Genomic DNA, 84728 nt, shown 5'->3' with positions numbered 1-84728 from the left:
CCAGGCCCGTACCCGCCAAATACAAGTCGCCCACCACACCCGGCGGCACCAGACCCAGCGCATCGTCCAGCACGTACGCCGACATCCCATCCAGCGGCCGGCCGATCGGCGTCGGAGCCGGGACGTCCTCGGCCCGGTACCACGGCGCCGAGGTCGCGAACAACGTCGTCTCGGTGGGGCCGTAGTTGCTGCGCACCAGCAGGCCCGGGCAGTGCTCCAGGGCTCGACGGACCGCGACCGGCGACACGATGTCACCGCCGGTGATGACGACGTGGACGCCGGCGAAGCACTCCGGATACTCCTCGGCCATCACCCGGAACAGGCCGGCGGTGATGTCCACGCCGGTGATGCGCTCCCGCTGCATGAGCCGGGCCAGCCGCTCGACGGTCAGATCCGCCTCCGGGGCGATGACCGCGGTGCCGCCGTGCAGCAACGGGTACCAGAACGAGTACGTCGACGGGTCGAACTCGTACGGCGTGAGCAGCAGCACCCGGTCGTGGTCGCCGGGGGTGAAGAGGGAGTCGCTGACCAGCTCGAACACGTCCTGGTGCGTGATCGCCACGCCCTTGGGACGGCCGGTCGAGCCGGACGTGTACATCACGTAGGCGAGCTGCTCTCGGGCACCGGGAAGGGGGTCGGCCGGCGGCAACGCGCTCACCGCCGGATCGTCGGTGAACACGAGCACGTCCGCGGCGGGCAGGCCGCGCTTCGCCATGGTGGTGTCGGTCAGCAGGATCCGGGCACGGCACTCCTCGACCACGACCTGCATGCGGTCGAGCGGCGACGCGTTGTGCAGGGGCACGTAGTAGGAGCCCGCCTTCAGGATGGCGGTCAGCGCGACCACGAGGTCCACCGTGCGGTCGAGCAGCGTCGCCACCGGCCGCTCCGGGCCCGCGCCGGCGGCGATCAGCCGCTGGGCGAGCCGGTTGGACCGGACGTCGAGCTCGGCGTAGGTGAGGCTGCGGCCGGCGCAGCGCACGGCCACCGCGTCCGGCGTACGCTCCACCTGCCGGCGGAACGCCTCCTGCAGCGACGTCTCCGCGAACTTCCCGCGGTCGGGGGCCGGACCGGCACCCAGGCGGAGCAGGTCGGCGCGCTGCGCGGGGCCGAGGATGTCGATGGCGCCGAGGCGCTGCCCCGGCTCGGCGGTCACGGCCTGCAGCACCCGGACGAGGTGGTCGAACATCCGCCGGACGGAGGCCTCGTCGAACAGATCGGTGGCGAAGCCGACCTGGGCCAGCATCGGCTGCGGGCGCCCGTCCGCCGCGACGGCGGCGCGGATGATCATCGAGAAGTCGAACTTCTCGTTCCGGCGAGCGGTCAGCACCTCGCGCGCCGCGACCCCGGGCAGCTCGAGGACGTCGTCCTCCGCGGCGCCGAGGTCGACCTGGAGCATGACCTGGAACAGCGGGTTCCGCGCCGGCGACCGGGGCGGATTGACCGCCTCGACGATCCGGTCGAACGGCACGTCCTGATGGTTGTACGCCGCCAGACTGCTCTCCCGCACCCGCTCCAGCAACTCGACGAACGTCGGATCACCACTCGTGTCGGTCCGCAAAACCAGCGTGTTGACGAAGAACCCGATCAGGCCGTCGAGCTGCTCATCGCTACGCCCCGCCGCCGGCGTACCGATAGGAATGTCCGTCCCGGCACCCAGCCGAGTCAACACAGTCGCCAACGCCGCATGCGCAACCATCAACATGGTCGTGCCGGTACGCCGGCACAACTCCAGCATCGCCGCGTGCAGCCCGGCATCCAGCTCCACAGTGAAGCCCTGACCGCGTCCGCTGGCCACCGCCGGGCGGGGCCGATCGGTCGGATACTCCAACTCCACCGGCAGATCCGCCAGCGCCGACCGCCAGAACTCCACCTGCGCCTCGATCGGCAGCTGGTGCTGCCACAGCGCGTAGTCGGCGTACTGCACCGGCAATGGCAGCCAGTCCGGGGCTCGGCCTTCGAGACGGGCCCGATAGGCGTGGGCGAGGTCCCGGCGCAGCGGGCCCTCGGACTCACCGTCGCTGCCGCTGTGATGGAACAGCATCATCAGCACGTGATCGTCCGGGCCGGCCTCGACCAGCGTCGCCCGCAACGGCGTCTCGGCCGCAAGGTCGAAGACGTGCCCCGCCAGCCAGTCCAGCACCCCGTCCAGGTCTCCGCCGTCGAGCGCGACCCGGTGCAGGACGACCGGCTCGGCCGGCAGGATCACCTGCACCGGCTGCCCGTCCACCTCCCGCAGCAGGGTCCGCAAGCTCTCGTGCCGCGCGACCACGTCCGACAACGCTGCCTGCAACGCTTCGACATCCAGGCTGCCGGTCAGGCGGTAGCTCACCGGCAGGTTGTAGGTGCTGCTCGCACCCTCCAACCGGTCGATGAACCACAACCGCTGCTGCGCGAACGACATCGGCACCGCACCGGCACGCCGCATCGGCACCAACGCCGGACGGGCGGACTCGGCACCATCCAGGCGGGACGCCAGCTGCGCCACCGTGGGGGCCTGGAAGATCGTGCCGACGGACAGCTCCGCGCCGAAGGTGGTCCGTACCCGCGACACCAGGCGGGTCGCCAGCAGGGAATGTCCACCGAGGTCGAAGAAGCTGTCGTCCACCCCGACCTGCGGCACACCGAGCACGTCGGTGAACAGCTCACAGAGGCGCTCCTCGGCGGGCGTACGCGGCGCACCGCCCACTCCCCCGGCGTAGTCGGGTGCCGGCAGCGCCTTGCGGTCCAGCTTGCCGTTGGACGTGAGCGGCAGCCGCTCGAGCGCCACCACCGCCGACGGCACCATGTACTCCGGCAGCGCCTCCCGGGCATGCCGGTCCAGAGCGGCCCGGTCCAGACCCGCATCGCCCACGACGTACGCCACGAGCCGCGTGTCCCCGGGCCGGTCCTCGCGCGCGAGCACCGCGACCTGGCGCACACCCGGGCAACCGGCCAGCACCGACTCGATCTCCGGCAGCTCGATCCGGAAGCCGCGCACCTTGACCTGGGAGTCCGAGCGACCCAGGTAGTCGAGCAGGCCGTCGCGGGTCCACCGCACCCGGTCACCCGTGCGGTACATCCGCGCGCCGGGCCCGCCGAACGGGTCCGCCACGAACCGCTCGGCGGTCAGGTCCGGCCGGTTCAGGTAGCCGCGCGCCAGGCCCGTACCCGCGAGGTAGAGCTCGCCCACCACACCCGGCGGCACCGGACGCAGCGCGTCGTCCAGCACGTAGGCGGAATTGTTGTCGATCGGCGCGCCGATCGGCGGGGCGCCGGTCACGGGCTCGTGGTCGCTCCACCAGGTGGCATAGACGGTGTCCTCGGTGGGACCGTAGATGTTCATGAGCCGCGACGCGCGGGTGGCGGACTTGATCGATCGAGCCGCGTCGGCGGTCACCCGCTCACCGCAGACGATCACAACGTCCGAAGTGGTCCGGAGCTCACCCTCGGCGGCGAGCGAGGAGAGCACGGACGGAACCCCACTGATGATCGTGGCGTGCGGCGCGTCGGCGGGACGCCGCGCCAGCGCGAGCGCGTCCGGCAGGACCTCCACGGTGCCGCCGCAGATCAGGGGACAGAACAGTTCGAACACAGACACGTCGAAGTTGAGCGACGTCGTGAACAGCACGTGGGCGAGCCCGCTCCGGCCGAACTCCCGGATCCCCCACAGCACCAGGTTCGCCATGTTCAGCTGGGTGATCATGACGCCCTTGGGGCGTCCGGTCGAGCCCGAGGTGTAAATCGTGTACGCCAGGTGGCGCCGGTCGAGCGCGACGGCGCGGTCCGAGTCCGTGGGGTCGCGGTCGGGCTGCGCCGCCAGCTCCGCCGCAGCGCCGGCCGACTGGAGGTCGACCCAGCTCACGCCGGCCGCGCGGCAGGTAACCGCCACCGGCCCGTCCGCACCCGCGCCGATGGCCAGGGCCGGCCGGGCGTCCTCGACCATGTACGCCAGACGATCGACCGGGTACGTCGCGTCCAGCGGCAGGTAGCCGGCGCCCGCCTTGAGCACCGCCAGGGTCGCCGTCACCAGGCGCTCGTCGCGCGGGAGCGAGAGCGCGACCAGGTCGTCCGGGCCGGCCCCGCGCCGGATCAGCAGGTGCGCCAGGCGGTTGGCGCGGCGGTTCAGCTCGGCGTATGTGACCACGACGCCGCCGGCGTGCACGGCGGGCGCGTCCGGGGTCGCGGCCACCTGAGCCTCGAACAGCGCCGCCATCGAGCGCAGGCCGTGCGGCAGTGCGGTCGCGGTGTCGTTCCATCCGGCCGGCACGGCTGCCGGCTCGGCGGCGGCGTCCACCCCGGTCCGCACCGACACGCCGGGGCACTCGGCCAGGATGCGGCGAACGGCGTCGGCCACGTCCGGCCCGGTGCCGGTGATGATCTCGCGCAGGCCGGCCAGGCCGCGCGGCGCCTCCGCGGCGAACACGCGCAGCACGTCGGGCGGGATGATCGCGCAGGTGACCTCCTCCGACCTGATCAGCCCGGCCAGCCGGTCCAGGCCCCGGTCGGCGTCCCCCGCCACGACCACGGTGCCGCCACCGAGCAGGCATGACCAGAGCGCCAGAAGTGCGGCGTCGTCGGCGTGCGGGGCCACGAGCAGGACTCGCTCGTCAGCACCGGGACGGTCACTTTCCTCGCCGGTCTCGTCCGCCATGACGATCGTCTGTACGGGGGGCACACTCCGCGCGGCGACCGTCGAGGTGGTCAGGAGCACCACCGGCCCGGCCTCCTCCGCGATGGCACGCGCCCGACGGGTGCTCAGATCCCTGCGGAGCAGCTCGTAGCGCGACCCGGCCCGAAGCACCGCCAGCAGGCAGACCACGAGGTCGACGCCGGGATCGATGAGCACCAGGACCGCCCGGTCCGCGCCGGCACCCGCAGCGACCAGGCGGCGGGCCAGCCGGTCCGACCGGTCGTCCAGCTCGCGGTAGGTGAGGCCACGGCCGGCCGACCGCACCGCGATCCGGTCCGGCGTCCGGCGCGCCTGCGCCCGGAAGGACTCCTGTACAGGACCCACGATCATTTGGTCATTGCTCCTAGAGATGGTGTCGCCCCTCGGCGGACGCCGTCGCTCTCAGCGGTACAGCTCGAACCGGCCGCCGCCGGGCGGGGGCCGCGGAGGGTGAGGCGTGTCGAACGCCTGCCGGTGCGCCGATGGCGCGGGCGATGATCCCGGAGCCGCCCGGCCATGACGGGCGGCCGGAGCCGGGCGAGAGAGGCGAGTGACGGCCGGTTGCGGTCGGCCGGTCCGGGCTGGTAGCGGCGGCGCGGCCGGCGGGGACCGCGCCGCCGCCGGTCAGCGTGCGTTCTCGAGCTCGGTGACGAGGCTGCGGGGCCGCATGTCGACCCAGTGCTCGTTGATGTACGCGACGCAGGCGGCCCGGTCGGCCACGCCGAACGCCACGGTCCAGCCGTCCGGGGCGGCGGCGAACTCGGGCCACAGCGAGTGCTGGCCCTCGTCGTTCACGAGCACGCGGAAGCCGGCATCGGTGTCATCGAAGGGGTTGGTGGACATCGTTCGGTCCTCACTTGTCGACGGGCAGCACCGTGCCCGGGGCGCCCGGTCCGGTGCGGCGGATGCGGGTTGAGCGCGCGACCGGGCGCTTCACCGGCCGCTCGGGCGTTTACTTGATGCCGACGGTGAGGCCGTGCTCGTACGGCATCCCGGCGACGGTGCGTACGTCGCGGAAGCCGACGCTGCGCAGCCAGTTCTCGTAGTCGCGGGCCGGGTACGCCATGCCCTGGCCACTGGCCAGCACGTTGAAGTAGAGGCCCAGACGGGCGCCGAACAGGCCCTCGGTCTCGTCGTCGGAGACGTTGTAGCCGTACACGAACACCGTGCCGCCGTCGGGCAGCACGTCGTACGCCTTCTTCAGCTGGCCGACGATCCGGTCCTCGTCGAAGATCTCCAGCACGTGGCTGAACAGGACGGCGTCCGAGCCGGTCGGGAAGTCGTCGGCGAAGATGTCCGCCGGATGCAGCCGGACCCGGTCCGGAAGGGCCACAGTGGTCTCGTCGCCGAGCCGGGCCACGCTGGGCATGTCCACGACCGTGCACTGCAGCTCCGGGTGCCGGCTCGCCAGCCGGACCGACGTCGTGCCGTCGCCGCCGCCGATGTCGAGCAGGTGGCGGACGTTCTCGAACTCGGGCCGTTCGACCAGCGCGTCGACCGAGCGGAGGGTGAACGCGCTCATCGCCTTGTGGAAGACCCGCTCCAGGTCCGGGTCGCGGGCCAGCCGCTGGTACAGCGTCGGCTCGTCGCCGGGATACATGTCCAGGGCGGTGTTACGACCGGCCCGCAGCGCCGTCGTCATCTGGGCGAAGGCCGGGTAGTACACCTCTTTCCAGCCGATGAGGATGTGCGACCAGCTGTCGTCGGCGTCGGTGGCCAGCAGCTCCGCGGCGACCGACGAATTGCGGTACGCCCCGGCGGAGCGCTGCAGGAGCCCGGTCGCGCACACCGCCTGCAGCAGAACGCGAAGCTGGTGTGCGGGCACGCCGGTGAACGCCCGTATCTCCTCGAAACCGGAATCCGGCCGCTCGGCCAGGAAGTGAAAGATGCGGAACTCGGCCGCGGTGGTTATCGCATTGAACAAAGCGGGCGCATTCACGAGCAGGTTGAACTGCTCGCGGATTTTATCGTCGCCGCGCAACGACTCCATTATTCGTCCATCTCCCCGTGTTGAATGCCTGTTTAGCTGTTCGGCACCACGTGGACTCAACCGCATGTGGACGGTGCCGACAAGGCCGGTCCAATATGACATAGGTCACACCTTGGCGGTGCATCAGAGCGGTCGATTGATGGCAAAAGGGGAGGTGAACGCGGTCGCGACAGGCCGGCGGGTGCACGGCGGGCCCCTCTGGGCCGGAATCGACCTTGACCGATGACGACAGTCGCCGCCGGGGATCGAGGCACTCCTGATCCTCTTGTGCCACCACGCGTTCGCGGCATCCTCCACAACGGACTTCGCAGACCGGGCCGCCGGGACATCGGACGATCGTCCACTGCCGACCCGCGCGGTTCGATGAGCATTGCGGATCGCGGCAGGCATGTGCTTCGATGTGGACGCCGTCGGGGCAGGACCCCCTCGCGGGACGGGCCGGGTCCACGGCGGCGCACATTTCGGAAGGCGGCGGATCCGGGATCCGCTATTCCGACAACGGGGGAAATATGCATCTGAATAGCTGGGATGAATGGTCACCTCTACGGGAGGTGATCGTCGGTTCCGCGCGCAACTATCTGTCGCACGAACGGGAACTGTCGTTCGACCTGTTCTTCCACGACAACATCGTCAACGACAACGAGTTCCGGACCGAGTGGTACTACCCACGACTGGCGGTCCGCGACGACACGACGCCGCGCGCCGTGCCGATCAAGCAGCGGTACGTCGACGAGCTGAACGAGGACCTCGACGGCATCGCGGGGGCCCTGCGGTCCCTGTCCGTCACGGTGCTGCGACCCATGGACGTGCACGAGTCCACCACCCGCGTGAGCACGCCGGCGTGGTCCGCCCCGGTCGTCCCGCCGCTGAACGTCCGCGACAACACGCTGATCGTCGGCGACGAGATCATCGAGACGCCGCCGATGATCCGCTCGCGCTACTTCGAGACGCAGCTGCTGAAACCGGTCTTCCAGGAGTACTTCCGCCGCGGGGCGCGATGGACGGTCATGCCACGGCCGTTCATGACCGACGCGTCGTTCGACCTCTCCTACGTCCGCGACGCCTCCGCCGGAGGACCGACCGAGGTCATCGAGGCACCGGAGCCGTCGCCGTACGACGTGGGCCACGAGATGATGTTCGACGCCGCGCAGTGCCTGCGGCTCGGCCGCGACATCGTCGCGAACGTCTCGACGGCCAACCACGCGCTCGCCTGTGACTGGCTCGAACGTCACCTCGAGGGCCGGGTCCGGATCCATCGCGTGCACCGGCTGAGCGACAGCCACATCGACAGCATGGTTCTGGCGCTGCGGCCCGGCACGCTGCTGGTGCGCTCCCCCGCGGTGCTCGAGCTGCTGCCCGAGGCACTGCGGAAGTGGGACATCATCGTGCCGCCGGTCCCGCAGAACGACAACTTCCCCCGGTACGCCGACGACGACCTGGTGCTCACCAGCAGGTTCATCGACCTGAACGTGCTGTCCGTCGACCCCGACACGGTGCTCGTGAACGAGGCCTGCCCAGAGCTCATCCGGGAGCTGGAGGCGCACAAGTTCACCGTCGTGCCGGTCCGCCACCGCCACCGACGGCTGTTCGGCGGCGGCTTCCACTGCTTCACGCTCGACACGGTGCGCGACGGTGGTCCCGAGAACTACCTGGACTGACGGTGGCGACGACTCAGCGCGCCTCCCACCGCGGCTCCCGCTTCTCGGCGAAGGCCGCCGGGCCTTCACGCGCATCCCGGCTGTGCATGCGGCGCTCCTCCCACACGTACCGCTCGGCGAATGCGGACTCGAGCGGCAGGTGGGCGGACCTGCTCACCACCTCCTTGACCGCCCGTACGGCCAGCGGCGCGCACCGGAGCACGTCGGCCACCCACCGCTCGGCGCAGTCGTCGAGCTCGGCCGCCGGCACCACCTCGTTCACCAGGCCGAGGTCGAACGCCCGGTGGGCGTCCATCGGGCGTCCGGTGAGCAGGAAGCCCATCGCCGCCTTCACCGGGATCTGGCGGGTCAGCCGGAACACGCCGCCGGCCCCGGCCACCAGGCCCAGCTTGGCCTCGGGCAGCGCGAACGTCGCGTCGCTCGAGGCCACCACGATGTCGCACGCCAGCGCCAGCTCGAAGCCACCGCCCAGGGCGTACCCCCGGACCTTGGCGATCACGGGCTTGCACATCCCGAAGCGCTCCGTGAGCCGAGGAAAGCCGGGCCTGCCCCGGCTGCCGAAGGTGGCGGGCGCGGCCTCTCCGGTGCGGGTCCGGGCGGCCAGCTCCTTGAGGTCCTGACCCACGGAGAAGGCCCGGTCGCCGGCGCCGGTGAGGACGGCGACCCACACGTCGTCGTCGGCCTCCACGTCGTCCCAGACCTCGCCGAGCTCCTCGTGCATCCGCAGGTCCATCGCGTTGAGGACCTCGGGGCGGTCCAGGGTGATGCGGGCTACGTGCCCGGCCTTGGTGTAGCGGACTCTCGACACGCGACGATCTTAATTCATGCAAATATCGGGAGAAATAACGATGCAGGTCGAGGAAGAGCAGCGCTCCCGCAGCGGGCCGGCCCTCCTGCGCGACACGCGCATCATCGGTGTGGGCACCGCCGTGCCGGGCACCTCGTACGCCCAGCGGGAGGTGCTCGACGAGTTCGCCATCTCCGACCCGAAGGTGCGGTCGGTCTTCCTCAACAGCGCCATCGAGCGCCGCGGACTGGTCCTGCCGCCCAAGCAGCCGGACGGCACCTATCGCATCGAGACCCAGGGCGAGCTGCTACGCAAGCACACCGAGCAGGGCATGGCGATGGCCCGCGACGCCATCGCGGCGTCCCTGACCGACGCGGGCGCCGGCCTGGCCGACGTGGGATACCTGTGCTGCGTCACCACCACGGGCTTCCTCACCCCCGGCTTCTCGGCGCTGCTCATCAGGGACCTGGGGATCGACCGGCACTGTTCACGGCTCGACGTGGTGGGCATGGGCTGCAACGCCGGCCTCAACGGCCTGACCGCGGTCGCCTCCTGGGCCAACTCGCACCCCGGCCGGCTGGCGCTGATGGTGTGCATCGAGGTGTGTTCCGCGGCGTACGTCATCGACGGGACGATGCGGACGTCGGTGGTCAACAGCCTGTTCGGCGACGGGGCCGCGGCGGTGTGCGTACGGGCTGGCGAGGAGCCCGCGGCCGGTCCGGAGGTGCTGCGCTTCTCCAGCTGCATCATCACCGACGCGGTCCACGCCATGCGCTACGACTGGGACGACGAGCAGGGCAAGTTCAGCTTCTTCCTCGACCCCGAGGTGCCCTATGTGGTCGGTGCGAACGCGGAGGTGGCCCTCGGGCGCCTGCTCGAGGGCACCGGCGTACGCCGCAACGACATCACGCACTGGATCGTCCACTCCGGCGGCAAGAAGGTCATCGACTCGGTACGGGCGAACCTCACGCTGAGCCGCCACGACGTCCGGCACACCACCGGCGTGCTGCGCGACCACGGCAACGTGTCGAGCGGCTCGTTCCTCTTCTCCCTCGAGCGGCTGCGCGCCGAGAGGTGCACGCACCCCGGCGAGTACGGGGTCCTCATGACGATGGGCCCCGGCTCGACCATCGAGATGGCCCTCGTCCGCTGGTAACGACAACGAATGGAGCGTCAGGCCATGACCACGAACGTCGATCTCGCGCCGGACACCGACGGACTGTCGCTGATCCTCGACATCGACTGCGCGCGTTCCCTGCGCGAGCTGACCGAGATGATCAACGGCCTCTGCGCGCGGGTCGAGTCGCGCGTGGATCGCACGGTGACCGTCCTGCGGCTGCGCGGTACGCCCGCGTCCGGCCGCGAATGGCCCGGTGACGTCCGGGTGCCTGAGGTCAACCGCTGGGAGCGGGCGATCCGGCGGCTGGAGCGGCTCGACGCGGTCAACATCGCCGTGGCCACCGGCGCCTGCGGTGGCCCCGCCCTGGACATCCTGCTCGCGGCGGACCTGCGTATCGCCGGCAGCGACCTGCAGCTGATGCTGCCGGTCAACGACGGCCACTTCTGGCCCGGCATGTCGATGTACCGGCTGGTGCAGCACCTCGGCGTGGCCCGGGCCCGGCAGATCGTCCTGTGGGGCATCGACGTCCCGGTGGCGAAGGCCACCGAACTCGGCCTGGTGGACCAGGTCTACGACGACGTCGACGAGGCCGTTCACACCGCCACGGTGCTCACCGGCCGCATCTCCGACCGCGAGCTGGCGGTGCGCCGCCAGCTCCTGCTCGAGGCCGGCTCGGTGGAGTTCGACGAGGCGCTGGGCACCCACCTCGCCGCCTGCGACCGCGAGCTGCGCCGGCTGCGCGCGGCATCCGGCGCCGTTCCGGAAGACGGACAACCATGACCGCCGCGCCGTCACTCGGCTCCCCGCCGGCCCGGCCGGATTTCGCCGGCCCGGCGAGCGACGACCTCGACGGCGACGCGGCGCGGCTGGCCGCGTACGTCGCGGACCTCGAGAAGCGGCTGGCCCGCCTGCCCCGCCGGCCGGAGCGCGACGAGGCGGACCGGCGGGCCGCGGACGCCCTGCTGGCCGACGCCCGGGCCGCGCGCCGGGCGTTCCTGGCGGGGCACGCCGAGGGCGTGTACGACGAGCTGACCGACGCACGGACCCGCCACCTGCGCCTGAGTGACCTGGTCCTCGCCGCGGCGGAGCGCTTCCCCGGTCTCGTGCCCGACCAGGCGGCGATGGCCGGCGAGCTGTCTCTCATCCAGGCCCAGCGCGAGGGCCGCGAGATCGACCAGGGCATCTTCTGCGCCGCCGTGCTGCGATCGCCGTCCGCGGGCACCCACCTGATCGACGCGATGCTGCGGCCCACCGGGCGGGCGATCCAGCTGCGGCAGGAGTTCCGGCGCACCGGCCGGATCCGGCTGTCCTCGGTGGAGGTGGAGCGCCGGGACGGGACCGCGCACGTGACCTTCCACAACGGCGGGGCGCTCAACGCCGAGGACGGCCGGCTCGTCGCGGACCTCGAGACGGCGGTCGACCTGGTCCTGCTCGACGATCAGGTCCGCGTGGGCGTGCTGCGCGGCGGCCCGGTGGACCATCCCCGGTACGCCGGCCGGCGGGTGTTCAGCGCCGGCATCAACCTCAAGGACCTGCGCAACGGCCGGATCTCGTTCGTCGCGTTCCTGATGGAGCGGGAGCTCGGGCCCATCAACAAGATCGTCCGGGGGCTGCTGACGGATCCCGCCGCGGCGGCCTGGTCCGACCGTACGGTGCAGAAGCCGTGGATCGGCGCGGTGGACTCGTTCGCCATCGGCGGCGGGATGCAGCTGCTGCTGGTCATGGACCGGGTCGTCGCGGAGACCGGGTCCTACTTCAGCCTGCCCGCGGCCGAGGAGGGCATCGTGCCGGGGCTCGGCAACCTGCGCCTGGCCCGCGCGGCCGGCAGCCGGCTGGCGCGACGGATCATCCTCGGCGGTGAGCGCCTCGACGCCGGTGCGCCCGAGTCCTCGACCGTATGCGACGAGGTGGTGGCGCCGGCCGAGATGCAGGCCGCGATCGAGCGGGCCGCGGCCGACCTGTCCGCACCGGCCGTCGTGGCCAACCGGCGGATGCTCACCCTCGCCGAGGAACCGCTCGACCATTACCGGGAATACCTGGCGGAGTTCGCGGTGGCGCAGTCCGTACGCGCGTACAGCGACGACGTGCTGGACAAGGTGGAACGCCGCTGGCAGCGGTCCGTGGCGGAAGGCGCGTGACCGTGGCCGACGCGCTGATGACCGACCTGCACGGCTCGCTGCAGGATCCCCTCCTCGGGTCCATCGGCTTCCTCAACGAGGTGATGGAGCGGTATCCGCAGGCGATCTCCTTCGCGCCCGGGGCCCCGCACCCCGAGTTCTACGACGGTGTCGACCCGGCGCGCCACATCGAGCGCTGGCTCGGCCACCTCGAGTCCGGCCGCGGCCTGTCCCGCAGCGCCGCGCGGCGGCGGCTGTTCGAGTACGGCCCCAGCCGCGGGCTGATCAACGACCTGGTGGCCGGCCTGCTGCGCCGCGACGAGGGCATCGACGCCGCGCCGGAGTCGCTGGTCATCACGGTCGGCGCGCAGGAGGCGATGCTGCTCGTCCTGCGCGCCCTGTACCCGCCGGGCGGCGACGTCCTCGCCGTGGCGGACCCGTCCTTCGTCGGCCTGCTAGGCGCGGCCCGGCTCCTGGACATCCCGGTCGTCGGCATCGACGAGACCGAGGACGGCCCGGACCTCGCCGCGCTCGCCGAGGCGTGCGTCGCGGCCCGGCGGGACGGGCGGCGCGTGCGTGCCTGCTACGTCGCCCCGGACTTCGCCAACCCGGGCGGGTCCCGCATGTCCCTGGCGGCGCGGCACCGGTTGCTCGAACTCGCCGCGCGGCACGACTTCCTCGTGCTGGAGGACAACACGTACGGATTCACCGCGGCGCCGGGTGACCGGCGTCCGGTGCTGAAGGCGCTCGACCGGTCCCGGCGGGTGGTCCATATCGGCACCTTCGCCAAGGTGTGCTTCCCGGGCGCCCGGGTGGGCTTCGTCCTGGCCGACCAGCTGGTCGCCGATCCGGCGGGCGGGCACCGGCTGCTCGCCGACGACCTCGCCGCCCTGAAGAGCATGGTCACCGTCAACACGCCGCCGCTGAGCCAGGCCGTGATCGGCGGGATCCTGCTGGAGAACGGCGGCTCCCTCGCGGCGTCGGGCCGGCTGCGGGCGGCGCGGTACCAGCGCAACCTCGACCGGCTGCTGGACGGGCTCAGCCGCACGCTCGGCCCGGCCGGCCGGCCCGGCGTCCGCTGGAACCGGCCGGGCGGCGGCTTCTTCGTGCGCGTCGAGGTGCCCGTACCCGTGACCACCGAGCTGCTGGAACTGTCGGCGGCCAAGTTCGGGGTGCTGTGGACGCCGATGGCGCAGTTCTACCTGAACGGAGGCGGCGCTCGCCGGCTGCGGTTGTCCTGCAGCTACCTCGACGCCGACCACATCGATGAGGGCGTGGCCCGGCTTGCCGCGTTCCTCAAGGAAGGGTTCTGAGTGATGTCCAGCGACCTCGCGCCGCATCCGGTCGGCCGGCCCAACCCGTTCGATCCGCCGCCGGACCTGGCCCGCTACCGCGAGACCGAGCCGATCCGCCGGATGGTCTACCCGGACGGCCACGTCGGCTGGCTCGTCACCAGCCACGGCCTGGCGCGCGCCATGCTCAGCGATCCCCGCTTCAGCGCCCGCTCCGAGTTCAAGCGTCCGCCGGTGTCCCGGCCGGGCGCCGATCCCTTCTACGGCGCGCCCGCCCTGCCCGGCTGGCTGGTCGACATGGACGCGCCGGAGCACACCCGGATCCGCCAGCGCCTCGCCGGCAAGTTCACCGCCCGCCGGATGAAGGACCTGCGGCCGCGCATCGACGTGATCGTCCACGAGCTGCTCACCGCCATGGAGCGCCGGAAGCCGCCCGTCGACCTCGTCGAGGCCTTCGCGTTGCCGGTTCCGTCGATCATGATCTGCGAGATGCTCGGCGTACCGTACGCGGACCGCGCCGAGTTCCAGCGCAACAGCGAGACGCTCTTCAGCCTCGACGTGACCGCCACAGAGGCCTCGGCCGCGATGGACCGGCTCTACGAGCTGCTGCGGGCCCTGCCCGGCCGGGCCGGCGACCGAGACGGGCTGCTCGCCATGCTCGCCGACGACGGCACCCTCGACGCGGACGAGATCGCCGGGGTGGGGGTGCTGCTGCTCACCGCCGGTCACGAGTCCACCTCCAGCTCGCTGGCGCTCAGCACGTTCGCCCTGCTGTCCCATCCGGACCAGCGGGCGAAGCTGGTGGCCGACCCCGAGCTGACCGACAACGCGGTGGAGGAGCTGCTGCGCTATCTCTCGGTCTTCCATTTCGGCGTTCCGCGTACGCCGCTCGAGGACGTCGAGTTCGGGGGGCGCCTGCTCAAGGCGGGCGAGTCCATCACCGTGTCCCTGCCGTCGGCGAACCGCGACCCGGACTGGTTCGCCGACCAGCCCGACCGGCTCGACATCGAACGGCGGACCACCGGTCACCTCGCCTTCGGGTACGGCATCCACCAGTGCCTGGGCCAGAACCTGGTCCGGATGGAGATGCGTGCCGCACTTCCCGCCCTGTTCCGGCGGTTCCCCACGCTCGCGCTCGCCGTGCCGGCCGAGGAGGTGCCGCTGTCCACCGACATGAGCGTCTACGGCGTCCACCGACTGCCGGTGACCTGGTGACACCGCGCAACCCCCGGAGGGAACCAGCATGCAGGTAACCGTCGACGCGGACCGCTGTATCGGCTCGGGCCAGTGCGCCCTCGCGGTGCCGGAGGTCTTCGACCAGGACGAGGACGGCGTGGTGGTGCTCCGCACGGACACCGCCCCGCCCGGCCTCCACGAAGAGGTACGGGACGCCGCGAGCAGGTGCCCGGTCAGCGCCATCACCCCATCCGGCGAATAGACAGGAGATCCCATACCCATGCGCCTCAACAGCTACGACGACTTCACGCCGCTCAAGGAGGTCGTACTCGGTTCGGCCACGAGCTACCTGGAGCGCCTGAACGACCTCTCGTTCGACATGTTCATCAGCGACAACCTGACCGGCGCCCGCGGCTACTACCCGAGCATCACCGACTGGCGGCCCGGCGAGGACCGCAGCCGCCGCAACGAGCCGGACCGGATGGCGCTCAAGGAACGGTTCCTGAACGAACTGATCCAGGACGTCGAGGGACTGAGCACCCAGCTCGTCCAGCTGGGCGTGACGGTGCACCGGCCGATGGCCCTCGACCCCGCGCACAGCGACGCCACCGCACCCGGCTGGTCCGCCCCGATCACGCCGCCGCTGAACGTCCGCGACAACACGCTGATCCTCGGCGACGAGATCATCGAGACCCCGCCGACCCTGCGCGCGCGCTACTTCGAGACCCAGTTCCTCAAGCCCATCTTCATGGACTACTTCCGCCAGGGCGCGCGCTGGACCACGATGCCCCGCCCGATGATGACGGACGCCTCGTTCGACCCGGAGAACCTGCCCAACGCGGCACCCAACATCGAGGCCCCGGACAACCCCCGGCCCTCCCCGTACGACGTGGGCGTCGAAATCATGATCGACGGCGCCAACTGCCTCCGGCTCGGCCGCGACCTGATCGTGAACATCTCCAACGCCAACCACGCCCTGGCCTGCGACTGGCTGGAGCGCCACCTCGAGGGCCGGTTCCGGGTGCACCGGATGCACCGCCTGACGCAGAGCCACATCGACAGCGTCGTCATCCCGCTGCGTCCGGGCACCCTGCTCATCCGCTCCGAGCGGGTCCTCGACTTCCTCCCGGAGAAGCTGCGGCACTGGGACACCATCGTGTCCCCGACACCGGAGATCCACGACTACCCGCAGTACGAGGCCGACAACCCGATCCCGGCCAGCCCGTACATCGACCTGAACCTGCTGTCGATCGACGAGAACACCGTCCTGGTGAACGACGCGTGCAAGACGCTCATCCGGACCCTCGAAGAGCACCGGTTCACGGTGGTCCCGGTCCAGCACCGCCACCGCCGCCTCTTCGGCGGCGGCTTCCACTGCTTCACCCTCGACACCGTGCGCACGGGCGGTGCCGAGGACTACCTGTAGCCGGGCCGCACGTGCGTGCCGCCGCCGGCACGCACGTGCACCCGGGTCAGCCCTCGGTCCGCCGATACTCCAGCGGCTGCGCTCCCGGTCCGGGATAGAGCAGCATCCGGCCCGGCTCGAACCGTACGCGCAGCCGACCGTTGCCCCGCGCGCCGTACAACCCGTCGTCGCTCAACGGATCCAGGCAGAAGTCGTGCCGCCCGGGCCGCAGCAACCACAGCCGCCCGTCCTTGAGCACCACATCGGCCGGCCCGTAGAACCCCGCATGAGAAGCAAGCGTCGCCTCGTCGGGCGGCGCCGGCGGACTGCGGCGCGCCTCGACCGCGACCCGGGCCCACAGGTATTCGGCCCGCAGCTCCTCGCTCGGCGCCCCCGCGGCCAGCCGCTCCAACGCCAACGCGTGCGCCACGTCGAGCGCCTCGCCCGCCGGGGCCTCGACCGTGGGCGTCACCCCCGTACCCTCCCAGCTCGTGCCCGTCACCGGATGCACCGGACGGCCGTAGGAAACACTGAGCACGAACTCGGACCCCACCGGCAGCCGCTCATTGACGTGCGCGGCCCCGGCCGTGGTCTCGCCCACGACCTCGCCCAGCCCGAACTCCCGCACGTGATAGGCGAAGGCCTCGCCGGCCGAGTACGTGTGCCCGTCGATCAACACGTACAGCGGCATGCCGACGAGCCTCCCCGCCGGCAATGACGTCAGGGAACGGTCCTCAGTCTCGGATCCCGCCTCGACGAACGTCATCACCGGCACATCCGGTTCCAGGAAATGACTCACCAGATACTGCACCGCGAGCGGCTCTCCACCGACGTTCCCCCGCAGGTCGATCACCACGGCATCGGCATCACGCAGGAACCGCACCGCACTGTCATAGGCCACATCGGTCGAGCCGGGCACCCAGTCGAAGTCGGTGATCCGCAGATACCGGACGTTGCCTTCCAGCAGCCGCTGCTCGACGAGCCCGTAGTGGATGCGCCTGACCGCCTCCAGCGCGGCCTCGTCGAGCTGCCCCGGCCGCCGCCCCGGCGCCCGCAGCGCCGCGTTGGCCGCCGGATCGAAGCGCACCCCGAGATGCTTGTCCCGCGAGGTCTCGCGCAGATCCGATCCCACGATCTCGGCGAACAACGCCGGCTCCCCGACGTCGTACCGGCGCGCCCGCGCCCCCGCCTCGAGCCGCTCGACGATGCCGGGCACAGCCCCGGGCATCACGTAGCGTTCGCGGAGCAGCTCAGCAATATCGCGGAGGGTCGCATCCCGCCTTACGTCATCAAACCGGTCATCAGACACCGGGTGATGGTAAGCGACCGAGGAAACGCTGAGCGGCGTTCCGCCTCGGCCCGCGTGCACGTGCATGCACAAGTGCATCGTCACTTGCATGGATGATGGAGGGCCCGGCACGATACGCCGCGTGACGAGGCCGAGAGACCAGCGCCGCGACCGCCTTTCCCCCGGGCACACCGCCGCGCTCCTGATCATTGTGGACGGGCTGATGGTGGCGGTGTTCATCGCGGCAGCACTGCTGGATCAGCCGGCGGTGGCCACGATCGCCGGAACCGCCTGCGTGAGCGTGTCCCTTCGCACAGCCAGGCATCTGCGCCCCTGAGGCCGGACCCGACCATCCATTCCCCATCGGAGACAAAGTGCTCACCACCCGTACGCCACGGCCCGGCACCAAGGGCCGGCCGGATCACGCGCACGCGATGCTCGGACGTCAGCTCCGTGTACTGCGAGAATCCAGAGACGTCAGCCGGGAGACCGCCGGCCGCCACATCGGCGGATCACCGTCGAAGATCAGCCGCATGGAGTCCGGGCACACGGGTGTCAAGGAGACCGACCTCGAGCGCCTCCTCACGCTGTACGGGGTGACGGACGCCCGGGAGCGCCGCGCGATGCTGGAGCTGACCTGCCACCTCAACAACCGGCAGTGGTGGTACGCCTACTCCGACATCCTGCGCGGCTGGTTCTGCTCGTACCTCGTCCTGGAATCCATCGCCGAGTACATCCGCACGTACGAGGTGCGTTTCATCCCGGGCCTGCTGCAGACGCGCGCCTATGCCGACGCCGTCGTGAGGTTGCACTACACCGACGAGACGGAGATCGGCCGACGGGTCGACGCCCGGATGCACCGCCAGCGCAAGCTGCTCACCCAGGGCCGGCCGAGACTGTGGGCAGTCGTGGACGAGGCGGCGCTCTACGAGCACATCGCTGACCCGGCCATCATGCGCGAACAGATCAACTTCCTGCTCCACGCGGCGACGTTGCCCCAGGTGCACCTCCAGGTCCTGCCGTCCGGCGCCGCCGGACGCGTCGGCATCGGAGACTCGTTCTCCATGCTGCGTCTGCGCATGAGCTGCCTCTCCGACGTGGTCTACCTGGAACACATCGGCAGCGCCTACTTCCTCGAGAACCCGGACGACCTGGACCCCTACAAGATCGCTATGAACCGGCTCAGCATCGCCGCCACCAAGCCGAGCGATGCCGTGACCGCGCTCGAACGCGCGCGTGACCACTACCGGAGCCACTGAAGGGCTACGGTAGGTAACCGGCCAGGCCGAAGTCGGCGTCGCCACCCGCGGAGCCGGTCTCGCCCGCGACGACGATGCGGCCACCCGGCTGCACCGCCATGGCGTTGATCTCGTCGCGGCCGCCGTCGCCGGCGAAGTCGGTCCAGACGCTGCCGTCGCTGCCGAACGACGTGTCCGCCGTACCATCCTGGCGATACCTCACCAGCGTGAAGTCGGTGTCCCAGCCGAAGGGCGGCTTGCCCGGCACCGCCGCCATGCCGCCCACCACGATCCCGCCGTCCGATTGGACGACCACCGCCTCGGCGCGTCCCCGGTTCGGCGTGCTGGCCGTCGCACGTCTGCCACGCCCGCTCCACCTGGGCGCTGGGAGACGAGTGCTGTCACCGCACGTGCGGCGGCTGGAGCCGGGACGTCTGACGTCAAAAGGCCTGCACCACGAGAAAGGCGTCCTCGTATTCCTTCCGGTCGTCGCTGCCTTCCGGATAAGCGGTCTCCAGCGTGCGCAGCGCCTGGCGTGCGTCTCCCATCACCAGATGCCCGGCCGCGACGAGGAGCGGATACCTGCCGGCACCATAGGGAGATACTCCGTTGTCGACCCATTCCCGCCATTTCGTCTCGGTGAAGGCCGCGACGCTGGTCCGCTGGTCCAAGAAGGGCACCAACGCCTCCGTCAGATAGCGCTCGATCTCCGGAGCGAACGCCGCGAGCCGCTCGGCCGAGTCGAACAGCATCATCGGTGATTCGGGGGCGATCAGATCCAGAAGTCCCATTTCCACGACACCGGACTTGCCGAAACCACCAACGTTTCTCCCGAGCATCTGCGCGGCGACTTTCGCGATCGCGGGGAAAGCGACCGAACACCGGGGCGACAGATGGAAGGAGTCCCGCGCGTGAGGCGGTCTTACGATGAGATCCAGATGGATGCGCTGACGACCGCCGTCGGCGACCTTGCGCGCGAAGACCGTGGAGTTGGCCGCCCGGCGGAAGCCTCCGCGGTCGGACAACGCCGCATCCCACCGGCCTGCGGCCACATCGCGGAGCCAGCCGGTGGCCGTTGCTCGATCGATCTTCATCGGAGACCCCGCCTCTGGCTGCGAGCTGACTCGCGAGATGGTAGCGACCCCGTACTCGCCGCCGGCGAAGGGCCGGGCCACCCGGCCATGGGGCGAACAGACCGCACGCTCGTCCGCGGACAACGTCGCCAAGGCATTCGACCGGGACGTTGACAACCCGGTCGTCGATGCCGTCCAGGCGGTCGCCGAGGCCCGCGGCGTACCGATGGCTCAAGTGGCCCTGGCCCGGGTGTTGTCCAAGCCGGTGGTCTCCTGCCCGCAGGAGAACTACTGGTGGTGACGACGCAGGGGGCGGACTGCCGTCGGGTCGTGATCAACACTGACCGATAGATCCGTTGATTTAGATCGTTCGCTTTGCCAGGCTGACCGGGTGAAGACGTACACAAGACGTACCCTCGCCATAGGCGTGACTCTGGCCGTGGCAATCATGCCGGGTGCAGTCACCGCCACCTCCGCGTCGGCTGCCCCGGCACCCCCGTCGGCAGCACCGCATCCGGACCGGACCGCGGCGGACACCGCGGCTCCGGAGAACTACGACGCGCGGCATGATCCCGCGCTCACCGGCCCGCTCCAGCAAAGGGCGGCGATGCTCGCCGCGAAGCCGCCGGCGTCGCTGCGCGGCATGCGTGCGGAGCTGGGTGACCAGGGCATCGTCGACCTGGACCCGCTGACCGGCACGCCGCGGCAGGTGGCGAAGCTCGACGGCTTCCTCACCGGGCCGTCGCGGAAGCCGGCCGTGCAGGTCGCCCGCGCCTACCTCAAGGCACATGCCGATCTGTTCGGCGTCGACCCGGCGACGCTGCGACTGCGTCGCGACTATGTGGATATCGCCGGCACCCACCACCTGAGCTTCCTGCAGCGGGTCGGGTCCGTGCCGGTGTTCGGCAACGGCATCCGGGCCGACGTCGCCCGCAACGGCGAGCTGATCCAGATGACCGGCTCACCGGTGCGGCAGGTGCCGGCCGAGCTGGCCGGAGCCGAGCTGACCGGCAAGCAGGCGTTGGACACGGCCCGCCAGGACGCGCGGGAGGCCCGGTCGACGACCAGGGACAAGGCTCAGCTGGTCGCCTTCCCGACCCCCTCGGGCCTGCGCCTGGGGTATCAGACCCTGACCATGCAGTCCGGCTACCTGCACGTCGTCGACGCGCGAACCGGCCGCATCCTCTACCGGCAGAGCCTCACGCAGAAGGACGCCGGCCCGGACGCTCTGGTCTGGGACAACTACCCCGGTGCCCCCGCCGGCGGTAAGCAGCGGCGGGTCTCGCTGCGCAAGTGGGTGTCCCCGTACGCGACGACCCTCACCGGCAACTCGTCGCACGTGTTCACCGACCTGAACGACAACAACCTGGCCGACGCCGGCGAGGAGGTCGGTCCGAGCTCGCCGGGTCACTTCCGGTATCCGATGAAGGACTACACGCAGCAGGTCGGCGGCCTGTGCTCGGCCCAGTTCCGGTGCACCTGGGATCCGAAGACGCCGTTCTCGTGGCAGGCGAACCGTGCCATGGACGCCACCCAGGCCCTGTACTTCACCTCGGTCTTCCACGATCACCTGCGGGCCGCGCCGATCGGGTTCACTCGTGCCGCGGGCAACTTCGAGACCCGCGACGGCGACCCGGTGCAGGTCAACGACCTGGACGGGGCGAACACCGCCAACGGCCTGCCGGACGATGCCCACGTCGACAACGCCAACATGTCGACCCCGCCGGACGGGACCGCGCCGACGATGCAGCTGTACCTGCAGCCGGCGGCGAACTCGACGCCGGAGGAGGACCCGTACGTGCCGTCCGACACCGGCAACGAGGCGTCCTCGGTCTACCACGAGTACACCCACGGGCTGTCCAACCGGCTCGTCGTCGACGCGGCGGGTGTATCCACCCTCAACGGCCCGCACTCCGGGGCGATGGGAGAGGCGTGGAGCGACTGGTACGCGTACGACTACCTGCAGAACGCCGGCCTGGAGAAGGACACCCGCAAGCCCGGTGAACTGGTGGTCTTCGAGTACTCCACGGCCGGGGCGAACACGATCCGTACGCAGCCGCTGGACTGCACGGTGGGCGCCTCCGCCACGGTGTGCCCGGGCACGCCGACGGCAGGTCCGGGCGGCTACACGTTCGGCGACTTCGGCCACATCTCGCGCCGCGGGCCCGAGGTGCACGCCGACGGTGAGATCTGGGCGCAGACCCTGTGGGACCTGCGCGCCGCGCTCGGTTCCAAGCTGTCCGAGTCGCTGGTGACCCGGGCGATGGAGCTCTCCCCCGCCGACCCGTCGTTCCTGGACATGCGCAACGCGATCCTGATCGCCGACCGGGTGGTGGCCGGTGGCCGGCACCAGAAGGACATCTGGAAGACCTTCGCGCACCGCGGCATGGGCTTCTTCGCCGCCGTGGTGGACGGCTCGGACACCGCGCCGGTGGAGGACTTCTCGCTACCGCCCACGCGGCACTCGGCGAAGAGCTCCGTCTCCGGCACGGTCACCGAGCGGGACAGCGGACGGCCGGCGGCCGGGGTCGCGATCACCTTCGGCGGGCACAGCTCGGGCTTCGCCGGTTCCTACGCCGCTGTCTCCGACGCCAAGGGCCACTACCGGATCAAGAACGTCTTCGTCGGTACGTACCAGAAGGTCGCGGCCGGTGGAGCCGGGTTCGACCGGCAGGTCAAGACCGTCAAGGTGACCAGGACGCCGACCACCGTCAACTGGACCGTCCGCCGGGACTGGGCCGCGTCGCAGGGCGGCGCCCAGCCGACCGACTTCAACGGCGTGGACAACAGCAGCTTCGGCTGCGGTCCGGCGCAGGCGATCGACATGTCGCAGGGCACCGGCTGGAGCACCGACGCGGTCATCACCAGCGGTACGGCGATCGAGCCCCGGTTCATCACCATCCAGCTGCCGGCGAAGATCACCGTGTCGTCGGTCGAGATCAACCCCACCGGCAACTGCGGCGACGATCCGAGCGCGTCGACCGGCGACTACCGGGTGGAGACGTCGCCCGACGGGACCGCCTGGACCGTGGCGGCCACCGGCCACTTCGGGCCGGCCAACCGGGACAAGATGAATCCGGTGAGCCTGACCGCCGGCACCGCGGGCGTGCAGTTCGTGCGCTACACGATGCTCGGCACGCAGGTGGCCGACGACGGCGGCACCTGCCCGAGCCAGGCCGGCGGCTGCGCCTTCGTCGACACGGTCGAGGTCGGCGTCTTCGGCGCCGCTGCCTGACCGGACGTTCTCGTCGTGGACGGTCGGTGTCGATCGCCCACGACGGGGCCGGTTTGCCAGGGGCCGCCACAGCGGCGACCGACGGCCCCTATCGTGTCCTCGTGACGATGGTGAACGGAGCGACCGAGGACGCGGAGCCCAGATCGACGCGGCCCCGCGCCTTCATCGTCACGATCTACGGGCTGTACGCGCGTGAGGCCGGCGGTTGGATCAGCGTCTCCGCGCTGATCCAGCTGATGGAGCGCCTCAGGATCGACGCCTCGTCGGCACGCTCGGCGATCTCCCGGCTGAAGCGGCGCGGGCTGCTGGAGGCGCGCAAGGTGGGCGCCTCGGCCGGATACAGCCTGTCCGAGCAGGCCCGGGGCATCCTGGACGAGGGTGACCAGCGCATCTTCGGCCGGCAGCGGGCCGAGCTGGCGGACGGGTGGCTGCTCGCGGTCTTCAGCGTTCCCGAGTCCCAACGTCAGCAGCGGCACGTGCTGCGCTCGCGGCTGAGCTGGCTGGGGTTCGGCACGGTGGCCTCGGGGGTGTGGATCGCACCCCGTCATCTGCGCCAGGAGACCCGCGAGGTGCTGGAGCGCTACGAGCTGTCGGCGTACGTGGACCTGTTCGACGCCGACTATCTGGCCTTCGGGGACGTCGCCGAGCTGGCGGGCCGCTGGTGGGACCTGGACGGGCTGCAGCAGCTCTACGGCGAGTTCCTGGACTCGTTCGATCCGGTCTCGGCGCGCTGGGAGCGCGGCGACGCGGGTGGCGACGCGGAGGCGTTCGACGACTACGTCCGGGCGCTGACCGCGTGGCGGCGGCTCCCCTTCCTGGACCCGGGACTGCCGCCGGAGCTGCTGCCGCGCGACTGGAACGGGGTCCGCGCGGCCGCCCTGTTCGACGAGCTGAAAGACAGACTCACCGAGCCCGCGCATCGTTTCGCCGGCTCGGTGATGGGCGACGTCACGACCTGACGAGCCGCTCCTCGGGGATGACGGCGACGCCCAGGATCTCGATCATCGCCTCCGGCTGCCACAGCGCGGTGCAGCCGATGCCGGCCATGGCCGGATAGACCGGCCCGGCGAGCTCACGCCAGACCTTGCCGATCTCTTTGCCGTGCGCCTGGTAGTCGGGGATGTCGGTGAGGTAGATCGTGACGTTGACCAGGTCCTCCGGCCGCCCGCCCGCCGCCCGCAGCGTGGTGAGGACGTTGCCGAAGGCCTGACGGAACTGCTCGACGATCCCGCCTTCGACGATCTTCATGTCCTTGTCCAGGGCGGTCTGGCCGCCCAGGTACAGCGTGGTGCCGACCAGGGTGCCGTGCGAGTAGCCGCTGGGAGTCGGCAGCGCGGCGGGATTGACAGGAATGGGGGTCATCGGGCCTCCGTCAGCTCTAGACTATTGACTTTAGCTGACGGGCGTGAAAAAAACTGCATACCCGGGCCGAGAGGAGTGCGACGCATGAGGCTCGCGACGCTGATCGGGCCGGACGGCCGTACGACGGCCGCGGCGGACCCGGGCGACGGCTGGCGACGGCTGCCCGCACCGCACCTCTCCGCCTACCTCGACGAGTTCCCCGGCCGGGCCGTGACCGATCTGATCGGTGAGCCGGTGCGGCCGACCGGCATGGCGCTGCCACTTCCCTCGCCGCGCAAGGTGATCTGCTGCGGCCTGAACTACGCCGACCACATCCTCGAGACCGGCCGTGAGCTGCCCACCCATCCGACCCTCTTCGCCAAGTACGCCGACACGCTGACCGGGCCGACCGACGACATCGAACTTCCACCCGGCCTGCAGGTGGACTGGGAGGCCGAACTGGCCGTGGTGATCGGCGCGGAGATCCACGGCGGCGGCCGGGCCGAGGCGGAGGCGGCCATCCGGGGTTACACGGTCGCCAACGACGTGTCGGTCCGGGACTGGCAGAAGCGGACCCTGCAGTGGTTCCAGGGCAAGGCGTGGGACCGGAGCACGCCGATCGGCCCGGTCGTCGTCACCGCCGACGAGATCGATCCGGTCGCGGGCGTCGAGGTCGTCTGCCGGGTCGACGGCGTGGAACGCCAGCGGGGCGACACGAGCTCGCTGGTCTTCGACGCCGCCGCGCTGGTCGTGTACACGTCGGCCTTCACCCGCCTGCGCCCCGGCGACCTGATCCTGACCGGCACGCCCGGCGGCGTCGGTATGGGGATGACGCCTCCGGCCTTCCTCGCCGACGATGCTGTGCTGGAAACCGAGATCACCGGGATCGGCACCCTGCGTAACCGGATCGTCTTCCACAAGGACTAGGAGTCGAGCATGCAGCCGACCGACAATTCGATGTACGCCACCGAGGGCGGCCTGGTCGTGCCGGTGGTCACCCGGGGAGGACTCGAGTCCGGCCTGACCGGTCAGTCGTCGGGCGCCACGCGCATCGCGGGCGTGAGCCCCCAGCACACGCCGGCGCGACGCCTCTGGTTCGGCAAGGTCAGCAACGAACCCGGTTTCCGGTCGGTCCCCCACCACCACGGCGAGGCCGAGACCGGCGGATTCGTCCTGTCCGGTCGCGCGCGCATCTACTTCGGAGTGAAGTTCCAGGACTACATCGACATGGAGGAGGGCGACTGGGTCTTCGTCCCGCCCTTCATGCCGCACGTCGAATGCAACCTCGACCGCAACCGGCCCCTCACGTGGATGACCACGCGGACGCCCGACAACATCGTCGTCAACCTCGACGACGTCGCGGACGAGGCGCTGATCGACTGGAGCGAGCGCCCGTGACCGCGACCTCGGCGACGTTCACGTCCGCCATCACGCTGAAGGCGACCGAGCCGCAGCACTACGACGTGGCCTTCACCGCGGTCACCCAGCCCTGCCCGTGGCCGAAGGCGTACGGCGGCGACCTGGTGGCGGCGGCCGCCGCGGCCGCCATGCGGACGGTGCCCGAGGGGGCGGACGACGGCAAGACGCTGCACTCGATGCACTCCTACTTCATGCGGCCGGCCGACATCGGGGCCGAGGTCCGCTACGAGGTGGAGGTGCTGCGCGACGGCCGCGGCTACGGGACCCGGCAGGTCCGCGCCTTCCAGTCCGGAAAACCGGTGTACGTGGCCCTCGCCTCCTTCGCCAAGGGAGAGCCCGGCGGGGCCTTCGCCGTACGGCCCCCCGAGGTCCCCGGCCCCGAGACGCTGCCCACCTCGGCGGAGTACCTCGCCCCGCGCGACGGCGGGACGATGACCGAGGAGTCGAAGGCGTACTGGAGCGACGGGCGCAGCTTCGACATGCGGCACCTTCCCGGGCCGGTCTACCTGACCGTCGACGGGGAGCGGGCGCCGTACCAGGCCGTGTGGGTCAAGCCGTACGACACCCTGCGGCCGGTCGAGGGCCTGACCCGTACCCAGCGCGACCTGGCGGCGCTGGCCTACGTCTGCGACTACACCATCCTCGAACCCGTGCTGCGCGTGCTCGACCTGCCCTGGGCCAGGCCCGGGCTGGTCACCGCGAGCCTGGACCACGCGATGTGGTTCCACCGCGCCCCGGGCGAGGGCGTACTCGACGATTGGCTGCTCTACGCGCAGCAGGCGGGGTCGGCCGGGTCCGGGCGCGGACTCGGCCAGGGCTGCTTCTTCACCCGCGACGGTGGACACCTGGCGACGGTCGTGCAGGAAGGCATGATCCGCGCGTCCTGACCCCCTGGAAAGGACCCTCGATGCAGCTCTCACCCACCTCCCACACCGACACCTTCGCCCGCGACCACCTGCCGCCCGCCGACCAGTGGCCGCGGCTGGAGTTCACGACCGACCGCCTGCGCTACCCGGACCGCCTCAACGCGGCCACGGAGCTCATCGACGTCGCCATCGCGACGTTCGGCCCCGATCGGCCGGCGCTGCGCACCGACTCGGGCGAGACCTGGACGTACGGCGAGCTCCGTCGGCGTGCCAACCAGGTGGCGCAGGTGCTCGTCGAGGACCTGGGGCTCGTACCGGGCAACCGGGTCCTGCTCCGGGGCCCCAACAACCCCTGGATGGTGGCCTGCTGGCTCGGGGTGCTGAAGGCAGGCGGCATCGCCGTCACGACGATGGCGGCGCTGCGCGCCCGCGACCTCGGCCCGGTGGTCACCAAGGCGCGGCCGACGATCGCGCTCGTCGACCACCGGTTCACCGCGGAGGTGGAATCCGTCGCGGTGGTGCCGTTCGGCGGCAACGGCGACGGCGACCTCATCGCGCTCTGCGCCGCCAAGCCGGGCGAGTTCACCGACGTCCGGACCGCGGCCGACGACGTCGCCCTGTTCGGACCCACTTCGGGCAGCACCGGCACACCCAAGATCACTACGCACTTCCACCGCGACCTCCTGGCCATCGACGCCACGTTCGGCCAGGAGGTCCTCAAGCTCACCCCCGAAGACGTCGTGACATGTACGGCGCCGCTCGGGTTCACCTTCGGGCTCGGCATGCTCGTCGTCTTCCCCCTCCGCGCGGGCGCCTGCGTGTTCCTCGTGGAGAGCGCGACGCCGACGCAGCTCGCCGATCTCGTCGAGAAACACGGGATCACCGCGCTGGCGACCGCGCCCACGGCGTACCGGCAGATCCTGAAGTCCGGCAAGATCGACAAGCTGCGCGGCCTGCGCGTCGCGGTGAGCGCGGGTGAGCACATCCCGCGCAGCGTCCGGGACGAGACCGAGGCCGCCATCGGGCTGAGAATCATCGACGGCATCGGCGCCACGGAGTTACTGCACATCTTCATCTCCGCGGCCGGGGACGACATCCGTCCCGGCGCGACCGGCCGGCCGGTGCCGGGGTTCCGGGCGACGATCCTCGGGCCGGAGGGCGAGGAACTGCCGCCGGGCGCCGAGGGCCGGCTGGCCGTGATCGGCCCGGTCGGCTGCCGCTACCTCGACGACGAACGCCAGGCCGGTTACGTCGTCGACGGCTGGAACGTCACCGGGGACACGTTCTACACCGACGAGGACGGCTACTTCTACTACTGCTCGCGGACCGACGACATGATCGTCTCCTCGGGGTACAACATCGGCGGGCCGGAGGTCGAGTCGGCCCTGAACACCCACCCGGACGTGGCGGAGTCTGCGGTCGTGGCCAAGCCCGACGCCGACCGGGGATCCATCGTGTGCGCCTTCGTCGTGCTGGTCGACGGCGTCGAGGGTGACGTGGCGAAGGCCAAGGAACTCCAGGACTACGTCAAGCAGCAGCTGGCGCCGTACAAATATCCCCGCGAGGTCCGTTTCTGCGAGTCGCTTCCGCGTAACGCCAGCGGCAAGCTGCAGCGCTACGTCCTGCGGCAGCACGTCGAACGAGAGCAGGAACCCGCGTGAGAATCGCCATTGCCGGCGGCGGCCCCGGAGGTCTCTACTTCGCCGCGCTGATGAAACAGCTGGACCCGCGCCACGACATCACCGTCTGGGAACGCAACGCCCCCGACGACACCTTCGGCTTCGGCGTCGTCTTCTCCGACGAGACGCTGGGCGGTATCGGGAACGCGGACACGTACATCCATGACGAGATGGCCCGCCGCTTCGCCCGCTGGACCGACATCGACATCGACGTCGACGGGCACACATTCACGGTCGGCGGGCAGGGGTTCGCCGCGATGAGCCGCAAGGATCTCCTGCGCCTGCTCCAGCAGCGTGCCGCCGACCTCGGCGTGTCCGTCCACTATCGCAGCGAGGCTCCCGATGCCGACGAGCTGCGCACGGCGTGCGACCTCGTGGTGGCCGCGGACGGCATCAACTCGAAGATCCGGACCAAGTACGCGGACACCTTCACACCGACGCTCGACCACCGGGCGAACAAGTACATCTGGCTGGGCACCGACCTGGTCTTCGAGGCGTTCCAGTTCTTCGTCAGACAGACGGAGTGGGGCACCATGCAGATTCACGGGTATCCGTACTCGGCGGCCGGCTCGACTTTCATCGTCGAGATGCACGAGGACGTCTGGCGTCGCGCGGGATTCGACGCGATTGACATCGATCACGCCGTCGAGAAGATCAAGGCTACGTTCGCCGCCGAGCTGGCCGGGCACGAGGTGCAGACCAACAATTCCAAATGGCTCAACTTCACGACGGTACGCAACCAGCGCTGGCACGACCGCAACGTCGTCCTCCTCGGGGACGCCGCACACACCGCGCACTTCTCCATCGGGTCGGGCACGAAGCTCGCGATGGAGGACGCCCTGGCCCTCGCGGCGTGCCTGCACGAGCAGCCGTCACTCGCGGACGCGCTGCAGGCGTACGAGACCGAGCGGAAGCCGGTGGTGGAGTCCACCCAGCGCGCGGCGCAGGCCTCCCTCGAATGGTTCGAGAACATCGGGATGTACGCCGGCCAGGACCCCGCCCAGTTCTGCTTCAACCTCCTGACCCGTTCCCGCCGCGTCACGTTCGAGAACCTCAAGGAACGCGACGCCGACTTCGCGCGCCGCATCGAGTCCGCGTTCGCCGAGGTGGCGGGGGCTCCGGAGGCCGTACCCGCGATGTTCCAACCCGTCGACATCGGGCCCCTGCGCCTGAAGAACCGGGTCATCGTGTCGCCGATGGACATGTATTCGGCGACTGACGGCGTACCCGATGACTTCCATCTCGTGCACCTGGGCTCCAAGGCCCTCGGCGGCGCGGGGCTCGTCATGACCGAGATGGTCTGCGTCTCCCCGGAGGGCAGGATCACCCCCGGCTGCACCGGCCTCTGGACCGACGAGCAGCGCGACGCGTACCGGCGGGTGACCGACTTCGTGCACTCGCGGACGACGGGAAGAATAGGGATCCAGCTCGGCCACTCCGGGCGCAAGGGCTCCACCCGGCTCATGTGGGAGGGCATGGACAAGCCCCTCGCGCAGGACAACTGGGAGGTCATCGGCCCATCGGCACTCCCGTACGGTCAGACCTGCCACCTGCCCCGAGAGGCCGACCGCACCGACCTGGACAAGGTGGTGGCGGACTTCACCGCCGCCGCGCAACGCGCCGTCGCCGCGGGCTTCGACCTGGTCGAGGTCCACGCCGCGCACGGCTACCTGCTGTCCTCGTTCCTCTCACCGATCGCCAACAAACGCACCGACGAGTACGGCGGCCCGCTGCCCAACCGGCTGCGATTCCCCCTCGAGGTGTTCGACGCCGTCCGCGCGGCCGTACCCGCCGAGATCCCGGTGACGGTGCGCATCTCTGCGACAGACTGGATGCCCGACGGCAACACCGAGCACGACGCCGTGGAGATCGCCCGAGCCTTCGTCGACCACGGGGCGGCGGCCATCGACGTCTCCTCCGGGCAGGTCACCGAGGAGGAACAGCCGGCGTACGGCCGCTCGTACCAGACCCCGTTCGCCGACCGCATCCGCCAGCTCGTCGCCGCACCGGCGGGAGTGAAGGTGATCGCCGTAGGCGCCATCTCCTCGTACGACGACGTGAACTCCATCCTGCTCGCGGGACGGGCGGACCTGTGCGCCCTGGGCCGAACCCACCTCTACGACCCGCAGTGGACACTGCACGCCGCGGCGGAGCAGAACTACCGCGGCGAAGGAGCCGGCTGGCCGATCCAGTTCCAGGCCGGCAGCCGCAAACCCCCGACGTCCCGCACCGACAAGATCCCCCCACGCCTGGCCCTGCTGCGGCATCAGCCCGACCAGCACGTCCACCTGCGCTGGAAACCGGTCACTACCGGCCCGAGCGACAGGTAGTGGGTGACGGTCCCACCTGAGAGCCCGTCCGAGAGGCCCGGCCGATTCCAGCGATCGACCTGGTGGTGGGTGCTGGTCGCCCACGCCCACGGTTTCGCAAGATCAGGGGCGGGGAGCGATCCGGGTCCAGGACCGCTCCCCGCGCCGGCCGGTCGCGGCGACGCAGCGGGGACAGATGTGGCGGACTTGCTCCTCGGGCGTGACCACGTCGGTGCGGCGGAAGTCGAACGGTACGTGCGGGAAGCGCCGCAGCCGGGCGCGGCTCAGCGGCAGACCGCACACCGTCTGGTTGAGGCCCGGTTGCCAGGCGTGCACCTCGCCGCCGGGCTGCCGGACACCGGCCGCGTCCACCCATTCGCTGGATGCCGCCACCGACGCCGTCACCGTACGTGCCATACCGGCCGTCTACCCTCGGGACCGCGTTTCACACCGGCAGAGAGTCACGCCCCGGCCGCCGTCTCATGGGGCAGGAATACCGCCCGTACGCAATCGTCTTCCTTGTCCTTGAAGAGCCGGTACCCTTCGGGCGCCTGAGCCAGTGGCAGGACGTGGGTCGCCAGGTGTTCGGTCACCAGTTCGTCGCGGGCCATGCGCTCCAGCAGCATCGGGATGTAGCGCTGACCGTGCATCTGCGCTCCGCGTACGGTCAGGCCCTTGTTCATCAGCGCACCCAGCGGGAACTTGTCGACGAAGCCGGCGTAGACGCCCAGCACGAACACCGATCCGCCCTTGCGGCAGGCATGGATGGCGTCGCGGACCGCGGCGGGCCGGTCGGTCTGCAGGCGCAGCTGCTGTTTGAGCTGGTCGTAGACGAATTGCGGCCCGGTCGTGTGCGCCTCCATCCCGACGGCCTCGATGCACACGTCCGGTCCCCGGCCGCCGCTCCGCTCGCGCAGCTCCCCCGCCACGTCGTCGCGGGTGTAGTTCAGGGTCTCCGCGCCGGCGTGCTTCGAAGCCTGGTCCAGCCGGTTGTCGTAGCGGTCGATGACGATGACCCGGTCGGCGCCGAGCAGGACCGCGGCGCGCGCCGCCATCTGCCCGACCGCGCCGGCGCCCCAGACCGCGACCACGTCGCCGGGCTGCACCCCGCCCAGATCGGCGCCCATCCAGCCGGTCGCGGCCGAGTCCGAGGCGAACAGTGCCCGCTCGTCGCTGACTGCCTCGGGCACGGTGAACGCGCCGACGTCGGCGAACGGGACCCGGATGTACTCGGCGTGGCTGCCTGCGTTGCCGCCCATGGCGTGCGAGTAACCGAAACAGCCGCCGGGCGCCTGCCCCCACATCGTCTCCGTGATCGCCGGGTTGGTGTTGCCGTTGTCGCAGAGCGAGTACAGGTCCTGGTCGCAGAACCAGCACTTACCGCAGGCGATGAAGGACGACACGACGACCCGGTCGCCGACCCGGTGCCGGCGGACGTCCGGGCCGATCTCGACGACCTCACCGAGGAACTCGTGACCCAGCACATCGCCTTTCTCCAAGAAGGGGATGTAGCCGCCGAGCAGGTGCAGATCCGAGCCGCACGTGACGGTCCGGGTTACTTTCACGATGATGTCACCGGGGTTGCGCAGCTGCGGATCCGGCACCTCGCCGACTGCGAGTTTGTTGATCCCTTGCCATTGCAGGGCTTTCACAGCAGACCTCCTTCCCGGCCGTGCCGGGTCGCGGCGCGCAACGGCCGGTTCAGCGGTGTCGGTGTGGTGGTGGGCGGTCCGGCGGGGAGCAGGACGTCGCCCGTTTCGAGCAGGGACCGGGTCTCGCGCAGAGCGCGCCGGATGCGCCCGGCGGGAACGGTGTCGTCACGGGCGGAGACCACGACCTCGGTGCCCCGGCTTCCCGGCGCGGGACGCAGGGTCACCTCCACGGCGTCGCCGAGCTCGGTGAGCGAGCCGGGAAGCTGGGTCGTGGTCAACTCCTCGAACGGCCGGAACACGGTAACGACATGCCGCCGTCCGACATCCCGTTGACGGGCCCGTGAGCGCCTCGTCATGAGAGAGGTGACGACGGCGCCCACGGCGCCCGCCACGATCAAAATTTGTCCAGTACGTCGCATCCCTGGGAGATACCTACCACGCCCCGATCCAAACGTCGCACGCTGCTGGCGGTCGGCACGCACTCCAGCCGGACATCAACGGTGGCCGTTCTTGACGCCGTGACAAACCCGACGCCATGACTGTTCCTTCTCAGCGACGACATCGAAGTTTGCCGTGGAAGGCCGCGGGTACGCCGGGTCCCATCGTCTGGACGCAAGGAGTGGTGATGTTCAACCCGCTTGACCACAAGGGGATTCCCCTGGATCAGCAGATCCGAAACTGGGGTGAGCTGAACGTTGAACCGATCGATCCAGAGGCCGTGGACCCGTACACCCGGTGCCGGATCATCACGATGAACGGCATCGAAGTCGAGGCCATCATGTTCTCGCACCAGTTCACGCGCAACTGCAGAGATGCCGACGTGAAACGGCAGCTGGCGTACACACGATTCGTGGAGAGCCAGCAGCAGCGCACCGTGAACTGGCTGCTGCCCGGCCTGTCGAGCGTGCTGGAGACCACTCTGGGGTACGAGCAGGTCGCGGTGGATCTGACCGCGTGGGTGGCCCGGCACGAGCCGGACCCCTACCTCAAGCAGGCGTACGAGTTCGGTGTGCTGGAGGACTTCGATCACCTCTACCGTTACGCGAACCTGTACGAGATGGTCGAGCGCCGCAAGGCCGAGAAGATCGTCAATGGGGTGACCGAAGTAATGCCCGGCCGTCCCACTGTGGCGGAGTTCCGGCACCCGTTCGACAACGTCAACGACCCCTACGCCAAAGACGCCGTCGACCCCAGATCCAAGCTGCACGCGTTGACGATCCTGTCCGCCGAGCAGCAAGTCCTGATGTACTACATGAACACCGGCCCGCAGTACATGGAGCCGATCGCGCGTCAGCTCTACCAGGAGATCAGCCTCATCGAGGAGGAGCACGTCACCCACTACGAGTCGCTGGTCGACCCGGGAGAGACATGGTGGGAGCGGCTCGTCACGCACGAGTACAACGAGTGCTGGCTGTACTGGTCCTTCATGGAGCAGGAGACCGACCCGCGGATCAAAGCGGTCTGGGAACTACACCTGCAGATGGAACTGGCGCACCTGCAACAGGCGGCCGACCTGCTGCGCCGCTACGACGGCCGCGAACCCGAGCAGATCGTCGGTAATACCGGACTACCGGAGCCATTGAAGTTCGAACCCAACAAAGAGTACCTGCGCCATCTGCTCGCCACCCAGATCGACCTCACGAAGTTGGGCGCCGGCTACGTCCGGGAGGCGCACGAGCGCTTCGAGCAGATGCAGGAGCAGATCCATGGCGGCGAGAAGCCACCCAGCGAGGCCGTGATCGACGCGCACCGGGAGATGTTCGGCGACGAGTACCGGTCGGAGACAGAAGGCCCGCATCCGGTGGAGTCCCTGCGGGCTCAGGAGGGTTCCCGCCGTGCCTGAGCCCTCGACCGCCGATACCGCGCTCCCGCAGGGTTCCGACGTCGACGTGGTGGACTTGCTGCTGACCCAGCACGCCCGGATCGAGGAACAATTCCTGCTTGTGGTCGGCGCCTCCGGCGCAAAGCGGCAGGAGGCCTTCGACGACCTCGTCCGCATGCTCGCGGTGCACGAGGCCGCGGAAGAGGAGGTCATCCATCCCCTCAGCCGCACCATCGCCGACGGCGCCGACGGCATCGTCGACGACCGTCTCGCGGAGGAGCGTCAAGCGAAGGAGATGCTCACCGCCCTGCTCGACGCAGACGTCGACAGCAAGGGATTCGAGGCGTCACTACTGATGTTGCGCACCGCCGTGCTCACCCACGCACGGCATGAGGAACGGTACGAGTTCACGCAGCTACGCGCCAAGGTCCCGAGCGAACGCCTTCGGGCGTTGGCGTCGGTGGTGCGCGCCGCGGAAGCGGCCGCGCCGACGCGACCGCATCCGGGTGTCGAGTCGGCGACGGCGAACTTGCTCACCGGCCCGGCGCTGGCCGCCATCGACCGGATCCGCGACCTGGTACGAGAGGCAGCCCGAAAAGCCGCCTCCTGATCACGTCTGTGCGCCCGGCCAGCCCGCCCCGCGGTCGTCCTCCGGGGGCGGGCTAGTCACCGCGGCAAGTTTGCTGCGTCCCGCGTGGGGTAGCCACCCCGTCCCGCGTCCGCCTCGCCGGTGCGGACACGGGAGAGAGGACGAGCTTGCGATGGCAATCACTCACGCTACGGCCACCGGCGGCCTTCCGGCTGGGTCCCCGACGGCGCTCACCCTCGAGGTCGAGGAGGAGTTCCTGCTGGTGGACCCGCTTTCCGGCGCCAACCAACCGGTTGCCGACCAGGTTCAGGCGGCGCTGCCCGACACGCTGCAGGGCCATAGCCGGCTCGATGTGCACCGCAGTGTCCTCGGGATGACCACCGGCGTATGCACGCAGTTGCGTGAGCTGCGTACTAATCTGGCGGTCCGGCGGCGGGCCGCCGCGGACGCAGCCGCGGGCGCCGGAGCCCGGCTGATCGCCATCGGCGCCACGCCCGTCGGGGAACCCGAGCGGGACCTCGCGCCGCATCCCCGCTACCAGGCGATGGCCGAGCGGTACGGCCCGGTCGCGCTCGAACCCGCCGCCTGCGGCCTGCACGTATACGTCGGCGTCGCGGATCGCGACCTCGCTGTGCACGTCTGCAATCACCTGCAACCCTGGCTGCCGGTCATCCGCGCATTGAGCGGCAACTCGCCCGTGTTCACCGGCACGGACACGGGACACGCCAGCTGGCGCTACGTGCAACTGCTGCGCTGGCCGGGCGTCGGCCCGACGCCGTGGTTCGACTCGGCCGACGAGTACGACCACACCGTCGCCGACCTGCAGACAGCCGGCGTGCTCTTCGACCCCTCGATGATCCGGTGGTACGCCCGGGTGTCGCCGACCGCTCCAAGGGTGGAGATCCGGGTCAGCGACGTCTGCGCCGACCTCGGCGACACCGTCCTCGCCGCCGCATTGATCCGCGCGGCCGTCGCCACCGCTGTCACCGATATCGCCGCCGGGCATCCGGCTCCCCGGCTGCGGGACTGCCTGATCGCCGCTGCCCACTGGCGCGCCGCCCGTGATGGCCTCACCCGGACCTTGGTCGACCTGCGGCTGGGCCGCGCCCGGCCGGCTTGGGAACTGGTCAACGAGTTCTTCGCCACGGTCAGCCCCGCCCTGCTGTCGAGCGGCGACCTCGATCTCGTCGTCGACGAGCTGGCCCGGCTGCGCGAACACGGTGGCGGCGCCACCCGGCAACGCGACATCTACTCGCGTACCGGAAACTTGTTCGCCGTCCTCGCCGCCGTCGCCGAACAAACCACCGCGGGCTGACGCTGAGGCGAGCGATACGTCGATGCTTACTTTCCGTGTGAGGGCTGCTCGCGGAGTGCCTCGATCAGCTCGTCCTTCTTCATGTGTGAGCGTCCGGGAACGTCGGCCTCCTTGGCTTTCTCGTAGAGTTCGTCGCGGGTGGCATCAGTCAGCTCGAGCTCGGCAGAAGTGGTGCTTTCTTCGTGCCCGGCGGCTCGGAGGTGGTCCAGACGGGCGCGCTCGAAGGCCGTTCCCAGCTCGGCGAGGGCCTGTTTGCCGACAGCTTTCTGCAGGGCCGGTAGCAGCTCGGACTCTTCCTCCTGCACGTGGTGGTCGACCGCGGCGACGAATTCTTCGAGCGCCTGATCGAAATGTGGGGAGTCGATCAGGTTGATGACTTTGCGGAGATGGTGTTCGGCCTCGAAATGCTCGTGGTTGCCGTGTTCGACCTCATCCTGCTCGCCGGCCTTCTTGGCGATAGTCGGGTAGACCTCGGACTCCTCGGCACGGGCATGCGCAATGAGCCGGACCTCAACCTCGGCCACCAGGGCTCGCCGGTCACCGTCGCCGGTCTTGAGACGGGCGAAAAGTTGTTCCATCCGGCGGTGGTCGTCCTTGATCAGGGCTACGGCATCCGAGGCCATGGGTCACTCCTTCGCTTCGACGCTGCTGACTACCCGGGGCAGGGAAGCCGAAACTGGAGATGTGCAATGTCGATGCCGAGGTCCTGGCCGTCGACATCATGTAGGCGCTCACGTAATTCCTCTGTGCTGGCTGGTCTGTTGGAAATGTGTAGCGTGCTGTGGCGCGTGTGCGGATACTGCGCCGGTGACTGGTTCTGCGTTGCCTCAGCTGCTTCGACCTCCTGCGCTGAGGCCCGGAGACCTCGTCGTTATCGCTTCGCTGTCGGGACCGCTGCCTGCGGCATACGAGCGCAACGTTGAGCAGGCGGTGGTCGTGCTCGAGCGGATGGGATTCTGCGTGCGTCGGGCACCGCTGCTGGAAGTAGGGCGGCACCGGTGGTGGAGCGCGGCGACGCCGGCGGAGATCGCCGCGGAGCTCAACGGGCTTCTTCGTGATCCTGAGGTTCGGGCGATCATCGCGAGTGACGGCGGCCAGACGGCGTTCGGCTACCTCGACTTGATCGACATCGAGGCGATCAGGGCCGATCCGAAGCCGATCCTTGGCTACAGCGACATTTCCTTGCTGCATCTGGTGCTCTATGCACGCACGGGCCTGGTCGGGTTCCATGCCGACATGGCCGTGCCTGGCTTCGGCGGGCACTGGCAGACTGTGCCGGCGACGCGCCGAGCGGAACTCGAGAAGCTGTACTCAAGGTTGCTGACCGATACCGAGGCGATCGGTGCGTTACCTGCGAGCTCGTCGTGGGAGTGCTGGCGCGCCGGGCGTGCCGAAGGCCGGCTGATCGGTGGGGTGGTCAATCGAATCGCGCTGGTGCAGGCGACGCGCTTCGCGATGCCACTCGAGTGGTTCGACGGTGCCGTGTTGTTCTGGGAGGAGATGGGCGGCCACACGTCGCACGTGTGGAGCTATCTGCAGGTGATGCGGCACTGCGGCATCCTCGATCGGATTTCCGGCATGGTCGTGGGCGTTCCGCGCGAGATCGGCGGACTCGACTCGCCCGAGGCGTCCCCGACGCTGTCCGAAATCGTCCTTGACGTTCTCGGCGACCGTGACATTGCAGTCCTGGGCAACGTCGAGTTCGGACATGCGGGCCCGAACCTGCCGATGCCGGTCGGCATCCGTGTCGGCCTCGATACGTCTCAGCGGACGTTGTCGCTGCTCGAACCGGCAGTGCGGCGCACGCGATGACGGAGCCGGTCGGCTGAGCGCCGCGGATCAGAGCCCGCGCGGAGGACGGCGACATCCTCGCGGCGCTCACCGCGGTGGCCCTCTCGCCGAGGTGATCCCCCGGCACGGGGCTGGCTTGTCGGCCTCCGCACCAGACGGTTGCGCATGCGATCGGCGGCACCGGGTATACCCGCGCCGCTGCGCTCGAGCGCGGCGACAATAGGAGGACATCGATGACTGCTGGGAAACCGGTGTCGATCACCGCGCCGGGCATCGTGCTCGGCGTCGGCCTGGGCGGATTCCTCGACGGCATCCTGCTGCATCAAGTCCTGCAGTGGCATCACATGCTGACCAGCACGGACACGGACAACATCGGCATCAGGTACTACCCGGCCGACACGGTATCCGGAATTCAGATGAACACCCTTTGGGACGGGCTGTTCCACACCATCACCTGGCTGTCGGTCCTCGGCGGGCTCGGCCTGCTGTATTCCCGGGTCAGCTCACACCGCGGCAGAGTGTGGGGATCGCGCGTGTTGTGGGGCTGGATCCTGGTCGGCTGGGGCTTGTTCAACCTCGTCGAAGGCATCATCGACCACCACATCCTCGGCATCCACCACGTCCGCGGCGGCCCCGTACAGCTGTGGTGGGACCTCGGCTTCCTCGCCTTGGGCGCTGCCCTGGTCGCGGGTGGGTGGCTGTGGCAACACGGCGCCGCGTACCCCGGCGACGACCCTGGCCGGCGGTGAACCACCGCCACTCCCCCGACGGCGGCCTGGTCCTGCTGGCCGTAGCCATCGCCGCCCTCATGTACGAGGCGGCGGCTACGGTCCGCGAGCGGCCCTGGCCATGGCGGCGCACCGTCCTGTTCCTCACCGGCTGCGCACTGCTCGCCGCGGGACTGACCCCGGACCCGCTGCCCTGGCCCGCGGCCGACTTCCGCACCCACATGGTGCAGCACCTTCTCGTGGGCATGTTCGCTCCCCTGGCACTCGTCCTGGGGGCGCCGATCAGCCTGCTGCTGTCGGTCGCGCCGCGCCGCACCGGCCGCGGCATCGGCCGGCTACTGCGTAGCCGGATCCTGCACACCATCGCCCATCCGATCTTCGCGCTCACGGTCACCCTGAGCGGATCGACCGCGCTCTTCTTCACTCCCCTGTACGCGGCAAGCACCCGTGACCCTGCCCTGCATCTGCTCGTCCACCTGCATTTTCTGCTGAGCGGCTACCTGTTCGCGTGGGTCGTCGCCGGCCCCGACCCGGCACCGCGGCGTCCCGCCGTACCCATGCGATTGGTCATTCTCGGCATCGCCATCGCGTTCCACTCCACGCTGTCCCAGCTCATGTACGCGGGAATCCTCGTCGACGTGCCGGCACCCGCCGCCGAGCGGCAGGGCGCAGCCGAGCTGATGTACTACGGCGGCGACATCGCAGAACTCCTCCTCGCCGCTGCCCTCTTCGCGCGGCGCGACAGATCGGTCTCAAGATCTGCGTGACACCAAGGCCGCCGGGCAGGCTGCGATCCGTGGCACCAGATACCGCACGGCCGCGCCGTTCGGCGACCGATGCGGGTGCCGGCCCGAGGCTGTCGACGAGTCCCGAGCAGTTCCCGGACTCGGTGGGCGCCGCGATGGAGCGCTACCTGGCCGCATTGGGCGACCAGCGCGGGCGCGTGCGTGGCCTCCCGGTCCCGCTCGCCTTCTGTCTGTCCGCGCTATTCGCTGCTCGGGAGAGGCAAATCCCATTGCGCGTACGGGTAATACAACCCGAGTTCCAAGGAAAGTATCAGCCGGGCGGGCCGGACGTGCGCCGGCATCGTGAATACGAGTTCGAGGAGGACCTCGGCCCTTGAACCGATCGCGGCCGGCGAAACACTCCCGGAGGAGAGGAGTCGGACTTGCGGAGGATAGAATCTTTCACCCCGTTCGGACTCCAGCCACGCGCCGCCGGAAGAGAACGAACCATCGATTGGCTTGTCCCCAGTGTTTTCGATCAGGACGGTGAACGCCGTCGGGCCGGCGCCTGGGCCGGCCCGGAGCAGCGCCGCGAGGCCGGGATCACCGGTCACCGCCACCGGATCGCTGAGCGGAACCGGATCGATGAAGGGCACGTGTTGGCGGAAGTATTCGTTGACCGCATCCTCATTCAACCTGATGCGCTGATTCGCGAACGCAGGCTGCGCGACATAGGCCGGTGGCGAACCGCCACATCGGCAGGGACGCGTCAGAGCTTAGAGATTGGCGGCCACGCCTTGGGCTGGGCCGGTCGGGCCCCTGCACCGAACCCATCATCCTGGCACCCCGCCGTGGAACCCGGCTGCTCCTGCGGATCACCGTCTGTGGCACGACCCAGGCGTGTCACGTGGCTCTATCCGACGCCCGCCAAGAAATCCGAGTAGAACAGGCCCAGGCCGGCCGCCACGCAGACACCGGCCACGGTCCAGAACCGGACCACGATGTTGACCTCGCTCCACCCGGCCAGTTCGAAGTGGTGGTGCAGCGGCACCATCCGGAAGACACGTCTGCCGGTGGTCCGGAAGGAGACGATCTGGATCACCCAGGTGACAGTGATGATGAAGAAGAGCCCGCCGATCAGGATCGAGAGCAGCGTGGTGCGGGTTGCCACCGCGAGCCCGCCGATCAGGGCGCCGAGCCCGAGCGAGCCCACGTCACCCATGAAGATCCGCGCTGGGGACGTGTTCCACCACAGGAAGCCCACGCAGGCGCCGGCCGCCGCCGCTGCGATCATGGCGATCTCGAGGGGATCGCGGACCTGGTAGCAGTAGTCGTGCGCGCGGGCGTACGTTTCGTCGGCGCACCAGTGCCGGTATTGCCAGTACCCGATCAGCGCGTAAGCGCCGAGCACCAGGGTCGACGCACCGGTGGCCAGGCCGTCGAGGCCGTCGGTGAGGTTCACGCCGTTGGACATCGCCGTGATCACGAAGACGAACACGATCACCGAGCCGACCTTGCCGACGTTCAGCCAGCTGATGTCGCGGATGAACGAGATGTGCTCGCTGGCCACGGTCTGGCCGTTGGTGCTCGCCATGTAAAGGGCGGCGATGCCGAACCCGGTGCCGATAATCGCCTGGCCGAGCAGTTTGCCCTTGGCCGATACGCCGTCGGAGTTGCGCTTGCGGACCTTGAGGAAGTCGTCGACGAAGCCGACCGCACCGCAGAAGACGAAGAGTCCGAGCAGGACGAGGGCCGTCATGGTCGGCTTTTCCTGGGCGATCTGCCGTTCGGGCAGCGTGGTCAGCGCTACGTGCCCGGCGACGTAGGCGAAGAGGGTCGCCACGATGAACACGACGCCGCCCATCGCCGGAGTGCCCCTCTTGCCCTCGTTCGAGGCGAGCCCAAGGGAACGGATCGGTTGTCCGGCCTTGAGCGCGGTAAAAACTCGGATCGCCACCGGTGTGCCGAACAGGGAGATGACGAATGCGACCGCCGCCGCGACGACGACCGCCCTCACGGGCGAGCCTCCACGAGATCCGGCTCCGACAGTCCATCGAGCTTCCACACCAGCGACTGACGTATCGACCTGAGCCGGCCGTGCAGGTAGTCCTTCGCGAGAGCATCGATCACGGGCCATGATCTTGCCATCCGTCAGCAAACCGGAGCAGCCCTGGACCCCACAGCTCCGTGGTCAGTGCCGTTTCGTCGGCCTGCCCGTCGGCTCATCACACGGCGGCATGGCCTTAACAGCTCTACGGTCTTGGTCACGGCGCTAGCTGTCGAACCATACGACCAGTCGGACGTTGTCCTCGCCGTACTCGCCGGCCAGAGAGCGCATCGTCGCCAACAACTCTCGCAGCTCCGCGTTACGTCGCAAAACCTCGGAGCGGTCGAGGCGTTCCACCCGCCAGACCGTGTTACCGCACCGCCACTCGGTCCCTTCGGAATAGGCGCTGCCGCGCGGATCAGCGTCCTCGCCGGCTACTGCCCTCCATCGGACGCCGTGACTTCTGGCTTTGCTTCGGTACACCGGCCCGTCTTCGGTGACCTCGTATTCATGGATCCGGTCGTCGACCCGGGGCGCGGGCCCGGTCCAGTCCACTTGGGCCAATTCCCCCCAGGTCACCCAGCTGTGGTCGTGAACTTCGGGGTACCGCGTCATCGGCCGCAACACGGCATCCGCCGGGAACCCACGCGACGCCGCGACCGGCTCGAACCCCGCATAATTCCGCACGCCGAACAGCAAGCCGTACGCGTCGTAGTCCCGCCATGAACCGACGTCGACGCCCGCCGCCACCCATACCCCGCCCTTGCGTACCTCCACGCCACCATAGATGTCGGTACCCATACCGCCCCCTTCGCCCCCGGTGCCACCAGAAAGTCGCAGGTTCCGCGTTGGCGCATCGCTCCGGTTCAGGGAAGAGCTGACGAGCGCGCCTCTGCTGCCTGATCATGGGGCATGGCGGAACGTTCAATCGCCGGGATCGCCGAGACAAGGCTGCTCTGGCAGGCACGTCGTTGGCGGGATTGCCGGTTGGGCACCGACCACGCGGCACGGTCGTGGTTGACGCGGTCCCGGCCGCCGAGGTGCTGCCCGTCTGGCAGACGGCCTGTGACCTCGTGCCCGTAGCCGGCCGGTGGCCCGTCATGGTCGCCGGCGACTTGACGAGCCGTGGACGCGGGACGAACCTGAATCGGCTCCATCGAAGGCCGAGTCGGGCACACTCGAGGAGGCGGCGCGAAGCCTCTGGCCTGCTAGCTGGACGAGCGCCGCTGGGAAGTGGCCACCGTCCTACCGTCGCTGCACCACTGGTTCGCTCATTGCCGGCCATAGCACCATGGCAATACGTAATCCCCATCACCGCAGGCCCGCAACGCGCTGCCACAAGTCGAGGGCGCGGCTGGTGGCCACGGTGTCGGGATGTTCCGCACTGAGCACCCTGATCTGATCGGCCATGACGTCGCGGAGCCCTTCGGCGGCGCGGACGGCGTGACCGGCCTTTCCCCACCAGTCGGCGCGGGCGCCGCGAGCGGCCAGGGTCTTGGGATGGTCCGGGCCGAGGGCCGGGATCTGGTGAGCGAGGACATCGTCATAGACAGCGACCGCCGACTCGGGTCCCAGCACCTTTCCGGTCAGGTCGGCGAGATCGCAGTGAGTGGCGAGAGACACTTGATGGCTCGGACCCAGCGTCTCCACCGTCTCCTGGAGCAGCTTCCGCATTTCGACCAACGTCTTCGCGGCTTCTACATTCCTCATGCCCTTCCACCGCAACAGATCGCCCCGAGCTCCGAGAGTCGTCGGATGTCGAGGGCCCAGAACTCTCGTCAGGTCGGTCAGCAGCCGGCTGAACTCCGCCACCGCACTGGCTGGATCGTCAGGGTCGGCGTGCCAGGCGACGAGGTTCGTACGGGCCGACAGGGTCAGATAATGATCGGGGCCGAGCACCCGGGTACGTTCCGCGAACAGGGTCTCGAACGCCGCGACAGCACCCGCGGTGTCGCCTGCCATCCGCCGCCACCAGGCGATGCCTCCTCTGCTCAGCAGGACCGCGGGATCATCCCGACCCAGAACTTTCACTTGGTCGGAGAGGACGTGCTCCATGGCGACTGCGGCGGCCAGGTGCTCGCCGGCTTCCCCTCGGGCATGGGCGACCTTGTAGCGGAAGAACAACAGGGTAGGGTCCGTCTGGTTGAGTAAGCGGGCTCCGGTGGCGTGCATCTGCTGCCAATAGGTGAGCGTTGCGCCGACGATCCCGGAATGCTCCAGGCTCTCGCCCGCTCTCCGCAGCACGGCGTGGCAGCCATGGCGGTTCCACAGAGGAAATTCCGCGTTTGCGCATAAGGCGTCAGCATTCGCCCTGAGGACTTCGTTCGTGGCGGGATCGCGTTCCGAGTCCGGCCATATCGCGAGGAGTGCGTCGGCAGCCGTGATCACCAGGTCATGGGTACGGCCGGGTTCGGTCGCTTCGCGTACGGCGCGTTGCACCAGAGCGTGGACGCGGACTGTGCTGGTGGCCGGGTCGATGGTGGCCAAGTTGAAGCGGTGCAGCAGCCATACCGCATCGTGCAAGTCATCGGCGTCCACCGAGCTACCGAGTCGGGAAGTGCAGTAGCGCACCATCGCGGCGGTGGTGAACAGGCCCGTGGGGATGGAGTTGGGGTGCAGCAGGGAGGCCAATTCCAGCACCGGACGTCCCACACTGCGCGGCGCGAGTCGATCGGCCTGCCCGATCGAAAGTGACCATGTAGCGGCGACTGTCGCCCGATGCTCATCCGGCAGGGCATGCGGGGCGAGATCAGCCAGGCGGCGACGTTGGTCGGCAAGCCTGCGACGATAGTCGGCGCAGGTCAGCCCTTGGTCGATCAGATAGGCGCTGGCCTGTGCCAGTGCCAGGGGCAGGTAGCTGAGGTCGGCGGCAAGCGCAGCAGCCTGGTCGAGACGGTCGGGGTGTTTGGAGAGTTTCTTGCGAAGGTAGAGCAGGGCCTCTTCCGGTGTGAACACGTCGACGTCGATCAACTGTCGGCCGCCGACCAGGCCGGCGTCACGTCGGCGTGTTGTGACCACCGTTCGCCCGTGCGGCCCGTCCGGTGGCCATAGCCCGGCCAGATCCTGCGGTTCCACCACGTCGTCGAGGACCACCAGCCATCGCCGGTTCGTGGTGCCCAACCAGGCGAGCAGCCGGACAGCGGCGACCTCGGGGTCGATGTCCGCTGCGCCGGTGACCGCCGCGGCTGCCTCCCCGTACGAGGTCAAAATGCCGGTGCGGGAGCTGGCCGACACCCATATCAGCAGATCCACGGCGCGTAAGCGCCACAACCGGTGCGCCAGGCCGGCGGCGAGTTGGGTCTTGCCCACGCCGCCCAGCCCGGACAGCACCTGGCACACCACCACGGTTCTGGCGGCAGCGCGCAGGTCGCGGTCGGCCGGCCGGTCCTGGCGGTGGTCGGCCAAAGGCGGAACCCGGCCGATCAGCACGGGCCAGGCCATCGGTCGAGCGGTGGTGACGGTGATGGGTCCGTGGAAAGTTCCGGAAAGACCGTAGCTTGTGCCGACAGCGGTGGTGGGTCCGGTGAAGGGACCGCCGGGGACGGGTGACCCTAATCCGCCGCCGGCGGCGTCGGGGGGTCGGGTAACCGCCCGTAATTGATTGCCACGGGGGCGGTCATGGTGTGGGCGACTGCCCCGTAATTGGTGCCGACGTGCAAGATAACCGGGCCGGTTCGCACGTGCTCGAGGAGACGGTGGGCGGTGGCCATGATGTCCTCGTCGCGGTCGGCACCCGCCTCGGTGAGGTGAGTGCGCAAAGTTTCCAGATCCGTGCCGTCGGTCTCCAGTGACACGTGCGTCTGACCGGACAGCAACCGGCGCAGCTTCTCGCGCAACGTTGCATAGATTTCCTGTACGGCTGCGGTCGCCACGTTCGTCGTACCGGCTGTGGCCCCGGCTGCCAACGCTGCCACGATCACGTCGACACCACTCACAATGTTGACCCCTCGCAGTTGGGAGGTAACGAATTGTAGTGGCCGAGTGGTCAGGGTTCTGTCGGGAACGAGACAAGGCACGGGTGACTCCCAGACGGCATAGCCGTCAGCTATCCGGGTGGCGGCAGGAGGTATGACCCCTCGGCGGCAGCGTGGTGCAGCGCGCTTCGACTCCCATGGTCCTCCGGCAGCACCGCCAAGCAGCACGTGGCGATCAGCGACAGGAGCGCCGCCTGCTGATGTGCGACCTTCCAACCGCGGACCTCGGCCTGGCGCAGCTCGACATGGACCTTGACGACCTTCCCAAGGCCGGTGTCGTCCATCGCCTTCCACTCGACCGCCGGCACCACCTGCCACGAATGACCGAACCCCGCGAAGATCTGGATCTGTGCCGCCTCGAGCGACGCCGGGATGCCGCCGGCTTCCCGTACCAGCGAGTCGACCTGGTTGCTGACCGCCCCCAGGATGTCCATCGGGAACCAGACGGGCCAGGCATAGAACGGGGGCTCGATCAACGTCGTCATCGACTCGTCGGCGTACACCTCGACGGGGTTCAGCAGGTCGGACAGCAGCACTGCGACGATCGGTGTCCGGTGCGTCGACGAGTCGCGCTCGACCGGGGCCCAGTGCTGTTCGTTCGAGCCTGTCTCGTAGGAGCGCTTCGTCTCGATCTCGCGGCCCGTCGCTTGCTCCGCCGCGTACAGCAGCGCTTCCCCGTCGTCCCACCGATGCTCCAGCAGCACCGCAGGATCGTCGAGGACCTGTTCCACGACAGCCCGGCCCTTCGCGACGATCTCGGCGCGCAAGTACAGGAACGTGTCGCCGGACAGGGGAATCGGCTCGGCGTCGTCCGGGTCGTCCGACCAGCGAACCGGCTGGCGGAAAAGCACCTCACGATCCAGTTCGTACAGCGTCGCCGCTAGACGCTCGGCGAAGGCGACGGACTTCCGTTGACCGGCCGCACGCAGGGCTTGCGTCAGGCGCCCGACGGCTTCATCGTCCGTCGAGCCCTCCAGCACGGCGATCAGCTGCCAGAAGTCATCCTCCGGCGTCGCCCGGCGGGGAAGTCGCATGCCATCGATCATGGCAGGCGAGTCCGCGCTGTGACGGTCCACCGCGCAACGACCACGGGGCCCTCTCGCGCTCGTCCTCGGGAAAACGTCCCGCGAACGGACAAATGGTCCACGATCATGATCGTGGACCATTTGCGCAGCTCACAGGCTCTGTGGGCGTTACCGGGAAACGGACATGAGTACGGTTCCTCCCACCGCCGCCGCGGCACCGGGGGCGGGGACCCCGCGGCTTTACTGGTCCGGGACCTGGTCGTCCGCAAGACGCGACGAGCAGGCGGTGCGGCACCCCGGCGCCGGCGTGCGGTTCCGTACTTCAGCCTTCATTGGCACCCCGACCTGCCGAACATGGGATGTGAGCATCAACACCGACCGCCGCGACCTGCGGGCCACCGGTCGCCCGGGGCCGGGGTGAGTCCGCCGGTCGAGCTCGGGCGGGTTCCCGGGCTGGAGGTGCTGGAGGAACTGGGGCATGGGGCGCAGACGGTGGTGTACCGGGTGCGTCGGGGCGGCTCGCAGTATGCCCTGAAGGTGCTGCAGGGATCGGGGCGTGACGACGATCGGGCCCTGGTGGCCTTCCGCCGGGAAGCGGCGATGCTCGCCTGTGTAGATCATCCCGGGCTGTCGCGGATCTTCGAGGTGGGTCAGGTCGGGGGTCGGCCCTATCTTGTGTTGGACCTGGTGGACGGGCGGGCGCTGACGGAGGCGATCCAGGCCGGGCCGATGGCGGAATCGCAGCTGGTGCGGCTGGGCCTCGACGTCGCCGGGGCGTTGGCGGCGGCGCATCGCGCGGGTCTGGTGCACCGGGATGTGAAGCCGGACAACATCATGGTGTTGCCGGACGGCCGGGCCCGCGTGATCGACCTGGGATTGGCGACCCGCGACGGCGCCGAGGACGAGAACGTACTGGCCGGGACGCCGGCGTATGCCGCGCCGGAGCAGACCGGGATGCTCAAGCGGGCGGTGGATGGGCGTGCCGACCTCTACGCGCTGGGCGTGGTGTTGTTCGAGTGCGCGACCGGTAGACCACCGTTCGCCGCGTCGGACGTGGGAGAGCTGCTGAGGCTGCACGCCACCACGCCGGCACCGGACCCGGCGACGCTGCGCCCGGACCTGTCGCCGGTCATGGCCGCGATCATCGGCAAGCTGCTGGCCAAGGACCCCGACGACCGGTACCAGAGCGGTGAGGGCCTGCTCGCCGACCTGCTCCGGCTTGCCGGGCACGGCGAGGAACCGTTCCCGCTCGGTGAACGGGACGAGCCGACGGGGAGTCTTACGAAGCTCCCCCTGGTGGGTCGGGACCGGGAGGTGGCCGAGCTCACCGCCCGCTGGCACCGGGCGCGAGCCGGGCACGGTGGTGTCGCTCTCGTGACCGGCGCGCCCGGCGGTGGAAAGAGCCGGCTGGCCCGCGAGCTGACGACCGCGGTCCGGGCCGGGGGTGGACTGGTGCTGCACGGCAAGTGCTCCGCGGACGACCCGGTGCCGCTGGCGCCGCTGCGGGTGGCGGTCGAACACCACCTGCAGCTGGTGAACGGGCTCCCGGACGCCGAGCGGGCGGCGGCGGTCGAGCGATTGCGGGCGGCGGCCGGCAACGCCGCGTCGCTGCTGCGGGGATTGTCCCCGGCGTTGGCGGAGCTATTGGCCGCCCCCGAGCTGGCGCGGCAGGCCAACCGGCACGAGCAGTTCACCAGGGCGGTGGCGGTGTTCCTGGTGGAGCTGGCCAGGTTGTCCGGCGGCGCGGTGCTGCACATCGACGACGTGCAGTGGCTGGACAGCGCCACCCGGCGGGTGTTCCAGCACTTCCCCGGCGGGCTCTCCGACGCCCCGCTGCTGGTCGTGGCGACCGCCCGTGACGACGTGGACAGCATCGACGCGACGGAAGCCTTCCGCGGCGACCTGGGTTCCGTGCTGGACGTACAGGTGGGCGTGGGCCCGTTGGGTGAGCAGGGGATCGCCGCCCTGGTACGGGCGCAGCTGCCCGGCGCCACGGTCAGCGCCGAGCTGATCACTCAACTCGCCCGGCGCAGCGGCGGCAACCCCTTCACCGCGCTGGAATACATGCACGCGGTCATCGACGCCGGCCTCCTCCGTCCGTCGTGGGGCAGCTGGCTGTTGGACACCGAGGGCTTGGCGGCCCTGGAGCTCTCAGGCGATGTGGTGGAGCTGGTGCTGCGGCGCATCGACGGGCTCGGTCCGCGGACCCGCCGCCTGCTCGTGACCGCGGCCACGATCGGGGCGCGATTCCGTCCGGCGCTGCTCGCCGAGGTCGCCGGGGTAGAGCCCGGCGAGGCGTTCGAGGCGATCGGCGACGCGGTCGGGCGGCGGCTGGTGGAGCCACGCGACGGCGGCGAGTACGCGTTCCTGCACGACCGGATCCGGGAGGCGCTGCTGGCCGAGCTCGACGCGGCCGCGCTACGCGGGGTCCACCAGCGCATCGCCGAGGTCCTCGATGCGGAGCAGGCGAGCGTCTCCGGCGACCCCGAGCGCGTCTACGCGGCGGCCCGCCACTACGCGCTCGGTGAGAGCGACCGGACCCCCGAGCGGGTGTTCATGACCAGCTGGGCGGCCGGGCGGCTTGCCCTGACCGAGCACGCCCCGTTCGAGGCGCTTGCCTTCCTGGGGCGGGCAGCGGCCGCCGCCGAGACCGCGGGCATCGTTCCCGATGCCGCGTTCCATCAGACGCTGGGGCTGGGCTGCGCACGCGCCGGACGGTTCGCCGAGTCGCTGGCGCACCTGGACACGGCCCTGAGCACCGAAGCCAACCCGCTCCGGCGAGCCGGGATCCTCGCCCTGGCCGCTCACGTGCGTCTGGCCGTGTGGCAGCCGGACCAGGCTCTGGCGACCGTCAGCCGGGGCCTGGCCGAGATCGGCCGTCCGCTCCCGCGCTCCAAGGTGCTGCTCCTCGCCTCGACGTTGCTGTCCTTCCTGGCCGGTCTGTTCGTGGGCAAGCTCAATGTGGGCTTCGGCACTGCCTCCGCTGAGCGCGCCGAGCGCTATCGGCTCGAGGCGACCCTCTGCGATCTGGGTGGCCATGCGGCGACGCTGACCATGCGGCCGTCGCTGCGGGCGATCCTGTCGTTTCGCGCGCTCTACCCGATCAACCGACTCGGTCCCTCGCCGGAGTACGCCCGTCACCTGTCCGGATTCGGGATGGTCGCGAGCCTGTACCACCGGCCCGAGCTGGCTGATCGGATCTTCGCCCGCGCGGCGACGACCGCGGCCCGGATCGGCGACCCGGCGCTGGTGGCCCACGTCGCCTGGAAGCGCGGCGCCGGAAAGCTCATGGGTTCCGTGGACAACGGCGAGACGTGGGCCCAGGCCCTCGCAGAGCACGAGCGCTGGATGGAGCTCGGCGACTACCTCACCGGCGTGGCCAGCCGGTGCGCGGGGCTGGTCCTCCGGGGCTGCACCAGGGAGGCACAGGCCCTCTACGAGCGTGGGCGGGCGCGCTTGGGCAAGGATGCGCAGACCGACAGCACCGGCTTCATGGTGCCGGGCGTCATCATCCCGGCGCAGTTGGGCCTGGCGACGGAAGCCGCCGAGCGGTTGGCTGCCGCCCGCAGCGCGCTCGCCTCCCACCTGGGCGGCGCGGCGAACCCGAGCAACATCCTCCAGCACCTCAACGTCCTGATGGCCAGCATCGAGTGCGCCCTGGAGCAGGGCGATCTGGGTTCGGCGTTCGACGAGCCGGCCGCGGAGTTCACGCGGCTTGCCCTGAAGCCGTCTGCGCTGATGCCGGAGCACCGGGCGATCTACGTCTATCTCGCCGCCGGACGGCTGGAGCAGTGCCGGCTGGCGACATCGGAGGACGCGCGGCGGGCCGGTCTCGCCGCGGCGGAGAAGGCCCTCGCCGACCTGCGCAGGACGGCCAACAGGCCCCTCCTGCGGGCGTTTCACGACCTTGGCGCCGCGTCGTTCGAACTGTTGAGTGGCCGGCCGGAGACGGCGCTTGACCGGCTCGGTCGGGTAGATCTGCTGAGCCGGCGGATCAATGTGCCGCTGCTCGCGTACGAGGCCGCGCGAGTGCGGGCGCGGGCGCTACGCATGTTGGGGCAGGGAGCCCAAGCAGAGCGGCAGGCGCGGTATGCCTCGTTGATCGCCTCCGAGCAGGGATGGGTGTACAGGGCGCGCTGGATCCGGTCCGAGTTCGGCGCGCACGGCGCCCCGCACGGGGTGAGTCGTGCCGCCGGCAGCGGCGGGGGCAACGCGTTGCATCGGCGGCGGTTGGAGGCGCTGCAGCAGGTGGGGTTGGCGGCGGCGAGCGTGGTGGATCCCGGCCGGTTGGCGCGGGTGGCGTTGGACGAGACGGTGCAGATCCTGGGGGCGGAGCGGGCGTTTCTGTTCCTGCTCGACGTGCGCGACGGTGCGGAGGTGCTGGTGCCGCACCTGGGGAGGGACGCCTCGGGTACCGATGTGGCGGAGTTGACCGGGTACAGCTCCACCTTGGTGGAACGGGTGCGGGAGGCTCGGGAGGCGGTCGTGGTGACCGGGAGCGAAGAGGGCGCGGCGCTCGGGTCACGAAGTGCGCTGGTGCACGGACTGCGCAGCATCATGATCGCCCCGCTGCTGCTGGATGGCCGCCTCTTGGGGGTGGTGTATCTGGACAGTCGGGTGGCGAAGGGCATTTTCACCGCGGACGATGTGGACATTCTCGTGGCGATCACCAATCACGTGGCGGTGTCGCTGGAGACTGCGCGGGCGGCCCAGCTGGAGGTGGCGGTGGCCGCCGCCCGGCAGCAGCGGGACATCGCCGAGACGCTGCGGGCGGCGATGACCGAGCTGTCGACCACGCTGGATCCGGACACGGTGATAGCACAGTTGCTGGCGGTGGTCACTCACACCCTGCCTGCGGACGCGGCGTGCCTGCTGCGCCGCGATGGGGCGGAGGCAGTGGTCGTCGCCGCCCTCGGTGCCGGCACCGGACCCGCCGCGGCCACCGCCGGCCGGCGCCTGGACACCGGTGATTCGGCGGTCTCCGCACTGCTGGACGCCACCACCCCCCTCGTCGGCGCCGCCCCGGGCGGGGCCGGCGGCCGGGAGATGGCCCTCGGAGGATTGTTGGGGCAGGTCGGCCGTTGGCTGGCGATCCCGTTGGCCACCCGTGGTCAAGCCGCCGGGGTGCTGTTGGTTGCTTCACAGCAGCCGGGGCCGTTCGAGGACGCGCAGGTCGAGATCGCGGCGGCGCTGGCCGGCCAGGGAGTGATCGCCTACGACAACGCCCGGTTGTTCACCCAGGTACAGCGGCTGGCCACCATCGATGAGCTGACCGGGTTGTCGAACCGGCGGCAGTTCTTCGACCTGGCCCGCCAGCAGGTGAGGGTGGCGCAGCGGCGCCGCCGGCAGGTCGGGGGAATCATGATCGACATCGACCACTTCAAGCGCATCAACGACACTCATGGGCACGCCGTCGGAGACGAGGTGATCCGCACCGTGGCTGCACGGTTGCGCGAGGTCGCCCGCACCTCCGATGTGCTGGGCCGCCTCGGCGGGGAGGAGTTCGCCATGCTCACACCCGAGGACGGGGCGCAGGCCGCGAGCGCGGGGGAACGGCTGCGGAGCGCGATCGCCGCCCAGCCGATTCTCACCCAGGCCGGACCGCTGGACGTCACGATCAGCGTCGGTGTCGCGCACCTTGCCGTCGTCGACGAGGACCTCGACGACCTGCTCGCTCGCGCGGACGCTGCCCTCTACCGCGCCAAACAACACGGCCGTAACCGCGTCGTCACCGAACCGGCCCCTCTGTAAACGGCTCAGCCCTTCAGACCAAGCTGGGGAAAGGTGAATTTGAGTTCCGTCAGGAAGGCCCGGTATCCGGCCTCGCCGTGTGCTGAGGCGGCCGCGCTGACGGCGTTGAGTGCTGCGGTGAGGGGGTCGGGTTCCGCGTTCGCGAGAATTGCCGGCAGGGCGACATGCTGCTGAGATATCTCGGGGATTTCCGGCCCGGCCACGACGGTAGGCATCTGGATCGTGGTGATCTCGATGGCGTCGAGCTCGGCCCAGACCTCGGCCTGGTATTCGTGGTCCTCCGCGGCCCGGTGATCGAACGGCGGCGGCAGCGGTTCGCCTTCGCGGAGCGCGGCCAGCGCCGTGACGACCCAGGGCAGTTGGTCGATCGAGGACACCGCGGCGGCGTGCTCGGCTGCCCACAGCGAGACCGCTTTCAGCACGTCCCGATTCTGCTCCGCTAAGACGTGGGGTAGGTCGGGATCCAGTTCCTGCAGGGGGTTCGCGAACTCGGCTGCCGCGCGAAGGCGGTCGCTGGGAGTCCGATCGCCCCAGACCTCCGGGTCGATCAGCCGCTGATACTCGGCCTCTTCCAGCTCGGCAGCCGCGCGCTTGCGCTGTTCTCGCGCCGCGAGGTCGGCAGCTGTCAGTTCGGGCTCCGGGTTGTGGTCATGCCAGTAGGCGGCTGCCCGGCTGGTTCGGCGAACGATACGATCCGGACCCGATTCGGCGGGCCAGAACTGCAGCAGGTAGGAGTCGATGATCTCGTCCGCTCCGCTGTCCTGGTCATGGCCCTGCTGCATCTTGTCGGCGCAGTACCTGACGCGGTATCCACCCGCGGGCAGGTCGAGCGGCCATCCGTCACCCATCAGACCTGCGAGAAACGATGAGTCGGTAGGTGCCCCGAAGGAGGCCTCCACCACTTCTTCCCATCGTTCGCCGATGGCGGGCTCGGTGTCGTGAAGCTCAACCCGGAACCCGACATCGCCGGTGTGCAGACCGGTGAAGAGGTCCAAGCGGCCGGCGCAGGCCGCACCACACAACCCGTTGACCTGCCCACGCCACGGCAGCCGTTCGTCGTCCGACCACTCATACGTCTCGTCGCAGAGTTGGGCCTGGTGATAAGACACGAACAGGGGCCCGTCGAAGAGCACTCTGGCCCTCATGCGACCGCCTCTTCAGGCGGCTTGGCGCACTCACCACTCGCCCGTCCAAGCTGCATCCGGAGCGGCCGGCATTCCGCTGGCTTCGAAGTCATGCGCTCAGCTTGCCTGCCCGCGACGTATCCGTCGGACAACTGAGAAGAGCTCCGCCGAAGAAGTGATCCCGCCGTCGGCGAGCCTCGGTCAGACCTTCGACCCTGATCAGGGCGTCACCCATCACCGGTGGAAATAATCCGGCGGCCGCGCACCCGCGGCACCGGGCCGCGTCCGTCATCGATGCGGTGCAGTTGAGATCACGCCGGTTGCTTGCTTCAACAATCCCACGCCCGGCCTGCTGGTAACGGTACGGATAGATCGTCGGCGCCACTCCAGACCGGCGACGAGTCGCCGCCCGTTACCCTCAGCCGCTCGACGAGCCGCCCGCATGGCTCGCAGCAGAGAGCCTGGTCGAGCTTCGCCGCCTGGTCCACCGCCTGACCGATGCGGACATGACCCGACGAGCCGCGCTGGGCCAGCGGCGCGGCGCGTCGTGTCACTTGAGGATGTTGACGATCAGCGAACACAAAGCAACCAACAGGGCAAGCATGGCGACCCGCTCCCCGACGGTCCATGTTGTCCAGCCGGGCTTCGGTATCGGCCCATCGATCCACAGAACGGTCTGATTGCGCCACCCTCTGAGGCGGCCCATCAGGAAACCGGTGATCGTGGCGACGATGAGTATCAGCGCGGCAGTCGCGACCGAGCCAGGACGGTCGTCGAGGACCCCAGCCACGGCGAGGAGCGCCACGATCATCGCCGCGGTCACCAAGCCGACAAGGGACAACCGTGCTGCGCACCACCGGCGCAAAGTGGGCGACCCGCCAGCGTACCTCAACCTTCTCCATCGCCAGCGGCGCCAACCCGGCCGAACACCACGCCGGCAAGATCGTCAGCTACACACCAACACCACTATCCAACATGGACGCCGATGTGGTGCGTTACCACCGCAAGAACGCCAGAGCCGAAAGATCCACAGTCCCATCCTTTGGTGATCGGGCCTTGGCAAGGAGGTCGGTCGCGGACTACGCTGCGTCACCGATAGGCGGTTTGGCCGAGCGGATCGCGGCAAATCTGGATGCGTGACCTTGACGGACGGCGGGCGCAGGTGAGGTGCTCGCGGCAGTCGTGTCTACAGCTCCGTGCCCGGCTGGATGCCTCGGAGGGTCATGTCGAGCACGTTGGCCTTCGCCACCCACGAATCGCGCTACGCGTTTCTCGCCGGGCTCGCCACCGCGGTCGGGACCGGCATCAGCATGGCCTTCTCCGAGGGACTGTCCGACACCTAACGCCGCTGTCCGTTAGCCAAACCCCCAACGGACACACCTGGCCACCGGCTTCGGACGCCGCTACCAGCGCTCGAGCCGTCTCACATAGGGTGTCCGCAGGTGTGTCCGGTGATGGGGGGCTATCTGTTACACTAAGATCATGAGTGGCATCTCGATCGGATACGCCCGATGCTCCACCGACAAGCAAGACTTTGAGGCGAACCGACAGATCCTGCTCGACCTCGGCGTACCCGACGACCGGATCTACGTCGACCACGCGTACTCCGGCACCAACCGCGCCCGGCCCGGCCTCGACCAGGCCCTCGCCGCCGTGCGGCCCGGCGACACCCTCGTCGTGCCGAAGCTCGACCGGCTCGCCCGCTCCGTGCCCGACGCCCGGCAGATCGGCGACTCCCTCGTCGAGCGCCGCATCCGGCTGCAGCTCGGCACGATGACTTACGACCCGGCCGACCCGATGGGCAAGATGTTCTTCAACATCCTGGCCACCTTGGCCGAGTTCGAAGTCGACTTGCTGCGCATGCGCACCCGCGAAGGCATGGCCATCGCCAAGGCCAAGGGCAAGCTCAAAGGCCGGGCACCGAAACTGTCACCGACCCGCCAGGCGCACCTGCGCAAGCTGCACGCCGCCGGCGAACACACCATCGCCGAACTGGCTGAGCTGTTCGAGGTGTCCCGCCCGACCGTCTACCGGGTCCTCGAACGCGCCGGCGCCACGACATCCACGGCCGATGCGGCATGACCGCTGCTACCGCGTTGTTGCAGGTGCTGCTCGTCGAGGACGACCTGGCCGACGTGGCTTTGATGGAAAGCTCCTTCGCCGAGCATCAAGAACCCACCGAGCTGCACCACGTCGTCGACGGCGCTGACGCCCTGGCGTTCCTGCGCCGCGAAGGTAGATACGCCGACGTGCCACGGCCGGATCTGATCCTGCTCGACCTGAACATGCCCCGGGTCGACGGCCGCCAGGTCCTCGCCGCGATCAAGGCCGACGAGAAGCTCAAGGCGATCCCGGTGGTGGTGTTCACCACCTCCGCCGCCCCGGCCGACGTCAGCTCCAGCTATGGCGCCCACGCCAACGCCTACATCACCAAGCCCATCGACCTGGACCAGTTCGACCGGGTGGTGGCGCAGATCCGTAGCTTTTACGGCCACACCGTCACCCTTCCCCCGCGCCCCGGCGACGCCAACCGCAACGACGGGTCCACCGGCGACCCGACCAACTCCACCCCGCCGGCCTGAGCACCTCTTTTGGAAAGCGAGCACCGCACCGTGTCGATCACCACTGACAGCACTATCGCCCTCACTGATCCGGCCCGGCTGGCCGCGGTACGCCGCTACGAAATCCTCGACGCCCCCACCGACGGCCAGTTCGACACGATCGCCGCCGCCGCTGCGGCGGTGTGCGGCACCCCGATCGCCACGGTCAGCATCGTCGACGCCGACCGGGTCTGGTTCGCCGCCACCCGCGGCCTGGACGGCGTCGCGCAGGTCGGCACCGAACCCGGACTGTGCGCGTCAGCGTTCTGCGCCGACGGCCCGTACGTGGTCAACGACGCGGTGGCAGATCCGCGCACCCTCGACCACCCGCTGGTGCGTGGCGAGCTGGGGCTGCGGTTCTACGCCGCCGCCCCGATCGTCACCGTCGACGGGCACCACCTCGGGACGGTCACCGCGATCGACGGCATCCCGCGGGAGCTGACCGACGCGCAGAAGACGGTGCTCGGCCACCTCGCCGACCAGGTCGCCCAGCACCTGGAACTGCGCCTGGCCACCATCCAAGCGGTCCGCGCCGAACGCGAGCTGCGCACCGAGGCCGAGCAGCGCGCCGCCGCCGCCGCGGAACTCGCCGCCCAGATGCGCACCGCCGCGGCGAAGCAGGCCGCCACGCCACACCCCGAGCGCTGCGAGCTCGGCGGCGCCCGCGGTTGCACCGCACCGGCCGAGATCAAGGTCGCCGACTCCTGGGGCGACTCCGCGTGGGGCTGCACCGCCCACGTCGAGGAAGCCATCATCAACGTGACATCGGTGTACATCGCCAGCGAAGAACTCGGAGGCCTGGCCGCCTACCTCAACCGCTGACCCACCCAGCAAGGAAGGGTTACCGCGGGCGCCGGTTACTCAGGCACGGTTGGCGTCAGGGTTACGCAATGCCCCAATTTCGCTGGGCCCCGCCGCTGACATGGACCTGTCGTCAGGCACTGGCATCAATCGGCTATGGCTCACTTCTGGTGGATCCATTACGCATGGTGACACCCCGCTTAGAGCCGAGCGCGCGTTGTCTGCGGCCAGAAGAGGATGACGGGACCGCCCTGCGGCATGGTTCAGGGGATGGGAAGGGTATCGATATCGTCGATGACGATCTTCCGGTCCTCGGTGTCACCGACGGTCTCGGCAAGGGCAATCGCTCGACTGCGCGAGTCACGCGCCGCCTCGAAGTCGCCTGCGACGGCCTGGGCCCGGGCAAGGCCCTCGTAGGCGCTGGCCACGAGCCACACTTCCATCCCAGGGCGGTCTGCGTAGTCCAGGCACCGTCGGGCGTGGTAGAGCGCGGGCTCGGCCCGTCCGAGCGTGGCGTAGACCCGGGAACACTGCCACTCGCCGACGGCCCGATTCTGGTCGTCGCCGACGTTGTCCCAGTGGAACCGCGACGCATGAACCGTATGGATCATTCGCTCCTCCTCGTCAGCCGAGCGGGACTCCTTCTCCAGCAGCGTCCAGGTGTGGTTGAACAGCGTCCGCGCCAGCTCACGCTCGTCAATGACGCTCGGCGGCTGGGGCTCGGTCATCGCCATGATGACTCCTCGTTCGTAGTCGAGCAGGGCTTCGGCACGACGTATGCGCGATCGCCGAGCAGCCCATGCAGTTGCCGGGAGAGAACGTTGGCCAGACTGCAGCCGGGCGTGGCGATCATGCCCACCAGCGCCGGGTCGGGATTGGCCAGCAGCCACTGACCGTAACCGACAATGCGACCAGAACAGCCGGCCACGTCGTTCCCGTGGTTCGCAGTGCGGGCGCAGGTGTTCTCGGCCGCGGCGTGGCGATCGTCAGCACGGGCAGCGGCGCGGCGGAACCGGTCGACGTGGCTGGAACCGTCACGCTGGGACCCGGCGCAGCCTGCCGCTGACCTCCGCAGCCGCTCAGTAGGGCCGCGGCGGTCAATGCGACCAGCATCGGCATCAGTCGCATGTGACCTCCTGGAACTCGGTCTCCCCAGCCCCTCCGATCGGACGTCACCGGCCGGCCCTTAGACGTCATCATTCGCAGGCCGCCATGACCCGGGTACGCCGAGTTCGGGCCGGGTCTCCTAACTGCCCTGAGAATCGCGGTGTCCTGACCACCCGCGCCACCGGCGAAGAAGTCAGGCCGCGTACTCGGCTGAACCCGTCACCGCTACCGGCCAGAACTTGTGTCATGGGCCAGAACGGTCAACCGCGCCCTCAAGGCCCGGACATCGCGAACCTCGTCCTGCGCGTCCGATCACACGGCTGCGCGGGATGACGGGAGTCAATGGGGCCGGGCGGCGGGATGCTGACGCCGAATGGCAAGGATCGCGATGATGGCGGCGAGCAGCACGGCGGAGGCGGCGTACCGGTCCAGGGCCAGGCCGCCCTTGGCGAGGGGTTTGTCGAGGAAGTCGCCGACGACGGCGCCCAGCGGCCGGGTCAGGACGAACGCCGCCCAGAACAACAGAGTGTGCGAGAGACGGGTCCAGCGGTAGGCGGCGGCGATGACCGCCAGCAGGGCGGTGAACAGCAGCGCGCCGCCGGTGTATTCAAGGCCGATGGTGTCGGCGGTCCAGTCGCCCAGCGCCGTGCCCAGCGTTTGCGAGAACAGGATGGTCAGCCAGTAGAAGCCTTCGGTACGCGGTGTCTGGATGCTGGTCACCGCGATCGTGCCGGTGGCCTTGAACCACAGGCCGAAGGAGGCGAGCAGGCAGATGACCAGGATGGTGGTGCCGCCCGGGTAGCCGACGCCCAGGTCCCGGTCGACGTAGTCGGCGATCGTCGTGCCCAGCGTCGTCGTGGCGATGATGGTGAACCAGTAGACCCATTGGTTGAATCGAGCCGCGCGGATCTGCAGGATCACTGCGGCCACGAAGACGACCGCGAAGATCAGAGTGCTGGTCAGGTAGCCCAGGCCCATCGACATGGACAGCGAATCGCCACCGGTCTCGCCGAGCGTGGTGGCGAGGATTTTGACCACCCAGAAACCGAGGGTGACAGCCGGCACCTTCGCGACGAAATCGCGTAACTGCTCGGTGGATTCGCTGGCCGAGAGATCCGCCGATGAAAAATCTGTCTGCGGATTCTCGAATGGCATGCGTGACAGCGGCATGAGCAATCTCCGTTCACAATGAGGTCCCAGCCAGGACCAGCGGACTGGACAGTGCATCGGTGACTGACGAAGCGTGACTCCCCTCGGCCGGCGGTCATGCGGACACTACGTACTGCACGCGCCGGCAGTTCATCGCCAAGCGGAAATCGGTCACCCGAATTGGCTCGCCCGCCGTGAGGTGCAAGGTGTCTGTGGAAAGGTGCTCGACCCGGCCGGATCGCCGTGAGCCGGCGAGGTGTCAGACTCCGTCGAACTCGTTCAGGGTGGCGGTGAGGGCTGCCAGCGTTGCGGCACAGTCGGACTGGCTCGGGTTGCCCGCGCGCAGGGACGTAAGGACGGCGTCGATCTCATCGTCGAGCTGGTGCCACTTGCCGGGGTCACGCGGTTTGAGCCCGGCCTCTGCGTCGTCCCATGCCACCTCGAGGTCTTTGACACGCACCTTGGCGTTCGCAAGATCGTTCTTGGCGACCTTGGCCTGGACCTGGTCGATGATGGCGGCGAAACGACTCAGGTTGCCCAAAGCTGTGGTCGGGTGCACCTGCCGCCTGGCCGATGCCGCCTTCGGGCCGACGCCAGTACCCGCCACGGCGGTGGTCGCGGCGCCGTCGTCGACGACGCTGGACGCAGCATGGAAGTGGCTCAGCCCGGAGCCGAGAATCAGGACCGCTGCGACGCCGGCGGTCGCCCACGCGTAGTCGCGCCGGCGACCTCCGAGTGGACCGTCACCTTTGACGGCCACACCGTGCCGGCCGGCCAGTACCTGCTCACGAGCGACCAGGACCACGATGACGGCGAAGAACAGGATGCTCGTCACGCTGGCGCCCAGATCGAGGCCGCCGAAGTCCTTGGCCTGGGTCAGCAGGTCGCCCAGGGAAGCACCGAGCGGGCGGGTCAGGACGTAGGCGATCCAGAACGTGAGCACCAGGCTGGCACCTGCTCGGCGGGCGAGCCACGTGGCCAGGATCAACCCGCCGAAGATCAGCACACCGTTACGGAATCCCAGGCTGAGTGCTTCAGTGGCCAGGTCGCCGGCAGCCGTGCCGAGCGCGAACGTGGTGAGGATCGCGGCCCAGTAGAAGGCTTCGCGTCGCGGTGTGTCGACGGAGGTGATCGCGAGAGTGCCTTCCTGGCGGTACCAGACGGCGAAGACGACGGCGAGGATGACCGCGAACAGGGCGCTGCTGACGTACAGGCTGACGCCGAGGTCGTCGGTGAACAGGTCGGTGATCTGGGTACCGACGATGCTCACCAGCACCACGCACAGCCAGTAGATCCAGGGCGTGTATTTCGTGGTGCGGAATTGTACGACCAGCGCCATCACGAGTACGGCCAGCATCAGTGCGTCGGTGACGACCGGCCCGAGCCCGACATTAACGGCTAGGAAATCGGCGAACGTCTCGCCGATCGTGGTGGACAGAACCTTGATGACCCAAAAGGTCGCGGTTATGGCAGGGACCTTGGTCATCCAGGTACGCGCCGTTACATGGGCGGAAACCGCCATCGTTTCTCCTCGGATTGATCGGCCATGAGCATGGCAAGGATCGATTTGCATCACATATCTCGTCAGGCCGCAATTCCTTTTGCAGCCGTCTCCGCCGGATCAAAAGCCGATCCGGGCAGACGCCGAAGGGGACCGGCCGCGAATGACATCGTGCCAGCACTCGCTCCGACACTCGCAATGATGGGGACCCGGCGCTTTCAGCGTTTTCTCAGCTGTGGGTCGTCCGTCTTCGCGCGAACATTCGAGGTCTTTTCACAGATGGAAGGCTGTGGTCATGGACGGCGCCTGCTGGGCGCAGCCGAGCAGCGGTAGACCGAGCACTTCCTCTGTCGTGCGGAGCGTCGAGCAGTGCGTGAAAGCGTCCGCGGCCACCACGTTCTTCGTCGTCGGTGAGATGACCAGGCTCGGGATGTGGTTGTCCGTGCTCGTGCCCTCGTCCCAGGTGACCAGAACGATCAGGCGCCCCGCCCGGTAGTCCGGACCAGACAGGATCGACGGCAGCCATGTCATGAGCCAGCGGTCGCCGTTGCCGACCCGATCGGTGGGACACGGGTCGGCGCCGTGCATGTCGTGGCAAGCGTCCGGGCTGACGAACGCGAAGGACGGCAGGCGGCCTGCGCTGATGTCGTCGTGCATGGCGCCGGCCTGCGGGTCGCCCATCGGCACGGACCAGCGGGCGCAGTCGCTGCGGTCGTCGAGGTAGTACGTGGCCGGTACGTGGCGTACGAGGTAGCGCCCGTCCGCACCGTTGTCGAGCGCGCATGGGCGCGGAGCCGATTCGGCGTAGTCGCGCCATTCCCGGCCGCTCGCGGCGACCTGGTGAAAGAGGTTGTCGCCGCGCAGGGGATGCGCCTTCGGGGCCCGGTCATCGCAGATGCCGGCCGTGCTCCCGCTGGTCATGAGGATGTACGCGGCCAGCGACGGGCACTGCGCTGGATATCCCGCGTCGAAGTGGCTGGCCGTGCCATAGGTGCGGGCCAGCTCGTTCAGGTAGGGCGCGTCCGGCGAGCCGATGATTCGGTCGTATTCGTGGTTCTCCTCCGCGATGACCAACACCTTGGTGTAGCCAGCGGCGGGCGGCGCGGTAGAGGGCAGGGAGAGCGTACGTCTATCCCCACCCTGACAGCCGGCCATTGCGAGCGATGCGGCCAGCACGGTTGCGAGCAGCCGCTGGGGCTTGTTCACAGGATTCCTTCAACGGCGCGGTTCCGGGCGCGGTTCCAGCGGCTCCACATGGTCACCTCGAGGACCGCGAGGCCCGCGATGACGGCGGCGGCGAGGATATCGCCGGGATAGTGCACACCGACCCAGACACGGGAGTATCCGACGGCCAGCGCCGCGAGTGCGAGGACGACGCCCCACCGGCGGCTCAGGAATGCGTACACGCCGAAAGCGAGCGCGAAAGCGGCGGTTGCGTGGTCGCTGGGTAGCGAAATCCCAGGGTCGTGCGCGATCAGCTGGTGCACATGGTGACTCTGGAACGGGCGCACCTGGTCGCCGACGTGCGACAGCAGCGCGGCGCCGGCGAACGCGAAGAACAGCGCGACACCCAGTTCGAGGACCGGGCGCAACCGGCGACGGTACAGCGCCACCGCGACGAGGACCGCCGACACCGCGAAGATCAGATAGATCAGCCACGCAGCCGCGAATTCCATCGCGTCATCCAGGCCGTCCCACCGCCCGGCCGGGCCGTTGATGAGTTCGAAGAGCTGATAGTTCACGGCGCTACTGTGCGGGGTCGATCATAAGAATTCGCTGAAAGGCCGGCGGAGCAGGCCGGCGGCGACCAGGTCGACGGTCACCGCGACGGCGATCCTTCTACGGCCAGGTAAGGCCAGCAGGACCAGCAGGTGAGTCGCCCTAGCGTGCACGGCGGAGCCGCCCCCGAGCAGCTTTCCGACGAACGCTCCGGGCAGGGTGACCAGACCGACGTTACGGGTCTGGTCGAGCGGTGGCACGAGTGCCCGTGGCCGCCGCCGGACAACCTCAAGCGCCGCTTACACGACGGCGAATGCAGGGCCGATCCAGACCGCGCCGCGAGCCAACTTGACAACTCCCACATCCTGTAGGACTTTGCGTAGGCAAGCCTAGCCAAAGGGGTACGAGTGAGCACGGTCTTCTTCGCCAGCTACCTGATCGGGTTGCGCGACGGCCTCGAAGCGGCACTGGTCGTCACGATCCTGCTGACCGTACTGGCCCGCTCACAGCGCCGCGACGGCCTGGCACCGCTGTGGTCCGGCGTCGCCGCGGCCGTGGTGACCGCCGCAGCGCTCGGCGCGCTGCTCACCTACGTTGCCACGTCACTGCTCGACGGCGTACGGCTGGAGCTGTTCGAGGCCGTCACGTCGCTCGTCGCCGTCGTCATGGTGACGTGGATGATCTTCTGGATGCGGCGCAGCGCCCGCACCATCAAGGCGGAACTGACCGGCAAGCTCACCGAGGCGCTCGGCATGGGCCGGACCGCGATCGCCGCCCTGGCCTTTGTCGCGGTCATCCGAGAAGGTGTCGAGATGGTGCTGCTGGTCTTCTCCGCAGCGCAGGCCGCCGCGCAGAGCGTCGCGCCGCTGCTCGGCATGCTGGCGGGCGTCGTCTCGGCGGTGCTGCTGGGCTGCCTGATGTACAAGGCCGTCGCGAAGGTGAACCTGGGCCGGCTGTTCACCTGGACCGCGGTGCTGCTCGTTCTGGTCGCCGCGGGTATCGCCAAGTACGCCGTACACGGCTTCCAGGTCGCCGGCGCCCTGCCCGGCGCCGGCACAGTGGCCTACGACCTGTCCGGCACAGTGGAGCCCACCTCCTGGTACGGCACGCTGCTGACCGCCACGGTCAACCTCACGCCGAGTGCGACCGTCCTGGAGGCGGCCACCTGGCTGCTGTACGCCGCCGGCGTGCTGCTGGTCTTCTTCCGCCCAGCCACAGTGGCCGCGAAGCCGAAGGCGGTCACCGAGACGAAGGCGGCCGCGTGACCCAGATTCGTCGTGGCGCTGCTGCTGGCCACGGCGGGCGCGGCCGGCTGCGACAGCAAAGCCAGTACTCCGGCCGCTGATCTCGTCACGGTCGGCTCCAACGACACAGCATTTTGGTGGCACGCACGAAGCTGTACGGACCTGGCGACCGGCGAGGAGTGGACCGGCTTCCACCGCCTGGAGAAGGAGCTGTGGACCGGCGCCCGGCCGGACCCGGCGACCCCCGACCGGCTGCTCGTCGACGTCACTGCGCTGCAGCAGCAACTGCGTACGCAACGCTGCACCGCGCTGGACCTGGCGAACGGGGCCAAGTCGCTGCTGGACGAGGTCGCGTCGAAGAAGGTGACCGGCGAGGAGGATCATTTCTCGCACCGACCTCTGGGACTTCGCGGCCAACGTCGACGGGTGCAAGGCGGCGATCGAGGCGCTGCGGCCCGCCGTCGACCGACGCGATCCGGCGCTGGGCCCACTCATCGACGACCGGCCGGTATTCCAACTGCCTGGCAGAGCCGGTCAGTCGTCTGGCGGTCGCGGTCAGCACCCGGTGAGCAGCCGCTCGTCCCGTCCGAGCACCACTCGCAGCAGCACGCTGATGGCGGGCACGATCGCCAGGACGAACAGCCAGGCGCCGACGACGTCGCTCGGCCAATGCACCACGAGCGCGACCCGGCTCACCCCCACCGCGCACGCCCAGAGCCCCACCACCACGGCCAGCACGATCTTTGTTCGCCGGTGGCGGAGCAACGGCCCGCAGACGGACACCGCGACGAGGGCGGCGGCCGCAGCGGCGGTGCTGTGCCCGGAGGGAAACGAATAGTTCGAGGCCGGGGCCAGTTGGTCGACGGGCCGCGGCCGCCCGACGACGGCGAGCACAAGCAGCCGGGCGCAGATGACGACGACCATCGCGACCACTGCGAAGACGGCCTGCCGCCACTTGCGGAACGCGAGCAGGATCGCACAGCCCAGCGCGATGAGCGGATCCAGCACCGCGGTGCTGCCGGTCACGGTGACAGCGGCCATCGCGGCCCGCCAGTGTGGATGGGCCAGCGCGGTGGCATGCGCGGCCCGGCTGACCCATGTGTCGAAGCGCAACACCGGCTGGGCCTTGCCGGCCACCAGCAGGGCCAGCAGCACGAAGGCCGTTGCCGAGCAGCCGGCGAGCACCAGGACAGCGGTCCTGCGGCGGCCGGCACGATCGGCGCGATGCCGGTCCGGCAGTCGGAGCATCACACCAACGACACTATCTCCTACCTGTTGTAGGTTTCACCGTGTCGGCGGGCAACCGCCCGGTGACGCCGGGCTATCCTGACCGCGGAGGGCAGCGATAGTGACGACGAAGGACGGCCGCCGGCCACCCGGATCCCTCGAGGCCGAGGTCATGGCAGCATTGTGGGCACACCCGGAGCCGATGACGGCCACCGATGTACAGGGCGCGATCGGTGCTGATCTGGCGTACAACACCGTGCAGACGATCTTGATCCGGTTGCATGACAAGGGGCAGGTCGAACGCCGCCGCGCCGGCCGGGGACACCTCTACTGGCCGGTCGAGGACGCCGCCACCGCGGCCGCATCCCAGATGCGGGCGGCCCTGGAAGGGCGCCCTGACCGTCAGGCCGTGCTCCAGCGGTTCGCCGCCTCGCTCGACGAGGCCGACGCCGCGAGTCTGCATCGGCTCCTGGCCGACGCCGAGCGGCGGCGTCGGTCGTGAACGTCGCCATCTATGTGCCGCTTTTGCTCGCCCTGCCGCTGGCCTTCTCGGCACGGTGGCTGGCGGCGCGCGGCGCGCCCGGTCTTGCCGCCCGCGGCCTCACGGCGATCGCTGCCGTCGCGGCTCTGTCGTCCACCTGGTCGTTGACTCTGCTGGCAATGACCATGCTGGACGATCTGCCGCCGCTGTCGGCCCTGGACAACCATCCGAGCGTGGAGCTGCCCGAGCCCGTGCCCGGGCCGGTCGCGCTCGTCGCGGGTCTCGCGGTGCTGGCAGGCGGCGTACGGCTGCTGGTCGACGTGCGGCGCCGCAGCAAGGTGCACCGGGAGCTACGCGCGGTCGGCGCAGCGCACCACGGCCTGGTCGTCGCCGACTGGTCCGCGCCGCTGGCAGTAGCCGTGCCCGGACGGCGCGGCCACGACGGGCATCTGCTGGTCACCACCGGGATTCTGCGGCTGCTCGACGGGGAGGAGCGGCGGGTCGTCTTCGCCCACGAGCAGGCGCATCTCGCGCACGCTCACCACCGTCTCGTCGCCACGGCCGCCGCCGCTGCCGCGCTGAACCCCCTGCTCATCCCGGTCCGGGACGCGGTCGTTTACCTGGTCGAGCGCTGGGCCGACGAAGAGGCGGCCGCCGCCGTCGGAGACCGCGACCTGACCGCCCGGGCGGTGGCCCGGGCGGCCCTGGCCACGGTCGACTCCGGGCCTGCCGCCGTGCTGGGCATCCACGGCGGCGCCGCGGTGCACCGGGTACGGGCGCTGGCCGAGCCCACTCCTGCGCCGCGGCGCCGGCGGATGGTCGGCCCGGCCCTGCTCGGCGCCTGTTTCGTCACGGCGATCGTGGTGGCGACTCTCGAGTTCGTGGCCCTGGCTCGCGCCTGGCTCTGAGCCGGCCGGCCCTTGACCGGTCAGGCGCCTCGTGGAGGCAGGGAAGGGTTCAGGCAGACGTCCAGATGTCCGGCACGCCCTTGCGGCGCGCCGCGGCGCCCGTAAGGGGAAGCCGGTACATGCGCTGCAGGGTGTGCAGCAGGTCGTAGTGGTCGAGGTGTGCGCCGTACTGGCCCCGCCGGACCCCGGCGCCCGCGATGATGGTCGGGATGTGGTTGTGGTCGGTCTTGTTGTCCTCGTCGAAGGTGAGGATGAACAGGCTGTTGTGGGTCTTAGCCCAGGCGATGTACGGCGCGAACTGCTTCTTCAGCCAGGTGTCGGCCCGCTCCTTCGGGCAGTCGTGCATGTCGTGACACAGGTTCGGGACCACGAACGACACGGTGGGCAACTTGCTGTAGTTCTCGGGGAACGCCTTGTACGGCTGGTTCGCCGAAGCCGGCACGTTGCTGAAGTTGACCCAGGGGTTGTGCCGACGGACATAGCCCTTGTGCGCGCATCCGCGCCACCCGACGCTGGGCAGATCCTCGGAATAGCCGGTGAAGCTGTGGCGCGCGTCGAGAAGCTGCCGACCGAAGTTCAGCCGGCCGCCCAGGTTGTGCGGGCAGTTGTTGTCGCTCACGCCCTGGGTGGATCCGGAGAACAGTGCCAGGTAGTTCGGCTGACTGGGATGGGTCTCGCCGTAGAAGTGCAGCATGTTCGCCGAGGTCCTGGCCAGCGACGACACCCACGGCGTCTTGGGATGGCCCACGACGTCGTCGTAGCGCTTGTTCTCCAGCATGACGATCACGACGTGATCGGGGGTGGGCGGAGTGACGGACGTAGTCGTTGCCGCGGTTCGCACGGGCGTGGGACCGGCGGCGCCCGCCTCGACGACCGCCATACCGGCAGTGAGAACTCCGAGGGCGCAGGCCGCCATCGCCATGCGGCGGGAACTCTTCAAGGTCTTCTCCAGGGTTGATGTCCACTTTCACCTACATTATGTAGGAGGAAGCAGACATGCCCCACCAACACGCCGCGTCAGCGCGGTTCGGACTCGACCCGGCGGCGGCTGCTGCGCCGGCGCCCTCGCAGCAGTTCGATCCCGATGGGGACCACGGAGACGGCGACGATGCCGATCAGGATGAACTCGATGTTGTTCTTGACGAACGCCAGCTGGCCCAGGAAGTAGCCGAGGGTCGTGACACCGCAGCCCCAGAGCGTGCCGCCGGCGACGTTGTAGATCAGGAACGTGCGGTAGTGCATGCGACTGGCACCCGCGACGATCGGGGTGAACGTCCGCACGATCGGCACGAAGCGCGCGAGCACGATCGAGCGGGCACCGTACTTGGCGAAGAAGTCCCGGGCCTTGGACAGGTTCTCCTGCTTGAACAGCCGGGAGTCCGGGCGCCGGAACAACGCCGGGCCGAAGCGGTGCCCGAAGGCGTAACCGAACTGGTCCCCCGCGGCGGCCGCGAGCGACACCAGCAGGCACATGAGCCACAACGGCTGATGCAGGTAAGTGCCGTCGGCGATCAGCAGCCCGGCGGTGAACAGCAGCGAGTCGCCGGGCAGGAAGAAGCCGATCAACAGACCGGACTCCGCGAACACCAGGGCGAGGATCCCGAGCAGGCCGAACGTGGAGATCAGCCATTCCGGATCCAGGAATGACGGCCCCAGCGCAAGGATGCTCGGTGCTGCCAACATATGTACGTCCATATCCTCGGAGACGGGCAATAAACCTACAGCTCGTAGGTTTACGGTACGGGAATCGGCAGCCGGATTCGCAGCATGGCGCGCTCCTCCGCCGGGTCCACGACAAGGGTTCCGCCATGCGCCACGACGATGTCGCGGGCGATCGGCAGACCCAGCCCCGCACCGCCGTCCTGCCGCGATCGGCTGTGATCGAGCCGGACGAACCGGTCGAAGATCCGCTCCCGATCGGCGGCCGCGATAGGGGGCCCGTCGTTGCCGACCAGCAGCTCGACGTGCTCGCTGTGGGCCGCCTGCGCGATGGTCACGCTGGTGCGAGCGTGCCGGACGGCGTTGTCGACCAGGTTGCGCAACACCCGGTGCAGCTGATCCGGGTCTCCCATCACCCGGACGGGTTCGACCGTGCCCTCGATGCGCAGCTCAGGATGTTCGGTGGCTACCCGTTCCCGCTCGGCGTACACCAGATCATCGAGATCCACCTCCGTCGTGCGTAGCCGCAGGGCATGGTCGTCGACACGGGCGAGCAACAGCAGGTCGTTGACCAGCCGCGCCATCCGGCCACTCTCGGCGTGGATGCGAGCCACCGACCGGGCCGGCGCTTCGGCAAGCTTCGCGTCCGCCAACAGGTCGGCATTCGCGTGAATGGTCGCCAGCGGACTGCGCAGCTCGTGGCTGGCGTCCGCGACGAAACGGCGTTGTGCCGCCGACGCCGCCTCGATCCGATCGAGCATCGTGTTCATGGTCGCTGCCAGCGCCGCGATCTCGTCATCGGCGGAGGACACCGGCAGCCGGGCGTGCAGGTTCCTGGCGGTGATCGTGGCAGCCTGCCGCCGCATGGCCTCCACCGGGCGCAGGGTGCGCCCCACGAACAGGAACGTGGCGACACCGACCACGAGGGCGAGCAACGGCATGCCGATCAGCAGGGCGGCGAGGATGGCCTCGGTCCCGTCATCGGCTATGTCCATCGACTCCGCCACCAGCACGGTCTGCACGCCTTGGGGGGTAAACACGCCGGCGGCCACGATCCGAAACGGCGAGTCCTGGCTGATGTCGAGTTGGCGAGTCTCACGCTCACGCTGCCCGGCGCCAGGCCGCAGGGCCGACATCGGGGGTGAAGTCGCGACGGCGTTCGAGGCGGCGATGACCTGGCCGGCGGAGTTCAGCACCTGCACGACCGTCCGTTCCGGGGCGGAGGGCCGCAGCGCCGCGGCGAGCGCGGAGGAGTCACCCCCGGCCAGCGCGACAATGAGCTGCGTGGCCCGGTCGTTCGCCGCCGTGTCCGCATTGTCCAGCAGGATGCCCCGCGCGGTGATCAGCAGCACGGCGCCCGCGAGAATCGAGGCGACGGCGACCACCAACCCGGCCGCAAGGGCCGACCGCAGCCGTACGCCCAGACGTCGCCTGATGAAACGGGGTGTCCGCATGGCCGTCACGCTAGCTGCGACGCGCTGAGGACGCGCTGAATGTGCGTTTCAGGGTTTTCTCAGCGCCGTCGAGGCACGCTGGTCAACGACTGGGAGGTGAACCGTGCGGGTGCTCGTTGTGGAGGACGAGGTGAGCCTTGCGGAGACGATCCGCGACGGGCTCGCCCCGGAAGGCTTCACCGTCGACCTCGCTCACGACGGCGCCGAAGGTCTGTGGCAGGCGACCGAGACACCTTACGGTGCCTACGACGCCGTCGTCCTCGACATCATGCTGCCCCGCTTGAGCGGTTACGAGATATGCCGGCAACTGCGCGGCCGGGGCATCTGGACCCCGGTACTCATGCTCACGGCCAAGGACGGCGAGTACGACCAGGCAGACGCGCTCGATCTGGGCGCCGACGATTACCTGATCAAGCCGTTCTCGTTCGTCGTGCTGATCGCCCGCCTACGCGCCCTGATCCGCCGCGGCGCTCCGGAACGCCCGGCAGTGCTGAGCGCGGGTGACCTGACCCTCGACCCGGCCGAGCGCCGCGTCGCCCGGGGGGACACGCCGATCGCCGTCACGCCCCGCGAGTTCGCTCTCCTGGAGTTCCTGCTGCGCCACCGGGGCCAGGCCGTGACCAAGTCCGCCATCATCGACAATGTCTGGGACGCACACTTCAACGGCGATCCCAACATCGTCGAGGTGTACATCGGCTACCTGCGCAAGAAGATCGACCACCCGTTCGGCCGAGCGGCGATCGAGACCGTCCGCGGCGCCGGCTACCGTATCAACCCCGAGGGAGGCTGAACGACGCGCAGGCGAGCCGGCCCTGCACCTGACCGCTTCAGCAAATATTCAGCTCCGGCGGCGTACCGTCCGGCCGGTGGACCGTCGCGACGCCCTGCGGGCAGTCACCGCCTTTGCCACCAGCACCCTCGCCACCGCCTGCACCGGACCGGCGCGGAAACCGCCGGCTGCCACCACGGCACCGCCACTCCCTCGGCCACACCGGCATCATGCGGTGAGCAGCCTGTCCACCCTGCTGCTCACCGCCGATTCACCCGCCGGTGAACGTACAGGGCCATCGTCGCGCGTTTGACTCTCCACAGTCCGGCGCGCCGGTACTGCGCATGGAGCAGTCGAGCCAGGTCGCGGCGTGCGTTTACCGGGTCGCCACGGCGGGCGGCGACCACCAGCCAGATCCGGTTGGCCGCGGCGAGGCGTGCCACCGGATCGCGGTACTCCTGGGCGATCAAGGCTGCCGCCTGCGCCGCAGTCTGTCGCATCAGGACGTCGCGCGGGGCCCCGGCGTCGGTGCGCAGGTAGTACCCGACGCCGGGGCGTAACGTCCGGGAGCCCGCCTGGTAGACGATGACGTCACCGACCGCCTGCCGGCGGCGGATGATGCCGGCAAGAGTCCGGTAGTCACTGCCGTTCTTCACGGTGGGACCACGTACGGTCAGCTGGCCCGGAGCGGCAGCAACAGCCACGACCACAAGCGCAGCCACAATCCGCGCCCCGACGCGCCGAGGACGCAGGCCGGCGCACGCGTGCACCAGCCCGGCCGCGGCCAGCACGGCGGTCGGCATCAGCACGTACAGGACGTACCGGATCACCCAGAACGACGGCCCCACGGCGGACACCGTCCCGACCACCAGCAACGGCACGGCCGCGGCCACCGCGGTCTCCGCCGAACGGCGCCCGAGACGGCTTGCGGCATACAGCGCTAAGCCGATCAGAGCCCAGGCTGTCTCAGGGGTACCGACGAACCGGGCCGGGAAGCTGCAAAGCGCGCCGAGGGTCAACGGCTTCACCCAGTGGAGTTGTTCCTGCCGCTGATGCATCCCCCACCACAGCAGTGGGGACAGGGCCAGCAGCGCGGCCGCCACCGAGGCACCCCATGCCAGCGTGGGGCGACGCCACGGGCGGCGCCGCAACCGGAGGGCGCAGATCGCCGCGTGCGCCGGCAACGCAGCCAGGACCAGGAGGTGACTGAGACCCATGCAGAAAACCGCTGCGCCATAGGCACACCATCGACGCGCCCGCGAATCGTTCAGCGCCCGGTGCAGCAGTAGCAGGGCGAGTGTCGCAAACAGGCAGGCGAACCCGTACGGTCGGGCCTCGGCCGCGTACCGCGACGTGTTCGGCATCAGGCAGAGCAGGACCACGGCCACGATTCCGACCGTCTCACCGAACGCTCGCCGGCCCAGCTCGCCGGCGGCCGCGACGGCGGCCGCCATCGCCAGGATGGACGGGAGCCGCAGGGCCAGCACCGAATCGCCGAGGACCGTGGTCCACAGGTGCATGAGAAGGTAGTACGGCCCGAACACGCCGTCGATGTGGTGCAGCAGATGCCAGATCTGCACCACCGGCCGCCGTGCCACGTCCGCGGTGGCGATCTCGTCCCAGCTCAGCTCTGGACGGCTGGCGCCGGCCAAGCCGAATCCCAGCATCAGTACACCGCCGGCCACGCCCGGCAGCAGCCGCGACCGGATCGCCCGATGGATGGCCGGCGGGCTCGGAACCTCGGACGATGCTGCCGCGTCGGGCGGCCCGATCTCGATCGTCATCACCACCAGCCTTGTGGAACGACGCTGAGATTTCGCTGAAGGACCAAGCCGCCTCCCGACCACCGGTTCGCCGAATCCGTCAGCCGTGGCGACCGCCGCATGGCGTACCAACACGCCGTAGCATCGGGGTGGTGCAGGAATCACCGTCGCGCGTGCTGGTGATCGAGGACGACGACAGCGTCGGGGCCGGTCTGGTCGGCATCCTCGCCGCGGTTGGTCACGAGGTGCGCTGGGCGTGTACCGGTGCGGACGCGCGCCGCCTGCTCGCCGCAGGCGTGGCGGATCTCGTTCCCGGCGGGCGTGGGTCCGCGACCAAGAGGTCACACTGCGCCCGAAAGAGCACGAACTGCTCGCGGTGCTGGTTGCCGACGCCGGCGACCGCTGGGATCGCATCGCCACGCTGCGCGGCTACGGCTACCGCTTCGAGCTCGACTGATCAGCCGCGGTACGACCAGGTCCGCCGCCGGCCGCGCTGACCGGCAGTAGCAGGGCCACGCGGGTGCGGTGCCCGCCGCCGGATCAACAGGGCACCGCCCGCGCGTTCGACGATGCCGGTCACCATCGCAAACCGGTGCCCGGCTGGGCGGCAGCTGCCATCCCGGCACCCCGGTCGGCGACCTCGATGAGGACCGCGTTGCCGTACGGCTCGACGGTGACCGTGACGGGCCCGTCGCCGTGCCGCAGCGCGTTGTCGAGCAGGACGTCGAGGCTCTGCCGCAACGCCGGCGCGGCGAGGGCAACGTCCTCGGTGATGTCGCTGCGCAAGGTGACCGGTCGCGCGGTGGTGCTCCGTCGGCGCACCGCCTCCGCCGCGATCCGCTGCGGGTCGCAGGTCTCGGCGGTGCTCCGGCCGCGCAGAGCGAGCAGGTCGGCGATCGTGGTTTCCAGGTCGCGGGCACGGGCCAGAGCCGTGGCGACGTCGGGGTTCGCCTGCCACGACATGCCCGGCGCGCCGCCGTGCCTGGTCGACCCGGTGCCCAACGGCGCCCGGCGACTGCGCGGCTGGCCGCCGCTGATCCTCGCCCGCCCCGACTACCAGGCGAGACGCCGGACGATCATCATCCTCTGCGACAAGGGCACCAGCACCACCAACCACATCACCACCCTCGTCATCTCTGCCACAAGCCGCCACATCCGACCAGCCCTCCACCCACTGCTCGACCGGGCGCACCATCGAGGAATTGCTCCGACTGCCATACTCGGCTGCGCCTCAATTCCGCGTCGCCGGATTCCGCCTCTGGGAACGCCTGCCGCAATCCTCAACTGCGCTGTCGGGAAACCGATCGGGTGCGGACCGGCATGCGCCGGTTCAGGGCAACCGGGCGGCACCCCGGCGGGCACCGGCAGCGCACCGCGCGCCCGTGAATCTCTTTCGTATGCCCGGCCGACGACGAGGCCGGACAACTCGGGGAGATTTCATCTTGCGTCGCTCAGCCATTCGTAACGCCGCACTGACCGTGACCGCCATGCTCTTCGCTGGGAGCGCCGCGCTCGCCGGGCCGACGGTGGCCCAGGCCGCGCCGAAGCCGGTCACCGGCGGCTGCGCCACCGGCGCGAAGCTGGTGCCGTCGTGCGGCGTGCTGTGGGGCGCCGCGGCCGGCGGCTTCACCGGCGCTCCCCGCGACCAGGAGCACAAGGCGTGGGAGAAGCTCAGCGGACGGACCGCGACGATCTTTCACACCTACCACAAGGGTGACGAGAAGTTCCCGACCGACGCCGAGATCGCGATGACCCGCGACCCTGAGCACCCTCGCGTGCTGCTGCTGAACTGGCGCGTCGAGTACGGCTCGACCTGGGCCAACGTCGCCGCCGGCAAATTGGATACCCGCATCGACGCGTTCGCCGCCCGGGTCAAAGCCACCCTCCCGGCGAAGTTCTTCCTGGTCCTCAACCACGAGCCGGAGGACGACGTACGCCCGGCCGCGGGCTCCGGGATGACCGCCAAGGACTTCGCCGCCTCCTACCGGCACGTGATCCAGCGGCTGCGCGCGAAGGGCGTCACCAACGCGGTCAGCGTCGTCGCCTACATGGGTAACGAGAAGTGGATGGCCCAGTCGTGGTGGAAGGACCTCTACCCGGGCGACGACGTCGTGGACTGGGTCGGTCTCGACTCCTACGTCTCGGCGGAGAAGAACTACTACCACCAGGGCATGTTCGCTGACCTGCTCGACCGCAAGGCCCCGAAGGGCACCGGCTTCTACGACTGGTCGGTCAAGAACCACCCCAGCAAGCCGATCATGGTCGCCGAGTGGGGCGCCTACCACCGCATCGGCAAGGTCGTGGACAAGGCCGCCCAGTTCAACAGCGTCCTGCCCGAGCTCGCCAAGCGGCCCGCCATCAAGGCGATCGTCTACTTCGACACCGCGAAGGACGCGTTCGGCGACCGCGACATCAGCATCAACAGCACGACATCCAGCCTGACCGCGTTCCGCAAGCTGGCCGCGAACCCGCTGTTCACCATCAAGCTCACCTGAATGTCCAGCGATGATCGAAGCCGGTCTGGAGTGTGGAGTGACCGGCTGACGGGCTGACGGCTGTCGACCACACCCAGCCGCAAGGCGCCTCTGGTCACCGTCGCGCCGTGGGCAGCGATCAACCGCATGCCCTGGGAGCAGTACCGGAGCGTCAGCGAGCTGCCCGCCATCGGTGGGGGTGCGCGGCCTGGTCCGCGAACGATGCGGAGAGACCGGGCAGCTATGCCCGGACGAGAAGAAGGGCCGCCGCTTCCCGGGCTGGCAATTCCGGTGGGTGCCCCAGCGAATGAACTACCTGGACGACCTGGTCGTCCGCGCCGCGTACGGGCGGTGGGTTCCCTACGACCATCGCATCCGCAGGAACAGCACTCAGTGGTTCTGGGTACGGACATCCGACGCCGCTCAGCTCTCGGCGCCGCCGCGCGGCGCGGCGCCGCCCGCGCTTGCCACCATTACCGCGACGCCGACATGGCGTAGGCGCTGAAATACCAGCGGGCGTCGAGCTGATGCGCGTCGGGCGACGACCTCACCGCACAGGCGCCCCACCTTCTCTAGGGTTTCCGGATCTGTAGCGCCACGTTGTATCGGTCGTACTTCGGTGGGTCCGTGCAGCGCTTCTCTGGGGGTGCTGTGCAGTGACCTGACGTTGCTCGATCGAGAGAAAGCAGGGTCCTCATGGCCCGAGCGTTCCGCCCGGCCGGTGAACCCGCCCAACAGACCCGGCCCGCTGGCCAGTGTTGATCTTGTTTGCGGTTGGGCTAGACGGTTTGGCCGCCGTCGACGACGAGGGCGTGTCCGATGGTGAAGGCGGCGGTGGGTGAGCACAGCCACAGCACGGCGGAGGCGATCTCTTCGGGTCGGCCGAGGCGTCCGATGGGTTCCTGCGCGATCATCTGGGCGTAGCCGTCGTCGGTTCCGCCGCTGACGCGTTCGATCATCTCGGTGTCGATGATGCCGGGGCAGATCGCGTTGATGCGGACGCCCTGGGCGGCGTACTCGAGAGCGGCGGACTTGGTGAGGCCGATGACGGCGTGCTTGGTGGCGACGTAGGTGGCTTGCTGGGCGATGCCCATGACGCCGGCGCCGGAGGAGGTGTTGACGATCGCGCCGCCGCCGCAGGCGAGCATGAGCGGGATCTGGTGCTTGAGGCCGATGAAGACGCTGCGCACGTTGACCGTCATCAGCTTGTCGAAGTCGGCTTCGGTGGTGTCGGCTGTGCTCGTGTGGCTCTGTTCGATGCCGGCGTTGTTGAACGCCACGTCGAGCCGGCCGAAGGTGGCAACGACCTGGTCGAGGGCGGCCTTGACCGCGTCGCTGTCGGTGACGTCTAGGCCGATAGCGATGGCTGTGCCGCCGGCGCCCTGGATCTCGATGGCGAGGGCCTCGGCGCCGGCCAGGTCGAGGTCGGCCAGGGCGACCGCCGCGCCGGCGGCGGCGAAGGCTCGCGCGGTGGCCTGGCCGATGCCGCCGGCGGCTCCGGTGATGAACGCAATCTTGCCGGCGAATGTGTGCTCCGAGGGACCATGGGCGGCGCTGGTCATGATGAGCGCCCTTTCAGTCGGTTGGTGCTGGATCAGCTGGCGGCCCTGCAGCACGGGGGTCGCTCCTTGCTGTCGGCGTCTCTGACAAGCAGAGGTGCCGCTGGCATGGAGGCTGCTGGATGGGCGTGTGCTTGCGGCAGTCGCTACGCGCTGGTGGGAGGGGCTGCGGCGTATTCGGCGTCGGTGACGGGTTGGAGCCAGTGGACGACGGCGTGCTGGTCGTCGGCTTCGTTGATGGCGAGGTGGACCATGAGCCGGTCGGGCGCGGCGCCGTGCCAGTGTTCTTCGTCGGCTTCGAACAGGACGCGGTCGCCGGGGCGGATGATCTCGACGGGCCCGCCGCGGCGCTGGCACAGGCCGACGCCTTCGGTGACGAAGACGGTCTGGCTCAGGGGGTGGCGGTGCCAGTGGGTGCGGGCGCCGGGCATGAAGTGGACCAGGTTCGCGGTGACCCGCGAGGGTGGGGGTGCGGCGGCGACGGCGTCGATGTAGACGTCGCCGGTGAACCAGTCGGCGGGTCCCTTGGCGGTGGTGATGGAGCTGCGGGTGATCTGCATCAGGTTCCTTCGGTGTCGCGGGGCGCTGCAGTCGTGGTGGTGGCGGCCCAGGAGGCGAGTAGGCGGAGGCGTTCGGCGGACGGCGAGCCGGGTTCGGCGGTGTAGACGAGGAGCACCAGGCCGGGTTCGGCGGTGATCGCGAGTTCCTCGTAGGCGAGCGTGAGGTCACCGACAACGGGGTGATGGAACCGCTTGGTGCCGGTGCCGTGGGTGCGCACGTCGTGGTCGGCCCAGAGCCGGCGGAAGTCCTCGCTGCGGGTGGAGAGCTCGCCGACGAGGTCCTGCAGTCCGCGGTCGTGCGGGTCGCGGCCGGCCTCGGCGCGCATGACGCCGACGCACATCGCGGCGAAGCGGTCCCAGTCGGGGTAGAAGTCGCGTGCGGCCGGGTCGAGGAACTGGAACCGGGCCAGGTTCGGCGCTCGGCCGCCGTCGCCGATCACCGGTGCGTAGAACGCGCGACCGAGCGCGTTGGTGGCGAGCAGGTTCTGCCGCGGGTCGCGGACGAACGCGACGCCGTCGGTGATCGCTTCCAGCGCCCACCGCAGGCTGAGACGTTCGGCGGGCTTGCCGCCGGTGGTGCGGCGCCGCGGCCGCCCGGATGTCGGGATGCCGTCGGCGGCGCGGGCCAGGTCGTACAGGTGGGCGCGTTCGGTCTCGTCGAGCTGCAACGCGCGGGCGAGAGCTTCGAGGACGCCGGACGACGCGCCGGCGATCTGGCCGCGTTCGAGCCGGGCGTAGTACTCCACGCTGAGCCCCGCGATGGCGGCGACCTCGCTGCGCCGCAGCCCGGGCACGCGCCGGCTGCCCGTCGCCGGCAGCCCCACCTGCTCGGGCGTCAGCCGGGCGCGGCGCGTGGTGAGGAAGTCGCGCACCTCTGATCGGTTGTCCACGATCCGAGCCTAGGCCGGGCCGTGCGTGCGTGAGGTTCCCTGTCAGTACACCCATTCGCAGGGACTTCTCCCCGCTCAGGCGGGCACCTTGACTGGGTGCCGTGGCCCTGCGGGGCGTCCCGATCAGAGCGAACGGAGCACACCAGGATGCGTCAGGTTGTCATGTACAAGCCGGGGGACGTGCGGGTCGAGCAGCGCCCGGACCCGGTGATCGTCGAGCCGACCGATGCGATCATTCGCCTGGCCGCGACGTGCATCTGCGGCAGCGACCTGTGGCCGTACCGCGGCGCGGAGCCAGTCGAGCACCAGGTGATGGGTCACGAGTACGTCGGCGTCGTCGAGGAGATCGGGTCCGAGGTCCGCACCGTCAAGCCGGGCGACTTCGTCGTCGGCTCGTTCTGGGCGTCGGACAACACCTGCGACATCTGCCGAGCCGGCTACCAGGCGTACTGCGTACACCGGGTCCTGATGGGCACCATCGGCACCCAGTCGGAGCTGGCCCGCATCCCGCTCGCCGACGGGACCCTCGTCGCCACCCCCGGCTGGCCCGACCCGGAGTTGATCCCGTCGCTGATGGCGGCGTCCGACGTGCTCGGTACCGGCTGGTTCGCGGCCGTCGCCGCCGAGGCCGGACCGGGTAAGACCGTCGCAGTCGTCGGGGACGGCGCGGTCGGCCTGCTCGGCATCCTGGCCGCCGGGCAGCTCGGCGCGGAGCGCATCATCGCGTTCAGCCGCCACGCCGACCGGCAGGCCCTGGCGCGGGAGTTCGGCGCCACCGACATCGTCACCGAACGCGGCGACGCGGGCGTCGCGGCCGTCAAGGAGCTGACCGGCGGGCTGGGCGCGCACAGCGTCATCGAGGCCGTCGGCACCCAGGAGGCCATGATGCAGGCCATCGGCTCTGCCCGCCCCGGCGGCCACGTCGGCTTCGTCGGGGTCTCCCACGACGTCGCCATCCCCGGCGACCAGCTGTTCGGCTCCGGCGTGCACCTGCACGGCGGCCCCGCCCCGGTCCGGCGGTTCCTGCCCGAGCTGATCCAACTGATCTGGGACCGCACCATCGATCCCGGCCAGGTCTTCGACCTCACCCTGCCGCTCGACCGGGCCGCCGAGGGCTACCAGGCGATGGACCAGCGCACCGCCACCAAGGTTTTGCTCACCGTCTGACCCGGCGCCGGACCCGACCCTGGGAGATGCCATGCCAGCCACACGGGTAACCGCGTGCGCAGCACTGTCGGCGATCGTCGCCCTGACCGTTGCCGGCTGCGGCGGCAACGGTCAGCCCGGCGACACCGGCGAGCGACCGTCCGCCACATCACCCAGCAGCGCCGGCCCAACCTCGGCACCGCCGAGCGGCGCCACCGCGCCCAGGGGAGAACAGATGAAGATCCAGATCACCATCAACGACCAGCGCTTCCACGCCACGCTCGTCGATAGCGCCGCCGGCCGTGACCTGCTCGCCCAGCTACCGCTGACCGTCGACATGGTCGACCACGGCGCGGTGGAGAAGACCGGCCCGCTGCCCGCACCACTGTCGCTGGACGGCCAGCCGGACGGCGCGGACCCCGACATCGGTGATGTCGGCTACTACGCACCCGGCAACGACCTCGTCCTCTACTACGGCGACCAGTCCTACTTCCCCGGCATCGTGATCATCGGCCGCCTCGACGGCGACGCCGCCCGCCGCATCGCTGACATGGACGGCGCCGTCACCGCGACCGTCGAACCCCGCGCCGCCTGAGCGAACCGCCGCCCACCCGCCTCATCGGGAGAGATCATGAACCCCACCTACGACTTCACCGGCCAGGTCGCACTCGTCACCGGCGCCAGCTCCGGCATGGGACTGGCCACCGCGCAGGCGTTCGCCCATGCCGGAGCCACGGTCGTCCTCGCCGACGTCAACGACGACGCATTGCAGGCCACCACGGCGCAACTGCAGGCTGACGGGCACGAAGCCCTCGGCATCCGGTGCGACGTGTCCGACGAGCAGCAGGTCGCCGCCCTGGTCGACCAGACCGTCACGGCCTACGGCCGCCTCGACATGGCCTTCAACAACGCCGGCATCCAAGCCCCGCCGTCCGACGCCGCCGACGAACCCGCCGACACCTTCGACCGCGTCAACGCCGTCAACCTGCGCGGCGTCTGGGCCTGCATGAAGCACGAACTGCGGCAGATGCGCGAACAGGGAAACGGCGCCATCGTCAACTGCTCCTCCCTCGGCGGCCTCGTCGGCCTGCCCGGACGCGCCGCCTACCACGCGTCCAAGCACGGCGTCCTCGGGCTCACCAGCAGCGCGGCCCTGGAATACGCGCCGCGCGGAATCCGAATCAACGCCATCTGCCCCGGCACGTTCGAGACCCCCATGGTCACCGCCATGATCGCCAGCGGCGAACTCGACACGGCCGAAGCACTGGCCAACCAGCCCATCGGCCGCTTCGGCCGCGCCGACGAGATCGCCTCCACCGTGCTCTGGCTGTGCAGCCCCGGCGCCAGCTTCGTCGTCGGCGTCGCCCTCCCGGTGGACGGCGGATACACCGCCCAGTAGGGGTGCCGGTAGAAACGTGCGCGACCGAGTGCAAGCAATGTGGAGAGCGACACGGCCAGGTTGCCTCCTTGCACCACAACTGTGGTGATCGCTAGGGTGGCTGGCTGCAGCGCCTGAACTGGGAGAACCCGCCTCCAGGGTCGCGAACCCCCCAGAGAACGTGCCTCTACATCAACGGCCGAGCCCGGTGGTGGAACGACGCGATCAACATGGCCGCGCAGGAGGCCGTACGACCCGAGCCCGCGCCTACAACCGCCGGCACGATCTTGATACAGATTCGCAGCCGCTGGGAACCGGCCATCGAACTCGCCGCGCAGGTCCGCCACGCGGTCGTCGCGGTGGCACCGCTGCACCGAATCGATGTGATCGTCGTCGACATCGAAGACCCGCCGCCTATTCGGATATCCCGGTGATGGGCAGTCTGGAAGAGAGAACGCCATGAACCGCACAACCCTGGGGACCGTCGTCGGGCTGGCGCTGGGATTCGCCCTGGCCTTCGGCGGCCTCGGCCAGATGCTCATCGTCGCCTTGTTCGGCGGCCTCGGCTTCGCCGTCGCGCGTGCACTCGCCGGCGACCTCGACCTCAGCGGCTACCTACTGAGCCGACGGAGCCACCGATGACCGCCGCCGCCGAACTTGACCGTCTCAGCGGCACCCCGCCCGCGGAAGGTGGTGCTGAGCTCGGACAGATCATCATCGCCGACCGGGTTGTCGAGAAGATCGCGGCTCAAGCCGTCCTCGAGATCCCCGACGCCGGGGGCGCCGCACCGCGGGTGTTCGGCCACGCGATGCCGGCCGCAGGACACCTCGGCATCCGCCGTACCGGCCTGCGCCAGGCGCCGAAGGTCGCCGCGGACGTCGACGGCCGGACCGTCTACCTGGGGCTGGCCATCAGTACCCGCTGGCCCGTTTCCATCGTTCAGGTCAGCACCCAGGTACGCGAGCATGTCCGGGCCCGGGTCCACGACCTGACCGGGCTCACCGTCGCCGAGATCCGCCTCACCGTCACCGGACTGATCACCGGCCCCGCACCGACCGACCGGGTACAGCCATGAAAGTCCTCAACCGCCTGCTGGCGCCTTTACTCGCTCTCGGTTTCCTCTTCGCCGCGGCGGTCGGGGTGATCGAGGTGATCGCGCATCGAACCGGCCACCGTCCCGTGCTCCTGAACTGGCCCGGCGTCTACCACTGGGCAGCCCATACCTCCTGGGGCGCGGCCCCTGTCCGGCTGCTCAGCGTCGGCCTGGTCGTCGCCGGGCTGCTGCTGCTCATCGCGCAGCTCACACCACGGCGCCCGGCCCGGCTGCCGATCACCACCACGAACCCGGCCACCGACACGGCGATCACCCGCCGCGGCCTCGCGCATAGCCTGCGCCGAGCCGTCACCGGCATCGACGGCGTCAGCCACGCCCACGTCACCGTCCGAAGACGCCGCGCCCGCATCAACGCCACCACCCGCGCCGGCGAATCCGACACAGGCACGCTGCGTACGACCCTGACCGAGACAGCCCGGCGACAGCTCGACGCCCTGCACCTGAGCCACCCACCGACGCTGGCGGTCCGGGTCACGACCGGGGAGCGCTGATGTACGCCGACCGCACCACCCGCGCCCTGCTCACCCTTCTCGGCGTAGCCCTGCTGGCCGGCGGCACCGCCGGGATCCTCGCCGGTGCCGACGTCTTCGGCCACCATCTCGCCGGCCGGCACCTGACCGACAACCCGATCGCCCGCTGCGGCGGCGACAACGGCGTCTGGTTCTGGCCCGCCGCCGCGCTCACCGGCGTGATCGCGGCCCTACTGGCCTTGCGCTGGCTCATTGCCGTCTTGACACCGCGCCCGCGCGCCGCCGACATCACCATCGCCACCGACCGCTCCGCCGGGCCGACCGCACTGGACCCCGACGCCCTCACCGACGCCGTCACCACCGAGATCAACTCCTACCGAGGTGTCGACACCAGCCACGCCAGGGTCTACGGAAGTCCCACCGATCCTCGGCTCGCGATCACCGTACGCACCGACGACGACGCGGACATCGCCGCCATCCGACACCGCCTCGAGAGCAATGCCCTCGCCCACCTCCGGCAGGCCCTCGGCCGGCCCGACCTGCCCATCACCCTCGACATCACCGTCGGCAACCACCAGACCAGCCGAGTCGTCTGAGACCGCCCCGTGCAGATCCGTGACCGCACGCGCCTCGCTGCTCCCGGGGGTTCACGGCCGCGACCGATCCTGCCGCGGACCGCTGCCCCGCAGGATGCCTGCATGTCCGTCGCGAGCGTTGAGCCGGCGCGAGAAAGTCAACAACGCCGATTCAGGGCCAGGCACGCTGCAAAGCAGAGCAGCGCTACTAAGCTCGGATGTGTTCGTCCTTGCTGCCCGGCCCTCTTGCGGGGCCATGGTGTGGAGGTGCAGCCGTGTCACATCGCGAGCAGGCTTCCGGCCGTCTCGGCGGTGCGCCGCCGTGCCTGCGGGGCCCCGCGGCGGGTGGTCGCCATGGATGACCGCGTCACCAGGATCCGTACCCTGATCGAGGGTGAGCCGACCTCGCCAGGCAACCGCGGGTCGCTGCTGCACCGGGCGTGTACCGCCGCAGCGCACACCTTGAGCGCCTCGGGCGCCGGGATCAGCGTGATGACCGAGGAGGGGGCGCGGGGGGTCTACGCGGCGTCGGATCCGTTGACCGAGCACATCGAGGAGTTGCAGTTCGTCCTCGGTGAGGGGCCGTGCTGGGACGCGTTCGCCTCGCGGCGGCCGGTGCTGGTACCGGACCTCGACGGTGAGTCGCCGACTCGCTGGCCGATGTACACGCCGGCCGTGCATGACAGCGGTGTCCGGGCTGTGTTCTCGTTCCCGCTGCAGATGGGCGCCGTGCGCCTGGGGGTCCTGGACGTGTTCCGGAAACGGGCCGGGTCGTTGACCGGTGAGGAGCTCGTCACCGCGCTCACCTTCGCGGAGGTGACCATGACGGCGTTGCTCGACCAGCACGAGGACGCCGCGCTGAACGGCCTCGAAGACGACCTTGCCGAAACAGTCGAGCATCGCGCCGAGCTGTTCCAAGCCCAGGGGATGGTCATGGTCCAACTGGGGGTGCCTATCGGGATGGCGTCAGCGCGGCTGAGAGCCTACGCGTTTGCCCACGGGCGCCGCCTCGACGAGGTGGCCCGCGACGTGGTCGCCGGCAGACTGCATTTCGACCGGGACCGTCCATGACCGCACATTTGACCGCCGGCCAGGCCGGGAGGCAGGGATGATCACCGTATCCGCGCAGAAGCTGGCGAAGGTCTTCGTCGAGATCGCCGACACGCTCGTCGACGAGTTCGACGTGATCGACTACATACAGATGCTCACCGAGCGGGTCGCCGAGCTGACCGACGCGGCGGCCGCCGGCGTGTTGCTCACCGACCAGCGCGGCCGGTTGGAGTTCATCGCCGGCTCGGACGAGAACGTCAGCCTGGTGGAGCTGTTCCAGTTGCAGAACGAGCAAGGGCCCTGCCTGGAGGCGTTCCACACCGGCGAGCCCGTAGTCAACGTGAACCTGGGCGAGGCCGCCGGTCGGTGGCCCCGCTTCGCGCCACGCGCCGCCGCCGCCGGGTTCCAATCGGTGCACGCCTTCCCGATGCGGCTACGCCGGCAGGTGATCGGAGCGTTGAACGTCTTCGGTGACACCCCTGGCAGCGACTTTGCAGACGACGACGTCACGATCATGCAGGCCCTGGCCGATGCCGCCACCATCGGCCTGCTACAGGAACGCGCCATCACCCGCAGCGAGGCACTCACCGAACAGCTGCAAGGAGCCCTGAACAGCCGGGTCATCATCGAACAGGCCAAAGGCGCCGTCGCGCAGGCCGGCGGAATCAGCATCGACGAGGCGTTCACTGCCATCCGCGGCTACGCCCGGAGACACAACCGCCGGCTGACCCAGGTCGCCCACGCCATCGTCACCGACCCGGAAACCCTGCAACAGATCCTCGCGCCCTAACATCGGGTTCGGTCGACAGGGCTCGATGAGCGCCCGGTAGACGATGGCGCGCTACACGTGCGTGACCGGGACCGGCAGCCCGTGATCCACGACGGGCTGAGTGTGGCCGGAAACCGGCGTCCAGTAGCCGAGAAGGCCATCACGGGCTGCACCCGCGACGCGGTTCGCGATCTGTGTCGTGACCCTGCCTGCTCGCGGTGCAGATGAGAACCCCCATGCGACCGGTCGCATCTCTTGATGCCCACTGTCGTGGGCTCCTTACCTGCGCCGAGCCTGCGGCTGCTCCAGAAGGTCACGCGGGATTGCTCATGACCGTGACGCCGCGGCGTCGCCGGGCGCCATCGCGTCCAGATCGATACCGAGCATCTGCAGCAGCGAGGCGTTCTTGTCGGTGTCGATGAGCTCGGGGAATTCTCGGTCGACCCAATCCGCTCGGGAGTGCAGTTGCCGGAAGCGCAGATCCGCGGTGACTCTGGCCTTGTCCACGTACGCGGGTGCAGTCATCTTCTTTTCCCTTGCTGTTGGCGGTGGCGGACTTGCCCGGGGTGGCGGGGCCGGACGAGGGACGACGGGACGGCGTGCGCCGGCGCGCGTGTACGCGCTGGACCGTGTCCCTGACGCATGTTCCGTGGCGCGTCCACGTCCACGGGTGGATCGGCCAGCGGCGCTGCCCACTCAAGGGGCGGTGGCCGCGTCCTTTGCGGCTTCAACGCGCCGTAGGTGAGAGTGGCTCGAAGAGGTCATCCCACGACTGGTGGGAGACGTCGAAGGCGGCGGAGGTTTCACGCCACCAGGGTCCTGGGCGACGTATTCAGCGTACGCGCATCTCGCCGGGCCTGCCGAGCCGGACCACGCCTTAAGCGGACGGTGTGAACAGGGCGTACGGTTAGAAGCGTCGCCCTGGACCTCGGTGGCCGGTAGTTGGCCGTTGCGGGCATCTCGGCGTTCTTCGCCTCCGCAGCGATCGGGTGCGTTCCTCGCTCAGACTTCTTCTCGGGCACGACTATCCGGCTGCGGCCGAAGTCAGGATCCCCTCATGTGGTCCCTTTGGATCGCCGCCCTCATCGTTCTGTTGCTCCTGGCCTTGGCCTCGCTCGCCGTGAAGGTCGTCAAGCAGTACGAGCTCGGAGTCCTGTTCCGCCTCGGCAAGGTCAT

Annotated in this window: 82 protein-coding genes and 1 pseudogene; 47 read left to right on the top strand and 36 right to left on the bottom strand. The window is 69.5% G+C overall.

The features are described from left to right. The 3 genes from AB0368_RS36185 to AB0368_RS36175 all read right to left on the bottom strand — a co-directional run. Positions 1–4999 (bottom strand): amino acid adenylation domain-containing protein (locus AB0368_RS36185; protein WP_366158556.1); only part of this gene is annotated, 4999 nt, incomplete at its 3' end. Positions 5000–5272: 273 nt separating this feature from the next. Beyond that, entirely contained in the window at positions 5273–5491 is a 219-nt protein-coding gene (locus AB0368_RS36180; RefSeq protein ID WP_366158555.1) for an MbtH family protein, read from the bottom strand. Positions 5492–5600: 109 nt separating this feature from the next. Next, complete coding sequence (locus AB0368_RS36175; protein ID WP_366158554.1) at positions 5601–6638, bottom strand: methyltransferase; 1038 nt, start codon at positions 6636–6638, stop codon at positions 5601–5603. A 509-nt stretch (positions 6639–7147) separates the two neighbouring features. On the opposite strand from AB0368_RS36175, the gene AB0368_RS36170 reads away from it, so the two are divergent. Continuing rightward, positions 7148–8296 carry a glycine amidinotransferase gene (locus AB0368_RS36170; protein ID WP_366158553.1) on the top strand — a complete coding sequence of 383 codons (1149 nt, stop codon included), beginning with the start codon at positions 7148–7150 and terminating at the stop codon, positions 8294–8296. Between the two features lie 13 nt (positions 8297–8309). On the opposite strand, the gene dpgD is transcribed toward AB0368_RS36170, so the two are convergent. Further along, positions 8310–9104, bottom strand: coding sequence for an enoyl-CoA-hydratase DpgD (gene dpgD / locus AB0368_RS36165; RefSeq protein WP_366158552.1), 795 nt, complete (start codon positions 9102–9104; stop codon positions 8310–8312). Between the two features lie 40 nt (positions 9105–9144). Here dpgD and dpgA point away from each other — a divergent pair, with 40 nt between their 5' ends. The 7 genes from dpgA to AB0368_RS36130 are packed head-to-tail and all read left to right on the top strand — an operon-like array spanning position 9145 to position 16214. Then, entirely contained in the window at positions 9145–10239 is a 1095-nt protein-coding gene (gene dpgA, locus AB0368_RS36160) for a 3,5-dihydroxyphenylacetyl-CoA synthase DpgA (RefSeq protein ID WP_366158551.1), read from the top strand. A gap of 24 nt (positions 10240–10263) precedes the next feature. After that, positions 10264–10983: an enoyl-CoA-hydratase DpgB gene (dpgB, locus tag AB0368_RS36155; protein ID WP_366158550.1), complete on the top strand. Its 720-nt coding sequence runs from the start codon at positions 10264–10266 to the stop codon at positions 10981–10983. Beyond that, positions 10980–12341, top strand: a complete 1362-nt coding sequence (gene dpgC / locus AB0368_RS36150) for a (3,5-dihydroxyphenyl)acetyl-CoA 1,2-dioxygenase DpgC (RefSeq protein ID WP_366158549.1) — start codon at positions 10980–10982, stop codon at positions 12339–12341. Before dpgB ends, dpgC begins: the two co-directional genes overlap by 4 nt. Then, positions 12338–13633, top strand: a complete 1296-nt coding sequence (locus tag AB0368_RS36145; RefSeq protein WP_366158548.1) for a PLP-dependent aminotransferase family protein — start codon at positions 12338–12340, stop codon at positions 13631–13633. The genes dpgC and AB0368_RS36145 overlap by 4 nt, the downstream gene beginning before the upstream one ends. A 3-nt stretch (positions 13634–13636) precedes the next feature. After that, a complete protein-coding gene (locus AB0368_RS36140) occupies positions 13637–14827 on the top strand; it encodes a cytochrome P450 (protein WP_366158547.1) in 1191 nt (396 codons plus the stop codon). 28 nt (positions 14828–14855) lie between these two features. Further along, positions 14856–15050, top strand: coding sequence for a ferredoxin (locus AB0368_RS36135; protein ID WP_366158546.1), 195 nt, complete (start codon positions 14856–14858; stop codon positions 15048–15050). 18 nt (positions 15051–15068) lie between these two features. Next, positions 15069–16214 (top strand): glycine amidinotransferase, encoded by a 1146-nt coding sequence (locus AB0368_RS36130; protein WP_366158545.1) that lies wholly within the window; start codon positions 15069–15071, stop codon positions 16212–16214. 46 nt (positions 16215–16260) lie between these two features. Here AB0368_RS36130 and AB0368_RS36125 read toward each other — a convergent pair whose 3' ends face one another. Next, positions 16261–17502, bottom strand: coding sequence for a S41 family peptidase (locus AB0368_RS36125; protein ID WP_366158544.1), 1242 nt, complete (start codon positions 17500–17502; stop codon positions 16261–16263). 121 nt (positions 17503–17623) lie between these two features. Between AB0368_RS36125 and AB0368_RS36120 the strand changes: the two genes are divergently transcribed. Then, entirely contained in the window at positions 17624–17818 is a 195-nt protein-coding gene (locus AB0368_RS36120) for a hypothetical protein (protein ID WP_366158543.1), read from the top strand. 97 nt (positions 17819–17915) lie between these two features. Further along, positions 17916–18740: a helix-turn-helix transcriptional regulator gene (locus tag AB0368_RS36115; RefSeq protein WP_366158559.1), complete on the top strand. Its 825-nt coding sequence runs from the start codon at positions 17916–17918 to the stop codon at positions 18738–18740. A gap of 4 nt (positions 18741–18744) precedes the next feature. On the opposite strand, the gene AB0368_RS36110 is transcribed toward AB0368_RS36115, so the two are convergent. Both AB0368_RS36110 and AB0368_RS36105 read right to left on the bottom strand, forming a co-directional pair. Further along, positions 18745–19035: a delta-60 repeat domain-containing protein gene (locus tag AB0368_RS36110; protein ID WP_366158542.1), complete on the bottom strand. Its 291-nt coding sequence runs from the start codon at positions 19033–19035 to the stop codon at positions 18745–18747. Positions 19036–19159: 124 nt separating this feature from the next. Next, the gene (locus AB0368_RS36105; protein WP_366158541.1) at positions 19160–19813 is read right to left on the bottom strand and encodes a hypothetical protein; all 654 of its coding nucleotides are present in this window, start codon (positions 19811–19813) and stop codon (positions 19160–19162) included. Between the two features lie 37 nt (positions 19814–19850). Here AB0368_RS36105 and AB0368_RS36100 point away from each other — a divergent pair, with 37 nt between their 5' ends. From AB0368_RS36100 to AB0368_RS36090, 3 genes are all read left to right on the top strand, one after another. Then, the gene (locus AB0368_RS36100; protein ID WP_366158540.1) at positions 19851–20093 is read left to right on the top strand and encodes a hypothetical protein; all 243 of its coding nucleotides are present in this window, start codon (positions 19851–19853) and stop codon (positions 20091–20093) included. 126 nt (positions 20094–20219) lie between these two features. After that, positions 20220–23027, top strand: a complete 2808-nt coding sequence (locus tag AB0368_RS36095; RefSeq protein ID WP_366158539.1) for a M36 family metallopeptidase — start codon at positions 20220–20222, stop codon at positions 23025–23027. A gap of 107 nt (positions 23028–23134) precedes the next feature. Further along, on the top strand, positions 23135–23986 hold the full coding sequence (locus AB0368_RS36090; protein ID WP_366158558.1) for a PaaX family transcriptional regulator C-terminal domain-containing protein: 852 nt from the start codon (positions 23135–23137) through the stop codon (positions 23984–23986). Here AB0368_RS36090 and AB0368_RS36085 read toward each other — a convergent pair. Then, on the bottom strand, positions 23976–24389 hold the full coding sequence (locus AB0368_RS36085; protein ID WP_366158538.1) for a RidA family protein: 414 nt from the start codon (positions 24387–24389) through the stop codon (positions 23976–23978). The genes AB0368_RS36090 and AB0368_RS36085 overlap by 11 nt on opposite strands. An 84-nt stretch (positions 24390–24473) precedes the next feature. Between AB0368_RS36085 and AB0368_RS36080 the strand changes: the two genes are divergently transcribed. From AB0368_RS36080 to AB0368_RS36060, 5 genes are read left to right on the top strand one after another with little or no spacing between them, the layout of a single operon-like run. After that, positions 24474–25295, top strand: a complete 822-nt coding sequence (locus AB0368_RS36080) for a fumarylacetoacetate hydrolase family protein (RefSeq protein ID WP_366158537.1) — start codon at positions 24474–24476, stop codon at positions 25293–25295. 9 nt (positions 25296–25304) lie between these two features. Beyond that, a complete protein-coding gene (locus AB0368_RS36075; RefSeq protein WP_366158536.1) occupies positions 25305–25766 on the top strand; it encodes a cupin domain-containing protein in 462 nt (153 codons plus the stop codon). Further along, positions 25763–26674, top strand: coding sequence for an acyl-CoA thioesterase domain-containing protein (locus tag AB0368_RS36070; RefSeq protein ID WP_366158535.1), 912 nt, complete (start codon positions 25763–25765; stop codon positions 26672–26674). The genes AB0368_RS36075 and AB0368_RS36070 overlap by 4 nt, the downstream gene beginning before the upstream one ends. A gap of 20 nt (positions 26675–26694) precedes the next feature. Next, positions 26695–28314 carry an AMP-binding protein gene (locus AB0368_RS36065; protein ID WP_366158534.1) on the top strand — a complete coding sequence of 540 codons (1620 nt, stop codon included), beginning with the start codon at positions 26695–26697 and terminating at the stop codon, positions 28312–28314. Next, positions 28311–30662: a bifunctional salicylyl-CoA 5-hydroxylase/oxidoreductase gene (locus tag AB0368_RS36060; RefSeq protein WP_366158533.1), complete on the top strand. Its 2352-nt coding sequence runs from the start codon at positions 28311–28313 to the stop codon at positions 30660–30662. Before AB0368_RS36065 ends, AB0368_RS36060 begins: the two co-directional genes overlap by 4 nt. 102 nt (positions 30663–30764) lie before the next feature. On the opposite strand, the gene AB0368_RS36055 is transcribed toward AB0368_RS36060, so the two are convergent. Genes AB0368_RS36055 through AB0368_RS36045 form a run of 3 tightly spaced genes read right to left on the bottom strand, consistent with a single transcriptional unit; the run spans position 30765 to position 32592 of the window. Then, positions 30765–31058, bottom strand: coding sequence for a hypothetical protein (locus AB0368_RS36055; RefSeq protein WP_366158532.1), 294 nt, complete (start codon positions 31056–31058; stop codon positions 30765–30767). A gap of 44 nt (positions 31059–31102) precedes the next feature. Next, entirely contained in the window at positions 31103–32293 is a 1191-nt protein-coding gene (locus AB0368_RS36050) for a zinc-dependent alcohol dehydrogenase (RefSeq protein WP_366158531.1), read from the bottom strand. Continuing rightward, positions 32290–32592 carry a hypothetical protein gene (locus AB0368_RS36045; RefSeq protein ID WP_366158530.1) on the bottom strand — a complete coding sequence of 101 codons (303 nt, stop codon included), beginning with the start codon at positions 32590–32592 and terminating at the stop codon, positions 32290–32292. The genes AB0368_RS36050 and AB0368_RS36045 overlap by 4 nt, the downstream gene beginning before the upstream one ends. Positions 32593–32918: 326 nt before the next feature. On the opposite strand from AB0368_RS36045, the gene AB0368_RS36040 reads away from it, so the two are divergent. The 3 genes from AB0368_RS36040 (at position 32919) to AB0368_RS36030 (ending at position 36019) form a co-directional block, all read left to right on the top strand. Continuing rightward, on the top strand, positions 32919–34136 hold the full coding sequence (locus AB0368_RS36040) for a hypothetical protein (protein WP_366158529.1): 1218 nt from the start codon (positions 32919–32921) through the stop codon (positions 34134–34136). Continuing rightward, the gene (locus AB0368_RS36035; RefSeq protein ID WP_366158528.1) at positions 34129–34725 is read left to right on the top strand and encodes a hemerythrin domain-containing protein; all 597 of its coding nucleotides are present in this window, start codon (positions 34129–34131) and stop codon (positions 34723–34725) included. The genes AB0368_RS36040 and AB0368_RS36035 overlap by 8 nt, the downstream gene beginning before the upstream one ends. 151 nt (positions 34726–34876) lie before the next feature. Beyond that, the gene (locus tag AB0368_RS36030) at positions 34877–36019 is read left to right on the top strand and encodes a glutamate--cysteine ligase (RefSeq protein WP_366158527.1); all 1143 of its coding nucleotides are present in this window, start codon (positions 34877–34879) and stop codon (positions 36017–36019) included. Between the two features lie 26 nt (positions 36020–36045). On the opposite strand, the gene AB0368_RS36025 is transcribed toward AB0368_RS36030, so the two are convergent. Next, positions 36046–36642 carry a hemerythrin domain-containing protein gene (locus AB0368_RS36025; RefSeq protein WP_366158526.1) on the bottom strand — a complete coding sequence of 199 codons (597 nt, stop codon included), beginning with the start codon at positions 36640–36642 and terminating at the stop codon, positions 36046–36048. A 184-nt stretch (positions 36643–36826) separates the two neighbouring features. On the opposite strand from AB0368_RS36025, the gene AB0368_RS36020 reads away from it, so the two are divergent. From AB0368_RS36020 to AB0368_RS36010, 3 genes are all read left to right on the top strand, one after another. Continuing rightward, positions 36827–37831, top strand: coding sequence for a S66 peptidase family protein (locus AB0368_RS36020; RefSeq protein ID WP_366158525.1), 1005 nt, complete (start codon positions 36827–36829; stop codon positions 37829–37831). Positions 37832–38043: 212 nt separating this feature from the next. Continuing rightward, positions 38044–38559, top strand: a complete 516-nt coding sequence (locus AB0368_RS36015) for a DUF2243 domain-containing protein (protein WP_366158524.1) — start codon at positions 38044–38046, stop codon at positions 38557–38559. Continuing rightward, positions 38556–39305 carry a cytochrome c oxidase assembly protein gene (locus tag AB0368_RS36010; RefSeq protein WP_366158523.1) on the top strand — a complete coding sequence of 250 codons (750 nt, stop codon included), beginning with the start codon at positions 38556–38558 and terminating at the stop codon, positions 39303–39305. Before AB0368_RS36015 ends, AB0368_RS36010 begins: the two co-directional genes overlap by 4 nt. Before the next feature lie 218 nt (positions 39306–39523). On the opposite strand, the gene AB0368_RS36005 is transcribed toward AB0368_RS36010, so the two are convergent. The 6 genes from AB0368_RS36005 to AB0368_RS35980 form a co-directional block, all read right to left on the bottom strand. Further along, a complete protein-coding gene (locus AB0368_RS36005; protein ID WP_366158522.1) occupies positions 39524–39958 on the bottom strand; it encodes a hypothetical protein in 435 nt (144 codons plus the stop codon). Positions 39959–40176: 218 nt separating this feature from the next. Beyond that, positions 40177–41280, bottom strand: coding sequence for a phospho-N-acetylmuramoyl-pentapeptide-transferase (gene mraY / locus AB0368_RS36000; protein ID WP_366158521.1), 1104 nt, complete (start codon positions 41278–41280; stop codon positions 40177–40179). A 255-nt stretch (positions 41281–41535) separates the two neighbouring features. After that, on the bottom strand, positions 41536–42111 hold the full coding sequence (locus tag AB0368_RS35995) for a hypothetical protein (protein ID WP_366158520.1): 576 nt from the start codon (positions 42109–42111) through the stop codon (positions 41536–41538). 510 nt (positions 42112–42621) lie between these two features. Beyond that, positions 42622–44751, bottom strand: coding sequence for an NB-ARC domain-containing protein (locus AB0368_RS35990; RefSeq protein WP_366158519.1), 2130 nt, complete (start codon positions 44749–44751; stop codon positions 42622–42624). A gap of 110 nt (positions 44752–44861) precedes the next feature. Continuing rightward, the gene (locus AB0368_RS35985; protein WP_366158518.1) at positions 44862–45245 is read right to left on the bottom strand and encodes a hypothetical protein; all 384 of its coding nucleotides are present in this window, start codon (positions 45243–45245) and stop codon (positions 44862–44864) included. Between the two features lie 110 nt (positions 45246–45355). Beyond that, positions 45356–46318, bottom strand: a complete 963-nt coding sequence (locus AB0368_RS35980) for a DUF4240 domain-containing protein (protein WP_366158517.1) — start codon at positions 46316–46318, stop codon at positions 45356–45358. 408 nt (positions 46319–46726) lie between these two features. Here AB0368_RS35980 and AB0368_RS35975 point away from each other — a divergent pair, with 408 nt between their 5' ends. Beyond that, a complete protein-coding gene (locus AB0368_RS35975; RefSeq protein WP_366158516.1) occupies positions 46727–52060 on the top strand; it encodes a diguanylate cyclase in 5334 nt (1777 codons plus the stop codon). A 5-nt stretch (positions 52061–52065) separates the two neighbouring features. Here AB0368_RS35975 and AB0368_RS35970 read toward each other — a convergent pair whose 3' ends face one another. Beyond that, the gene (locus AB0368_RS35970; protein WP_366158515.1) at positions 52066–53193 is read right to left on the bottom strand and encodes a hypothetical protein; all 1128 of its coding nucleotides are present in this window, start codon (positions 53191–53193) and stop codon (positions 52066–52068) included. A 541-nt stretch (positions 53194–53734) separates the two neighbouring features. After that, positions 53735–54007, bottom strand: a complete 273-nt coding sequence (locus AB0368_RS35965) for a hypothetical protein (protein WP_366158514.1) — start codon at positions 54005–54007, stop codon at positions 53735–53737. 20 nt (positions 54008–54027) lie between these two features. On the opposite strand from AB0368_RS35965, the gene AB0368_RS35960 reads away from it, so the two are divergent. The 4 genes from AB0368_RS35960 (at position 54028) to AB0368_RS35945 (ending at position 56606) form a co-directional block, all read left to right on the top strand. Then, the gene (locus AB0368_RS35960; protein ID WP_366158513.1) at positions 54028–54324 is read left to right on the top strand and encodes a hypothetical protein; all 297 of its coding nucleotides are present in this window, start codon (positions 54028–54030) and stop codon (positions 54322–54324) included. Positions 54325–54666: 342 nt separating this feature from the next. After that, the gene (locus tag AB0368_RS35955; RefSeq protein WP_366158512.1) at positions 54667–55266 is read left to right on the top strand and encodes a recombinase family protein; all 600 of its coding nucleotides are present in this window, start codon (positions 54667–54669) and stop codon (positions 55264–55266) included. Further along, positions 55263–55766, top strand: coding sequence for a response regulator (locus AB0368_RS35950; protein ID WP_366158511.1), 504 nt, complete (start codon positions 55263–55265; stop codon positions 55764–55766). Before AB0368_RS35955 ends, AB0368_RS35950 begins: the two co-directional genes overlap by 4 nt. Positions 55767–55796: 30 nt before the next feature. Further along, positions 55797–56606: a GAF domain-containing protein gene (locus AB0368_RS35945; protein WP_366158510.1), complete on the top strand. Its 810-nt coding sequence runs from the start codon at positions 55797–55799 to the stop codon at positions 56604–56606. 242 nt (positions 56607–56848) lie between these two features. Here AB0368_RS35945 and AB0368_RS35940 read toward each other — a convergent pair whose 3' ends face one another. From AB0368_RS35940 to AB0368_RS35915, 6 genes are all read right to left on the bottom strand, one after another. After that, entirely contained in the window at positions 56849–57319 is a 471-nt protein-coding gene (locus AB0368_RS35940; RefSeq protein WP_366158509.1) for a hypothetical protein, read from the bottom strand. 712 nt (positions 57320–58031) lie between these two features. Beyond that, a complete protein-coding gene (locus AB0368_RS35935; RefSeq protein WP_366158508.1) occupies positions 58032–58757 on the bottom strand; it encodes a hypothetical protein in 726 nt (241 codons plus the stop codon). A 343-nt stretch (positions 58758–59100) separates the two neighbouring features. Beyond that, complete coding sequence (locus tag AB0368_RS35930; RefSeq protein ID WP_366158507.1) at positions 59101–60414, bottom strand: hypothetical protein; 1314 nt, start codon at positions 60412–60414, stop codon at positions 59101–59103. Between the two features lie 201 nt (positions 60415–60615). After that, positions 60616–61548 carry an alkaline phosphatase family protein gene (locus AB0368_RS35925; RefSeq protein WP_366158506.1) on the bottom strand — a complete coding sequence of 311 codons (933 nt, stop codon included), beginning with the start codon at positions 61546–61548 and terminating at the stop codon, positions 60616–60618. Continuing rightward, positions 61545–62084, bottom strand: a complete 540-nt coding sequence (locus AB0368_RS35920; protein WP_366158505.1) for a phosphatase PAP2 family protein — start codon at positions 62082–62084, stop codon at positions 61545–61547. Before AB0368_RS35920 ends, AB0368_RS35925 begins: the two co-directional genes overlap by 4 nt. A gap of 21 nt (positions 62085–62105) precedes the next feature. Then, positions 62106–62321, bottom strand: a complete 216-nt coding sequence (locus AB0368_RS35915) for an ABC transporter permease (protein WP_366158504.1) — start codon at positions 62319–62321, stop codon at positions 62106–62108. Positions 62322–62468: 147 nt separating this feature from the next. Here AB0368_RS35915 and efeU point away from each other — a divergent pair, with 147 nt between their 5' ends. Together efeU and AB0368_RS35905 are read left to right on the top strand one after the other, a co-directional pair. Next, positions 62469–63326 carry an iron uptake transporter permease EfeU gene (gene efeU / locus AB0368_RS35910; RefSeq protein WP_366158503.1) on the top strand — a complete coding sequence of 286 codons (858 nt, stop codon included), beginning with the start codon at positions 62469–62471 and terminating at the stop codon, positions 63324–63326. Positions 63327–63338: 12 nt separating this feature from the next. After that, positions 63339–63647: pseudogene (locus tag AB0368_RS35905) on the top strand (hypothetical protein); the annotation flags it as partial. Between the two features lie 213 nt (positions 63648–63860). On the opposite strand, the gene AB0368_RS35900 reads toward AB0368_RS35905, so the two are convergent. Continuing rightward, the gene (locus AB0368_RS35900; protein WP_366158557.1) at positions 63861–64553 is read right to left on the bottom strand and encodes a phosphatase PAP2 family protein; all 693 of its coding nucleotides are present in this window, start codon (positions 64551–64553) and stop codon (positions 63861–63863) included. 100 nt (positions 64554–64653) lie between these two features. Here AB0368_RS35900 and AB0368_RS35895 point away from each other — a divergent pair, with 100 nt between their 5' ends. Both AB0368_RS35895 and AB0368_RS35890 read left to right on the top strand, forming a co-directional pair. Continuing rightward, positions 64654–65034, top strand: coding sequence for a BlaI/MecI/CopY family transcriptional regulator (locus AB0368_RS35895; RefSeq protein WP_366158502.1), 381 nt, complete (start codon positions 64654–64656; stop codon positions 65032–65034). Then, positions 65031–65921, top strand: coding sequence for a M48 family metalloprotease (locus AB0368_RS35890; RefSeq protein ID WP_366158501.1), 891 nt, complete (start codon positions 65031–65033; stop codon positions 65919–65921). Before AB0368_RS35895 ends, AB0368_RS35890 begins: the two co-directional genes overlap by 4 nt. 49 nt (positions 65922–65970) lie before the next feature. On the opposite strand, the gene AB0368_RS35885 is transcribed toward AB0368_RS35890, so the two are convergent. The 3 genes from AB0368_RS35885 to AB0368_RS35875 form a co-directional block, all read right to left on the bottom strand. Then, positions 65971–66861, bottom strand: coding sequence for an alkaline phosphatase family protein (locus AB0368_RS35885; protein WP_366158500.1), 891 nt, complete (start codon positions 66859–66861; stop codon positions 65971–65973). Between the two features lie 77 nt (positions 66862–66938). Then, positions 66939–67604 carry a VTT domain-containing protein gene (locus AB0368_RS35880; RefSeq protein ID WP_366158499.1) on the bottom strand — a complete coding sequence of 222 codons (666 nt, stop codon included), beginning with the start codon at positions 67602–67604 and terminating at the stop codon, positions 66939–66941. 50 nt (positions 67605–67654) lie between these two features. Next, complete coding sequence (locus AB0368_RS35875; RefSeq protein ID WP_366158498.1) at positions 67655–69034, bottom strand: ATP-binding protein; 1380 nt, start codon at positions 69032–69034, stop codon at positions 67655–67657. A 103-nt stretch (positions 69035–69137) separates the two neighbouring features. Here AB0368_RS35875 and AB0368_RS35870 point away from each other — a divergent pair, with 103 nt between their 5' ends. Beyond that, entirely contained in the window at positions 69138–69824 is a 687-nt protein-coding gene (locus tag AB0368_RS35870) for a response regulator transcription factor (protein ID WP_366158497.1), read from the top strand. 239 nt (positions 69825–70063) lie between these two features. Here AB0368_RS35870 and AB0368_RS35865 read toward each other — a convergent pair whose 3' ends face one another. Beyond that, on the bottom strand, positions 70064–71587 hold the full coding sequence (locus tag AB0368_RS35865; protein ID WP_366158496.1) for a glycosyltransferase family 39 protein: 1524 nt from the start codon (positions 71585–71587) through the stop codon (positions 70064–70066). 235 nt (positions 71588–71822) lie between these two features. On the opposite strand from AB0368_RS35865, the gene AB0368_RS35860 reads away from it, so the two are divergent. Beyond that, positions 71823–72023, top strand: a complete 201-nt coding sequence (locus AB0368_RS35860) for a hypothetical protein (RefSeq protein ID WP_366158495.1) — start codon at positions 71823–71825, stop codon at positions 72021–72023. Between the two features lie 119 nt (positions 72024–72142). Here the strand turns inward: AB0368_RS35860 and AB0368_RS35855 are convergent, their stop codons facing one another. Then, on the bottom strand, positions 72143–72529 hold the full coding sequence (locus AB0368_RS35855; RefSeq protein ID WP_366158494.1) for an ATP-binding protein: 387 nt from the start codon (positions 72527–72529) through the stop codon (positions 72143–72145). A gap of 524 nt (positions 72530–73053) precedes the next feature. Between AB0368_RS35855 and AB0368_RS35850 the strand changes: the two genes are divergently transcribed. Together AB0368_RS35850 and AB0368_RS35845 are read left to right on the top strand one after the other, a co-directional pair. Further along, positions 73054–74061, top strand: a complete 1008-nt coding sequence (locus AB0368_RS35850) for a glycosyl hydrolase (protein ID WP_366158493.1) — start codon at positions 73054–73056, stop codon at positions 74059–74061. A gap of 286 nt (positions 74062–74347) precedes the next feature. Further along, positions 74348–74545, top strand: coding sequence for a hypothetical protein (locus AB0368_RS35845; protein WP_366158492.1), 198 nt, complete (start codon positions 74348–74350; stop codon positions 74543–74545). A 274-nt stretch (positions 74546–74819) separates the two neighbouring features. On the opposite strand, the gene AB0368_RS35840 is transcribed toward AB0368_RS35845, so the two are convergent. From AB0368_RS35840 to AB0368_RS35830, 3 genes are all read right to left on the bottom strand, one after another. Beyond that, entirely contained in the window at positions 74820–75656 is an 837-nt protein-coding gene (locus AB0368_RS35840) for a glucose 1-dehydrogenase (protein ID WP_366158491.1), read from the bottom strand. 89 nt (positions 75657–75745) lie between these two features. Beyond that, the gene (locus AB0368_RS35835; protein ID WP_366158490.1) at positions 75746–76159 is read right to left on the bottom strand and encodes a cupin domain-containing protein; all 414 of its coding nucleotides are present in this window, start codon (positions 76157–76159) and stop codon (positions 75746–75748) included. Continuing rightward, entirely contained in the window at positions 76159–77049 is an 891-nt protein-coding gene (locus AB0368_RS35830; protein ID WP_366158489.1) for a helix-turn-helix transcriptional regulator, read from the bottom strand. The genes AB0368_RS35835 and AB0368_RS35830 overlap by 1 nt, the downstream gene beginning before the upstream one ends. A 147-nt stretch (positions 77050–77196) precedes the next feature. On the opposite strand from AB0368_RS35830, the gene AB0368_RS35825 reads away from it, so the two are divergent. The 10 genes from AB0368_RS35825 to AB0368_RS35780 all read left to right on the top strand — a co-directional run bounded on the left by AB0368_RS35825 (position 77197) and on the right by AB0368_RS35780 (position 83573). Continuing rightward, entirely contained in the window at positions 77197–78216 is a 1020-nt protein-coding gene (locus AB0368_RS35825; protein WP_366158488.1) for a zinc-dependent alcohol dehydrogenase family protein, read from the top strand. Positions 78217–78430: 214 nt separating this feature from the next. Further along, positions 78431–78790 carry a cyclophilin-like fold protein gene (locus tag AB0368_RS35820; protein WP_366158487.1) on the top strand — a complete coding sequence of 120 codons (360 nt, stop codon included), beginning with the start codon at positions 78431–78433 and terminating at the stop codon, positions 78788–78790. A 36-nt stretch (positions 78791–78826) separates the two neighbouring features. Next, on the top strand, positions 78827–79594 hold the full coding sequence (locus AB0368_RS35815; protein ID WP_366158486.1) for a glucose 1-dehydrogenase: 768 nt from the start codon (positions 78827–78829) through the stop codon (positions 79592–79594). A 209-nt stretch (positions 79595–79803) separates the two neighbouring features. Then, a complete protein-coding gene (locus tag AB0368_RS35810) occupies positions 79804–80007 on the top strand; it encodes a hypothetical protein (RefSeq protein ID WP_366158485.1) in 204 nt (67 codons plus the stop codon). 25 nt (positions 80008–80032) lie between these two features. After that, the gene (locus tag AB0368_RS35805) at positions 80033–80215 is read left to right on the top strand and encodes a hypothetical protein (protein ID WP_366158484.1); all 183 of its coding nucleotides are present in this window, start codon (positions 80033–80035) and stop codon (positions 80213–80215) included. Then, a complete protein-coding gene (locus tag AB0368_RS35800; RefSeq protein WP_366158483.1) occupies positions 80212–80649 on the top strand; it encodes an Asp23/Gls24 family envelope stress response protein in 438 nt (145 codons plus the stop codon). Before AB0368_RS35805 ends, AB0368_RS35800 begins: the two co-directional genes overlap by 4 nt. Beyond that, positions 80646–81179 carry a DUF6286 domain-containing protein gene (locus tag AB0368_RS35795; protein WP_366158482.1) on the top strand — a complete coding sequence of 178 codons (534 nt, stop codon included), beginning with the start codon at positions 80646–80648 and terminating at the stop codon, positions 81177–81179. Before AB0368_RS35800 ends, AB0368_RS35795 begins: the two co-directional genes overlap by 4 nt. Continuing rightward, positions 81179–81754, top strand: coding sequence for a hypothetical protein (locus AB0368_RS35790; protein ID WP_366158481.1), 576 nt, complete (start codon positions 81179–81181; stop codon positions 81752–81754). Before AB0368_RS35795 ends, AB0368_RS35790 begins: the two co-directional genes overlap by 1 nt. A gap of 333 nt (positions 81755–82087) precedes the next feature. After that, positions 82088–82804, top strand: a complete 717-nt coding sequence (locus AB0368_RS35785; protein WP_366158480.1) for a GAF and ANTAR domain-containing protein — start codon at positions 82088–82090, stop codon at positions 82802–82804. A gap of 37 nt (positions 82805–82841) precedes the next feature. Next, positions 82842–83573 carry a GAF and ANTAR domain-containing protein gene (locus tag AB0368_RS35780; RefSeq protein WP_366158479.1) on the top strand — a complete coding sequence of 244 codons (732 nt, stop codon included), beginning with the start codon at positions 82842–82844 and terminating at the stop codon, positions 83571–83573. 306 nt (positions 83574–83879) lie between these two features. On the opposite strand, the gene AB0368_RS35775 is transcribed toward AB0368_RS35780, so the two are convergent. Beyond that, entirely contained in the window at positions 83880–84077 is a 198-nt protein-coding gene (locus tag AB0368_RS35775; protein ID WP_366158478.1) for a hypothetical protein, read from the bottom strand. Positions 84078–84728: the final 651 nt, after the last annotated feature.

Source organism: Actinoplanes sp. NPDC051475, assembly GCF_040689425.1.
Lineage (GTDB): Bacteria > Actinomycetota > Actinomycetes > Mycobacteriales > Micromonosporaceae > Actinoplanes.
Note: the sequence above shows the minus strand (reverse complement) of the source record. Positions and strands in the feature narration are given on the sequence as shown.

Excerpts from the sequence above, each read along its gene's own strand:
- AB0368_RS35880 (WP_366158499.1), bottom strand. The coding sequence starts at position 67,604 with ATGTTGGCAGCACCGAGCATCCTTGCGCTGGGGCCGTCATTCCTGGAT.
- AB0368_RS35800 (WP_366158483.1), top strand. The coding sequence starts at position 80,212 with ATGACCGCCGCCGCCGAACTTGACCGTCTCAGCGGCACCCCGCCCGCG.
- AB0368_RS36175 (WP_366158554.1), bottom strand. The coding sequence starts at position 6,638 with ATGGAGTCGTTGCGCGGCGACGATAAAATCCGCGAGCAGTTCAACCTG.
- AB0368_RS36135 (WP_366158546.1), top strand. The coding sequence starts at position 14,856 with ATGCAGGTAACCGTCGACGCGGACCGCTGTATCGGCTCGGGCCAGTGC.
- AB0368_RS35875 (WP_366158498.1), bottom strand. The coding sequence starts at position 69,034 with ATGCGGACACCCCGTTTCATCAGGCGACGTCTGGGCGTACGGCTGCGG.
- AB0368_RS35995 (WP_366158520.1), bottom strand. The coding sequence starts at position 42,111 with ATGGGTACCGACATCTATGGTGGCGTGGAGGTACGCAAGGGCGGGGTA.
- AB0368_RS36130 (WP_366158545.1), top strand. The coding sequence starts at position 15,069 with ATGCGCCTCAACAGCTACGACGACTTCACGCCGCTCAAGGAGGTCGTA.
- dpgA (WP_366158551.1), top strand. The coding sequence starts at position 9,145 with ATGCAGGTCGAGGAAGAGCAGCGCTCCCGCAGCGGGCCGGCCCTCCTG.
- AB0368_RS35940 (WP_366158509.1), bottom strand. The coding sequence starts at position 57,319 with ATGGCGATGACCGAGCCCCAGCCGCCGAGCGTCATTGACGAGCGTGAG.
- AB0368_RS36055 (WP_366158532.1), bottom strand. The coding sequence starts at position 31,058 with ATGGCACGTACGGTGACGGCGTCGGTGGCGGCATCCAGCGAATGGGTG.
- AB0368_RS35900 (WP_366158557.1), bottom strand. The coding sequence starts at position 64,553 with ATGCTCCGACTGCCGGACCGGCATCGCGCCGATCGTGCCGGCCGCCGC.
- AB0368_RS36085 (WP_366158538.1), bottom strand. The coding sequence starts at position 24,389 with ATGACCCCCATTCCTGTCAATCCCGCCGCGCTGCCGACTCCCAGCGGC.
- AB0368_RS36105 (WP_366158541.1), bottom strand. The coding sequence starts at position 19,813 with ATGAAGATCGATCGAGCAACGGCCACCGGCTGGCTCCGCGATGTGGCC.
- AB0368_RS36080 (WP_366158537.1), top strand. The coding sequence starts at position 24,474 with ATGAGGCTCGCGACGCTGATCGGGCCGGACGGCCGTACGACGGCCGCG.
- AB0368_RS36115 (WP_366158559.1), top strand. The coding sequence starts at position 17,916 with ATGCTCGGACGTCAGCTCCGTGTACTGCGAGAATCCAGAGACGTCAGC.
- AB0368_RS35775 (WP_366158478.1), bottom strand. The coding sequence starts at position 84,077 with ATGACTGCACCCGCGTACGTGGACAAGGCCAGAGTCACCGCGGATCTG.
- AB0368_RS36065 (WP_366158534.1), top strand. The coding sequence starts at position 26,695 with ATGCAGCTCTCACCCACCTCCCACACCGACACCTTCGCCCGCGACCAC.
- AB0368_RS35790 (WP_366158481.1), top strand. The coding sequence starts at position 81,179 with ATGTACGCCGACCGCACCACCCGCGCCCTGCTCACCCTTCTCGGCGTA.
- AB0368_RS35930 (WP_366158507.1), bottom strand. The coding sequence starts at position 60,414 with ATGCAAATCGATCCTTGCCATGCTCATGGCCGATCAATCCGAGGAGAA.
- AB0368_RS35845 (WP_366158492.1), top strand. The coding sequence starts at position 74,348 with ATGAACTACCTGGACGACCTGGTCGTCCGCGCCGCGTACGGGCGGTGG.
- dpgB (WP_366158550.1), top strand. The coding sequence starts at position 10,264 with ATGACCACGAACGTCGATCTCGCGCCGGACACCGACGGACTGTCGCTG.
- AB0368_RS36090 (WP_366158558.1), top strand. The coding sequence starts at position 23,135 with ATGGTGAACGGAGCGACCGAGGACGCGGAGCCCAGATCGACGCGGCCC.
- AB0368_RS35850 (WP_366158493.1), top strand. The coding sequence starts at position 73,054 with ATGCTCTTCGCTGGGAGCGCCGCGCTCGCCGGGCCGACGGTGGCCCAG.
- AB0368_RS36030 (WP_366158527.1), top strand. The coding sequence starts at position 34,877 with ATGGCAATCACTCACGCTACGGCCACCGGCGGCCTTCCGGCTGGGTCC.
- AB0368_RS35825 (WP_366158488.1), top strand. The coding sequence starts at position 77,197 with ATGCGTCAGGTTGTCATGTACAAGCCGGGGGACGTGCGGGTCGAGCAG.
- AB0368_RS36015 (WP_366158524.1), top strand. The coding sequence starts at position 38,044 with ATGACTGCTGGGAAACCGGTGTCGATCACCGCGCCGGGCATCGTGCTC.
- AB0368_RS36025 (WP_366158526.1), bottom strand. The coding sequence starts at position 36,642 with ATGGCCTCGGATGCCGTAGCCCTGATCAAGGACGACCACCGCCGGATG.
- AB0368_RS35780 (WP_366158479.1), top strand. The coding sequence starts at position 82,842 with ATGATCACCGTATCCGCGCAGAAGCTGGCGAAGGTCTTCGTCGAGATC.
- AB0368_RS35855 (WP_366158494.1), bottom strand. The coding sequence starts at position 72,529 with ATGTCGTGGCAGGCGAACCCCGACGTCGCCACGGCTCTGGCCCGTGCC.
- AB0368_RS35810 (WP_366158485.1), top strand. The coding sequence starts at position 79,804 with ATGGCCGCGCAGGAGGCCGTACGACCCGAGCCCGCGCCTACAACCGCC.
- AB0368_RS36075 (WP_366158536.1), top strand. The coding sequence starts at position 25,305 with ATGCAGCCGACCGACAATTCGATGTACGCCACCGAGGGCGGCCTGGTC.
- AB0368_RS35820 (WP_366158487.1), top strand. The coding sequence starts at position 78,431 with ATGAAGATCCAGATCACCATCAACGACCAGCGCTTCCACGCCACGCTC.
- AB0368_RS36040 (WP_366158529.1), top strand. The coding sequence starts at position 32,919 with ATGTTCAACCCGCTTGACCACAAGGGGATTCCCCTGGATCAGCAGATC.
- AB0368_RS35980 (WP_366158517.1), bottom strand. The coding sequence starts at position 46,318 with ATGCGACTTCCCCGCCGGGCGACGCCGGAGGATGACTTCTGGCAGCTG.
- AB0368_RS35990 (WP_366158519.1), bottom strand. The coding sequence starts at position 44,751 with ATGGCCTGGCCCGTGCTGATCGGCCGGGTTCCGCCTTTGGCCGACCAC.
- AB0368_RS35785 (WP_366158480.1), top strand. The coding sequence starts at position 82,088 with ATGGATGACCGCGTCACCAGGATCCGTACCCTGATCGAGGGTGAGCCG.
- AB0368_RS36140 (WP_366158547.1), top strand. The coding sequence starts at position 13,637 with ATGTCCAGCGACCTCGCGCCGCATCCGGTCGGCCGGCCCAACCCGTTC.
- AB0368_RS36100 (WP_366158540.1), top strand. The coding sequence starts at position 19,851 with ATGGTAGCGACCCCGTACTCGCCGCCGGCGAAGGGCCGGGCCACCCGG.
- AB0368_RS35955 (WP_366158512.1), top strand. The coding sequence starts at position 54,667 with ATGAGTGGCATCTCGATCGGATACGCCCGATGCTCCACCGACAAGCAA.
- dpgC (WP_366158549.1), top strand. The coding sequence starts at position 10,980 with ATGACCGCCGCGCCGTCACTCGGCTCCCCGCCGGCCCGGCCGGATTTC.
- AB0368_RS35865 (WP_366158496.1), bottom strand. The coding sequence starts at position 71,587 with ATGACGATCGAGATCGGGCCGCCCGACGCGGCAGCATCGTCCGAGGTT.
- AB0368_RS36170 (WP_366158553.1), top strand. The coding sequence starts at position 7,148 with ATGCATCTGAATAGCTGGGATGAATGGTCACCTCTACGGGAGGTGATC.
- AB0368_RS35835 (WP_366158490.1), bottom strand. The coding sequence starts at position 76,159 with ATGCAGATCACCCGCAGCTCCATCACCACCGCCAAGGGACCCGCCGAC.
- AB0368_RS35815 (WP_366158486.1), top strand. The coding sequence starts at position 78,827 with ATGAACCCCACCTACGACTTCACCGGCCAGGTCGCACTCGTCACCGGC.
- AB0368_RS35795 (WP_366158482.1), top strand. The coding sequence starts at position 80,646 with ATGAAAGTCCTCAACCGCCTGCTGGCGCCTTTACTCGCTCTCGGTTTC.
- AB0368_RS35805 (WP_366158484.1), top strand. The coding sequence starts at position 80,033 with ATGAACCGCACAACCCTGGGGACCGTCGTCGGGCTGGCGCTGGGATTC.
- AB0368_RS35950 (WP_366158511.1), top strand. The coding sequence starts at position 55,263 with ATGACCGCTGCTACCGCGTTGTTGCAGGTGCTGCTCGTCGAGGACGAC.
- AB0368_RS36180 (WP_366158555.1), bottom strand. The coding sequence starts at position 5,491 with ATGTCCACCAACCCCTTCGATGACACCGATGCCGGCTTCCGCGTGCTC.